The organism is Stenotrophomonas sp. C3(2023), assembly GCF_032911385.1.
Classification (GTDB): Bacteria; Pseudomonadota; Gammaproteobacteria; order Xanthomonadales; family Xanthomonadaceae; genus Stenotrophomonas.
The window spans coordinates 3,047,267-3,162,609 of the sequence record NZ_JAWJLO010000001.1; the positions used below are offsets into that span (position 1 = coordinate 3,047,267).

94 protein-coding genes and 1 pseudogene (2 of these 95 running past the window's edge) are annotated in these 115,343 nt (G+C 66.2%); 36 read left to right on the top strand and 59 right to left on the bottom strand.

Annotated elements, in window-relative coordinates; all coding sequences use genetic code 11:
• A protein-coding gene (locus RZA67_RS13575; RefSeq protein ID WP_317213255.1) for a M13 family metallopeptidase crosses the window boundary here: on the top strand, window positions 1–1,630 show its 3' portion. It extends 488 nt beyond the left edge of the window; only the last 1,630 of its 2,118 coding nucleotides appear in the window; its start codon lies beyond the left edge, outside the window; it ends in the stop codon at window positions 1,628–1,630.
• A gap of 403 nt (window positions 1,631–2,033) precedes the next feature.
• The gene (locus RZA67_RS13580; protein ID WP_317213256.1) at window positions 2,034–2,648 is read left to right on the top strand and encodes a hypothetical protein; all 615 of its coding nucleotides are present in this window, start codon (window positions 2,034–2,036) and stop codon (window positions 2,646–2,648) included.
• 52 nt (window positions 2,649–2,700) lie between these two features.
• On the opposite strand, the gene RZA67_RS13585 is transcribed toward RZA67_RS13580, so the two are convergent.
• From RZA67_RS13585 to RZA67_RS13595, 3 genes are all read right to left on the bottom strand, one after another.
• Window positions 2,701–4,350 carry a M28 family metallopeptidase gene (locus RZA67_RS13585; protein ID WP_317213257.1) on the bottom strand — a complete coding sequence of 550 codons (1,650 nt, stop codon included), beginning with the start codon at window positions 4,348–4,350 and terminating at the stop codon, window positions 2,701–2,703.
• A gap of 86 nt (window positions 4,351–4,436) precedes the next feature.
• Window positions 4,437–6,512, bottom strand: coding sequence for a gluconolaconase (locus tag RZA67_RS13590; RefSeq protein ID WP_317213258.1), 2,076 nt, complete (start codon window positions 6,510–6,512; stop codon window positions 4,437–4,439).
• Between the two features lie 86 nt (window positions 6,513–6,598).
• Entirely contained in the window at window positions 6,599–7,369 is a 771-nt protein-coding gene (locus tag RZA67_RS13595) for a lytic transglycosylase domain-containing protein (RefSeq protein WP_317213259.1), read from the bottom strand.
• Between the two features lie 228 nt (window positions 7,370–7,597).
• Here RZA67_RS13595 and RZA67_RS13600 point away from each other — a divergent pair, with 228 nt between their 5' ends.
• The 4 genes from RZA67_RS13600 to RZA67_RS13615 all read left to right on the top strand — a co-directional run bounded on the left by RZA67_RS13600 (window position 7,598) and on the right by RZA67_RS13615 (window position 12,548).
• Entirely contained in the window at window positions 7,598–9,214 is a 1,617-nt protein-coding gene (locus tag RZA67_RS13600; protein ID WP_317213260.1) for an EAL domain-containing protein, read from the top strand.
• 147 nt (window positions 9,215–9,361) lie between these two features.
• Window positions 9,362–10,966, top strand: a complete 1,605-nt coding sequence (locus RZA67_RS13605; protein WP_317213261.1) for an ATP-binding cassette domain-containing protein — start codon at window positions 9,362–9,364, stop codon at window positions 10,964–10,966.
• Between the two features lie 259 nt (window positions 10,967–11,225).
• Complete coding sequence (locus RZA67_RS13610; RefSeq protein ID WP_317213262.1) at window positions 11,226–11,636, top strand: hypothetical protein; 411 nt, start codon at window positions 11,226–11,228, stop codon at window positions 11,634–11,636.
• Between the two features lie 66 nt (window positions 11,637–11,702).
• Complete coding sequence (locus RZA67_RS13615) at window positions 11,703–12,548, top strand: MnmC family methyltransferase (RefSeq protein WP_317213263.1); 846 nt, start codon at window positions 11,703–11,705, stop codon at window positions 12,546–12,548.
• Window positions 12,549–12,661: 113 nt separating this feature from the next.
• Here RZA67_RS13615 and RZA67_RS13620 read toward each other — a convergent pair whose 3' ends face one another.
• Window positions 12,662–13,474, bottom strand: coding sequence for an alpha/beta hydrolase (locus RZA67_RS13620; protein WP_317213264.1), 813 nt, complete (start codon window positions 13,472–13,474; stop codon window positions 12,662–12,664).
• Between the two features lie 180 nt (window positions 13,475–13,654).
• A complete protein-coding gene (locus RZA67_RS13625; RefSeq protein WP_317213265.1) occupies window positions 13,655–14,800 on the bottom strand; it encodes a YncE family protein in 1,146 nt (381 codons plus the stop codon).
• Window positions 14,801–14,993: 193 nt separating this feature from the next.
• Between RZA67_RS13625 and RZA67_RS13630 the strand changes: the two genes are divergently transcribed.
• The gene (locus RZA67_RS13630; RefSeq protein ID WP_317213266.1) at window positions 14,994–15,488 is read left to right on the top strand and encodes a nuclear transport factor 2 family protein; all 495 of its coding nucleotides are present in this window, start codon (window positions 14,994–14,996) and stop codon (window positions 15,486–15,488) included.
• An 84-nt stretch (window positions 15,489–15,572) separates the two neighbouring features.
• Here RZA67_RS13630 and RZA67_RS13635 read toward each other — a convergent pair whose 3' ends face one another.
• The 5 genes and pseudogenes from RZA67_RS13635 to RZA67_RS13655 all read right to left on the bottom strand — a co-directional run bounded on the left by RZA67_RS13635 (window position 15,573) and on the right by RZA67_RS13655 (window position 23,175).
• On the bottom strand, window positions 15,573–17,273 hold the full coding sequence (locus RZA67_RS13635; protein ID WP_317213267.1) for a ShlB/FhaC/HecB family hemolysin secretion/activation protein: 1,701 nt from the start codon (window positions 17,271–17,273) through the stop codon (window positions 15,573–15,575).
• 1,070 nt (window positions 17,274–18,343) lie between these two features.
• Window positions 18,344–19,198 carry a hypothetical protein gene (locus RZA67_RS13640; protein WP_317213268.1) on the bottom strand — a complete coding sequence of 285 codons (855 nt, stop codon included), beginning with the start codon at window positions 19,196–19,198 and terminating at the stop codon, window positions 18,344–18,346.
• Window positions 19,199–19,663: 465 nt separating this feature from the next.
• A complete protein-coding gene (locus tag RZA67_RS13645; protein WP_317213269.1) occupies window positions 19,664–20,545 on the bottom strand; it encodes a hypothetical protein in 882 nt (293 codons plus the stop codon).
• 90 nt (window positions 20,546–20,635) lie between these two features.
• Window positions 20,636–20,995: pseudogene (locus RZA67_RS13650) on the bottom strand (DDE-type integrase/transposase/recombinase); the annotation flags it as partial.
• Window positions 20,941–23,175 carry a hypothetical protein gene (locus RZA67_RS13655; protein WP_317214023.1) on the bottom strand — a complete coding sequence of 745 codons (2,235 nt, stop codon included), beginning with the start codon at window positions 23,173–23,175 and terminating at the stop codon, window positions 20,941–20,943. The gene RZA67_RS13655 and the pseudogene RZA67_RS13650, both read right to left, overlap by 55 nt.
• On the opposite strand from RZA67_RS13655, the gene RZA67_RS13660 reads away from it, so the two are divergent.
• Window positions 23,162–23,350 (top strand): hypothetical protein, encoded by a 189-nt coding sequence (locus tag RZA67_RS13660; RefSeq protein ID WP_317214064.1) that lies wholly within the window; start codon window positions 23,162–23,164, stop codon window positions 23,348–23,350. The genes RZA67_RS13655 and RZA67_RS13660 overlap by 14 nt on opposite strands.
• Window positions 23,351–23,612: 262 nt before the next feature.
• On the opposite strand, the gene RZA67_RS13665 is transcribed toward RZA67_RS13660, so the two are convergent.
• The 9 genes from RZA67_RS13665 to RZA67_RS13705 all read right to left on the bottom strand — a co-directional run bounded on the left by RZA67_RS13665 (window position 23,613) and on the right by RZA67_RS13705 (window position 33,848).
• Window positions 23,613–23,780, bottom strand: coding sequence for a hypothetical protein (locus RZA67_RS13665; protein WP_317213270.1), 168 nt, complete (start codon window positions 23,778–23,780; stop codon window positions 23,613–23,615).
• A 112-nt stretch (window positions 23,781–23,892) separates the two neighbouring features.
• Window positions 23,893–25,107 (bottom strand): D-alanyl-D-alanine carboxypeptidase family protein, encoded by a 1,215-nt coding sequence (locus RZA67_RS13670; protein WP_317213271.1) that lies wholly within the window; start codon window positions 25,105–25,107, stop codon window positions 23,893–23,895.
• 110 nt (window positions 25,108–25,217) lie between these two features.
• Entirely contained in the window at window positions 25,218–26,453 is a 1,236-nt protein-coding gene (locus tag RZA67_RS13675) for a septal ring lytic transglycosylase RlpA family protein (protein ID WP_317213272.1), read from the bottom strand.
• Window positions 26,450–27,595: a lytic murein transglycosylase B gene (gene mltB / locus RZA67_RS13680; protein WP_317213273.1), complete on the bottom strand. Its 1,146-nt coding sequence runs from the start codon at window positions 27,593–27,595 to the stop codon at window positions 26,450–26,452. The genes RZA67_RS13675 and mltB overlap by 4 nt, the downstream gene beginning before the upstream one ends.
• A 422-nt stretch (window positions 27,596–28,017) precedes the next feature.
• Complete coding sequence (gene rodA / locus RZA67_RS13685) at window positions 28,018–29,130, bottom strand: rod shape-determining protein RodA (RefSeq protein ID WP_317213274.1); 1,113 nt, start codon at window positions 29,128–29,130, stop codon at window positions 28,018–28,020.
• Window positions 29,127–31,223, bottom strand: a complete 2,097-nt coding sequence (gene mrdA / locus RZA67_RS13690; RefSeq protein WP_317213275.1) for a penicillin-binding protein 2 — start codon at window positions 31,221–31,223, stop codon at window positions 29,127–29,129. The genes rodA and mrdA overlap by 4 nt, the downstream gene beginning before the upstream one ends.
• Before the next feature lies 1 nt (window position 31,224).
• Window positions 31,225–31,710: a rod shape-determining protein MreD gene (mreD, locus tag RZA67_RS13695; RefSeq protein WP_317213276.1), complete on the bottom strand. Its 486-nt coding sequence runs from the start codon at window positions 31,708–31,710 to the stop codon at window positions 31,225–31,227.
• On the bottom strand, window positions 31,707–32,681 hold the full coding sequence (gene mreC, locus RZA67_RS13700; protein ID WP_317213277.1) for a rod shape-determining protein MreC: 975 nt from the start codon (window positions 32,679–32,681) through the stop codon (window positions 31,707–31,709). Before mreC ends, mreD begins: the two co-directional genes overlap by 4 nt.
• A gap of 120 nt (window positions 32,682–32,801) precedes the next feature.
• Complete coding sequence (locus RZA67_RS13705; protein WP_317213278.1) at window positions 32,802–33,848, bottom strand: rod shape-determining protein; 1,047 nt, start codon at window positions 33,846–33,848, stop codon at window positions 32,802–32,804.
• A 319-nt stretch (window positions 33,849–34,167) separates the two neighbouring features.
• On the opposite strand from RZA67_RS13705, the gene RZA67_RS13710 reads away from it, so the two are divergent.
• Complete coding sequence (locus RZA67_RS13710; protein ID WP_317213279.1) at window positions 34,168–35,106, top strand: carbohydrate kinase family protein; 939 nt, start codon at window positions 34,168–34,170, stop codon at window positions 35,104–35,106.
• A 92-nt stretch (window positions 35,107–35,198) separates the two neighbouring features.
• Here RZA67_RS13710 and RZA67_RS13715 read toward each other — a convergent pair whose 3' ends face one another.
• From RZA67_RS13715 to ubiE, 3 genes are all read right to left on the bottom strand, one after another.
• Window positions 35,199–35,927: a hypothetical protein gene (locus RZA67_RS13715; protein WP_317213280.1), complete on the bottom strand. Its 729-nt coding sequence runs from the start codon at window positions 35,925–35,927 to the stop codon at window positions 35,199–35,201.
• Window positions 35,928–36,124: 197 nt separating this feature from the next.
• On the bottom strand, window positions 36,125–38,053 hold the full coding sequence (locus RZA67_RS13720) for a M1 family metallopeptidase (protein WP_317213281.1): 1,929 nt from the start codon (window positions 38,051–38,053) through the stop codon (window positions 36,125–36,127).
• Window positions 38,054–38,355: 302 nt separating this feature from the next.
• Window positions 38,356–39,117 (bottom strand): bifunctional demethylmenaquinone methyltransferase/2-methoxy-6-polyprenyl-1,4-benzoquinol methylase UbiE, encoded by a 762-nt coding sequence (gene ubiE / locus RZA67_RS13725; RefSeq protein ID WP_317213282.1) that lies wholly within the window; start codon window positions 39,115–39,117, stop codon window positions 38,356–38,358.
• A gap of 78 nt (window positions 39,118–39,195) precedes the next feature.
• Between ubiE and RZA67_RS13730 the strand changes: the two genes are divergently transcribed.
• The 3 genes from RZA67_RS13730 (at window position 39,196) to RZA67_RS13740 (ending at window position 42,461) form a co-directional block, all read left to right on the top strand.
• Window positions 39,196–39,648: a nucleoside deaminase gene (locus RZA67_RS13730; protein ID WP_317213283.1), complete on the top strand. Its 453-nt coding sequence runs from the start codon at window positions 39,196–39,198 to the stop codon at window positions 39,646–39,648.
• A gap of 387 nt (window positions 39,649–40,035) precedes the next feature.
• Window positions 40,036–41,874, top strand: a complete 1,839-nt coding sequence (locus RZA67_RS13735; protein WP_317213284.1) for an RICIN domain-containing protein — start codon at window positions 40,036–40,038, stop codon at window positions 41,872–41,874.
• A gap of 251 nt (window positions 41,875–42,125) precedes the next feature.
• Window positions 42,126–42,461: a hypothetical protein gene (locus RZA67_RS13740; protein WP_317213285.1), complete on the top strand. Its 336-nt coding sequence runs from the start codon at window positions 42,126–42,128 to the stop codon at window positions 42,459–42,461.
• Between the two features lie 98 nt (window positions 42,462–42,559).
• On the opposite strand, the gene RZA67_RS13745 is transcribed toward RZA67_RS13740, so the two are convergent.
• The 3 genes from RZA67_RS13745 to smeD all read right to left on the bottom strand — a co-directional run bounded on the left by RZA67_RS13745 (window position 42,560) and on the right by smeD (window position 48,390).
• Window positions 42,560–43,945 carry an efflux transporter outer membrane subunit gene (locus tag RZA67_RS13745; protein WP_317213286.1) on the bottom strand — a complete coding sequence of 462 codons (1,386 nt, stop codon included), beginning with the start codon at window positions 43,943–43,945 and terminating at the stop codon, window positions 42,560–42,562.
• Window positions 43,946–44,046: 101 nt separating this feature from the next.
• Entirely contained in the window at window positions 44,047–47,178 is a 3,132-nt protein-coding gene (gene smeE, locus RZA67_RS13750; RefSeq protein WP_317213287.1) for a multidrug efflux RND transporter permease subunit SmeE, read from the bottom strand.
• A gap of 12 nt (window positions 47,179–47,190) precedes the next feature.
• Window positions 47,191–48,390, bottom strand: a complete 1,200-nt coding sequence (gene smeD / locus RZA67_RS13755) for a multidrug efflux RND transporter periplasmic adaptor subunit SmeD (protein WP_317213288.1) — start codon at window positions 48,388–48,390, stop codon at window positions 47,191–47,193.
• Between the two features lie 153 nt (window positions 48,391–48,543).
• Here smeD and RZA67_RS13760 point away from each other — a divergent pair, with 153 nt between their 5' ends.
• Entirely contained in the window at window positions 48,544–49,203 is a 660-nt protein-coding gene (locus RZA67_RS13760; protein ID WP_317213289.1) for a TetR family transcriptional regulator, read from the top strand.
• A gap of 139 nt (window positions 49,204–49,342) precedes the next feature.
• Here RZA67_RS13760 and hslU read toward each other — a convergent pair whose 3' ends face one another.
• From hslU to RZA67_RS13810, 10 genes are all read right to left on the bottom strand, one after another.
• Window positions 49,343–50,722 (bottom strand): ATP-dependent protease ATPase subunit HslU, encoded by a 1,380-nt coding sequence (gene hslU, locus RZA67_RS13765; RefSeq protein ID WP_317213290.1) that lies wholly within the window; start codon window positions 50,720–50,722, stop codon window positions 49,343–49,345.
• A gap of 60 nt (window positions 50,723–50,782) precedes the next feature.
• Window positions 50,783–51,334 (bottom strand): ATP-dependent protease subunit HslV, encoded by a 552-nt coding sequence (gene hslV, locus RZA67_RS13770; RefSeq protein ID WP_317213291.1) that lies wholly within the window; start codon window positions 51,332–51,334, stop codon window positions 50,783–50,785.
• A 106-nt stretch (window positions 51,335–51,440) separates the two neighbouring features.
• Window positions 51,441–51,647 carry a DUF3079 domain-containing protein gene (locus tag RZA67_RS13775; RefSeq protein WP_317213292.1) on the bottom strand — a complete coding sequence of 69 codons (207 nt, stop codon included), beginning with the start codon at window positions 51,645–51,647 and terminating at the stop codon, window positions 51,441–51,443.
• A gap of 109 nt (window positions 51,648–51,756) precedes the next feature.
• Window positions 51,757–52,284, bottom strand: coding sequence for a fimbrial protein (locus RZA67_RS13780; protein WP_317213293.1), 528 nt, complete (start codon window positions 52,282–52,284; stop codon window positions 51,757–51,759).
• Between the two features lie 408 nt (window positions 52,285–52,692).
• Window positions 52,693–53,562, bottom strand: a complete 870-nt coding sequence (gene xerC / locus RZA67_RS13785; RefSeq protein ID WP_317213294.1) for a tyrosine recombinase XerC — start codon at window positions 53,560–53,562, stop codon at window positions 52,693–52,695.
• 72 nt (window positions 53,563–53,634) lie between these two features.
• Window positions 53,635–54,309 (bottom strand): DUF484 family protein, encoded by a 675-nt coding sequence (locus RZA67_RS13790; RefSeq protein ID WP_317213295.1) that lies wholly within the window; start codon window positions 54,307–54,309, stop codon window positions 53,635–53,637.
• Window positions 54,306–55,157 carry a diaminopimelate epimerase gene (dapF, locus tag RZA67_RS13795; RefSeq protein WP_317213296.1) on the bottom strand — a complete coding sequence of 284 codons (852 nt, stop codon included), beginning with the start codon at window positions 55,155–55,157 and terminating at the stop codon, window positions 54,306–54,308. The genes RZA67_RS13790 and dapF overlap by 4 nt, the downstream gene beginning before the upstream one ends.
• Complete coding sequence (locus RZA67_RS13800; protein WP_317213297.1) at window positions 55,150–55,413, bottom strand: lipoprotein; 264 nt, start codon at window positions 55,411–55,413, stop codon at window positions 55,150–55,152. Before RZA67_RS13800 ends, dapF begins: the two co-directional genes overlap by 8 nt.
• 85 nt (window positions 55,414–55,498) lie before the next feature.
• Window positions 55,499–59,305, bottom strand: coding sequence for an autotransporter domain-containing protein (locus RZA67_RS13805; protein WP_317213298.1), 3,807 nt, complete (start codon window positions 59,303–59,305; stop codon window positions 55,499–55,501).
• Window positions 59,306–60,055: 750 nt separating this feature from the next.
• Window positions 60,056–62,167, bottom strand: coding sequence for a S9 family peptidase (locus RZA67_RS13810; RefSeq protein ID WP_317213299.1), 2,112 nt, complete (start codon window positions 62,165–62,167; stop codon window positions 60,056–60,058).
• Between the two features lie 105 nt (window positions 62,168–62,272).
• On the opposite strand from RZA67_RS13810, the gene RZA67_RS13815 reads away from it, so the two are divergent.
• Window positions 62,273–63,472 carry a pyridoxal phosphate-dependent aminotransferase gene (locus RZA67_RS13815; protein ID WP_317213300.1) on the top strand — a complete coding sequence of 400 codons (1,200 nt, stop codon included), beginning with the start codon at window positions 62,273–62,275 and terminating at the stop codon, window positions 63,470–63,472.
• Window positions 63,473–63,576: 104 nt separating this feature from the next.
• On the opposite strand, the gene RZA67_RS13820 is transcribed toward RZA67_RS13815, so the two are convergent.
• A complete protein-coding gene (locus RZA67_RS13820; RefSeq protein WP_317213301.1) occupies window positions 63,577–65,679 on the bottom strand; it encodes a prolyl oligopeptidase family serine peptidase in 2,103 nt (700 codons plus the stop codon).
• A gap of 238 nt (window positions 65,680–65,917) precedes the next feature.
• Here RZA67_RS13820 and RZA67_RS13825 point away from each other — a divergent pair, with 238 nt between their 5' ends.
• Both RZA67_RS13825 and RZA67_RS13830 read left to right on the top strand, forming a co-directional pair.
• Window positions 65,918–66,520, top strand: coding sequence for a lipocalin family protein (locus tag RZA67_RS13825; protein WP_317213302.1), 603 nt, complete (start codon window positions 65,918–65,920; stop codon window positions 66,518–66,520).
• A gap of 163 nt (window positions 66,521–66,683) precedes the next feature.
• Window positions 66,684–68,573 (top strand): RICIN domain-containing protein, encoded by a 1,890-nt coding sequence (locus tag RZA67_RS13830; protein WP_317213303.1) that lies wholly within the window; start codon window positions 66,684–66,686, stop codon window positions 68,571–68,573.
• A gap of 30 nt (window positions 68,574–68,603) precedes the next feature.
• Here the strand turns inward: RZA67_RS13830 and RZA67_RS13835 are convergent, their stop codons facing one another.
• The 3 genes from RZA67_RS13835 to RZA67_RS13845 form a co-directional block, all read right to left on the bottom strand.
• Window positions 68,604–69,293, bottom strand: coding sequence for a methionine ABC transporter permease (locus RZA67_RS13835; RefSeq protein WP_317213304.1), 690 nt, complete (start codon window positions 69,291–69,293; stop codon window positions 68,604–68,606).
• Window positions 69,290–70,297: a methionine ABC transporter ATP-binding protein gene (locus tag RZA67_RS13840; RefSeq protein ID WP_317213305.1), complete on the bottom strand. Its 1,008-nt coding sequence runs from the start codon at window positions 70,295–70,297 to the stop codon at window positions 69,290–69,292. Before RZA67_RS13840 ends, RZA67_RS13835 begins: the two co-directional genes overlap by 4 nt.
• A 212-nt stretch (window positions 70,298–70,509) precedes the next feature.
• Window positions 70,510–71,406, bottom strand: coding sequence for a DMT family transporter (locus RZA67_RS13845; RefSeq protein WP_317213306.1), 897 nt, complete (start codon window positions 71,404–71,406; stop codon window positions 70,510–70,512).
• Between the two features lie 332 nt (window positions 71,407–71,738).
• Here RZA67_RS13845 and RZA67_RS13850 point away from each other — a divergent pair, with 332 nt between their 5' ends.
• From RZA67_RS13850 to RZA67_RS13865, 4 genes are all read left to right on the top strand, one after another.
• Complete coding sequence (locus RZA67_RS13850) at window positions 71,739–72,056, top strand: hypothetical protein (protein ID WP_317213307.1); 318 nt, start codon at window positions 71,739–71,741, stop codon at window positions 72,054–72,056.
• Between the two features lie 53 nt (window positions 72,057–72,109).
• A complete protein-coding gene (locus tag RZA67_RS13855; RefSeq protein ID WP_317213308.1) occupies window positions 72,110–72,592 on the top strand; it encodes a YajQ family cyclic di-GMP-binding protein in 483 nt (160 codons plus the stop codon).
• A gap of 232 nt (window positions 72,593–72,824) precedes the next feature.
• On the top strand, window positions 72,825–73,406 hold the full coding sequence (locus RZA67_RS13860; protein WP_317213309.1) for a DUF1415 domain-containing protein: 582 nt from the start codon (window positions 72,825–72,827) through the stop codon (window positions 73,404–73,406).
• Entirely contained in the window at window positions 73,403–74,206 is an 804-nt protein-coding gene (locus tag RZA67_RS13865; RefSeq protein ID WP_317213310.1) for an SDR family oxidoreductase, read from the top strand. The genes RZA67_RS13860 and RZA67_RS13865 overlap by 4 nt, the downstream gene beginning before the upstream one ends.
• 97 nt (window positions 74,207–74,303) lie before the next feature.
• Here RZA67_RS13865 and RZA67_RS13870 read toward each other — a convergent pair whose 3' ends face one another.
• The 3 genes from RZA67_RS13870 to RZA67_RS13880 form a co-directional block, all read right to left on the bottom strand.
• Window positions 74,304–76,337: a M3 family metallopeptidase gene (locus tag RZA67_RS13870; protein ID WP_317213311.1), complete on the bottom strand. Its 2,034-nt coding sequence runs from the start codon at window positions 76,335–76,337 to the stop codon at window positions 74,304–74,306.
• Window positions 76,338–76,607: 270 nt separating this feature from the next.
• Window positions 76,608–77,429 (bottom strand): serine protease, encoded by an 822-nt coding sequence (locus RZA67_RS13875; protein ID WP_317213312.1) that lies wholly within the window; start codon window positions 77,427–77,429, stop codon window positions 76,608–76,610.
• A 162-nt stretch (window positions 77,430–77,591) separates the two neighbouring features.
• Entirely contained in the window at window positions 77,592–78,707 is a 1,116-nt protein-coding gene (locus tag RZA67_RS13880) for a PLP-dependent cysteine synthase family protein (protein ID WP_317213313.1), read from the bottom strand.
• 118 nt (window positions 78,708–78,825) lie between these two features.
• On the opposite strand from RZA67_RS13880, the gene gloA reads away from it, so the two are divergent.
• On the top strand, window positions 78,826–79,341 hold the full coding sequence (gene gloA, locus RZA67_RS13885; protein WP_317213314.1) for a lactoylglutathione lyase: 516 nt from the start codon (window positions 78,826–78,828) through the stop codon (window positions 79,339–79,341).
• 38 nt (window positions 79,342–79,379) lie between these two features.
• Here gloA and RZA67_RS13890 read toward each other — a convergent pair whose 3' ends face one another.
• Window positions 79,380–82,169, bottom strand: a complete 2,790-nt coding sequence (locus tag RZA67_RS13890) for an EAL domain-containing protein (RefSeq protein ID WP_317213315.1) — start codon at window positions 82,167–82,169, stop codon at window positions 79,380–79,382.
• 272 nt (window positions 82,170–82,441) lie between these two features.
• Window positions 82,442–82,873 (bottom strand): CBS domain-containing protein, encoded by a 432-nt coding sequence (locus tag RZA67_RS13895; protein WP_317213316.1) that lies wholly within the window; start codon window positions 82,871–82,873, stop codon window positions 82,442–82,444.
• Between the two features lie 512 nt (window positions 82,874–83,385).
• Between RZA67_RS13895 and RZA67_RS13900 the strand changes: the two genes are divergently transcribed.
• From RZA67_RS13900 to RZA67_RS13940, 9 genes are all read left to right on the top strand, one after another.
• Entirely contained in the window at window positions 83,386–84,663 is a 1,278-nt protein-coding gene (locus RZA67_RS13900; protein WP_317213317.1) for an efflux RND transporter periplasmic adaptor subunit, read from the top strand.
• A gap of 28 nt (window positions 84,664–84,691) precedes the next feature.
• On the top strand, window positions 84,692–85,402 hold the full coding sequence (locus RZA67_RS13905) for an ABC transporter ATP-binding protein (RefSeq protein WP_317213318.1): 711 nt from the start codon (window positions 84,692–84,694) through the stop codon (window positions 85,400–85,402).
• Window positions 85,403–85,447: 45 nt separating this feature from the next.
• On the top strand, window positions 85,448–86,752 hold the full coding sequence (locus tag RZA67_RS13910; RefSeq protein ID WP_317213319.1) for an ABC transporter permease: 1,305 nt from the start codon (window positions 85,448–85,450) through the stop codon (window positions 86,750–86,752).
• Window positions 86,753–86,766: 14 nt separating this feature from the next.
• A complete protein-coding gene (locus RZA67_RS13915) occupies window positions 86,767–87,987 on the top strand; it encodes an FtsX-like permease family protein (RefSeq protein ID WP_317213320.1) in 1,221 nt (406 codons plus the stop codon).
• Between the two features lie 13 nt (window positions 87,988–88,000).
• Entirely contained in the window at window positions 88,001–89,314 is a 1,314-nt protein-coding gene (locus RZA67_RS13920) for an ABC transporter permease (RefSeq protein WP_317213321.1), read from the top strand.
• A gap of 52 nt (window positions 89,315–89,366) precedes the next feature.
• Window positions 89,367–90,581: an ABC transporter permease gene (locus tag RZA67_RS13925; RefSeq protein ID WP_317213322.1), complete on the top strand. Its 1,215-nt coding sequence runs from the start codon at window positions 89,367–89,369 to the stop codon at window positions 90,579–90,581.
• Window positions 90,582–90,743: 162 nt separating this feature from the next.
• On the top strand, window positions 90,744–92,084 hold the full coding sequence (locus tag RZA67_RS13930; RefSeq protein ID WP_317213323.1) for a sigma-54 dependent transcriptional regulator: 1,341 nt from the start codon (window positions 90,744–90,746) through the stop codon (window positions 92,082–92,084).
• Window positions 92,081–93,427: an ATP-binding protein gene (locus RZA67_RS13935; protein WP_317213324.1), complete on the top strand. Its 1,347-nt coding sequence runs from the start codon at window positions 92,081–92,083 to the stop codon at window positions 93,425–93,427. The genes RZA67_RS13930 and RZA67_RS13935 overlap by 4 nt, the downstream gene beginning before the upstream one ends.
• Before the next feature lie 376 nt (window positions 93,428–93,803).
• Window positions 93,804–94,343, top strand: a complete 540-nt coding sequence (locus tag RZA67_RS13940; RefSeq protein ID WP_317213325.1) for a hypothetical protein — start codon at window positions 93,804–93,806, stop codon at window positions 94,341–94,343.
• Window positions 94,344–94,485: 142 nt separating this feature from the next.
• Here the strand turns inward: RZA67_RS13940 and glmU are convergent, their stop codons facing one another.
• On the bottom strand, window positions 94,486–95,853 hold the full coding sequence (glmU, locus tag RZA67_RS13945) for a bifunctional UDP-N-acetylglucosamine diphosphorylase/glucosamine-1-phosphate N-acetyltransferase GlmU (protein ID WP_317213326.1): 1,368 nt from the start codon (window positions 95,851–95,853) through the stop codon (window positions 94,486–94,488).
• A gap of 88 nt (window positions 95,854–95,941) precedes the next feature.
• Here glmU and RZA67_RS13950 point away from each other — a divergent pair, with 88 nt between their 5' ends.
• From RZA67_RS13950 to RZA67_RS13960, 3 genes are read left to right on the top strand one after another with little or no spacing between them, the layout of a single operon-like run.
• Window positions 95,942–97,957 carry a hypothetical protein gene (locus RZA67_RS13950; protein ID WP_317213327.1) on the top strand — a complete coding sequence of 672 codons (2,016 nt, stop codon included), beginning with the start codon at window positions 95,942–95,944 and terminating at the stop codon, window positions 97,955–97,957.
• Window positions 97,954–98,955 carry a glycosyltransferase family 2 protein gene (locus tag RZA67_RS13955; protein ID WP_317213328.1) on the top strand — a complete coding sequence of 334 codons (1,002 nt, stop codon included), beginning with the start codon at window positions 97,954–97,956 and terminating at the stop codon, window positions 98,953–98,955. Before RZA67_RS13950 ends, RZA67_RS13955 begins: the two co-directional genes overlap by 4 nt.
• Complete coding sequence (locus tag RZA67_RS13960; RefSeq protein ID WP_317213329.1) at window positions 98,952–99,335, top strand: GtrA family protein; 384 nt, start codon at window positions 98,952–98,954, stop codon at window positions 99,333–99,335. The genes RZA67_RS13955 and RZA67_RS13960 overlap by 4 nt, the downstream gene beginning before the upstream one ends.
• On the opposite strand, the gene RZA67_RS13965 is transcribed toward RZA67_RS13960, so the two are convergent.
• The 10 genes from RZA67_RS13965 to RZA67_RS14010 form a co-directional block, all read right to left on the bottom strand.
• Window positions 99,312–99,923, bottom strand: a complete 612-nt coding sequence (locus RZA67_RS13965; RefSeq protein ID WP_317213330.1) for a chorismate mutase — start codon at window positions 99,921–99,923, stop codon at window positions 99,312–99,314. The two genes, RZA67_RS13960 and RZA67_RS13965, sit on opposite strands and share 24 nt — an antisense overlap.
• 226 nt (window positions 99,924–100,149) lie before the next feature.
• On the bottom strand, window positions 100,150–100,572 hold the full coding sequence (locus RZA67_RS13970; RefSeq protein WP_317213331.1) for a F0F1 ATP synthase subunit epsilon: 423 nt from the start codon (window positions 100,570–100,572) through the stop codon (window positions 100,150–100,152).
• Window positions 100,573–100,685: 113 nt separating this feature from the next.
• A complete protein-coding gene (gene atpD / locus RZA67_RS13975; RefSeq protein ID WP_317213332.1) occupies window positions 100,686–102,092 on the bottom strand; it encodes a F0F1 ATP synthase subunit beta in 1,407 nt (468 codons plus the stop codon).
• 38 nt (window positions 102,093–102,130) lie between these two features.
• Window positions 102,131–102,994: a F0F1 ATP synthase subunit gamma gene (atpG, locus tag RZA67_RS13980; protein ID WP_317213333.1), complete on the bottom strand. Its 864-nt coding sequence runs from the start codon at window positions 102,992–102,994 to the stop codon at window positions 102,131–102,133.
• A gap of 78 nt (window positions 102,995–103,072) precedes the next feature.
• Window positions 103,073–104,620: a F0F1 ATP synthase subunit alpha gene (atpA, locus tag RZA67_RS13985; protein WP_317213334.1), complete on the bottom strand. Its 1,548-nt coding sequence runs from the start codon at window positions 104,618–104,620 to the stop codon at window positions 103,073–103,075.
• A 45-nt stretch (window positions 104,621–104,665) separates the two neighbouring features.
• Complete coding sequence (locus RZA67_RS13990) at window positions 104,666–105,193, bottom strand: F0F1 ATP synthase subunit delta (RefSeq protein WP_317213335.1); 528 nt, start codon at window positions 105,191–105,193, stop codon at window positions 104,666–104,668.
• A 1-nt stretch (window position 105,194) separates the two neighbouring features.
• Window positions 105,195–105,665 (bottom strand): F0F1 ATP synthase subunit B, encoded by a 471-nt coding sequence (locus RZA67_RS13995; RefSeq protein ID WP_317213336.1) that lies wholly within the window; start codon window positions 105,663–105,665, stop codon window positions 105,195–105,197.
• A 113-nt stretch (window positions 105,666–105,778) separates the two neighbouring features.
• A complete protein-coding gene (gene atpE, locus RZA67_RS14000; protein ID WP_025877367.1) occupies window positions 105,779–106,081 on the bottom strand; it encodes a F0F1 ATP synthase subunit C in 303 nt (100 codons plus the stop codon).
• A gap of 62 nt (window positions 106,082–106,143) precedes the next feature.
• Window positions 106,144–106,932: a F0F1 ATP synthase subunit A gene (gene atpB, locus RZA67_RS14005; protein ID WP_317213337.1), complete on the bottom strand. Its 789-nt coding sequence runs from the start codon at window positions 106,930–106,932 to the stop codon at window positions 106,144–106,146.
• Between the two features lie 30 nt (window positions 106,933–106,962).
• Complete coding sequence (locus RZA67_RS14010) at window positions 106,963–107,328, bottom strand: hypothetical protein (RefSeq protein ID WP_317214024.1); 366 nt, start codon at window positions 107,326–107,328, stop codon at window positions 106,963–106,965.
• A 428-nt stretch (window positions 107,329–107,756) separates the two neighbouring features.
• Here RZA67_RS14010 and RZA67_RS14015 point away from each other — a divergent pair, with 428 nt between their 5' ends.
• Window positions 107,757–108,569, top strand: coding sequence for a hypothetical protein (locus RZA67_RS14015; RefSeq protein ID WP_317213338.1), 813 nt, complete (start codon window positions 107,757–107,759; stop codon window positions 108,567–108,569).
• A gap of 57 nt (window positions 108,570–108,626) precedes the next feature.
• Here RZA67_RS14015 and RZA67_RS14020 read toward each other — a convergent pair whose 3' ends face one another.
• The 4 genes from RZA67_RS14020 to RZA67_RS14035 form a co-directional block, all read right to left on the bottom strand.
• Window positions 108,627–108,887 (bottom strand): hypothetical protein, encoded by a 261-nt coding sequence (locus RZA67_RS14020; RefSeq protein WP_317213339.1) that lies wholly within the window; start codon window positions 108,885–108,887, stop codon window positions 108,627–108,629.
• A 421-nt stretch (window positions 108,888–109,308) separates the two neighbouring features.
• Window positions 109,309–111,129 carry a dihydrolipoyl dehydrogenase gene (gene lpdA / locus RZA67_RS14025; protein WP_317213340.1) on the bottom strand — a complete coding sequence of 607 codons (1,821 nt, stop codon included), beginning with the start codon at window positions 111,127–111,129 and terminating at the stop codon, window positions 109,309–109,311.
• Window positions 111,130–111,234: 105 nt separating this feature from the next.
• Window positions 111,235–112,953, bottom strand: coding sequence for a dihydrolipoyllysine-residue acetyltransferase (gene aceF, locus RZA67_RS14030; RefSeq protein ID WP_317213341.1), 1,719 nt, complete (start codon window positions 112,951–112,953; stop codon window positions 111,235–111,237).
• Window positions 112,954–113,137: 184 nt separating this feature from the next.
• Window positions 113,138–113,659, bottom strand: a complete 522-nt coding sequence (locus RZA67_RS14035; protein ID WP_317213342.1) for a DNA-deoxyinosine glycosylase — start codon at window positions 113,657–113,659, stop codon at window positions 113,138–113,140.
• A gap of 184 nt (window positions 113,660–113,843) precedes the next feature.
• Here RZA67_RS14035 and RZA67_RS14040 point away from each other — a divergent pair, with 184 nt between their 5' ends.
• Both RZA67_RS14040 and glpD read left to right on the top strand, forming a co-directional pair.
• A complete protein-coding gene (locus RZA67_RS14040) occupies window positions 113,844–114,524 on the top strand; it encodes an OmpW family outer membrane protein (protein ID WP_317213343.1) in 681 nt (226 codons plus the stop codon).
• Between the two features lie 175 nt (window positions 114,525–114,699).
• A protein-coding gene (gene glpD / locus RZA67_RS14045; RefSeq protein ID WP_317213344.1) for a glycerol-3-phosphate dehydrogenase crosses the window boundary here: on the top strand, window positions 114,700–115,343 show its beginning. The gene runs 898 nt beyond the window's last position; only the first 644 of its 1,542 coding nucleotides appear in the window; it begins with the start codon at window positions 114,700–114,702; the stop codon falls past the right edge of the window.

The following is a 115,343-nucleotide window of genomic DNA, read 5'->3' on the forward strand; positions in this document are numbered from 1 at the left end:
CGCGCTGGGCGGCGGCGTCGGCGCCGATGTCGACCTGCTCAATGCCACCGATTTCTACACCGACCACCTGTTCGGCCTGTGGGTGTCGCAGGATCTGCTGCAGCCGGACCGCAACGCGCCCTACCTGGTGCAGGGCGGGCTGGGCCTGCCGGACCGTGACTTCTACCTCGGCGATGGCCGCATGGCAGAACTGCGTGGCAAGTACCAGGCTTACATCGCCAACCTGCTGCAGCTGGCCGGCGTCGCCGACCCGGCCGGCAAGGCACAGCGCATCCTCGCCCTGGAGACGAAGATCGCCCAGCAGCACGCCAGCCAGGAAGAGACCAACGACGTGGTCAAGGGCGCCAATGCCTGGACCCGCGCCGATTTCGTTGCCAAGGCGCCGGGCATGGATTGGGCGCGCTTCCTCGACGCGGCCGGCCTCGGCCAGCAGGAGGACTTCATCGTCTGGCAGCCGGCGGCCACCGCTGGCCTGTCACGCCTGGTCGCCACCGAGCCGCTGCAGGTGTGGAAGGACTACCTCGCCTTCCATGCGCTGGACCGCGCGGCCACCTACCTGCCCAAGCGCTTTGCCGACGCCCACTTCGCCTTCCATGGCACCACCCTGAGCGGCACCCCGCAGCAGAGCGAACGCTGGAAGCGCGCGGTGGACGACGCCAACCAGGCCGTTGGCGAGGCCATCGGCAAGCGTTACGTTGAGCGTCACTTCGATGCGAAGACCAAGCAGCGCGCCGACGAAATGGCCAAGAACATCATCGCGGCCTTTGCCAAGCGCATCGACGCGTTGGAGTGGATGTCGCCGGAAACCAAGGCGCAGGCCAAGGCCAAGGTCGAGGGCCTGACCGTGGGCATGGGCTATCCGGACACCTGGCGCGACTACAGCGGTCTGGAGATCAAGCGCGACGACGCACTGGGCAACGCACAGCGCGCCGAGCGTTTTGAATACCAGCGCAACATCGCCAAGCTGGGCAAGGCGCCGGACCACAGCGAGTGGGCCATGCTGCCGCAGACCATCAACGCGATGAACGTGCCGCTGGAAAACCGGCTGGTGTTCCCCGCCGCCATCCTGCAGCCGCCGTTCTTCGACGCCGCCGCCGACGATGCAGTGAACTACGGCGCCATCGGTGCGGTCATCGGCCACGAAATCAGCCACGGCTTCGACAACGCCGGCGCCCTGTTCGATGCCAGCGGCAAGCTGCACAACTGGTGGACCCCGCGCGACCTGGAGCGCTTCAACGCGGCCGGCGATGCACTGGCCGCGCAGTTCAGCAGCTACGAACCGTTCCCCGGCGTGCACGTCAACGGCCGCCTGACCCTGGGCGAGAACATTGCCGACGTGGCCGGCCTGGCCACCGCCTACGACGCCTACCAGTTGTCACTGCAGGGCAAGCCGGCGCCGGTGCTGGAAGGCTTCAGTGGTGATCAGCGCTTCTTCCTCGGTTTCGCCCAGGCCTGGCGCAGCAAGAGCCGCGAGCAGGCCCTGCGCAACTCGCTGCTGACCGACGTGCACGCGCCCGGCCAGTTCCGCACCCTTACCGTGCGCAACCTCGACGCCTGGTACCCCGCCTTCGACGTAAGCGACGGCCAGAAGCTGTACCTGGCCCCGGACAAGCGCGTAAAGGTCTGGTAAGTAGATCGGGGCTCTGCCCCGCTGCTTGGGCTCTCGCTCTGCCCCGCTGCTCTGGCGTTGCCCCCGCCTCCCCCAGCCGGCGCCCCACCCGGGCGCCGGCTGGCATTTTCTGCGCAGTTTGCCTACGCGCACCGCCGTCTTCCCCGTCTTGCCGGCCAGGCGCAGACATGATCGGCCCAGCCAGATCCTATGTGCGCCCGCAGCACACGCACCCCTGCGACAACCTGTCGCAGGGGCCAAACCCCATGCTGCACCGCACCACCCCTGCCATCCACAGTCGCCCCCGCGCCGGACCCATCTGCCTGCTTCGCAAGGCGCCCATTGCAGCGCCCGCTGAAAGTGCTAGAACTGGACCTGCCTCACCGGTCCATTGCATCGCCGCACGTTCCACAAGGAGCCAGCCATGATCGCTTTGTTCAAGGGTTTGGGTTTACTGCTGCGGGACAACGAGCTCTACCGCAGCCCGTTCGAAAACCAGGTCGCGCACTGGCGCAACCTCAGTGAGCAGCAGATCCGCGACGAAGTGGCGACACTGGCCAAAGCCAAGTCGCAGTGGCTGATCGCCTCGATCATCGGCTGGCAGGCGGCCTCGCTGCTCATTCTCGGCCTCATCGCCGAGTACCTCTGGCGCGACGATTTCCATATCACCTTCACCCGCGTGGTCGTTGTCATCGGCTCGTGGGTGTCGATCCTGTTCGTGATCTGGTTCATGGCCAACATGTTTGACCACCAGGCCGGCTTCGAGCGCTGGATGAAGGCATTCAACAGCCGCGCCCGCATCAGCTCCAACGCCGACACCGTGCAGTGCGTCGCCGATGCACTGGGCATGGCCGAGCATTACCCGGAAGTGCTCGACTACAAACAGGCGGTCACCGCCCGGCGTGAGCTGCGTCATGAAGACATCCGCATCATGACCGAGATCGGCCGCATGAAGCAGCACTCCGAACTGGTCGGTCGCCTGAACCACGTCGGCGAAACGGCGAGCCATCGCGACCTCGCCCTGCAACCGGCGTTCTAGTCCTGCCTGCAGTCGGGGCCGGTCGCAACGACCGACCCCGACACTGCACTACTCAGCGCCGCTGTTGCGCACTGCTGTCACGAACCGCGCGGAACGCTTCTTCCGGGCTCCAGTTCGGCCACTGGCGCGAGTTGGCCAGCTGGCTGCCCAGCGTGTACAGCACTTCCAGGTCACGCGCCGCGCCGGCGAACTTCCAGTCCGGCTGCCACTCGTCGCCCTGCTGGTGGTAACGCTTGGCGGTGTAGTCCTCCGACGCACGGCGGCCGGCCTCCACGCCACCGTCCACCCAGTCCTGCCCCGCCGACCACGACAGCGCCGGCACACCGCGCTTGGCGAAGGGGAAGTGATCGGAGCGGAAGAACAGGCCCGCTTCCGGCTTCGGGTCCGGCGTGTAGCGGATATCCCACTGTTTGGCCACGTCCTTCAGCTGGTCCAGCAGCTCCAGCCTGGCGTTGCCGTAGATGCCGAAATCACGCGAGGGGCCGAACGGCGCCATGCCGTCCATGTTGATCACCGCCACGGTCTTTTCCAGCGGGTACAGCGGGTGGCTGGCGTAGAACTCCGAACCCAGCAGGCCCTTCTCTTCAGCGGTGACCGCCAGGAACACCACCGAGCGCTGCGGCCGCGGCTGCTGCGCAAACCCGCGCCCCAGCTCGATCAGCGCGGCAGTGCCGCTGGCGTTGTCCAGCGCGCCATTGAAGATGCGGTCGCCACGCGCGTCAGGCTCACCCACGCCGATATGGTCCCAATGCGCGCTGTAGATGATGGTCTCGTCCGGATGGCTGCTGCCTTCCAGGCGCGCCACCACGTTCTGCGAGGTGATCACCTCGGTCTTCACCGCGTACGTGGCGTCGAGGCTGGCACCGGTCAGTTCCACCGGCTGGAAGTCGCGCTGCTGCGCCTGCTTCTTCAGCGCCTCGAAATCCTGCCCGGCGTTGCGGAACAGTTCCACCGCCAGATCACGCTGGATCCAGCCTTCCAGCAGCGGGTGGCTGGCCGCCGGGTCATCGCGTACCACGTCGAACATGGTGTTGGTGTTGGAACCGGCCACCGTGGCCCAGCCGTACGACGCCGGTGCGGTTTCATGCACGATCAGCACGCCCAGCGCACCCTGGCGTGCACCTTCCTCGTACTTGTACGGCCAGCGCCCGTACCAGGTCATGCCCTTGCCGTCGAAGTCGCCCACGCCGGTCTCGAAATCCGGGTCGTTGATCAGCACCACGGCGATCTTGCCCTTCAGGTCCACACCCTTGAAGTCGTCCCAGTTGCGCTCCGGTGCCTTCACGCCATAGCCGAGAAACACCAGTGGTGCCTGGCTGATGTCCACGCTGCTCGCGCCGTTCATCGCCGCGCGCACGGCAATCTGCTTGCCCTGTTCCAGCGTGGTGCGGTTGTTGCCCTGGTGCAGGGTCAGCTGCGGCGTGCCCACGATGTCGCCCTTCAGCAGCGGCACCGCCTGGGTCCACACACGCTTGCCGTCGACCAGGTCACCGCCGGGCTGCAGCCCGGCCTCGGCGAACTGCTTGCTGAGGTAGGCCACCGTCTTCTGCTCACCTGCGGTGGCCGGCGAACGGCCCTCGTAGGCATCGGAGGCCAGCTCCTTGACGTCGGCGGAGATCCGCGCGCCATCGAACTTCGGCGTTGCCGCCATCAATGCGCCCGAGACCGACAGGGCCAGCACACTCAATACCACTCGTTTCATCGCGCTCTCTCCAGCAAGGAAAACCGAGTGTACAAAATGCGCGGGCGGCAGCGACCCGCGGGCCGCCCCGCGCGCGGCCGACGGTGTTACGGCAGCACCCGCACCGGCAGGTCGCGCGCGCCCACGCCCTCGTTGCCGCTGTAATCGCGTGCACTGCCGCGGATGATGTAATCGCCGGGCGGCAGCGCCGCCGGCAGCCAGCGGCCGTGCTCCATCAGTCCATCGCGTACCGTGTTGGTGGCCAGGAAGCGGAAGCGCGTGACCGCGCTGCCATGTACGGTGATGCCGCTGTCCGGCGCATAGGCGGCCAGTACCGCATCGCGCTGCGGCGGCATGCGGTTGAACTCGATGTTCCAGCAGGGCTGCTCGTAGCCGGCCAGCGGACGGCCGTCGGCCTGCAGCACCTGGTAGCCGACCTGGTAGGGCCCCAGCCGGCGCCGCGGCAGGTTGCCATCAACCTGGTCCCACGCCTCCACCACGATCTGCACACCCGGGCCGCTTCGCGGCACTTCCACCCGTCCATCCGCAGCAGGCCGCAGCGGCTGGTCGGCATCATCGAGCAGCGCGACCTCGGTGATGCGCGGCGGCACCGTATCGACAAAACCGGTAAAGCCCAGCGCCACCGCATTGCGCTCGAAGCCACTGCTGCCCAGCACCAGATGCACGTGCGCCTGGCTGTTGATGCTGCCCAGCCGATCGCCGACCTTGATCTTCGTCCCACGCCGCAGGCGGATGCGCTCCAGGCGGCCATCGGCATCGCGCAGCTGCTGCCAGCGCGCGTCGAACGGCACACCGCGTGGGTCGCGGCCCACCTGCATGTGGATGTAGCCCAGCGGGCCCACCCGCAGACCCTCGGCCTGTCCACCCAGGCTCCAGCTGGCGGCCGGCGTATCGATGCGCCCATCAGCAATGGCCAGCACGCTCTGGCCAACGTCGCCGCGGATATCGTAGCCGCCGTGCAGATGATGCCGGCTCTGTCCACGGAAGGTGCCGCGCACCTCGCCCAGCGTGCCGACCACCTCGTGCCAGCCGTCCTGTGGCGCCAGCGGCCAACGACCCTCGGTAAGCGGCAGCGGCGCATCCACCGCCGGGCCCACCAGCGCCGGTGCAGGCGACTGGTCCACTGCCAGAGGCACGATGCGGTGCAGGCGGTACGCCGCCGCGTCGGCCACCAGCAGGGCGTCGTCGCGGTCCAGCACCAGACCAGCAGCTCGTGCCAGCCGCGGAATGCGCCCGTTGCCCACCAGCACCACCTGGTGTCCGCCCGGGGAGACCTGCACGATGCGCCCGCCGTGGTCACCCACATACAACACGTCATCATGGGTCACCGCCAGCGACAGCGGCCCGTTGAGCACCTCCCCGGCCGGCACCACGGTGTCCACACTGCCCTGCAGAGTGACGCGACGCACCGCGTTGTTCTGGAAGTCGGCCACCAGCAGGCGCCCCTGGTTGTCCCAGGCCAACGCCACAGGCGTGTCGAAGCGCGCCGCCGCCCCCACGCTGTCGGCGTGACCAGGCTCGGGACCACCGGCCAAGGTACGCACGCGCCCGTCGCGTTCGATCACACGGATGCGGTCATTCCACGTGTCGGCGACATACACGCGACCATGGGCATCCACCGCCACCCCCATCGGCGCATCGAAACGCGCCTGGCGCCCCACGCCATCGGCAAAGCCCTGCTGGCCACCGGCCAGCGTGGTCACCTGGCCGTCGCGGTCGATCCTGCGGATGGCATGGTTGCCGGTGTCGGCTACGTAGATGGCGCCGTCCACACCGCGCGCCAGCGCCGAAGGCGTGCTGAAGCGCGCCTGCAGCGCGGGGCCGTCTGCAAAACCTTCGGCACCGCCGGCAAATGCCTCCACCCGGCCATCCGGACGCAGCGCGCGCAGCCGGCTGTTGTCACCGGCATCGGCCACCAGCACGGTGCCGTCCTCCAGCCGCAGCAGCCCCCACGGGTCGGCAAAGCGCGCCTGCGCGGCCGCGCCCTCGCGGCTGCCACTGATGCCATCACCGGCCAGCGGCTCGATCTGCGCGGTCCAAGCCAACGGGCTCGGCTCCGGCACGGCGGGCGCCAGCGCGCGCTCCTGCCGCGGCAGGAAGGTCAGGCCCACGCCTGCAGCGGTAGCCAGCACTACCAGACCGATCCATCGTCCGCGCTTCATCGTCGTCCTTTCTGTTCCCGGACCGGCGACCATAGTGGCGCCAGCAACCATCCGGCAAGGCCCAAAGGCTGAGGCGGGGCCGCGCTTCAGCGCGCGGGCACCTCGGCGCGCAGCCCCATCGCCTCGCGGTAGCCGGCGTACAGCGCCATGACCTTCTCCACGTAGGCCAGCGTTTCGGCATACGGCGGCACGCCGCCGTGCCGGCTCACCGCACCGATGCCGGCGTTGTAGGCTGCCGCCGCCAAGGTGCGGTCGCCGTTGTAGCGGCGCAGCAGCGTGCGCATGTGACGTGCCCCGCCGCTGATGGACTGCTGGGCGGAGAACGGATCGCGCACGCCCAGCAGCGCGGCCGTGTCCGGCATCAGCTGCATCACGCCCTGTGCGCCCTTCGGTGACACCGCGCCGGCATCGAAGCCGCTCTCGGCGTGGGCGATCGCCCGCAGCCAGGCATCGTCCACGCCGGTCGCCCTGGCGGCCGCCTTGAACTCGGCGGCGAAGGCATCCAGACGCGGCCGGCCGACCTTGCCAAGTCCCTCATGGGCCGGCTCACCCGGCGGCGTGGCCACGGTGAAGCGCAGATACACCCGCGAGCCGGGCAGGTTGCGGGTGGAATACACGGTGCGGCCGTCCTGCTCGCGCTCATACAGGGTGCCGCTGAACACCCCCATGTTGCCCCACAGGTTGGGCGTCTGCAGGGGGCTGTCCTCGATCTCGCGCGGTGTACAGCGTGAGCCCGGCTCCGGCGCGGTGGCCAGGCTTACCGTGTTGCCCTGCACGCAGCGGTAGACCGTGCGCGCGCACACCGGCGCGGCCACACTCAGGCCCAGCAGCAGGACGACAGCAGCACGGCGCGACATCAGGCGACTCCACGGCAGGGGACGGCGATGGTCGAACGCCCCCTGCGAACCGGAGGTGAAAGCGGTGCACGTCGCTTCCGGCCCCGGCCCTGATGGTCCAGCCCCTGCACGGTGCCCGCCGCGCATCGCCCCACCCACGCCACAGCCAGCCCGCCGCAGGCTTGCGGTAGTCTTGCTGCATGCAGCCGCCCGCAGCGGCCCGATGCCCCCGCCTCAGACGGCCCCTTGATGAAGCGCACCCGGACCCTGCTGATCACCCTTGCCGTGGCCCTGCTGGCAGCCGGCCTGCCGCTGTTGCTGCTCGGCTGGCTCAGCTGGCAGCAGGCCATGCGGCTGGAGCATCGCGACCTGCAGCGCACTGCCGAACGCGCCCTGCGCCGCGCCGACCTGGCCTATGTGCAGGCCCTGCAGGCGCTGAAGTCACTGCCCCTGCCACCGGACGCCGGGCCGGCCGCCTGCAGCCCTGCGCACATCGGCCTCATGCAGTCCAAGGTCGTCACCACCTCCTCGGTGGATCAGATCGGCTACTTCCAGAACGGCCTGATGCGCTGCAACTCCTGGGGCCCGGTGACCACCGAGGTACGCTTCGGCGAGCCCGATCACATCACCGCCGACGGCGTGGACCTACGCCTGGATCTGGCGCCGCGCGCGTCCTACGGGCGACGGATGCTGTCGATGCGCTACGGCGACTACGACGCCCTCATGGACCCGGGCCATTTCGTCGACCTCATCGACGATCCGGACGTACGCGTGGCCATCGCCACTCCCGATGGTCGGCTGATTGCAACGCAGGGCGCCCACGATCCGCAGCTGCTGCAGTCGTTGCTGCGCGACCCCCACGACGGCAGCGATGCCAGATCGATGTTCGCCACCGCGCGCAACGAGGAATGGCTGGCCATCGCCACCGCGCCGCGCAGCATGCTGCGCACGATCTTCATGCAGCAGCTGTGGGTGCTGCTGCCGGTGAGCATACTGGTCGCGCTGGCCAGCGCCGCCGCCGCGGTCTGGCTGTCGCGCCGTCGTACCTCGATGGCAGCCGAACTCGGCAAGGCGCTGCGGCGCGGCGAACTGTACGTGGTGTACCAGCCGTTGATCGAACTGGAGACCGGTGCGTGCATCGGCGCCGAGGCACTGGTGCGCTGGCAGCACCGCGATGGCAGCCACGTGCGCCCCGATGTGTTCATCCCGGTGGCCGAAGAGAGCGAGCTCATCCTGAAGATCACCGACCATGTCATCGACAGCGTCATCGCTGATCTGCGCGAGCTCATGCTCGAGGACCGCGACGTGCACATCGCCATCAATCTCGCCCCCGACGACATGATGAGCGGCCGTGCGCTGAAAGTGCTGGCCGGCAAGCTCGCCGGCACCGGTATCGCCAACAACCAGATCTGGCTGGAAGCCACCGAGCGCGGCTTCATGGACATCGAGCGTTCGCGCGCGGTCATCACCGCTGCGCGCCATGCCGGGCACCGCGTTGCCATCGACGACTTCGGCATCGGCTATTCAAATCTGCAGTACCTGCAGCAACTGCCGCTGGACGCGCTGAAGATCGACAAGGCCTTCATTGATGCGATCGGCACCGGCAGCGCCACCAGTCCGGTGACCGCGCACATCATTGAAATGGCCCGCACACTGGGCCTGCAGGTGGTGGCAGAAGGCGTGGAAACCGAAGCACAGCTGGCCTTCCTGCACGCGCATGGCGTGGATTACGGCCAAGGCTGGCTGTTCTCCAAAGCGTTGCCGCGCGAGGCCTTCATCGCTTTCCACCGCGAGCGCCGCACGCACTACCGCCCGGCCCGGCAGCGCAGCACCGTGGAGCCGGCGACCCCGGAGGATCGCCACTGAAACGCGCGATTCAGGCGCGCCGACTATACTGACCGCCTCACCTTGGAGGTCTGGTCCAATGCGCCACTGATGCCGCCGTCGCTGTGACGGCCTGATTCTTCCCGCCCCTGCGCGCAGGGGAGTTGACGGCATCTGCTGGAGGTCCGCATGACCGCACCCGTTCTCACGCTCGAGCGTGTTTCCCACCGGCTGGCCGATGGCCGCCCGTTGTTCTCCGAGCTCACCTTTGCCTTTGAACCCATTGCGACCGGCCTGGTCGGGCGCAATGGCGTGGGCAAAAGCGTGCTCGCCCGCCTGCTGGCCGGGCAGCAAGCGCTGCAGTCTGGCCGCTGCACCGGCAATGGCCGGGTCATGTACGTGCCCGCGCCCAGCGGCGAGCTGCACGGCACCGTCGGCGCGCTGGCCGGCGTGGGCCACGTGCTGGCCGCGCTGGACCGCATCGCGGCCGGCAGCCTGGACCCGGCAGACTTCACCCTGGCCGAGGGCCAGTGGGATCTGCGTGAGCGCCTGCAGACGCAATGGCAGGCCACCGGTCTGCCGGCCGACCTGCACAGCGACCAGCCCGCTGCGCGCCTCAGCGGCGGCCAGGCCATGCAGGTCGCGCTGTCTGGCGCGTGGGCCAGTGATGCGCAGTGGCTGATCCTGGACGAACCCAGCAACCACCTCGACACGACCCAGCGCGAGCGGCTGGCCGACCGGATCGCCCAGTGGCGCGGCGGCCTGCTGCTGATCAGTCATGACCGTCGGCTGCTTGAACCGATGCAGTGCATCGTTGAACTGGACGAACAGGGCCTGCGGCGCTATGGCGGTGGGTACACCAGCTACGCGGCACAGCGCGGACGCGAACAGGCCGCTGCCGAAGCCGCCCTCGCCCACGCGCGCAACGACCACCGCCAGCAGCAGCGGCATGCGCGCGAGCTGCACGAGCGTGCGCAGCAGCGTCACGCACGAGGACAGCGCAGCGCGCGCGATGCCAACCAGGCGCCGATCCTGCTGGGCCTGCAGGCGCAGCGCGCGCAGGCCAGCGCCGGCCGTCAGCAGCAGCTGCAGGCGCAGCGACTGCAGCAGAGTGCTGCACGGCTGCACGCCGCCGCCGGTACGGTGCAGGCCACCCCAAGCCTGGCCGCACTGGCGCCGGCGGTGCAGGCAGCCAGCCAGCGCATCGCCTGCCTGCAGCACGCGGTGCTGCCCCACGGGTGCCAGCACCCCGTGCAGCTGATCCTGCAGCGCGGGCAGCGCGTCCTGGTGTGCGGCGATAACGGCAGCGGCAAATCCACCCTGCTGCGGGTGCTGGCTGGCCACGTGCCGCCGCGCTCTGGCCGAGTGGAGCGCAGTGCACGCACCGCCCTGCTTGACCAGAACCTGCGCAGTCTGCCCGGCACGCAGTCGATCCTGCATACGCTGCAGCAGGCCAATCCCACCGAGGCAATGGCCGTGCTGCGCACGCGACTGGCCCTGCTCGGCCTGGATGCTTCGCGCATCGACCGACCGGCCTACTCGCTCAGCGCAGGCGAGCGCCTCAAGGGAGCGCTGGCCTGCACGCTATACGCCGACCCCGCCCCGGAGCTGCTGCTGCTCGACGAACCGGGCAACGCGCTGGATCTCGATGCCCTGTACGCGCTGGAGGCCCTGCTGCAGCAGTACCAGGGCACCCTGGTGATGGTCAGCCACGATCCGTGGCTGCAGCGGGCGATGGTGCCTACCCATCGGCTTGAGGTCAGCGCACAAGGCTGGCACCTGCACCCGGCCTGACCTGCAACAGACGACGTTGCCCCCGGCGCGGGGACATCGCCTTTGGTAGGTGACGACCGTTGGTCGTCACGCTGTTGCTTCGGTAGGTGACGCAAGCAACGGCAGGAGCCGTTGCTAACGGCGCGTGCGCCGGCCCGTAGGGTGTCGGCCAGGAGGCCGGCATAGCGTTGGTCGTCACGCCGTTGCTTCTCGCCCCCACCTACACAACCTCTTCCCTCCCCCTGCCTACACTGCCCCCAGGCCACCTCGCAGAAACACCATGCGCCTGCTCACCTGCCTGCTGCCGCTCTGCCTCCTGCTTGCCGCCTGCACAGGCCAGCGCGACCTGCCGTTCCGCGCCGACCCGATGACCGGCTGCTTCGCCACCGGCCCGCGCAAGGCTGCCGATTTCCGCATCGAGCAGCAGGCCGGGCAGTACCAGCTCAGCCTGCGCAGCGACGCGCAGTGGAAGCCGCCGACGCCGCTGCTCAGCGCCAGCCCCGCGCAGATACGCCAGTTCTTCCCCAACGACGCCGAGCAGATCGACAACGCCCTGCTCGGCCTGGGCAACACCTTCGGGCTGTTCCTGCTGCGTGACGGCGCCACCGTGAAGGGGCGCGCCCGCAACAGCGACTACATGGGCCTGCTGGTCATCGGCGCCGGCCCGGTCTACCGCACCCACTGCGACTAGGCCCGCCCGGCCCCGCGCTGGGCCATCGGGTACCATGCTCTGCCCTGCCTGCCGCCGTGGTTTTCCGTGCCCCACTACATCGGACCCCTGCTCACCCGTGAAAGTGGCGATGCCCTGCGCCGCACCCAGGCCGCTGGCAACAGCACATGGACCGGCTCGCTCGACCTTGGCCGCAGCGAAGCAACCGTAGCGGTGGACGAGACCGGCTTCAGCGTCGGCGGCGCCCACTACCCCTGGCCGGACAAGCTCAAGGACCGCACCCTTTATTACTTCGATGGCGAAGGGTTTGCCGCTGTCTCGCGCTTTTCCGGCTCGCTGATCAAACTGGTGCCGACTGACTGGGGTGCACCCACCTTCGAGATCGACGGCATCAAGATGCTGCCGACGGCCAAGGTTTCCCCGTTCGAGGATGCCCGCCGCAAGGTCGCGCTGGTCGCACCGGCCGGCAAGCGCGTGCTTGATACCTGTGGCGGGCTCGGTTACTTCGCAGCGTGCTGCCTTGAGGCAGGCGTGGGCCATATCCGCTCGTTCGAGAAGAACCCCGACGTGCTGTGGCTGCGCACGCTCAACCCGTGGTCACCCGACCCGGACGCCGCCAGCAGTGGCGGCCGCCTGCAGTTGGCGCAAGGCGACGTCTCGCAGCAGATTGAAAGCATCGAGAGCAGCAGCGTCGACGCCATTCTGCACGATCCCCCGCGCTTTGGCATTGCCGGTGAGCTGTACTCCCAGGTGTTCTACGACCACCTGGCACGGGTGATCCGCAACGGCGGCAAACTGTTCCATTACACCGGCGCACCGAACAAGCTCACCAGCGGCCGAGACGTGCCCCGCGAAGTCGCCAAGCGTCTGGAGAAAGCCGGCTTCAAGGCCGAGCTTGCCCTCGACGGCGTCCTCGCCAGCAAGCGCGCGTAACGCCGGGCTCTGGTAGAGCCGACCCTACGGTCGGCTGCTCTCGGGCCAGACCACAGTGCTACCACCGCGCTTCGCGCGTGAGCCGACCGTGGGGTCGGCTCTACCCTGGGGCCTCAGCGCTTGAGGAAGTTCAGCAGCGCCAGGTTGAAGCCGTCGGCGTGGCTGGTATTGCAACCATGCGGTGCGCCCGGCAACAGCACGAGCTCACTGCCACTGATGGCGGCATGGGTACGCTTGCCCGAACCTTCGAACGGAACAATGGCATCGCTGTCACCGTGCACCACCAGCGTCGGCACCGTCACCTTCTTCAGGTCAGTACGGAAATCGGTGGTGGCAAAGGCTTCCATGCATCCCAATGCGGCCTTCTGGTCAGATTGGTGGCACAGCGCTACTGCTTCCTTGCGCTTGTCCTCGGTGACCTGGAGCTGGCCGTTGGCACTGAAGAAATCACGGGTAAACCCGTCGAAAAACTTCTCCCGGTCCTGCTCCAGACCCTGCCGCATCTCATCGGCCTTGGACTGCTCCAGCGGGCCATCCGGGTTCTCCGCATTTTTCAGCAGGAACGGCGGTACGGCCGCAGCGAACACGACACTGTGCAGCCGGTCCTCACCGTGGTTGGCCACGTAGCGGGCCACTTCGCCACCGCCCATCGAGAATCCGACCAGCGTCGCATCCTTCAGGTCCAGATCGTCGAGGATGCCGCCCAGGTCGGCCGCCAGGGTGTCGTAGTCATAGCCGTCAGCCGGCTTGTCCGAACGGCCAAATCCGCGGCGATCGTAACTAATGACCCGGTAGCCGGCATCGCGCAGCACCTGCTGCTGTGGCTGCCATGCGTCGGCCGACAACGGCCAGCCGTGAATCAGCACCACCGGGCGGCCAGTGCCACCGGAATCTTCAACATGCAGGCGAACGCGGGAAGCAGACATGGGGGCTCCAGAGAATCGGGAGTCATCAGGCTAGAACGACCGCGGTAGGCGCTGGTGAAAATAGCGGCTCCAGCGATGACGGCGCCTACACATGCATGACGGCCGTGACTTCCCACGTTCAGGCACCCGGCGGGCCGGCATCACGGGCATCGCCCGTCATGCGGCCCCTGCCTGACGCGCTTACAGTGCGATGCGTGCCACGCTCTCGTTGGCGCCCTTCGGGTCGCTCTCGCCGTTCTTGATGCTCACATACAGCACATTGTTCGCCTTATCCAGCGCCAGACTGTTGGGGTGCGTGCCCACCGCCCAGCGCCCGACCGCCCGGTAGGTGTCACTGTCGTAGGCGGTCACCGTGCCTCCTTGGCGGTTGGTCACGTACAGGCGCTTGCGCGGTGCGTCGAGCAGAATGCCCAGCGGGCCGGCATCGGTGGCGATGCTTGCAAGCTCACGGCCCGTGGTGCGGTCGAGCACCAGCACGCGCTGGCCCGGGTGCCGGGACGTGAAGCCTTCGATGCTGTTGCCCTGGTAGGTGCGGATCATCTCCAGCCCCTGATCGGTCACGAACAGACGCTTGCCATCCTCGGCCAGCGCAATGTTCATCGGCTGCTCGGCGCTGATGGCAAAACGCTGCTCCACCTTGCCGGTATCGGTGCCCACGGTCACCAGTTCGCCCAGCAGGTTGCTGGCATAAACGCGCTTGGCCGCAGCATCCAGCGCCAGACCGGGCGCCTTGGCATTGCCCAGCCCGGCGATCGTATCCACCACCTGCAGCGTGGTGGTATCGACCACGAACAACACGCTGCCGGTCTCCGAATGACCGGTCACGTACAGGCGGTTGGCGGCACCATCCACCACCAGCTCGCGCAGGTCATGGCTGTAGCGCGACGTGCCGTCCGGCGCAGTCACCTTTTCCATCAGCTGCACGATGCCCACCTGCTTGTTCTGGGCGGTGTCCACCACCGTCACCGACGTATCGACCGTGTTGCCCACATAGAGCCGATTGTTCGCATCGTCGAGCACCACGCCAAAGGCCTTGCGCTGCAGCGGAATGGACTGCTGCACGGCCAGCGTGGTCGGGTCCAGACGCAGCACCTGCGCCGGGCCCGCGTCGTCACCGAACCCACCAGAGGACGCGACGAAAACCGCGTTCTGCGACGGGCTGTAAGCCAGCTCGTAAAGGCCCTGGGCCACGGCAGCGCGCTGCACGGCAGCGTCGGTGGCGGCGGCAGAGGGTGTGGGCTCGGCCGCAAACGCAGCCGGCGCGGCCAGCGACAACGTGATGGCCACGGCGAGGGAAGCAGAACGGAACAGGGTACGGGAATGCATGCGAGCGTCCTTGATGGGCACGGTAGGGTGTCCTGGCTCGCGGGGCCGTACGAAGACGGCCGATCCGGCATGTCGCACGGAAAGGCTGGCTGGGTTAGCGGGGGAGGATGGTAGCAGACTTGGCGATGCCGCTGGGCGGCTGGCGACGTTCCACCTGTGCCATCCTGTGCCAACTTCCAGGGGAACGTCTTCCATGCGTCACATCATGATCCTTGCGCTGGCCTGCAGTCCCGCGCTTGCGTCGGCATCGCAGTCAGCCGAACTGCAACAGCAGATCCGTACCGCCGATACCCAGCTGTTCCAGTACGCTTTCCAGAACTGCAACCCGGACAAGGCCGCTGCCATGACCACCGAAGACATGGAGTTCTTCCATGACAAGGACGGCAAGTCTGCAAGCAATCGGGAAGACTTCCGCCAAAGCCTCATCCGCTTCTGCGAAGGGGCCCGGCAGAACGGCGTGGCGCTGCGCCGCGAGCTGGTGGACGCGTCGCTGCAGGTCTATCCGATCCAGGATGATCGTGCACTGGAGTTGGGTGAGCACCGCTTCCATGAGACCGGCAGTGACGGGGTCGAGCGCTGGGTCGGACAAGGACGCTTCGTCCAGGTCTGGCGGCGCATGGACGGCGCATGGAAGCTGGAACGGGTGGTGAGCTATGACCACGGCGCCGCAGATCCTCAGAGCCGCTGAGTCCCTGCTCAACACGGCCGCGGCCGCACAGCGCGCATCCATCCACCTCGGCCCCCCGCAACAGCGCGCCGGACGCTGGTGCTTCTACAACGCCAGCGCGGCCTGCAGGCCCACCACCGGGCTGCGGCGCACACCGCGCGGAGCATGCAGGCCACGGCCGGTAAACACGTCCCACGACGCGCGCCCCACCACGCCCCGCGCCCCGATGACCGCGCCACTGAGCGAGCGCCGTGACATGGCCGCCGCGGACGGTCCACTCACCCGCCCGCCATCCACACCCAGATACAGGCCGACATCCGAGCCCAGGGCAAGCGCCAGCGTGTTGCGCAGATAACCGCCACGCTCGGCCGCCAGCGCCTGCTCGCCATCGAAACCGCGCACGCTGTAGCGGCTGCCGAGCGCGATCTGCTCGTTGGCGTACAGCACATCACCGCTATGTTGCAGGCGCAGCTCACTGGTCCACGCCAGTCGCCGCGTCAACGGCAGATCGACCGACAGGTCCAGGCTGGTCACCCGGTACTGCCACGTCGGGTAGTCGCCCGGCGTGCCGCCGCGGTCGCGCTGCCCGCCCAGCCACGGCACACCCCGACGCTGCGACAGGCGCCCATCCAGCCGCACACGACCCCACTGCTGCCGGTGACGCAGTGCCAGCTCGACAGCGGTCGTGTGACGACGCTGGTTGAGCAGCTCCTCATCCTCGACAAAGCTGCGCGCGGCCTGCGTGCTTGCACGCACCTCCACGCTGCTACGATGCGACTGCCCACGGTGCAGGTTGCGCTGCAGCCCCAGCGAGCGACCGTCGGTCCGTCCACTGGTGGTAAACGCCACCTCCTGCCCCTCCACGGTCTGCCGGTAGTTGAAGCGGCTGCGCCCCGCATCGAGCTGCCACTGGCCCCAGCCCAGGCTGTAGCCGAGCGAATGCGACCGCGTACCGCGTGCCGCACTCTCACCCACCAGATCGTGACCCAGGCCGACGCTGATGATGTCGTTGAGGCCGACAAGGTTGTCGAAGGCCAGCGACGTGTTGCCCTGGATCCGGCCGGTGGACTGCGAGCCGCTGTCGTCCAACGCCAGCATTCCGCGCAGGCGGCGCCCGCGCGACACACTCACCCGCAGATCGGACAGTCCCGGCGCCTCGGCGGCCTCGATATCGATGCGCGCGTCCTGGCTGGGCACGCGCTTGAGTTGTTCCAGCCCCTGTTCGATGGCGCGCAGGTTGATCACATCACCTGGGCGCAGCGGCAAGGCATTGGCCACGATTTCCAGCGCCACACCGTCCACGCGCAGATGCCGCAGACGTCCCGGCACCACCTGCACACGCAGCACCCCGTCAGCGAGGTTCTGCTGCGCCACGCCGACCCGCGTGGTCACATAGCCCCGGTCGAGAATGAGATCGCCCAGACGACGCACGATCAGACCAACCCCTTCAGCGCCCACGCACCTGCCCTCATAGCGCGCCAGGTAGCGCCGGGCGAAGCCGAATCCAGTGCGCGGGGCGCCGTCGAGCACGATGCGCTGCAGCCGCCGGCACTGGACCTCCTGCGGCAGCGTGACATCGCGGTGGCTTACCGCCTCGGCCGCATCGTCCTGCAACTGCACCTGCGGCTGCGCACGTTCCAGCTCACGTTCCCGCGCCAGGCGCGCCTCGCGCTCGCGCCGCTCGATTTCGAGGGCGGACTGAGCGTAAGCGGGGGTGAGGACGGCGCTGGTGCTGTTTACCAGCAGCAACGCGAACAGCGCAGCCGGCAGACGCGCGCGCGGGTGAAACGTGGAGCGATGAGGCATGAACCCGGTTCCAGAAGCTGCGCGCCATGGCAGGAGGTGCGATGGCATTCGACGAAGCAGCGCGCATCCTAGGTGAGCGGCGTCGCATCGTGGACGTGTACTGCAGCGCTCAAGCCGTGAACTGTGATGTCGCGCAGAAGCTTGTAGGTGAAATCTGATCTTCGCGCGGGGAAAGCGTCGGTTCTGGCGTGGTTGGTGGATACCTCACGATGGCAAAAAAAACGCTTTCGGGTTGGTCGCGACACCCGTAGCGAATAGCTCGTCCGCGCTCGCCGCCTCACGGGCATCCCTCATGCCAGCCCAAGCATTTCACACTGGAAGAATCCCGAGATGTGGGCTAGCAGGTAATTGACTTCTTCCGACGCTGCTCACCACCGCTCGTCAATCTCAGAGCGATAGCCAGTTTCGACGCGGTCGATCAGCACGGGGGCGCTTACAATTGATCGCACAGGATACTTTTGCTCGTCCGCGGTAAGCGCACGACCCAGTCTTGATTCTACGGCGCCATCCCAAAGCCAGACGGATCCTCCCGGCCCGCCAGCTCTTGCTCTGAACATGGGGAATACGGCGAGTCGTTCTGGTACAGAAGCGGTACAGACAAACTCGACCAACTCCAAGTTCACCGCAGCCTGCAAGGGAAAGAATGCGGAAAACTGCACTGTCTTCTGATGCTCAGTGCTCCACCAAGGCTCCAGGTCATCGAATCCATCGAAGATCCTTAGAAGATGTCCGAACTGATCATTCTTATGGCTGACTTGAGCGAACGCGACGCCCTCACACGTGCGCAACCTGATTACAGCGCCAATTTTTACTTTCCTACCCAATTCAACCCCCATTATTCAGGCTCTCGACATCCGAGAGCGAGGCATGGCTGATACCTCTTTTTCGTCTGTCCCGACAGAAATACTCGACCCGAGTTTGCTGAGCAACGAAACACCGCTTCAGCCGAAACACGAAGATTGACCAGAGCATTCGCAACCATTCGCTCATCGTTCCCGACAGCGCCCATCAGCCTGATGCTTACCGAAAGACGTCGCCTTTGTTGAACGGAAAGGCCGTCTCGCTGTGTGTTACGTCAGCAGCTCACTCCATGGCGAAAAATCGAATTTCCCTTCTTTGTTGCGAAGCACATGGGCGCTATAGCGATCTATTGCATCTGCCGGATCGTGAAGGACTCTGAGATTCGCTACATCACCATGATGTATGTGATAGACGACCTGGTCTGTCCGTGTCGAGACCACGAAGAACTGATCGCCAATCGGACCGATCTGGTTAGCCTTGCGCGTATCGAGAAAGCAACGGAACTTGTAGCGTTTGATGCCATTAGACTTGGTGAGGCAGTCGGGAAAACGGCTGGCCAAGTCCGCTAGGAACTTCTTCTTGTATCCTCGACCCAACGAGTCGAGATACTGGTCTGCATCGCGCCACTGCGATGACGGATGGCCAATCAACCCTCGATTAATCAGAGGCCCCTGAAAGGGCTCGCTTGGAACTCTCCAGCCTCCGGCACGCCACAGCCATGACTTGGCCAACGCATCGGGTAGAGAGAGTAGAGAGCCGAAGCAATCATTGCCCTCCTCGTAGGTCCTTCCTTTAAAGCAGGGCTCGACTTGGATCATTTTCCCTGCGCAATCTATGAACATCACCAAAAGGGGACGTTTCACCTCATGTAAAGTGTCGTAGACAAGAACAACCCCCACCTTCAAAGATGCCGCGCACTCGACAAATGCGGCGTAGGAGTGTGGCTGAAGCGCAAAGAAAGGCTCGATGATCCATGCGAGCCCTTTATCCAAAAGGTAGCTGTAGCTACGTCCATTGTCTATTCTTGCCCATTCCTGAAAGGAACGGTCGTAGCTTTCAAGCTCGCTCGAGTATGTCGCATAGATGCCACCATCCATTTCGCGGACATACTCATCCTTGGACACCCACCCTTTCGGGTTAGAGCAGGGCACGATTGTCCTCTCATCGGGCTCACACCCACACTTGCTCATAAGTAGCTCGCAATAGTTTTCTCGACATGACCACGAAAGGCTTCCTGCCTCGTTTCCAGTTCTTTCTTGTACTTTGGATCGACCGGCTTTCCGTTCCAGTACACACATCCTCCTTCTACAGCCTAGACCCTGCACCCTTTCGAACAGTTCGCCGAAGCCAGCATCGCCTGCAGGTTCTTTGGGTTATCCAGCAACTGTTTCTGCACGCGCGCGGCAGCCTTCGAAGCCTTCCATTCTGAGGACCTCGTTCTTGTTTAGAAGATGATCAACGTGCACCTTCGCCGTTGCCGGCAACACCTCGCGCATGTCGATCAACGAGTCGATCCAGATCAGCTCGCCGCCCGCGCCGACCCAGGCTGCGTTGTTGACCTCACCGCCGAGTCAATACGTTCGCCGACGTTACGTCAGCAGTTCGCTCCATGGCGAGAAGTCGAATTCGCCCTCTTTGTTGCGAAGTACATGGGCACAGTAGCGATCTATTGCATCTGCAGGGTCATGCAGGACCCTTAGATTGGCTACATCGCCATGATGTATGTGATAGACGACCTGGTCTGTCCGTGTCGATACCACGAAGAACTGGTCGCCGACCGGGCCGGTCTGGTTCGCCTTGCGCGTATCAAGGAAGCAGCGGAACTTGTAGCGTTTGATGCCGTTTGACTTGGTAAGGCAGTCCGGAAAGCGACTGACCAAGCCCGCCAGAAACTTCTTCTTGTATCCTCGCCCCAACGAGTCGAGGTACTGGTCCGCATCGCGCCAATGTGATGACGGATGGCCAATAAGCCCGCGATTGATCAGAGGCCCTTGAAAGGGTTCGCTCGGAACTCTCCAGCCTCCCGTGCGCCACAGCCAAGACTTGGCCAACGCATCGGGCAAAGAGAGCAATGAGCCGAAGCAATCATTTCCTTCTTCGAAGGTTTCACCTTCAAAGCAGCCATATACATCAATCATCCTTCCGGCGGCGAAGAAAAACACTTCTCTACCAAGTTTTTGTGTAAGCAGCGGATGCATCGAGGAGGAGAAATCAACACACCCAATCATCAACTCACCCGCCACTTCTTTAAACGCTTCAAAAGAGTACGGCTGCCGTGTTTCCAATGGTTCAATCAACCACTTTAATCCACGGCGAAGAAGCAGACCCTCATCGTAACCGTAACCTTCGCGCACGCGCGCAGAAAGAAGAGCGCGCCAGTCTTCGGGCATCCCCTCAAAGCTGTAATAAATGCCATCGAAGAACCGCTTACACGCATCTCTACCGACGTTCTGATCAGCTTCTTCTTTCATGCCCATGAGGATTCTTCTCAGCGTCTCAACTTTAGTTATTGTTGATCGCGCGCCTGACCTTTTCTGGACCGGCCAGACTTCCGTAGACACTCATGAGCCGCTTTGCGCATAGCGCCGTTCAAACTCTACAGGGGCCAGGTCGCCAGCGGAACCATGCCGACGAACCGGGTTGTAAAACATCTCGATGTAATTGAACACGTCAGAGTGCGCCTCATCCCGGGTCGGGTAGATCCGCCGCTTGATTCGCTCCTTCTTCAGTGCACTGAAGAAGCTCTCAGCCACTGCATTGTCGTGGCAGTTGCCTCGCCGGCTCATGCTCGGAACTATGCCGTGTTGCTTCAGTAGCGATAGCCAGTCGCTACTGGTGAACTGGCTGCCTTGGTCGGAGTGAATGATCAAGCCCGCAGCAGGCTTCCGCTTCCATATCGCTGATACGAGTGCCTGCAACACACGTTGGCGTACGAGGTGCCGTCGATGTCGAAGCTCGGTGCGCTGATCGTGCCGTCAGCGGCCACGGCCGAACCACCGCCGATGGCGTCAGCTACCGACTGCGCGGTGCCATGCAGCTGCGCGCCGTTGATGGCCTCATCGCTGGTGGCGCTGACTTCACCGGCCTTGACGCCGCTGATCACGGTACCGTCGGTGCCGGCCAGAGCGATCTCGCCCTTGGTCGCATCGGTGTAGGCCACGGCCAGCGGATCAGCCGTGCCAGCATTGGCTGCCACGTAGGCTTCGAGCTGGCCCACGTTGACTGCGTCGGTCTTGGCGGTACCTGCGGCCAGGTTGGCGATCTGGCGCTGCTGGGCGGTCGAACCGACCGATACCACGTTGGCGCGGTCAGCCGTGGAGCCGGCGCCCAGTGCCACCGAGTTCAGACCCGTAGCGGTCACATTGGCACCCCGGCCCAGTGCCACGCCATTGGTGGCGGCCGTGTTGACGATGCTGGTTGAGCCGAGCGCGACGGCATTGTCGCCTGCGGCACTGGAGGTGTTGCCCATCGCCAGTGCATTGGTACCGGCCGCACGCGCGTTGAAGCCGTTGGCAACGGAGTTGTTGCCGGTGGCATGGGTGCCGTTGCCCAGCGCGACGGCATTGGTACCCGAGGCCTCGGCAGTACCAAGGGCCAGGGTGCCATTGGCCGTCGCCTTGGCCTCGCCACCGATGGCCACTGCCAGCGAACCGGTCGCTTCCGAGCTGGCGCCGATGGCGGTGGAGAAGCTGCCGGTGCTGGTCGCGCCGCTGCCGATGGCCACTGCATTGGTGCCGGCGGCCACCAGGGCTTCCGGATCACCCGCATTGGCGTCGATCTTCAGATAGCTGTCCTCGACAGCCGCCATCGTGCCCATCGAACCCATGGCCGAAATTTTGGCGTTGACGTCGGCAATTGCCTTCTTCGTGGAGAAGGTGGTGCCGGCGATCAGATCGTTCATCTGCCCGACGGTGGCGGCATCCGTTGCTTCGGTACCGTCGCCAACATTGGTGATCCGGCGCACCAGTCCGGTGCTCGCATTACCCACCGAGACGGTGTTCAGCCCATTGGCCACCGAATTGATGCCCAGCGCGACGGCACCGGTGGAGGTCGCCACGGCGGCATTGCCCGTGCCGCGACCACCAATGTACGGGTTGGCCGTGGCAGCCGCCTTGCTGGCCGCGGTCAGCTGGTCCAGGTTGACCGCATCGGTACCGGCAGTGCCGGCGGCCACGTTCTTCAGCTGCACCGGTGCACTGCCCGCGTTGCCAAAGGTGACCGAGCCGTAGTTCGGCGTGCCGTCGGTGTTGCGGTCATAGACCACGGCCGCCTGCATGTTGCCCGAGGCATCCACCAGGCCGCTGTCGGCCAGCTTGTCGCCCAGGTCCTTCAGGCCATCGCTGTTGTCGGTGGCACGCTGGTCGAGATTGGTCAGCGCATCGCCGAGATTGTCACGGTCCACCCCGCCCACGTTGTAGGTCGGCGCGGTGATCGTGCCGTCGGCGCCCACGGCAGAACCGCCGCCGATGGCGTCAGCCACCGACTGCGCGGTGCCCTTGAGCTGGGCCAGGTTCACTGCATCGTTGTCGGCGGTACCGGCGGCCATGTTGGTGATCTGGCGGGTGAAACCGCTGGTCGCTTCGTTGCTGCCCACAGATACGCTGTTGCCCCGGTTCGCGACGCTCCGACTGCCCAGCGCAACACTGTCTTCGGTCGTTGCACGTGCGCCGGTGCCCAACGCCGTCGCGCGGTCCTCACTACCGCGTGCATCGGTACCGATGACAACGCCGCGCGTAGAGAAAGAACGAGCACCAATTGCTATCGAATACGAGCCCGAATTTCTTGTATAAGGGCCAACAAGAATGGTGCCGATGCCCCCTGCCAGCACATCGTTACCAATGGCAATCGAATTTTCAGTAGCGAGAATGCTACTAGGCCAAAGTTTTGCATTTTGGCCAATGGCAATAGCGCCGATAGCCGCAGCCCTATCCGCGGCTGAATCCAAGCCGGCACCTTGACCGATCGCCACCATACCGTCATAGCCAGCTCGGGCGCCGGCGCCGATAGCGACCGCATTCGCACCCCGTGCGATGCCGTTGCCTGCCTCGTAGGAACCAACGCCCGCCAGGATGCCGATCCCATTGGACATGGAAGAAATCATCGGCGCGGCTTCGCAGCGCAGACCATCAGCCGAAATCGTTTCATTGACGCCGCACTGCAGCGGCTGCGGCGAGCCAGCCGCCATCGCTGCGCCGGCGGGCAGGGCCATGGCCACGGCCATCGTGGTGGCCAGGCGGGTGCGGCTTTTCTTGCCGCGCGCAGCGGCAAACTCGTGAGTAATGGCCCACGTACCCGTCGAGGTATTGAAGACCAGCTTGTAAACAGTGTTCATGCACGGCATCCGAAGTTCAGTGCGCTGCACGCAGCGCACCGGCATTGATCGAGAGGTTAAAGACCCGTTTTCCGGGCTCGCGCCATACTCAATGCGACACCAAATACGAACTATCGGACACGGCCGAAACCATCACTTCTGGCTATTAACAGGTGCAGAGCAGAATCGTGAAAAAAACTGGCGAATCAAAAGGTTGCTGGATCACGTCATTCACCATCCAGCAGGTTTCCATGGAAATCCATAGACTCCGCTTGGCGGCGCTTCAGCATCGCATCCTGCACGGATTGGCGGTTGCGAAGCGTCGCGCTGACGCCGCGCATCGCAGGTACGCCGGCTGCCAGGGACGCCGACATCGCGATGGCGTATGGAGTCACGCCCCGTGTAGTCCGGGGCGAGGCAGCGTCCTTGCCCGATGCTCAAAAAGCCGATACCCGCCGGGCGGCGGGCATCGGGGTCACTGCGCTGCGCGGAGGCGTTCGGGATGCCTCAGGACTCCCACCACATCCAGAAGCTGTCCCACAGACGCTTGAAGAAACCGGCTTCTTCCACTGCGGCCACAGCGACCAGCGGGGCCTGCGCCACCACTTTGCCGTCGAGGGTCACCTTCAGGGTGCCGATCTGCTGGCCTGCCGTGATCGGCGCTTCCAGCGTCTTCGGCACGTCGATGGTCGGCTTCAGGTCGTCATAGCGGCCGCGCGGCAGGCTGACCAGCATCGGCTGCGCCACACCCAGCTGCACCTTGTCGGCTGCACCTTTCCATACCTTGTGCTCGGTGACCGCCTTGCCCGGTTCGTAAAGCCGGTGCGTCTCGAAGAAGCGGAAACCCCAGTTCAACAGGGCCAGGCTGTCGTCGGCGCGCTGCTTCTCGGAGGCACCGCCGAGCACCACCGCGATCAGACGCTGGTCACCGCGCTGGGCCGAGCTCATCAGGCAGTAGCCTGCCTCGGAGGTATGGCCGGTCTTGATCCCGTCCACACTGCCATCGCGCCACAGCAGCAGATTGCGGTTGGGCTGCTTGATGCTGCCTACGGTGAACTCTTTGATCTTGTTGTAAGCGTAGGTTTCCGGGTAGTCACGCACCATCGCGCGGCCGAGCAGGGCCAGGTCATACGCGGTGCTGTGGTGGCCCGGCGCGGTCAGGCCGTGCGCGTTGACGAAGTGCGAGTTCTTCATGCCGATCTGCGCGGCATAGCTGTTCATCAGTGAAGCAAAAGCTTCCTCACTGCCGGCCACGTGTTCGGCCAGGGCGATGGCTGCATCGTTGCCCGACTGCACGGCCATGCCTTTTTCCATGTCTTCCAGACGCGCCGTCTGGTTGACCGGGAAGCCGCTGTAGCTGCCGTCGGTACCGGCGCCCCCTTCGCGCCAGGCGCGCTCGCTCATCATCACCTGGTCGTCCGGACCGACCTTGCCGTTCTTCACTTCAGCGGCGATGACATAGCTGGTCATCACCTTGGTGATGCTGGCCGGCGCCAGCTGCTCGTGGACATTCTCGCCGGCCAGCACCTGGCCGGAGGCGGCGTCCATCAGGATCCAGGCCTTGGACACGCTCGGCACGGGCGCCGGCGGGGTTGCCACGGTGGCCGGGGCTGCCGCCGCTGCCGGGGTCGGCGTGGCCGGAGTCGGCAGTTCGGTCTGGGCGTGGGCCAGGCCCACCGCCAGGGTGGCGGCCAGCGCGGTGGCGGCAAAACGGATCTTCATGGGACAGCAGGCTCCTGGTACGGCCAAGCAGAGGAAAGGGACAGCACACCATTGTAAAGGTGCAGGCTCAGCGACGCAGACGGCCTGTTACCGCCGGCCCGCGCCGTCATTCATTCACGCACGATCTGGGGGGCGCCAAAGCCGAGCCCGGCGATGCGCCCGGCCAGTTCAGCAGCGCTGGCGTGGTCGCTGGCCGGCACGCGCAGGCGCCACAGCGTACGGCCACCGGCGGCGATATCGGTGATGCTGGCGCCGACGATGCCCGCGGCGCTGAGCTGGCCCATCGCGCGTGCCGCGTTCTCACGGCTGGCAAAGCTGGCCACCTGCAGCAGCACGCTGCCGAGCATCCGGGTTGCCGGTGCAGCGCTGGCAGCCGGTGCTGCCGCTATTGCCGCAGGACGCGCGGCGGCCACGGCCGGCGTGGTTGCCGACGCTGAGCCTGCAGGCGTGGGCGGTGCCAGCGCGGCGACACTGACCGGGTTCGCTTCGGTTGGCGCCGCGGCGGTGGTGGCCGGCAGTCGTCCAACCAGCCGATCCATACCGCTGTGGGCGCTTGCAGCGGAAGACGCCGCCGGGCCGCGCGCGGTGGTCGACGGCGGCGCAACGGCGGCCACGGTGGCGGCCCGGCGCTCGGTACGGCTGGGACGTGCAGCCATGACCGGCCCGTCTTCGCCAGGCTGCAGCGCGCGCACTTCAACATTGCCGGTGCCGCGCTGGGTGATGCCCAGCCGTACCGCTGCGGCGTAACTGAGGTCGATGACGCGACCATCGTGGAAAGGGCCGCGGTCGTTGACACGCACGATCACCGACTCCCCGTTGTCCAGGTTGGTCACCCGCGCAAAGCTCGGCAGCGGAAGGGTCTTGTGCGCGGCAGTGAACTGGTACATGTCATAGACCTCGCGGTTGGAGGTCAGCCGGCCATGGAACTTGGCACCGTAATAGGAGGCGGTACCGCGCTCGTTGTAGCCCTTGGTGTTTTCCAGCACGCTGTACTTCTTGCCCAGCACCTCATACGGGCTGCGGTTGCCGATCGGGGAGCGCTCCAGCGCTTCAACCAGCGGCTCGGGAATGCAGGCCACGTTCGGCACGTAGGTCGGCGTGGTGTCCTTCACGCCGGGCTTGTACAGGCCACCGGCGGTGTAGTTGCCCCGCGTGCTGGGGTCCTCGGTGGCGGCGGCATACGGTGAGCCTTCGGGGCAGTTCGCCGGGCGGCTGCTCTGCGCGGATCCCTGCACCACCTTGCCCGGAGGCTTGCCGGTGGCCGGTCCGGCCGATCGGGGCGGTGCGCTGCTGCAGGCAGCCAGGGCAAGCGCGGCGATTGCGGGGACCAGCCATCGGATGTTCATGCCGGTGGCAGCTCCTGGCCTGCGATGGCCTGCGACAACTGGAAGACACTCATCGCGTACATCTTGCTGATGTTGTAGCGGGTGATGGCGTAGTAGTTCTGGAAGCCCAGCCAGTACTGCTTGCCGGTGCTGCCTTCCAGTGTCACCGGGGTCGCCGTGGCGCCGGGCTGCACCGGCGCGCTCGGCTGGTAACCACGCCGGGCCAGCGCGTCCAGCGACCAGGTCGGCGCCCATTCGGTCGGATTGAACTCTTCCCGGCCGGGGGCCAGCGTCGCGGGCACCGCCACCTGCCCACCGCGCACCCAGCCGCCTTTCTTGACGAAGTAATTGGCGATGGAGGAGAACACATCGTCGTAGCTGGTGAACAGGTCGCGGCGACCGTCGCCGTTGCCATCCACCGCGTAATCAAGGTAGCTGGACGGCATGAACTGCCCCATGCCCATGGCGCCGGCATAGCTGCCCTTCAGGCCGGTGATGTCCAGTTTCTCGTCGCGGGCCAGTACGAACAGGTTGGCCAGCTCGTCGCGGAAGAACAGCTCGCGGCGTACTTCGCGTTCGAGCTTGGCCGGGTCGCCACTGCGGGGATAGTAGAAGGCCAGGGTGTACAGCGCATCCAGCACGCGGTGACTGCCCGTGTTGGCGCCGTAACTGGATTCAACACCGATGATGGCCACGATCACCTCGGCCGGCACGCCGGTGCGCTGCTGCACGCGCATCAGTTCATCGCGGTGCTGGGCGAGGAACTTCCGCCCCCCCTCGATGCGCGCCTGGGTGATGAACATCGGCCGGTATTCGTTCCACGGCTTTACCCGCTCGGCCGGGCGCGCCATCGCGGCGATGATCGGCTGGCGGACCTGGGCCTGGTCGAGCACCGAAGCGATGTAATCCGGTTCCAGCCCATGGCGCGCGGCCGTGTTGCGGATGAAGGCGGCGCGCGCCACCTCGAACGGCACGGGGGTCAGGTCCACTGGCGGCGCCGCCGCAGCAGCGGCCTCGGGAGCGGCTTCGGCCGGGCCCTTGTGACCGTCATCACGCGCGGGCGGCGCGGTCTTGGTCTCAGGCGACGGCGGTGGGGACGACGGCGGGGTCGCGCAGGCGACCAGGCCGAAGGTGAGCATGCAGGCCAGAGTGCGTCGGATCATCGCCGCAGGTTAGCAGGTCATGGATCAAATAAAACCCCTAAGGCCATGAATCGCAACGGTTTGGTTCGCCAATTCAGGAACCATGAAGCGTATCGGCGTGCGGCAGCGGGCGGTCGCGCCTGTTCAGCACACGACGCGAATGGCCGCGATCTGCCGCAACCTGAACAGTTTGAAGAGGTTGCCGGTTGCGCCCCCATCCCGCAGACGCAACCGGCCACCGGACCCGCGCTACGGGCGCCTGCATCTCCCCAGAGCAGGTTTCCATCTCCACGAAGGTCAGTTACTGCTTCCTGCCGATGCGGCGCGGCCTGTCGCGCATGCTGGCAGGGCGCCATTGTGCAGGGCAATTACGACAAGTCCATTGATCAAGATCAACATTGCGTTAATTTGTGACCTAACGCACATATTTGATGTGAAGCCCGCTATCGATATCCGCCATGCACCGGGTTGTGACTGCGCACCGCCATCACCAGACCGAAGCCGGCCAGCAGCGAGACCGCTGACGTACCGCCGTAGCTGATCAACGGCATCGGCACGCCGACGACAGGAAGCAGGCCCGAGATCATGCCGCCGTTGACCAGCACGTACACGAAGAACGCCAGGCCGGTGGCCCCGGCCAGCAGCCGTGAATACGAGTCGCGCGACTGGCTGGCGATCCACAGGCAGCGCCCGACGACCACCAGATACAGCGCCAGCACCAGCGCTACCCCCAGCCAGCCGAACTCCTCACTGAGCACGGAAAACGCGAAGTCGGTGGTCTGCTCGGGGATGAAGTTCAGGTGCGACTGTGAGCCCTGCCCCCACCCCTTGCCATCCCAGCCGCCAGAACCAATGGCGATCTTGGACTGGATGATGTTCCAGCCTGCGCCCAGCGCATCCATCTCCGGGTCCAGGAACATCATGATCCGGTCCTTCTGGTACGGCATCAGCAGCCAGAACCAGGCCACCGGCGCCACCGCCGCGATCCCGCCCAGCCCGACGCCGACCCACCACCACGGCAGCCCGGCCAGCAGCAGCACGAACACGCCGGAGGCGGCGATCAGCACCGCCGTGCCGAAGTCAGGCTGCAGCATCACCAGTGCGGTGGGCACCCCGATGATCACCAGGGTCATCACCACCGTCGTGAATCGCGGCGGCAACGGCATGCGGTGCAGATACCACGCTGCCATCATCGGCAGGCTGACCTTGAGCAGCTCGGCCGGCTGCAGGTAGAAAAACTTCAGATCGAGCCACTGCCGGCCGTACTTGCCGGTGCCCAGCACGAACACCGCCAGCAACGGCAGCATCGACACGGCGTAGATGAGCGGCGTGGCCGAGCGGATGCGCAGGATCGACACCCGCGAAATGCCCCACAGCGCCGCCAGGCCCACCGCGAAGCGGATGCCCTGGGCCGTCATCAGGCCATCGCCCCCTGCGCTTTTCAACGTCGCCAGGCCGATCACCATCAGCCCGCCCAGAGCCGCGCACAGCACCCAGTCCAGCGTGCTGAAAAAGCGCTGCAGCATGTCCCCGGCCCAGCGCAGAAAATCCTTCATCGGCGGGTCTCCGTGGCAGGGGCGGTGGGCGCGGACAACGCGGCCGGCACAGGTGCCGGTGCCGGTGCCGGTGCCGGTGCCGGTGCCGGTGCCGGCGGTGCAGGATCGGGTTCGGGAACACCGACCGCAAACGGCAACGACGGCAGCGCCGCAACCTGCACATCGGCCGCATGACGTGCGTTGGGATCTTCGTTGTCAAACACATTGACGCCGAGCACCGTGGTTCCGCGCTCAGCGTCCAGCGGCAGCAGACCGGCCGGCATTTTGCCCAGCAGCCAGGCGTCGAACACCTTGCGGGCGATCGGCGCTGCGGCCGAGCCACCGTAACCACCACCCTCCACCGCAATCGCCACGGCGATGACCGGGTTCTCCGCGGGTGCGAAGCCCACAAACAGCGAACGGTGGCGCAGATGCATCGGCAGACTGCGCGGATCCACCGCGGCCGTGCCACGGCGGCTGATGACCTGGGCGGTGCCGGTCTTGCCGGCCATCGTATAGGGCGCACCTGCGGCCATGCGCGCACCGCTGCCTCCCGGCCGCATGGTGGCCATCATGCCTTCGCGCACGGCCTGCACATTGTCCGGGTTGGGACTGATCGGCCGGGTCGGCCCCTGCGGGGGCGCCAGCCAGTCATGGTCGAATCCCTCACGCTGCTGCGCTACCAGGTGCGGCGTGCGCAGCTGCCCATTGGCCAGCCCACCCACCCCGCGCACAAGCTGGAGTGGGGTCACTTTCCAGTCGCCCTGACCGATGCTGATGTTGACGGTGTCACCCGGGTACCAGCGTTCCTTGCGTGTCTTCGCCTTGTGTTCGGGCGAAGGCAGAATGCCGCCCGACTCGCCGGTCAGGTCGATGCCGGTCGGGCTGCCGAACCCGTAATAGGCCATATAGCGGTCAAAGCGCTCGATGCCCATGTCCAGCGCCAACCGGTAGTAGTAAGTGTTCACCGACTGGGCAATGGACTTGCGCAGGTCGGTCCAGCCGTGGCCGCCACGGTTGGCATCGCCCCAGCCGCGGCTGGTACCCGGCAGGTAGAACATGCCGGTGGACAGCACCTTGTCCTCCGGCCTGCGCACACCGGAGTCCAGGCCGGCCAGGCCGATCAGTGGCTTGATGGTCGAGCCCGGTGCCACACCACCCAGAACCAGCCGGTTGAACTGCGGGCGCGACGGATTGTCATTGAGCGCTCGGAAGTCGGCATGGCTGATGCCGTTGACGAACAGGTTCGGGTCATAGGACGGCAGGCTGACCATGGCCAGGATCTCGCCGGTGCGCGGATCGATGGCCACCGCCGAACCTTCCTGCTCGCCGAACGCGGCTACCATCGCACGCTGCAGATCGGTGTCGATGGACAGCCGCAGATCGGTGCCCGACTGCGCCGCTACCCGCCCCACCGTGCGGATGGCCCTGCCCTGCACATTGGTTTCCACCTGCTCGTAGCCGACCTTGCCGCGCAGCTGCTGTTCGTAATAGCGCTCCAGCCCGCTCTTGCCGATATGGGTGAGCGCGGCATTGCCCTCGCCGAGTATCTCCAGATCCTTCTCATCCACGCGGCCGACGTAGCCGATCACGTGAGCGAACAGATCACCGTAGGGGTAGCGGCGGGTCAGGTAGGGTTCCAGCTCCACGCCGGGGAACCGCCAGCGGTCCACTGCAAAGCGCGCCATTTCCTCTTCGTTGACGCGCAGCTTCAGCGTCACCGGCAGGAAGCTGCGGCGGGCCTCGCGTGATTTTTTGAACGCAGCGATCTCTTCCGGGCTCAGCTGGATGATGTGCGACAGCCCTTCCAGCGTCGCCTCCATGTCCTTGACCTTGTCCGGCGTGATGTCCAGCCGGAACGCGGGAACGTTCTCGGCAAGCAGACGGCCGTTGCGGTCGTAGATCATGCCGCGCCCGGGCACCACGGGCCGCGGCTTGATGCGGTTGGCTTCCGAGCGCGTAGCGTAGATATCGTGGTCAAGCACCTGCAGCTTGAAGTACCACGCACCCAGCCCGCCCAGGCACAGCACCACCATCAGAAAGCCGAGGGCAGCGCGCCGGCGGAACTGTTCGGCTTCGGCGTGCGGGTTCTTGGCCTGGCGACGCGGCTGCATGTCAGCGCCCGCGTCGGCCGAAGCGGACCGCGTCGAGCAGCACGAAGATCACCGGCCACAGTGCCATGCCGAGCAGCGGCGACCACCAGTAAGCCCACGGCAGCGTCGGCTCGCCGACCACCACGTGCACCACCGCGCTGACGATGAGGTCGTTGAGCAGCAGGCCGCCGACAGCGAGCATCTGCTGCGACATCGGGAAGAAGCGGATACGTGCACGGAACCGCTGCAGGATGAAGGCCAGGATCACCAACCGCAGTGACTGTTCGCCGAGCAGGCCGCCGTACAGCAGGTCGGCGAGCAGGCCGCAGCCGAATGCCAAGCCCAGGCCGCTGCGCTCGGGCGCCTCGATCAGCCAGTAGGCCAGCACCAGTGCGAGCCAGTAAGGGCGCAGGGGCTGCAGCACCATCGGCAGCGGCAGCAGCCCCAGCATCAGAGCCAGCAGCAAGCTGACCGGCAGCACCCAGACTTTGTCGCGCAGCCGGCTCATGGACGGGCCTCCGGGGCGGTCCGGGGGGCTTGGGGCTGGGGGCTTACGCCCGACGTGGCGGGGGTCACGCCCGGCGCCACGGCGGGGCCGCCGGGTTCGGCGGGTGCGGTCGGCAGGGACGGTGGCACCGCGATCGCAGCGCCCGGGCGCAGCAGCAGCACATCGCGGCCGCGGTCAAGCTGGGCCGCCGGGGTGAGCTTGCCGACCAGGAACGCGTGCGTGTCATCCGGATTGAGGCTGGCGATGGTGCCCACCGGGAAGCCTGCCGGGAAACGCCCGCCCAGACCGGAGGTGATGATCTCATCGCCCACCTCCACTCCCGCGCTGAGCGGAATATCGCGCAGCTCAAGGGTGTCGCCGCGACCATAGACGATAAGTCGCACGCCGTTGCGCGCCACCGTCACCGGCACCGCATGGTCCGGGTCGGTCAGCAGCAGCACGGTGGCGGTGCTGCCGGTGGTGGTGATCACCTGCCCCATCAGTCCACCGGCGTCGATCACCGCCTGGCCCACGTGCACGCCATCGCGGCTGCCGGCGGCCAGCACCAGGCGCTGCCGCACCGGGTCGAGGTCGATGTCCAGAATCGGCGCCAGCTGCACGTCCAGCCCGCTCCGCTCGGCCACATTGAGCAGCTCGCGCAGCTGGGCGTTGTCCAGCGCGGCGGTCTGCAGCCGGGTCAGGCGCGCATTGGCGATCAGCAGCTGGTTGCGCAGATGACGGTTCTCCTCCACCAGCTGGCCGTGGCTGGCCGCGTTGTCGCGCACCTGCCCACTGAGCTTGCCGGGAAGGCCGGCCAGCTGCCACAGCGGCTGCACCACGCCATTGGCCTGTTCGCGCACACGCGCCAGCCAACCGGCCTGGTCATCCAGCACGATCAGCACGATGGCCAGCGCAAGCCACACCAGCAACCGCAGCGGGCTGGCGGCATCGCCGGAGCGGGAAGCAATGGGAGGACCGGCGTAGGGAGGCACGTGACGCTTCAGCAGAAAAAGGACAGGGGAAAAAAACGCGCGCGCCCTGCCGGTGCCAGCCCGCGCGATGCGCGGACCGCACGCCGGAAGGGCGCGGTCGCAGCGGAACGCCGCAGCGGCTTACTCCGGTGCAAAGAACTCGTTGCCGTGCATGTCCACCAGCTCCAGCGCACGACCACCACCGCGGGCCACACAGGTCAGCGGGTCGTCGGCCACCTGCACATGCAGCCCGGTTTCCTCCGAGATCAGCCTGTCCAGGTCGCGCAGCAGCGCGCCGCCACCGGTGAGCACGATGCCGCGCTCGGCGACGTCGGCGCACAGTTCCGGCGGGGTCTGCTCCAGCGCCAGCTTGACCGCGCTGACGATGCCCGACAGCGGCTCGTGCAGGGCTTCGAGCACTTCATTGGAGCTGATCTTGATCATCTTCGGCACACCCTCGGCGAGGTTGCGACCGGAGATCTCCAGCTCGATCACCTCGGCCTGCGGGTAGGCGCAGCCCAGCTCGACCTTGATCCGCTCGGCGGTGGCTTCACCGATCAGCATGCCGTGGTTGCGGCGCACGTAGTTGGTGATCGACTCGTCGAAGCGATCACCGCCGATGCGCACCGAGGCGGAGTAAACGATGCCGTTGAGCGAGATCACCGCCACTTCGGTGGTGCCGCCGCCGATATCGATGACCATCGAACCACGCGCCTCGGTGACCGGCATGCCGGCACCGATGGCGGCGGCCATCGGCTCCTCGATCAGGAACACATCGCGCGCGCCCGCCTCTTCTGCCGACTCCTTGATCGCGCGGCGCTCGACCTGGGTCGAGCCGGCCGGCACGCAGACCAGCACGCGGGGGCTCGGACGCAGCACACGGGACTTGTGCACCTTCTTGATGAAGTGCTTCAGCATCGCCTCGGTGTAGGTGAAGTCGGCGATGACGCCGTCCTTCATCGGGCGGATGGTGGTGATGTGGCCCGGGGTACGGCCCAGCATCTGCTTCGCTTCGGCACCCACAGCAGCCACCGAACGGGTGCCGCCGATGGCGCGATCCTGGCGCACGGCAACGACCGACGGCTCGTTCAGCACGATTCCTTGGCCACGCACGTAGATGAGGGTGTTGGCCGTGCCCAGGTCGATGGACAGGTCATTGGAGAACATGCCACGCAGTTTTTTCAACATCGAAGGAGTGGTCCTGAGGGGTGCCTTGCCCGCCGCGCGCAAGGGGCGGCCACGGGCAGAAATCGGGGATTGGCAAGCCTAGCAACCTCCCCCCCTGCGGGCAAGGACAATTCAAGCTGAACCCGCGTATTCATTGGGTTTGAGCGGGTTTGGCAACCCCGCTGAAAGGCCCTGCAGCCCGCCGGCCTCGGCCGTGGGTTCTGGCCCTGAGCGTCACCAGCGGTTAACCTTTGCGCGGTCGGGCGCCCATGGGCGCCATTTGCTTGCCTGCCTGCGCCCGCCCTCGGGTCGCGCCAACCCCTGCCGAGGCTTTACATCGATGTCCGCTTTGATCTGTGGTTCTCTTGCCTTCGACACCATCATGGTGTTCCCGGACCAGTTCAAGAATCACATCCTGCCGGACAAGGTGCATATCCTGAATGTTTCGTTCCTGGTGCCGCGCATGCGCCGCGAGTTCGGTGGCTGTGCGGGCAACATCGCCTACAACCTGCACCTGCTGGGCGGTGATCCGATCCCGATGGGCACGGTGGGTTCGGACTTTGGTCCGTACCGTGAGTATTTCGAGGGCCTGGGGATCGACCTGAGCCGGGTGCGCGTGATCGACGAACTGTTCACCCCGCAGGCGTTCATCACCACCGACCACGACAACAACCAGATTACCGCCTTCCACCCCGGCGCGATGATGCGCTCCTACGAGAACCACGTGCGTGGCGTACCCGGCGTGACGCTGGGCCTGGTCGGTCCGGACGGGCGCGAAGGTATGATCCAGAACGCGCTGGAGTTCCACGAGGACGGCGTGCCGTTCATCTTCGACCCGGGCCAGGCCATGCCGCTGTTCAACGGCCCGGAACTGCGCGCCTTCATTGAACAGGCCGACTATGTGGTGGTCAACGATTACGAGTCCAATCTGCTGCAGGAACGCACCGGATGGGACGAGAAAGAGATCGTGAGCCGGGTCAAGGCGTACATCACCACCCGCGGCCCGAAGGGCGCAGTGATCCACACCCCGGAAAAGAGCTACGACATTCCGCCGGCGCACGAGCGCCGCGTGGTCGACCCGACCGGCTGTGGCGATGCGTTCCGCGCCGGCCTGATCTATGGCATCCAGAAGGGCTTCGACTGGCTGACCATCGGCCGCATGGGCAACCTGATGGGCGCACTGAAGGTCGAGCACCCCGGCACGCAGAACCAGCGCTTCACCTTTGACGAGTTCAACGAGCAGTTCAAGCAGCAGTTCGGCTACGCCCTGAACGCCTGACCCCACCTGCGCCGTAGTGCCGGGCCATGTCCGGCAACGCGGACCGCGTTCTGGCCGAAGAGCAGCCGACCATGGGGTCGGCTACGGGCAGCTCAGCGCCAGGGCATCTGGCTGGCATCCAGTCCGCCGGTTTCGAACACCACGGTGCGGGTACCACCGGCCTTGACCGGGAATTCGATGCTCAGCGCCTTGGCCTGCCTGGCCTGCGCCCACAGCGCGCGGTGATCGGTGATGAACATCGCGATCGCTTCGTCGGTATCCGGCCGCCAGGCGGCCATCGCACGCGGCTTGCCGCCGTCAACGCTGACCTGCACGCGACAGCCGCCCGGGCAGCGGAAATCGCCGCCCTGCAGCACCAGATAGGCATGCTGCTTCCACTCGGGATGATCCCGGAACACCAGCTGCACCGGCGTTGGACCGCTGCCGTCGACGTCCACGCGCTCCTTGCCGTAGATCGACGCCGACCGCTGCGTGCCCTTGGTGCCCACCGGGATCTGGTTGTAGCTCCACAGCGCCTGCATGCGGCGCAGATCGCGCGCGGCCTCGGCCTTCTGCTTGACCTCGGCAAAGCCCGGTTCGATGCGCGCGGCGGCGGCGGTGTCCTTGTAGACATCCAGCAGCGCGCCGCCATGGATGCGGGCGCGCTCCCAGTTCTCTGCAGCGACTTCGCGGTCGTACTCGGCGGCGACCTCGTCGGCCTTGGCCTCCTTCTGCGCCTGCGCGGCCGCGGCGGCAGCAGCCTGCGCCTGGCGTTCGGCTTCCGGGTCCGAACACGCGGACAAGGCCAGCAGGCAGGCGGAAAGCAGGGTCAGTCGTTTCATGGCGGGTCCTATGCAGTACGGCGCACAGTGTAGCGCCGCAATCTGCCCGGGTAGAGCCGACCCCATGGTCGGCTCCGCGCGCAGCGCGGTGGACGCGCTGCAACCTGCCCGGGTAGAGCCGACCCCACGGTCGGCTCCGCGCAGCGCGGTGGATGCGCTGCGACCTGTACGAAGCGCAGCCGACCGCAGGGTCGGCCTTACCTGTTTTCGGCCCTGGACAGCATGTCCTGCACCGAACCGGTGGTGATCGGGTGATACCCCGGCTTGGCCTTTTCGAACGCTGCCTTGGCAAACGCCAGACCTTCAGGTGACTTCACCAGCTCAGCGTAGATCGGCATGATCAGCTTGCGGCGACCCACCCGCTCGATGAACTCGCCTGCGGCCGGGGTGGCCTGCGCATACCCACTGCGGATCGCCAGCGGATACCAGCGCATCGCGATCTCGCCGTTGGCCGTGCCGGTGAAGTGGAACGCCTTGTCCAGCGCTTCCAGCTTGTCCAGCGGCTGGGTAGCGCCAAGCCCGTCGATGAAGCGCACCCACTCCTGCGTGCTCCAGTCTGCGGTGACCTGCGACGTCGGCACGTTGCCGGTGCCTTCCCACGCGATGCGGGCGCTGTCGACGTTGCTGAAGTTGCGCGACTGCGCCCGGGTGGCGAACGCCGGGATGCCCGGCTCTTCCAACCAGGCATGCAGCTCGGCATCGCTCACCTTGCCCGGATGTTTGTCCAGCAGGTTCTGCTTGAGGTACTCAACGAACTGGTCGGTGTTGGCGCTCTGGAACGCATGGTCATCGAACCAGCCGCGCAGGAACGGATCGAACACCTCGCGACCAAAGCGCTGCTCCAGGAACTCGAGGAACCAGGAGCCCTTCACGTAGGCCACCTGGCTGAGGGCTTCGTCCGGGTCGCGCTCGTTCAGCGGCGGCAGTGCCAGTGCCTGGTCGGCCGGGCTCATGTCCTTCACTTCCGCCAGCAGGTCGGTCTGGTCGATCTGGCGCTCCATCTCGGCCATTTCGCTGCCATACAGCGCCTCGGTGATGCGACCCTGCACGTAAGTGGTGAAGCCTTCGTTGAGCCAGATGTCCTTCCAGCTGGCATTGGTCACCAGATTGCCCGACCAGCTGTGCGCCAGCTCGTGCGCCACCAGCGAAACCAGCGACTTGTCGCCGACGATCACCGTCGGCGTGGCGAAGGTCAGGCGCGGGTTTTCCATGCCACCGAAGGGGAACGACGGCGGCAGAACCAGCATGTCATAGCGGCCCCAACGGTATTCACCGTAGAGCTTCTCGGCGGCGCCGATCATCTTCTCGGTGTCTTCGAACTCCTTGGCGGCCTTGCCAACCATGGCCGGCTCGGCCCAGACACCGGAACGGCCGGAGATCGGCTCGAAGACCAGATCACCGGCGGCGATGGCCAGCAGGTAGGACGGAATCGGCTGCGGCATCCTGAAGACATAGTCGCCGTCACGCGCGGCCTTCGGATCGTTGTCGGCGCTCATCAGCACCATCACGTCCGGACGGCTGGTGACATGTGCGCTGTAAGTGAAGCGAACGCTTGGCGTGTCCTGCAGCGGCACCCAGGAGCGGGCGTGGATCGCCTGCGACTGGCTGAACATGAAAGGCAGCTTCTTGCCTTCGGTCATCGACGGCGCCAGCCACTGCAGACCCGACGCCGTTGGCGCGGTGTGGTAGGTCACCTCCACCTTCGCCGGCTGGTCCGGGGTTTCGATGGTCAGCTTGCTGCCGAACACCGCATCTGCCGGGGCCAGCGCGAACTGCAGCGGGCTGCGCGCGCCGTCGGCAGCCAGTGCTTCGACCTTGGCGATGCTGAGCTCGCGGGTATCGAGTACCAGCTGCCGGGCGTCCTTAACCTTCCACTGCAATGTGTAGGTCGCCGTGCCGCCGATCTGCTTCTGGTCAAAATCCAGCTTCAGGTCCAGCGCGATGTCCTGGATGGCCACCTTGTCCGGCTCGGCGTAGGAGCTTTCGTCATGGCTTCGGTTCACGGCATTCACCGGGGCAGCGGGCGACTGCTGGGCAGCCGGGGCGGCGGCCGGCGGGGCGGCCTCCTGGGAGCAGCCGGCAGCCAGAGCGACGGCCAGCGGAAGGAGCAGGAACGGAGAGCGCATGGATCGGAACCGTTTCGGGGATCAAACCGCAATGATAGCGCTCCCGGCGGAGCCTCGCTGACAGAGGTCGGACGCCTCTGTCGTGATCTGCCGAACGTCTCCCGGATGCGCGCAGGGCTGCATGGAAACGCTGCGCGATGACGGCCAGCCGGGCCAGCACCAGCCCGTGCCGCACGGCTCACGCGTCGGCGTCGGCGTCGGCGTCGGCGTCGGCGTCGGCGTCCAGCACAGGGCCCATCCGCTTCAGCTGGCCAGCCCGCAGACCCGGCGAGCGGCGCTGCCTTGCGCAGCGCCGCGACACGTCAGAGCTTGTAACCGGAGTGAATCGAGACGATGCCGCCAGTCAGGTTCTTGTAGTGGCAGCGCTCGAAACCGGCCTCGCCCATCATCGCCTTGAGCGCTTCCTGCGGCGGATGCTTGCGGATGCTCTCGGCCAGATAGGTATAGCTGCCCGAATCGCCAGCAAACAGACGGCCCAGCTTTGGCAGCACCTTGAACGAGTGGAAGTCGTAGATCGGCTTGAACCAGTCGGCCGTGACCTCGGAAAACTCCAGCACGCGGGCCTGACCGCCCACCTTCAGCACGCGATACATCTCCCGCAGGCCGGCATCTTTGTCGGTCACGTTGCGCAGGCCGAAGGCAATGGTGACCAGGTCAAAGCTGTTGTCGGGAAACGGCAGAGCCTCGGCATTGCACTGCACATAGTCCAGCCCCGCCACCAGTCCCCGGTTGGTGAGCCGGTCGCGCCCCACCGACAGCATGCCAGCGTTGATGTCACCCAGCACCACCGAGCCCTCGGCGCCAACCCGCTCGCTGAGCAGCGCAGCGATATCGCCGGTGCCCCCGGCCAGATCGAGCACGCGGTCACCCGGCTTCACCTGGGCGGTGGCCACGTAATAGCGCTTCCACGCACGGTGTACACCGAGACTCATCAGGTCGTTCATCAGGTCATAGTTGCGCGCGACCGATGTGAACACCTCGCCGACCAGTTTCTGCTTGTCCTTGGCGGCGACGTCGCGGAAGCCGAAGTGGGTGGTGCCGGACTTGTAGGGGGATTCGCTCATGACCCGATTATCGCACTGCCGGCCGCCAACGCCACCCCCTGCGCCGTATCATGCAGGGCCACTGTTGAAGGAATGACCATGATCGCCACCCCGGACTACCAGGCCCTGCTGCAGACCGCCATCGCCGAGGCCCGCCAGGGGCTGGCCGAGGGCGGTGTGCCGATCGGTGCCGCTCTGTACCACAACGATGGACGTCTGCTGGGCTGCGGGCATAACCGCCGCGTGCAGGAAGGTGACCCGTCGGTACACGGCGAAACCGATGCCTTCCGCAAGGCCGGCCGCCAGCGCGGCTACCGCAACACCATCATGGTCACCACGCTGGCCCCCTGCTGGTACTGCTCCGGTCTGGTGCGCCAGTTCAACATCGGCACTGTGGTGGTGGGCGAATCGCGCACCTTCCAGGGCGGTATCGACTGGCTGCGCGAATCCGGCGTGAATGTCATCGACCTGGACAACCAGGAATGCGTGGACCTGCTGGGCAACTTCATCGAACGCCATCCGGAGATCTGGGACGAGGACATCGGCGAGTAAGCCACCGTCATCCTTGTCAGGCGCTGTGCTGCACGTGGCAAGGGCGCATCGTGGCCACTTGTCGTGTTTACCACGTGGGGAACCGTGCAGCAGCGATCAGGGCCCGACACGTCGGGTCAGGTTGCGCCACACTCCTGCGCAATCACCAGCGTCGAGCGTGACTTAGGTTCAACCCGACAACCGGACGAGTCGACATCTGATTGAGTGCTTCCTCCTTGTTCGGCAAAGGGAATACTCATGTTCGGCAAAGTTGAAACCGCCGGCGGTACGGTATGTCGCCAGACTCCGCACGCGGTTCAGTGTCTGCTCCCGCTGTTGCTGCTTGCCCTGCCCATCGCGTTGCACGCTGGCCCGCCAACGGCCACCACCGGAACGCCAGCAGGGTCCATGCAGCTGCCAGAGTCCCGCACCGCGATTCGATGGGTGACCGAAAGCGAGCTGCAGCAACCCACGGTGGCGGCCGAAGTGGAACAGGTGCTGGCTGACGGCGGGCCGGTGGCGATCATCCGCACCGCCAGTGACCCGGATGGCTCCGGCCGCCTCGCTTTGCAGCGCCGCTTCGGCCTGGCAACCGATGCCGCCGTGCTCGCCTACGTCAAACCGCGCGGCAAGCCGCTGGTGGCGCTCGCGCTCGCTGAGCTGCCTGAAGAGCCCGACGGCATGCGTGAAGCGCTGGACCAGTTCGGCAGACTGGTCGCTTCCCATGCCACTCCGGACAGCGGAAGTCAGTCGGGAGTGAGCAGCAGCAAGGATCCCGACGACGTGGCCATGCTGCCTCGGCTGCAGTTCACCACGGTCACCTACGACTACCGCACGCGAGGTCACGTGACGCTGAATTCGGAGATCGTGCGTGACGTGCAGCAGCAGGGCTCGCGCCTGCTGCTGGTGCTGCACAGCAGCCACAGCATGCAGCCGCTGTACTACGGCGTGCAGCCCAACGGCGGCATCGTCATTCCGCACACCTACTACACCGGCCACCTGGTCGCACCGGTCGACAATGGCGGCAACCTGCTGCGGGCGACGCTGGTCGACCGCTACCCCCTCTCCGACGGGCGTACCGACATCGAGTTCAACAGGACGATCACCACCGAGACCACCTTTGGCGTCGGGGTCTCGCGTGAGACAGGAAGCGCCATCCATACCAGCACCGGCACCACGGCAAGTTCGAAACTGGCAGGGTCTTTCGACTTCGCCCGGACCAATTCGATCAGCCGCCACGTCGGCTACTCGATCAAGGACTACAGCGTCGCCTCATCAGCCAGGATCGAGGAGCTTTATCTCTATCTGCCCGCTCCTCGTCCTGGACGGAACAACTGGCTGACCTCCGCCGTGGAATGGAGTCACCAGCTGGCGCCAGCCATCGACCACAACAAGCACTACTTCCGCACCAACGGGCCCAACAGCCCGCACTCAGGAGAGCTGATGACACCCAACATGTCGCAGCTGAATGTAGAGGTTACGTCGACCTGGGAGTTGCCCGAGCTCTCGCCCGGGGGCTCGCTGGAGGTCGTCGCCGGTGGCCGCATCAAGTTCCTGTTCAACCCGCGCCATCGCAACGCCGCCCAACAGCGCACGTTCCTGCAACGCCATGAAGGTCCCCAGGCCTGGGCGTCCTGGTCCCTTTCCATGGACTCCCCTTTTCTCACCCGGTTTCCCACCGTTCGTCTGCGCTCCCGGTACGGCGACGGCCACTGCCTGTTCGACAACGATGGCAGCGTGACCCTTGAAGAGTGCCCCGTCCTTGACGAGAGGAACCTGATCGAACTGGAAGCAAGTGCGGATCAGTGGATACTGGACTCCGCCTCGCGTTACGTGAACCGTGCCACTGGGCGGTGTCTGACCTGGGACACCGCGCAGGCGGCGGGCCGGCCCGATATCGTCACCCGCGCATGTACCACCAGCAACGCACAGCGTTGGGTGTGGGCAGCCGATCGCATCCATAACCTCTACAACGACGGCAGCCGCTTCGGCGTGCTGCATGTCCGTCGCGACGGCCACCCGGGTGCCCAGCTGCAGCTGCCCGGGCCGGCGTCGATTCCCCTCAACCCGCACCATGTGCTGCTCAATCCCTGGTCCTCCTATCCGGCCGCACCAACCGCCGGCGACTTCATTCCGACCATCAGCGGCGTCGCGCCGAAAGTGCCGGACAGCTATCTGGCCTTGCCCGCAATTCCTGCCACCCAGCGCTGGGAGCCCGTGTTGATCCGGCAGGCAGCCGGCCAATAGCGATGGACTGCACAATCCCGCCTCGGCGCGAAACGCTTTTTGTGAACCGTTAACCGGCCGGAAACCGCTGCCCTGCAGCGGTTTCCGGCCTAACAGTAGTTCCAGCCGAACGCGCTCGCCACGTAACACTCACACCGCGCAGACACAATCTCCCGCTGCAACGGCGACACTGATCGAGAAGCAAGGGGCTTACGCGATAAGCGTGGTCTCCCCCACCTTCCCACTCCACCCGATGCCAGGATCGCCAAGTCATGCGTGCAGAGCTCTCTCCCATTCCGCCGGTCATCAACGTCGAGGCTGAAGTCGCCTACTGGCGTGAGCAACACGCCAACGGCGCGCTGGGTCCGGGTTCGTTCGGGCACTATGTGCCATGGATCAAGTTTGCCTGCGACCTGCTGCTTTCGCAGCCGCACGCCAGCGATGCGCAGCGGGAGGAAATGTTCCAGACCCACTACGCACTGCAGATCATGCCGCGGCTGAGCGAAGCGCAGGCACGCCAGTTCATCCAGCAGTGCTGGAACCAGCTGTACAGCAGCAGCACGGCCCGTTGCGCTCCGCCGCCGCAGCTGCGCGCCGTACCGGCCTGATCAACCAGACCAGCAGGCCGACGCCACGGTCGGCGCTGCGCAGTGGCGGTACCGCGAGCTGTCAGAACATGCCGCGCGGGGATCGGCTCCAGCGCGCCTCAGCGCTCGCTCCATCCGCCGCCCAGCACCTTGTAAAGCGCGATGCGATTGGCCTGCTGGCTGAGGCCGTTCTGCAGCACGCCCTGCTGCGCAGCATAGGTGGTCCGTCGTGCGTCAAGCAGGGTCACAAAGCTGTCCAGCCCGGCATCGTAGCGGGCCTGCGACAACCGCTCGGCCAGACGTGCCGCCTTCAGCAAGGCCTGCTGGGACTGCAGCTGAGCATCCAGACTGCTGCTCAGCGCCAGTGCGTCGGCCACTTCACGGAAACCGTTCTGGATCGCTTTCTCGTACTCGGCCAGGGCAATGTCACGGTCGGCCTCGGCCACAGCCAGGTTGGCGCGCAGCTTGCCACCCTGGAAAATGGGCAGGGTCACCGTGGGCAGGAAACTCCACACCCGGGTGCCTGCATCGAACAGGCTGGACAGTTCGGTCGAGCTGCTGCCCAAGCTGCCGGTCAGTGAAATGCTGGGGAAAAATGCCGCCCGCGCCGCGCCGATATTCGCATTGCCTGCCCGCAGCGTGTGCTCGGCAGCCATGATGTCCGGCCGTTGCAGCAGCACGTCGCTGGGCAGGTCGCTCGGCGGCGGTGCCAGCGCGAGAAGATCCACACTGTCATCGCCCTCGGGCAACAAGGCGTCGGCGAGCTGGCCGCCGGCCAGCAGCGCCAGTGCATTGCGGTCCTGTTCCACCTGACCACGCAGACGCGCCACATCGCCACGCGCGGTCTCCACCAGCGTGCGCGTCTGGGCAAGCTCCAGTGCGGAGCTGCCGCCGCGCTCGTAGCGTGCCTGCGCCAGCCGCAGTGAATCCTCGTGGGCGGCCAGCGTCGCTTCGGAAACCCGCAACAGCTGACGATCCGTGCCCAGGGTGAGCCACGTCGTCGCCGTTTCCGCCACCAGGCTCAACTGCGCGTTGCGCCGGTTGGCCGCCACGGCGAAATACTGCTGCAGCGCCGCCTCGCTGAGGTTGCGCACCCGCCCGAACAGGTCCAGCTCGAAGCCGGTCACCCCCAGACCGGCGGTGAACTGCTCGCTGACAGCGACGTCGCCGCCACGCCGTTCCATGCTGCCTTGAACCGCCAGTGCTGGCACCCGGTCGGCGCGCTGCACGCGGTACTGGGCGCGCGCGCGTTCTACATTGAGCACGGCCACGCGCAGGTCGCGGTTGTTGTCCAGCGCCTGGGCAATGACCTGCTGCAGGCGCGGGTCGGTGAAAAAGGTGCGCCAGCCCAGATCGGCAGCATCTGCTACGAGGGTCTGACCCTGTGCAGCTGGCCACTGCGCGGGGATGCCGGGTGCAACGTCGGTGGCATTCGGGGCCAGCGTGGTGCAGCCGGAAAGGGCCAGCGCCGCGCTGATGGCAACAACAACGGAGGAAAGTTTCATCGCAGGGGATCCATTGGGCCGGAGCGTGTCCGGCAGGTCGTCGCGGCCCGACACGCAGCGGCCGGCCAGGGCCGACCGCCGCGTCACAGGCCATCCAGAGGTCAGCGCGGGTCAGACCGCAGACGGCGGTTGAACAGGCGCTGCACCACCACGAAGAACAGCGGGATGAAGAACACGCCCAACAGCGTGCCCACCACCATGCCGCCCAGCACGCCGGTACCGATCGCCCGCTGGGCACCGGAGCCTGCGCCTGAGGCGATCGCCAGCGGCAGCACACCCAGACCGAAGGCCAGCGAAGTCATGATGATCGGGCGCAACCGGTCACGCACGGCGTGCAGGGTTGCTTCGATAAGATCCGCGCCCTTCTCCAGATTTTCCTTCGCGAACTCCACGATCAGGATCGCGTTCTTGCTGGTCAGACCTACCGTGGTCAACATCGCCACCTGGAAGTAGATGTCGCGCTCCATGCCACGCATGGTGTTGGCCAGCACCGCACCGAGAATGCCGAGCGGGGCCACCAGCAGGACCGAGGTCGGTACGCTCCAGCTCTCGTACAGGGCTGCAAGACACAGGAACACGATCAGCAACGACAGCGAGTACAGCAGCGGGGTCTGGGAACCGGCCTGGCGCTCCTGGTAGGACAAGGCCGTCCATTCGATCTCGAAACCGGCTGGCAGTTCCTTGGCGATGCGCTCGATCTCGTTCATCGCATCCCCGGAGGACACGCCGGTGGCAGGCTCCCCCTGGATCTCCATCGCCGACACGCCGTTGTAGCGTTCCAGCCGCGGCGAGCCGTAGTCCCAGCGGGTACTGGCAAAGGCACTGAAGGGCACCATCTCGCCGGCCGCATTCTTCACCGACCACTGCAGGAAGTTGTCCGGGTTCATCCGGAATGGCGCGTCCGACTGCACGTACACGCGCTTGACCCTGCCCCGGTCGATGAAATCATCGACATAGCTGCTGCCCCACGCGGTGGCCAGCGTGCTGTTGACCGAGGCGATGCTCAGCCCGAGAGCACTGGCTTTTTCAACGTCGACATCGATGCGCAGCTGTGGCGTATCTTCCTGCCCGTTCGGACGTACATTGGCCAGCAGGTTGCTCTGCCCTGCCCCGCCCAGCAACTGGTTGCGGGCAGCCAGCAACGCTTCATGGCCCTGGCCGCTGGTGTCCTTCAGGAAGAAGGTGTAGCCCGAGCCGATGCCCAGCTCCGGCATCGCCGGCGGCGGGAAGGCGAAGATGAAAGCATCCTTGATACCACCGAGCGCGCCCATCGCGCGGCCGGTAATCGCATCCACGCTCTGCTCGGCATCGCGGTCCTTCCAGTCCTTGAGTTTGACGAAGGCCATGCCCGCGTTCTGGCCCATGCCGGCAAAGCTGAAACCCTGGACCGCGAAGATCGACTCGATGGCCTCGCTCTCGTTCTGCAGGAAGTGATCCTCCAGCTTGCTCATCGCTTCGAGCGTGCGCTCCTGGGTGGCGCCGACCGGCGTCTGCACGAGGGCCATCAGGATGCCCTGGTCTTCGTTGGGCAGGAACGAGCTGGGCAGGCGCATGAACAGCAGCCCCATCACCAGGGCCAGCGCAGCGAACACCGCCATGAAGCGTCCCGGTCGGGCGAGGATGCCCTTGACGCCGCGCTGGTAGGTCGCGCTGGAGCGGTCGAAACCGCGGTTGAACCCACCGAAGAAGCGACCCGCCCAGCCCTTGTGCGTGACGTGATGCTCGCCCTTCTTCAGCGGCTTGAGCATGGTGGCGCACAGTGCCGGGGTCAGCACGATGGCCACCAGCACCGACAAGGCCATCGCCGAGACGATCGTCGCCGAGAACTGTCGGTAGATGATGCCGGTGGAGCCGGCCATGAAGGCCATCGGCACGAACACCGCCGACAGCACCAGGCCGATGCCCACCAATGCGCCGGTGATCTGGTTCATCGACTTGCGCGTGGCTTCCAGCGGCGAGAGCCCCTCTTCGGCCATGATGCGCTCGACGTTCTCCACCACCACGATGGCGTCGTCCACCAGCAGGCCGATGGCCAGCACCATGGCGAACATGGTCAGCATGTTGACCGAGAAGCCAAGCACCGCCAGCACGCCGAACGTGCCCAGCAGCACCACCGGCACCGCGATGGTCGGGATCAGGGTGGCGCGGAAGTTCTGCAGGAACAGGTACATCACCACGAACACCAGCACGATCGCCTCGATCAGGGTCTTGATGACGCCCTTGATCGAGACCTGCACGAACGGCGTGGTGTCATACGGCACCACCGTTTCCAGACCGGCCGGGAAGCTGGCCTTGAGGTCTTCAAGCGCGTCGCGGACGCCGTTGGCCGTGTCCAACGCGTTGGCACCCGTTGCCAGAGTGATCGCGATACCGGTGGACGGCTTGCCGTTGTAGCGGGTTACGAAGTCGTAGCTTTCCGCACCCAGCTCGACCCGGGCCACATCGCCCAGGCGCAGCTGACTGCCATCGCTGCCACCGCGGATGAGAATGTTGCGGAACTGGTCGGGCGTCTGCAGGCGCTCCTGCGCATTGATCGTGGCGTTGAGCTGCTGGCCTTTGACCGACGGCGCGCCGCCGAGCTGGCCAATGGCTACCTGGGCGTTCTGGGCGGTGATGGCCGCGGTGACTTCCTCGACCGACAGCTTGTAGGTATGCAGCTTGTTCGGGTCCAGCCAGATGCGCATGGCGTACTTGCCGCCGAACACCTGGATGTTGCCGACACCCGGCACGCGGCTGAGCGTGTCCACGACGTTGGAGCCGACGTAATCGGCAATGTCGTTCTCATCCATGCTGCCGTCGTTGGAGACAAAGCCCAGCACCTGCAGGAAGCCGCTGCTGCTCTTGGCGACATTGATGCCCTGCCGCTGCACTTCCTGCGGCAGCAGCGGCATGGCCAGCTGCAGCTTGTTCTGCACCTGCACCTGGGCGATGTCCGGGTTGGTGCCGGCCGCAAAGGTGAGGGTGATGGTGGCCATGCCGTTGGCCGAACTGTTGGACGAGAAGTAGATCAGGCCATCCAGGCCTTTCATGTTCTGCTCGATGATCTGGGTCACCGAGTCCTCGACCACCTTGGCCGACGCACCCGGGTAGGTGGCACTGATCTCGACCGCGGGCGGAGCCACTTCCGGATACATGGAGATGGGCAGCTTGGTCACGGCGAGTGCGCCGGCCAGCATGATGATGATCGCGATCACCCACGCAAAGATGGGGCGATCAATGAAGAAACGTGCCATGGAGATCTCCGCTTACTGCGCGCTGGCGTTGGCGTTGGTTTCAGCCGGCGCGTCGGCGGCCGGCGCCGGCGTGGCAGCAGTGTCGGCGCCCTTCTCGGTGGCCTCCACCGGCATGCCCGGGCCGATCTTCTGCAGACCTTCGACGATCACCCTGTCGCCGACCTGCAGGCCATCCTCGACCAGCCACGTGTCGCCCAGCGCACGGCTGACCTTGACCGGTCGGACCTCGACCTTGCCGTCCTTGCCGACCACCATGGCGGTGGTATCGCCCTTGGCGTCGCGGGCGATGCCCTGCATGGGCACCAGCAGCGCACTGCTGCGCACACCGCCGCCGACCACCGCGCGCACGTACATGCCCGGCATCAGCGTGCCGTCCGGGTTGGCCACCTTGACCCGCAGCGCATAGCTGCCGGTTGCCGGGTCCACGCTTACTTCCGAGAACTCCAGCGTGCCCTGCTCACCGAACGTGCTGCCGTCTTCGAGAAGGATGCTCACCGGCAGGCTCTGCTGGTTGTCCTGCAGGCGGCCGCTGGCCAGCTCGCGGCGCAGCTGCAGCAGCTCGGCCGAGGACTGGGTCAGGTCAACGTAGATCGGGTCCAGCTGCTGCACCGTGGCCAGCGCCTCGGTCTGCCCGGTCCCTACCAGCGCGCCCTGGGTAACCGAGGACTTGCCTATACGGCCGCTGATCGGCGCGGTGATGCGCGCGTAACCCAGGGTCACGTTGGCCGCATCGAGCGCCGCACGTGCGGCGCCGACGTCGGCCTCGGCCTGTTTCTGCGCGGCGACGGCGTTTTCCAGGTCCTGCTGGCTGACCGCGTCGACCTTGGCCAGCTCGCTGATGCGGCGCGCGCTCAGCCGCGCAGCGTTGGCGGTGGCTTCGGCCCGCGCCAGCTGGGCGCGGGCACTGTTGGCCTGGGCGCGGTAGCTGGCGTCTTCGATCTGGTACAGCGGCTGCCCTTGCTGGACCATGCTGCCCTCGGTGAACAGGCGCTTGGCGACGATGCCGTTGACCTGCGGCCGGACCTCGGCGATCAGATAGGCCGAGGTACGACCCGGAAGCTCGCGGGTAAGCGCAACGCTTTGCGCCTTCATCGTGACCACGGTCACCTGGCCAGGGCCCTGCTGCGGCGGCTCAGCGTCGCCGCCACAGGCGGCCACGGTTGCAGCAATCGCCAGCGTCAAGGCAAGGGGTCGAATACGGGACAGGAACATGGGGGCTCTCGGTGAGGGAGGACAGACGCGGCCTGGCGCGCTGCGCTGTACCGGAGCGCGCACCTGTGGCGATCATGGGGCGCAAATATACATACATGACTGTTTGTTTGTAAAGCAGTACACTGCAGCCACGTTTCACGCCCTTTCCGAGTGATGGCCCGCAAGACCAAAGAGGACACCCAGGCGACCCGCCAAGGCATCCTGGACGCCGCCGAGAGCTGCTTCCATGAACACGGTGTTGCCCGTACCACGCTGGAGATGATCGGGGCCCGCGCCGGCTACACCCGCGGCGCGGTCTACTGGCACTTCAAGAACAAGAACGAGGTGTTGGCGGCCGTGTTCGACCGGGTGCACCTGCCTTTCATGCAGGAGCTCGACCGCGCTGCCAATGAGACGCGTGACACTCCGGTGCAGGACCTCCGATCAGTGATCCTGAACTCGCTGCATGACCTCGCCCATGACGAACGCCTGCGCAAGACCATGGAGATCATGCTGCGCAGCGACAGTTCGGTGGAAAACAAGGTGCTGGCCGACATGCAGCAGGAAGGCTTCCGCGATGGCATGGATCGGATGACGCTGGCGCTGCGCCGTGCCGAGCAGCTGGGCCAGCTGCGGCCGGGTGTGCAGCCGGAAACGGTGACCCGCATGCTGCATGCCACCGTACTGGGCGTCATGCACAGCGCGATGGTCGAGCCTGATCTGATGGATCTGGTACGTGACGGCACCCTTGCATTGGACATGACCCTGACTGCCTTCGTGCGCGAAGGCGTGTTCGAGCCGGGCAGCGCGCCGATGCCTCCGGCTGGCGGTTGAGGCGCCACCCGCGGCGCAGGGCCTGGCGCCGGTAGACCCAGAGCGACGTTACATCAGTCGCCGTCAACGGCAGAAAGCGCCCAAGCGGGCGCTTTCTGTGTGCAACACCTCCAGCCCCCCTTTCGCGTCCGGGAGCGGCTCAGAGAATGTAACGGCTCAGGTCGGGATCCTTGACCAGCTCACCAAGGTGCTGATCGACGTACGCGGTGTCGATCACCAGTGTCTCGCCATCACGATCCGGTGCCTCATAGCTCAGCGAGTCCAGAAGCCGCTCCAGCACGGTGTGCAGACGACGGGCACCAATATTCTCCTGGCGCTCGTTGACCTGGAAGGCGATCTCGGCGAGCCGGTCGATGGCATCCGGTGCAAAGCTGACCTTGACCCCCTCGGTCGCCAGCAGCGCTTCGTACTGCTTGGTCAGCGCCGCCTTGGGTTCGGTGAGGATGCGCACGAAGTCCTGCTTGCTCAGCGCGCCCAGCTCCACGCGGATCGGGAAACGACCCTGCAGTTCGGGAATCAGATCGCTCGGCTTGGCCAGGTGGAACGCGCCGGATGCCACGAACAGGATATGGTCGGTCTTGATCGTGCCGTATTTGGTCGAGACGTTGGAGCCTTCCACCAGCGGCAGCAGGTCGCGCTGCACTCCCTCGCGCGAAACATCGCCGCCGTTGGAGCCCGCATCATTGCGCTTGGCCACCTTGTCGATCTCGTCGATGAACACGATGCCGTGCTGTTCGCAGGCTTCAATGGCTGCGGTGCGGATATCGTCCTCGTTGACCAGCTTGCCGGCCTCTTCCTCCACCAGCAGCGGACGCGCCGCCTTGATGGTCAAGGTACGCTTCTGCGCCTTGGCGGCACCGCCCAGATTGGCGAACATCGATTTGAGCTGTTGGCCCATCTCTTCCATGCCAGGCGGGGTCATGATGTCCATGCTGACGTTGGTCGCCAGATCGAGCTCGATCTCACGGTCATCCAGCTCGCCGTTGCGCAGCATGCGGCGGAACTTGATGCGGGTTTCGCCGTCCTGCGCCGACGGCTCGTTGCGGGCGGCCTCGGCGTCAAAGCCGATGCCGGCGCTGCGACGCGGCAGCAGCGCATCGAGAATGCGGTCCTCGGCGCGCTCTTCGGCCTGGGTGCGCACGCGCACCTTGGCCTGCTCGCGGTACAGCTTCACTGCGGTGTCGGCCAGGTCGCGGATGATCTGCTCGACATCCTTGCCTACGTAGCCGACCTCGGTGAAGCGGGTGGCCTCGACCTTGACGAACGGCGCGTTGGCCAGCGTCGCCAGGCGACGTGCGATTTCGGTCTTGCCGACGCCGGTCGGACCGATCATCAGAATGTTCTTGGGCATGACCTCATTACGCAGCTCAGTGGGCAGCTGCATGCGGCGCCAGCGGTTGCGCAGCGCGATGGCGACCGCGCGCTTGGCGTCGTGCTGGCCGACGATATGCCGGTCCAGCTCCTGCACGATCTCGCGCGGCGTCATGGTGGCGGAAGAGGTTTCGATCTTGTGCGGCATGGGGTTACTCACGGATTCGGGTGCATATGAAGCCGAGCCGTGCTCGGCTGACAGGCAGCGTCAGAGCTCTTCGACCACGACATTGCGGTTGGTGTAGATGCAGATATCACCCGCGATGGTGATGGCCTCGCTGGCGATCGTGCGCGCGTCCAGCCCGGTGTGCGCCACCAGTGCACGCGCGGCGGAAAGCGCGTAGGAGCCGCCGGAACCAATGGCGATGATGCCGTCTTCCGGTTCGATCACATCACCGGTGCCGCTGATGATCAGCGATGTCTCCTTGTCGGCCACCGCCAGCAGCGCCTCGAGCTTGCCGAGGCGACGCTCGGTGCGCCAGTCCTTGGCCAGCTCCACCGCGGCACGCTGCAGCTGGCCGTGTTTTTCGAGCTTGGCCTCGAACAGCTCGAACAGCGTGAACGCGTCGGCCGCCGCGCCAGCGAAGCCCGCCAGCACCTGGCCGTCACGCCCGAGACGCCGGACCTTGCGCGCATTGCCCTTCATCACCGTATGACCCAGGGTCACCTGGCCGTCACCGGCGATGGCCACGTGCTCACCGCGACGGACGCAGACGATGGTGGTGGCGTGGAAAACGTTGGGATTCTGACTTGGGTCCATGATGCCTCCGGGGGTACAGACCAGAGGTGGGGACGCCCACGCCCCCTTCAAGCAGTCTGCGACGTCGATTCAGGTTGGCGGCGGAACATCCGTCTGCCGCCGCGGTTCACTCCACGAGCTTGACGTGCGAGCGGCGCTGGGGATCAGGTTGCAGACCCCAGTCCAGATACCACTGCTCGCCCTGGCTCTCGACCGGGTGCAACACCCGGCCCGAGCCATTGCCGCAGGCCAGCTGCTCAGGCGCGCAGTAACGGTCACAGCCCCAGCACAGGCGTTCGGGGTGGCGCGGATTGATTGGAAAGGGACGCGCCATGAAATGCTCCGGCCAGGATGGGATGCACATCCTGCACGGACGCGGCCGCGTGCGCCCTGATCGAAGTCAAATACAGCTGGCGACCACAGGCATCACCGCCACGCGACGCTTACGGATAGTCGAGCAGATACTGCAGCCGGCTGTACACACTGCCCGTCGATGCAGGACCGGTCGCCTGGTAGGCAACTTTCCAGCCAAGCTGGGCGACCCCGCCGCGGTCCAGCTGCGCCACCTGCAGGTTCGGAGCGTTGAGGTCGATGTCCCGGCCCTGTGCATCGAGCAGGACCAGTTCAACGCCGGTCGCCGTGCCCCGGTTATGCAGACGTCCACCGGCGGTGGTATCACCCGCACTGACCAGACGTGCGCTTACCTGTTCCTGCCTGCACGGCGCATCGCGGCTTCCTACCTGCAGCACGAAGGCCTGTGCAGGTCCCCGCTGGCGCGGCGCGGCAAGGCGGCCACGCTCGATGGGGGGCAACGCCACGGTGAAGTCAGTGCCCGCACCTGACATGCCACTCACCGGCTCGACCACACACGTGGTTTCCACGACCCGTCCAACGAAGGTGAACGTCCCGGTCTGTGCGTGTGCAGTGCCGACGGCCAGCATGGCTGCGACCAGCAACGGAAGCTTTTTCACATCGGTCCCCTTCGTAATGACAGGGTGCGCGCGGCTCCACCGCTGCACGTCCGGTCTGGATCAGGCCATCCTCGCCCTGCTCCCGATACTAGGATGACGCGTCAGGCTTGTCCTATCGTTTTTGCACATCGTTGCAGTCACTTTTAGCGCACTGCGACGATGGATGTCGTTTTCCCATCTTGAAACGGGACGAAAAGAGACGAATGAGCATGGAAAGCCCTGACACGTCGAAGGGCATTAATGAGCTGGTCAAGAGCACTTGGATCAGGGCGAACCATACCCGCCGCGTACCCAGCGCAGCAGCGGACCGCCACCCGTGCTGGTAGCCGACCCATGGTCGGCTTGCGCGCGCAGCGCGGCAGGGCCACCGCGACCTGTACGTAGAGCAGCCGACCGTGGGGGTCGGCTCTACCTGCGCTTTGCGCGTGGATGTGCGGCGTCGTACACCTTGGCCAGATGCTGGAAATCCAGATGCGTATAGATCTGCGTCGTTGCGATGTCCGCATGTCCCAGCAGCTCCTGCACCCCGCGCAGGTCCCCCGACGACTCCAGGATGTGGCTGGCAAAACTGTGCCGCAGCATATGCGGGTGCACATGCTTGAACAGCCCCTGGCGCTGCGCCAGCTGCTTGATCCGCACCTGCACCGCCCGCTGGCTGATCGGCCCGTTACGTCCCGGAAACACCGGTGCAGCCGCTGTGCCCCCGCTCTCGGCCCGCCACTCCTGCAGCGCGCGCCGCGCCGGCCCGCCGATCGGTACCCGGCGCTGGCGATTGCCCTTGCCCAGGACGGTCACCAGTCCAGCAGCGAAATCGAGGTCCCGCCATACCAGCCCGCACAGCTCGCTCAGACGCAGGCCCGACGAATAGAACAGTTCCAGCAGCGCGCGGTCGCGACGCCCCAGCTCCCCCTCGGTCGGCAGCTCGACCAGCTGCACGGCCTCGTCCGCGTCGAGCACCTGCGGCAGTCGACGTGGCGCGCGCGGCGCTTTCAGTCCGAGTGTCGGGTCGACCTCGATCCGGTGATGCCGGAGCTGCCAGCGGTAATAGCCGCGACAGGCCGACAGCCGGCGTTGCAGGCTGCTGGCCGACAGGCCCCGGCGGTGTTCATCGGCAATGAAACGGCGCAGCGCCTCACCATCGAGCGCGTCCACCCCGCTCTGCTGCGCCTGGGCCCAGTGCTGCAGCGCTTCCAGGTCGCGGCGATAGGCGTCCAACGTATGCGCGGACATGCGCCGCTCAATCGCCAGATGCTGCAGAAAGGCGGCTACCGCGTCCATGCAACACGCGAAGGCAGCACCACACAATGCCCGGCCGCCGCCACGGCATCATCCCGCCGCAGGTGCAGCCACTCAGTCATTGAACCGCTGCAGTGCCACCGCCAGCGCTTCCCCCATCATGCGCAGGAACAAGGTGCCCATGCCCGGGTAGAAGCGATTGGCATCGTGGCTGCCCACCGCGATCAGCCCCACACCCGGCAGGGGCAGCAGAGCCGTGGTCGATACCTGGTCGGCCTGGTCGCCGTACAGCACGCTGTTCTTTTCCGCCTGCAGGCGTCCACAGATCGGCTCGCCATCGGCGAGACAATCGCGGAACGGCGCCAGCCGCGCATCGTCGGCGGCGATCACCTGCAGCCACGGCGCCTGTTCCAGCCCGGCCACCGGGCGGTGGACCACCAGCCGCACCAGATCACCGGCGAAGTCTTCTTCCAGCGAGGCGGCCATCGCCCGCAGGGTATCGGCCGCCGTGCTCTGCCTGAGCAGGGCCAAGGTCAGCTGATGGGTCCGCACAGCAAGCCGTTCGTTGACCTGGGCGGTATGGCCCAGGTCGGACAGCCGTCGGGAAAGCTCACGGTTCTTGTCGCGCAGCACCTCCAGCTGGTAGCTGGCCAACGATGCGGTCGGGCCGTCATCGCGCGGCACCACCAGGGTCAGCGCCAGGTCCGGGAACTGCTTGAGGAACCCCGGGTGGCGCCGCAGCCAGGCGGCAACCTCATGGCCAGCGAGCTTCTCGACGGTCTCGGTCATGCGCTCCACTCTCCTTCAAAGACATGGGCGGTCGGGCCGGACATCACGATGGGCTGCCCTGCCCCCTCCCACTGGATGCGCAGCTCGCCGCCGCGCAGGCTGATACGCGCGTCATGCGCCAGGCGGCCGCGCTGCATCAGCACCACCGCTGCCGCGCACGCGCCACTGCCGCAGGCCAGGGTTTCGCCCACGCCGCGCTCGTACACACGCAGGCGCGCGTGGCCCGAATCAACAACCTGCGCAAAGCCGACGTTGACCGAGTCCGGGAACGAAGCGTGCTGCTGCAGCAGCGGCCCCATGCGGTCCACCGGCGCCGCATCGACCAGACCCACCTCGATGACCGCATGCGGATTGCCCAGCGACACCGCGCCGAAGCGCACCGTCTCACCCTGCAGCGGCAGCTGGTATTCCTCGCGCTCGCGGGCAAAGCCCATCAGCGGCACCTGGGCCGGCTCGAAGTCCGGTACGCCCATCACCACGGAGAACTGTCCACCGCCAAGATCCTGCACGGCATGGGTGCCCGCCGGGCTGTCGATGTTGAAGGTCGCGCTGGTGGCGACGCCGGAACGCACCAGCCAGGCCGCCACGCAGCGCGCACCGTTGCCACACTGCTGGGCAGAGGAGCCATCGGCATTCCAGATCCGGTAGGACGCCAGCGACCCTTCGCTGTGAGGCGCTTCAATGGTCAGAATCTGGTCGCAGCCGACGCCGGTGTGGCGATCTGCCAGGCGAGCGGCCAAGGCAGGGCTTGGCGGCGCGCTGCCGTCACGCAGATCCACCACGACAAAATCGTTGCCGGCGCCGTGCATCTTGCTGAAGCGAAGCACCAGGTTGGCTGCCTCAGCCATTGCCGGAACCGACCGGGCTGGAGGTCACCGGCGGCGTCGGCGCGTTGGCCGGCGGGACGTCCTGGTCGCCGTTGTCCAGGTTCAGATCCGTATCGTCACTGTCCTGCACCGGCTCGGCGGCAGGCTCGACCACCTCTTCCACCGGGACCGGCTCCTGCGGCAGGACCAGCGGGCCCTTGTTGCCACAGCCAGTGAGGAACAGCAGCCCGAAGGCCGCCAACGGAACACACAGAAAATGGGGGCGGAGAGTCTTCATGCCCTGAGTATAGCCATGTGCGCCTGAGCAGCGCCCGGGTAACGTGCACCGCCTGCCAGGCAGGCGGTGCACGGCGGTTACCGCATCAGAACCGGACGTGCCAGTTCAGGTATGCGCCGAGGTCGGTCAGACCATCGCCCTTGCGGCCCTGGGCGCCGAACTGCAGGCGGCTGCGTTCGGTCGTGTTGACCGCCACGGCCACATCGGCGACGCCGACGTTGCGCGCCATCGGAACGCCCTGAACCTGGAACGCATCGGCCCCTGCGACGATCTGGTGACGGCCGTACAGCTCGTCATCGCCGCCACTATGCTGCCAGGCAAGGCCGAAGGACAGCTGCGCCGCGTCGCTGGCGCCGCCGCTGATATCCCAGCTGGCGTGGGCACCGAGCGTAGCCGACCACCACGTGTCGGTCTCCTTGGCAACGGCCAGTGCGGCCGAGCCACCGGTTTCGCTGAAGGCGTCGCTCTGCAGACGGGTGTACGCCGCATTGAGGTAGGGAGTCAGCGTCCAGCCACCCAGGTCGGCATTGAAGCCCACCTCGGCAAAGCCGGTCAGTGCGTCGGCCGAAGTCGAGGCGGTCAGCCGCTGCGGGGCGCCGGCAATCCGCACGGTGCGCTGCACGTCCAGGTCGTAGTCGGCGTAGGTGACGCCACCACGCAGGTAGGACTGGCCCATGTCGGTGCCGGCGTACAGCCCGACGTACCGGGCATCGACATCGGTTTCGGCGATGCGTGCCTGGGCGGTGATCTTCGCATCCTGGTAGCCACCGGCCGCGCCGATGCGCCAGCCTTCAGACACCTGCCAGTCCACGCCCACCGAAACGCCCGTGCCGTTGATGCGGTGTTTGCCGGCATTGCTGTTCCCATCCAGCGTGGTGCGGCTGCCACCGGCCGATACCCACCCGGCCACATCACCCGCCTGCAGCGCGCTGGCCAACGTCCACCGGCTGTCCATGGCATCACGCAGGAAGTGGTCCTGCAGCAGCAGCGCGCGGTTGCTGGGGAACACGTCGCCGGACAGGTCGTCGAAGGCCATGCGGGCTTCTTCGGCACTGTGCATCAGCAGCTGGTTGTAGAGGGCCAAGGCGGCGCCGCTCTGCTGCAGCGTATCCAGCGACGCAGCGACGCGGGCCTGGTTGTAGCTCTGCGCCACGCTGCCGAACACCAGCGGCGGCGGGGCGACCGGATCGACCGGCGGCGCAGGGTCGACCGGGGTCACCGGGTCGACGGGGTCAACCGGGGGCGTCGGATCAACCGGATCGACCGGGTCAACCGGATCCACCGGGTCCACCGGATCCACCGGGTCAACCGGGTCAACCGGGTCCACCGGGTCCACCGGGTCCACCGGGTCCACCGGATCAACCGGATCGACCGGGTCGACCGGATCCACCGGATCCACCGGATCCACCGGCGGCAGGCTGTTGAGCGCGATGTTCAGCGCCACGCTGTTGCCCGTGTAGGCCAGCGTCGGGGTGATGAAAGCCGACTTGCTGACCACGTCGGCGAAGGTGCCTTCCACACCACCGGCCGCTTCGAGGATCACGTAGCTCTGCCCGTTCTGGTAGCTGGTCTGCGCGTCGAGCGCATTGACGCGCACGCCGGCTTCGCCACGGCTGGAGCCGATGGTGGCCTTGCCGGTGGCCACCACGCGGTCGGCGCTGCCGTCACCCTTGATGTCCACGTCGAAGAAGGCCTTCTCGTAGGCAGTCAGGGTCGGTTCCCACACCGTCAGGCCGCTGTTGATGATGCTGTTGAAGCCGACATCACCCTGCACGTTGAACGTGCCCACGCCGTCGGCGCCAGGTGCCAGCACACCGCCATGGACGATCGACACGGTGCCGGTGTTGCCGGTACCGCTGAGCACGCCGCCATTGGAGGCGATCACGAACGACGAACGCTGCGTGCCATCCCACGACTTGCCGTTGGCCGCGTACAACGCACCCAGGTCGCCGTTGACCTGCAGTTCGCCCCCGCTCACGTACACCGCCTGCGGAGCCCACGTGGTACCGGCGCCCGCGCGGTCCTGGTTGGCCTGCAGGAAGGTGTCGCTGTTGATCACCAGCTTGCCGCCGACGTTGCGGATGACGCCGCCGAAGCCGGACAGATCGCCGCCGAGCGTGGTAGTCCCAGCCAGGTTGCGGATCACGCCGCTGGCATCGGTCACGCTCACCGCCGCGGTGGATACAACCGTGTGGTCGAAGCGGTAATCGGCATCGGTATGGTTGAAGTCGATCTCGGCACGTGCGCCGCCCAGCTCGATGCGGGTGGCGTCGGCCAGCACGCCTGCCGCTTCGGCGCCGCCAAAGACCATGGTCGGCACCGCCGTGTCGCCGGTGTGGCTGGTGATGGCACCGCCGATCACCAGGTGGCCGGCTGCACCGATGCTGATGCCGGTGGCACCCGCGTCGACCAGTCCGCCATCACTCACCACCAGCTGGCCGCGGTTGGCCACGGTGCTCTCGTTGTCGATGACAATACCGTTGCTGGCCACCAGCTGCGAGCCGGCGCCGTTGACCCGGGTGGCTTCCTGCTCACGCGCGTCGCGGCCGACATTGAACGCGAACTGGCCGCTGTGGATGCGCGCGGTATCGGTGCTGAGCACGGCGCCGTTGGTGATGGCCAGGTTGCCGCTGACATCCAGCGCACCGGCATTGGTCCAGCGGGTCTGCGCACCCTCCACGCTCAGGGTGTGGATCGTCGATTCGGCACTGTCGCGCACCGAGGCGCTGCCACTGGTGATCTGCGCACCGTTGCTGAAGGTCGCATTGGAGGTTGCCGCCAGCAGGCCGTTGACGGTCAGGGTGCTGCCGTCGACGCTCAGCTTGCCGGCCGCCGGGCGGGCCACATTGCCGCCCAGATCGTCCATGCGCAGGTTGCCCACCTCGACGGTGGAGCCTTCACTGACGCTCAGCGTGCCGCGACGGCCTTCGGAAATCGTCAGCCGGTTGGCCACCTTGACCGAACTGGCACCGTTGACCACCACATCGCCGCCGCCGGAGAGGCCGGAGCCGATCAGCATGCTGTTGGCATTGATGCTGCCGCCGGTGTTCACGTTCAGCGTGCCCACGCCATCACCACTGGAGCTGCCATCGGTGCCGATGGCCAGACGCCCGCCCACGGTGAGCGCGCCGCTGTCGGCCACGGTCGCAGTACCCGCCGCATAGCGGCCCAGCAGCAGGCCACGGTTGAGCACCTGCAGCTCGGAACCGGCGCCGCTGATGTCCAGCGTCGCCGCCCTGTTGATGCCGATCTCGGCGTCGGCGCCCGTGCCGTTGACCACCGCGCGTGCGCCGGAGCTCAGCGAGAGCGCGCCGTCACCCTGCATGCCTACATACAGCGAACCGGTGGTGAGCTGGGTACCGGTGTTGGCCAGCACCACCCGGCCCTGCGAGCCCGCATTCTGACCTACGCGCAGCGAACTGATGGTGGAGCGGCCACCATTGCGCAGGTCCACCGTACCGTTGCCGTTGAGCCCCACGGTAAAGCGCCCATTGACGTTGAACTGGGCGTTGGGGCCATCCACCTCGACGCTGGCCACGGTGCCGGCATCGCGCGCGACGGCCGAGTTGTTGTCCACGCTGGACGCATTGACCACGCCGTTGCCAGTGACGCGCAGCTTCGCATTGCCGGTGGCGCCGATGATCAGGTCATCACCGAACACCTGGGTGTCGGTGATTTCGCGGTCGGCATCGATCAGCGTGTCGACGGCAAACGCGCTGCCCACCGGGACGCTGCACATCAGGGTGATGGCAGCGGCGAGCAGGCTGCGGCGAAGCGGCGAGTCGGAGGCGCCGCCGGCGCTGCCGGCGCTGCCGGCGCGGGTGGTCAGTTCGGAGGTCACCTGCATGACCCCCAGCTGGCGGTTGAAGACAAGGCGGTAAATGCGATTCATTGATTCCTCTGTACGCCTCTGCGAGGCAAAGCGTCCCTGCTCCGAAGCGCGGAGGCGCTGCGGCGGGTGGCGTTCTGTGGACGGGGATGAGCTGACAACGCGGACCACGCGGTGGTCGGGCCAACTGACTGGGGCGGGTGACGGGTCCTGCTCACTCCTTGAGCGCTGTGATGGCACCGTCGATGCGGTGGTGGCCCTCATGGCCGGATGCGTGGCGACCATACGTGCCAGCACGGCGTCATTATCCTGACGCCTTCAGCATCACCCATCAGGATTACACCCTACGTCCCTGTAGGTGTTTTCCGATAAACCGTGAAAATGCGTTGAAAATGCGAACCAGTTCACTGATTGCCACGCAGTCATCACAGCCGCAGGATCAAACGCGTGATGGCCAGACAACATCGAGCGCCACGCAAGCACGGCTGCGCCGCAGAGGCGTGATGACCACCAGCTGCGTCCCACGCGTGAGGAAGCCGGTAGGTGACGACCGTTGGTCGTCACGCTGGTGTCGCCACACATCCAGCACAAACCCGCGCGCCGACCAGACAACATCGGGCGCTACGAAAGCACGGCTACGCCGCAGAGGCGTGACGACCAACGGTCGTCACCTACCAACAGCTGCAGCGCGTGGTGAAGCCGGTAGGTGACGACCGTTGGTCGTCACGCCGTTGCCGCGACCCCACATCCGGCGTGGCGCGCAGCGCGCTCGCCGGGCAGAGCCCGGCGCTACAAAGGCACGGCTGTGCGCGGTTACCTGGTGATGTCCACGCCGAGCTGCTGCAGAACGAAGGCATACGACTCGGCCAGCTCCTGATAGCGGCGGAACCGCCCGGACTTGCCACCGTGGCCGGCTTCCATGTTGGTCCGGAACACGATCGGCGCGCTGCCGGTGTTGTGATCCCGCAGCCTGGCCACCCACTTGGCCGGCTCCCAGTACTGCACCTGCGAATCCCACAGCCCGGTGCCGACGAACAGCGCGGGATACGTCTGCGCGACGACGTTGTCGTACGGGGAGTACTTCAGCATGTAGTCGTAGTACGTCTTCTGCTCCGGGTTGCCCCACTCGTCATACTCGTTGGTCGTCAGCGGGATGGTCGGGTCGAGCATCGTGGTCACCACGTCGACGAACGGAACCTGCGCCACCATCACGCGGTAATCCTGTGGGGCCTGGTTGGCTACCGCGCCCATCAGCAGGCCACCGGCACTGCCGCCGGAGGCTGCCACGCGGTCAGGCGCTGCCCAGCCCTGCTTGACCAGCTCACGGGTGACATCGACGAAGTCGTTGAACGTGTTCTGCTTGTGCAGCAGCTTGCCGTTCTCGTACCAGTCGCGGCCCATCTCCTGGCCGCCCCGGATGTGCGCGATGGCGTAGACCACGCCCCGGTCAAGCAGACTCACCACGGTCTGGTTGAAGTAGGGGTCCATCGACGAGCCATAACTGCCATAGGCGTACTGGTACAGCGCACCGCTGCCATCCTTGGAGTAACCCTTGCGATAGACCAGCGACACCGGCACCTTGACCCCATCGCGCGCGGTGACCCAGACCCGCTCGGTCTCGTACCTGTCAGCGTCATAGCCTATCACCGGCTGCTGTTTGAGCTGACGGCGCTCGCCGGTTGCGGTGTTGAGCTCATACACCGTGGTCGGCGTGGTCATCGAGGTGTATACGTACCGCAGCCAAGGCGTGTCACCTTCGGTGTTGTCACCGATGCCCATCGAATAGGCCGGCTCATCGGCCTTGACGTAGTCGCTGCGGCCGTCAGCGAACAGCAGGCGGATGCGCTCCAGACCCTGCGAACGCTCGCTGATCGCCGTGTACGTGTCAAACAGCTCGAAGCCTTCGATATAGACCGCATCGTCATGCGCGATCCAATCCTGCCACTGTGCACGCGAGGTCGCGTTGCTCGGCGCGGTGACAATCCTGAAGTTCTTCGCACCATCATTGGTGCGGATGACCCAGCGCCCGTTGTAATGGTCGGCGCCGTATTCCACATCGCGCTGGCGCGGCGCCAGCACCGTGAACGTGCTGGGGTCGCTGGCCGGCGCGTAGCGCTCCTCCGAGCTGACCGTGCTGTGCACGCCGATGGTGATGAAGCGGTCGTCGCGGGTCCGGCCAAGGCCCATGTAGAAGCTGTCATCTTTTTCTTCGTAGACCACCACGTCCTGGCTGACCGGCGTGCCCAGTACGTGCTTCTTGACCCGCACGGTGAGCAGGGTCTCCGGATCGTTCTCCACATACAGCACCGTGCGATTGTCATCGGCCCACACCACATCGCCGGAGGTACCGGGAATCACATCGTCCAGCACCTTGCCGCTGGCCAGGTCCTTGAAGCGCAGGGTGTACTGGCGGCGGCCCACATCGTCGTCGGCCCACGCCATCAGGCGGTTGTTCTGGCTGATCTCCATGCCACCGACACTGAAGTAACCCTTGCCCTCAGCCATCGTGTTGACGTTGAGCAGCACCTCTTCGGCGCCGTCCATGCTGCCTTCGCGCCGCGCATGGATCGGGTAGTCCTGGCCGGTCTCATAGCGGGTGTAGTACCAGTAGCCCCGCTCGCGCACCGGCACACTCGCGTCGTCCTGCTTGATGCGCCCGACGATTTCCTGGTACAGCGTTTCCTGCAGGGGCTTGAGCGGGGCCAGCACCTGGTCCGCGTACGCGTTCTCGGCGTTGAGGTAGGCCAGCATCGCCTTGTCCTCGCGCTTGTCGTCACGCAGCCAGTAGTAGTCGTCGTTGCGGGTCGCGCCAAAAGGCGCTTTCACCGTATGCGGGCGCTTTTCAACGTCGGGCGGGGCTACGGGGGCGGCGGTGGTGGTGGTAGTCATCAAGGTCGCAAGCAGCAGGCTGAGAGGGGTTTTCATTGATAGGATCCGGGGGCTTCCATGTCAGCCGACCCGCGCGCGGGAGGGTCGGGAAGCCTTGACTGTAGCATTACCCCCGATGCGGGGCCGGCGTACCATGACCGCATGAACACCCCCTTCCCCGCAGACCGATACAGCCAGCGCAGCCAGCAGATCGCCCCGTTCCACGTGATGACCCTGCTGGCGCGTGCGCAGGCGCTTGAGCAGGCCGGCCACGATGTGATCCATCTGGAAATCGGCGAACCGGACTTCACCACCGCTGAGCCCGTCGTGCGCGCCGGACAGCAGGCACTGGCTGCCGGCCACACCCGCTACACCGCCGCCCGGGGCCTGCCGGCGCTGCGGGAGGCCATCGCGGGTTTCTACGGCTCGCGTTATCGGCTCGACATCGATCCGCAGCGCATCCTGATCACGCCCGGTGGTTCCGGTGCACTGCTGCTCGCCAGCAGTCTGCTGGTCGACCCGGGCCGCCATTGGCTGCTGGCCGATCCCGGCTATCCGTGCAACCGGCATTTTCTGCGGCTGGTCGAGGGCGCTGCGCAGCTGATCCCGGTGGGACCGCAGAGCGCCTACCAGCTCACGCCGGAGCTGGTGCAGCAGCATTGGAACGGCGACAGCGTCGGTGCACTGGTGGCGTCACCGGCCAACCCGACCGGCACCGTGCTGGCGGCCGACCAGCTGGCCGCCTTGTCGGCTTCACTGCACACGCGCGGCGGGCATCTGGTTGTTGACGAGATCTACCACGGCCTGACCTACGGGCTGGATGCACCCAGCGTGCTGGAGGTGGACGACGATGCATTCGTGCTCAACAGCTTCTCCAAGTATTTCGGCATGACCGGCTGGCGCCTGGGCTGGCTTGTGGCACCGCCGCAGGCGGTGCCCGAGCTGGAGAAACTGGCGCAGAATCTGTACATCAGCGCTTCCAGCATCGCCCAGCATGCGGCACTGGCGTGTTTCAGCGACGAGGCCATGGCGGTGTTCGAGCAGCGTCGGCATGCCTTCGCACAGCGCCGTGACTTCCTGTTGCCGGCCTTGCGCGAGCTGGGCTTCCGCATCGAAATCGAGCCGCAGGGCGCGTTCTATCTGTACGCAGATGTCAGCGCCTTCACCGATGATGCGCAGGCGTTCTGCAGGCATTTCCTCGAAACCGAGCATGTGGCCTTTACGCCCGGGCTGGATTTCGGCTTCCATCGTGCCAACCAGCACGTACGACTGGCCTACACCCAGCCGGTGGAGCGCCTGCAGCAGGCGGTGGAGCGCATCGCGCGCGGCCTGCGCAGCTGGAGCGGTGCCGGCGGTGGCTGAGCCCGGTGGGTGACGGCCATCGGCCGTCACCACGCTGATACGCGCGCATGCAGAAAAAACGCCGCCCGAAGGCGGCGTTGTTCATTGCAGGCGTTCCCGTTGACTCACTTGCCGCCCAGACGCTCCCACAGGAAGCTGTAGGCCAGCGCGGACATGTGCGCGGCCTGCGCATTGTTGGCCGCACCGCCGTGACCGCCTTCGATGTTCTCGTAGTAGGTCACGTCCTTGCCGGCGTCCATCATCAGCGCCGCCATCTTGCGCGCGTGGCCCGGGTGCACGCGGTCATCGCGGGTCGAGGTGGTGAACAGCACCGGCGGGTAGGTCTTGTTGGCATCGAACAGGTGATACGGCGAGAAGGTCTTGATGAACTCCCAGTCGCTGGTATCCGGGTTGCCGTACTCGGCCATCCACGAGGCGCCGGCCAGCAGGTGGCTGTAGCGCTTCATGTCCAGCAGCGGTACCTGTACCACCACCGCACCGAACAGCTCCGGGTACTGGGTAAGCATGTTGCCGGTGAGCAGGCCGCCGTTGCTGCCGCCCTGCACGCCCAGGTGCTGCGGCGAGGTGATGCGGCGCGTGGTCAGGTCGCGGGCGACGGCGGCCATGTCCTCGTACGCCTTGTGACGGTTCTGCTTCAGCGCCGCCTGGTGCCAGCGCGGGCCGTACTCACCGCCGCCACGGATGTTGGCGACCACATACACCCCGCCCTTTTCCAGCCAGGCGCGGCCCATGCCGCCGGAGTAGCCCGGGGTCAGCGAGATCTCGAAGCCGCCGTAGCCGTACAGGAGGGTCGGGTTGGAGCCATCGAGCTTCATGTCCTTGTCGTGCACCACGAAGTACGGCACGCGGGTGCCGTCCTTGCTGGTGGCAAAGTGCTGCTCGATGACCTTGCCTTCGGCATTGAAGAACGCCGGCATGGTCTTCAGCGTTTCCGGCGCCTTGCCGATCTCGGCCAGCGCCAGCGTGGTCGGGGTCAGGTAGTCGGTGGCGGTCAGCCACACCGCGTCGCTCTCATTGCTGTCCACCGCGCCCACACCGAGCGTGCCGAAGGCCGGGGCGCCGACGAACTCACTGGTGGTCCAGCCGCTGGCCCCGTGGGTCAGTACCGAAAGACGGTTCTTGACGTCGTCCAGCACATTGAGCACCACGTGGTTCTTCGTCCATACCGCACCGGCCAGCGAGGTGGTGTCGGTCGGCGCGAACAGCACGTCGAACTCGCGCTTGCCCGCCAGGAAAGCATCCAGGCGGGTGGCCAGCAGCGAGCCGGCCGCATAGGTCTTGCCACCGACCGTCCAGGGTTCGCGCAGCTCCAGGGTCAACCAGTCCTTGTGCAGGCTCTTTTCGGCCGAGTTCGGCGCATCGATCCGGGTCAGCTTGGCGTCGTCGCCAAGCAGGTAGACCTCGTTGTTGTAGAAGGCCAGCGTGCGGCTGACCAGGTTGCGCTCGTAACCGGGCGTGTCGTCGTGGAAGGCGGCGATGTACATGTCATCGGCCTTGCCTTCGTAGACCACGCGGGCCTCGGCCATCGGCGTGCCGCGGGTCCAGCGCTTGGCCACGCGCGGATAGCCCGAGCTGGTCATCGTGCCATCGCCGAAGTCGGTGTAGACGAACACATTATCGCTGTCGATCCACCCCAGCCCGCCCTTGGATTCGGGACGGAAGAAGCCGTCGGTGACCCAGCGCTTGTTGGCCAGGTCGAACTCGCGGGTCACATCGGCATCAGCACCACCACGCGACAGCGCGATCAGGCAGCGGCTGTAGTCCGGACGCAGGCAGTCAGCGCCGTGCCACACCCAGTTCTCGCCCTCGGCCTTGTTCAATGCGTCCAGGTCCAGCACGGTCTCCCACTTCGGCGCGGCCTTGCGGTACTCCTCCAGCGTGGTGCGGCGCCACAGGCCACGCTCGTGCTGCTGGTCCTTCCAGAAGTTGTAGTAGTAATCGCCAATCTTGGTGACGCCCGGGATCTTCGCGTCCGAGTCGAGCACTTCACGGATGCTCGCCTCCATCGCCTTGAACTGCGGGGTCTGGGCCAGACGGCCTTCGGACCTGGCGTTCTGCTCCCTGACCCACGCCAGCGGTTTGTCACCGGTGACCTCCTCCAGCCAGGCGTAGCGGTCGGCAGGCGAGTTTTCAGCGGCCATCGCGGTCCCCGCGGAGGCGGCCGTCAGCATGCCGGCCAGAAGGCAGGCAGAAGTGAGTTTTGACATTGCGGTTCCTGGCAGTCATAAGCGCCCAGAAACTAGCACTGGCCCGCCGCTCCAGCCTGTGTCGAAGGTCAGGTGAGCCGCCAGTGGGCCGCGCGGATCAATGGGTAGGTCAGCCGCCGGATCAGCGGGGCAGAGCTCCGCTCTACACGCAGCGGAATACCTTCACCCGCAGCCCATTGACGGACCTGCGCACACCGCCGACCATGCTCGGGCAAGCCCTGAACGGAGCCCGCTGCAGATGTTCCTGATCCGCCCGATGTGCGCTGTGCTGCTGTCCGCCCTGCTGGCCGGACCTGCTGTCGCAGCCGTTGATCCGCCCGCAGCGGTGTCCGCTGCGGCCAACCGTGGCGATCCCTCCGCGCCGGTCGACCTGCAACGCTTCATGGGCACCTGGTATGTCATCGGCCGTGTGCCGAACATGATCGAGCGCGGCCATGTGGCCAGCGTCAATGAGTACACTCTGCGCGATTCGCAGAAGGTCAGCATCGTCTACCGCTACCGGGAAGGCTTCGGCGAGCCGGTCGAGGAGCTGAAAGCGCGTGCCAGCGTCGATGAGGACAGCGGCAACCATAGGTGGCGCACGTGGTTCTACCGGGTTATCCCGACCAACTCCCGGGTGCTGGAAGTGGCGCCCGACTACTCCTGGGCACTGATCGGTTATCCCGGCCGCGAAATGGCCTGGATCTTCGCACGCAAGCCGGACATGGACCGCGAGCTGTACCGCGAACTGGCCGCGCGTCTGCGTGACGAATACGGGGTGAACACCGACAAGCTGAAGCGGGTACCACAACATCCCGAACAGGTCGATCGCCTAGGCTTCGAGGTTCCGAACGTTCGCTGAAGAACGCGCCTGATGCGACATTCAAAGGCAGTACGGGCACAAAACGCCAGTTTCAGTTGATCTGACAGCAACTGCCAACCCGGCCCCGGAACGACATCCACACGCTGCAGCAGGATGACAGCGTCGGCACTGCCGACGACGTCTTCCCGTCTGGAGCGCTCGAATGAAACTTCCTGCCTGCCTGTTCGTTCCGTTCGCCCTGCTGACTGCCAACGCTGCCCTGGCCGCCGCAGGAGAAGCCGACCATGGCCGCCTGCCCCTGGACCAGTTGTCCCTGCTGCTCGGTGATGCCCCACCGGCGTCGATGCAGTCGCGCAACCCGCGGGTACGCGGCGTGCCGGAACTGCGCTGGTACACCGACACGGCACTCGGCCGGCCCGCGCAGCGTGCCGCAGCCGCAGCTGCCTTCAGCGCCGGCCATCCGGTGGCGGTGCTGCGCGGCACGGTCAACGCATTGGGCGACACGCGTCTGCGTACGCTGTTCAGTGTGGCCTCGAGCGCCTCGATGGCGATCTACCAGCGGCGTGCCGCCGACGGCGCCACCCATGTGCTCAGCGTGGATCTGGCCGACAACGACCCGCGCGTGCAGCGACGGCTGGCACGCCAGCTGCGTCGTCTCATGCTGCCCCGCATGCCCGCAGGCCGCATGGCGCAGGCCAACCCCGATGCCGCCAGCATCAGCGTGCCAACCATTGCCTTCGTCGAGACCCGGCTGGCGAACTCGGGCAACGGTAGTCTGGTCGCGCTGACCGGCACGCTGACCCGCAGTACCGGGCCCTCGTTCAACGTGCTCGCGATGACGCTGAAAACACGCCATGTGATGCGCCCGCACGACAACGGCATGCGCCAGCCGTTCCTGGTGGTGCCGGGCAACTACACGCTCTCGCACGAGGTGGGGCTGCCGACCGGCAATGCCCCCCCGCGGTTGCGTGCCTGGGAACCGCGCGCCGACCCGCGTACCGAGATCGAGGTCGCCCAGACCACGACCAGCCGCACGTCCTATGGCAGTGGCTTCAGTCTCGATGCCACCAAGGGGCTGCAGAACCAGGTACGCAATTTCGCCGCGAAGAAAGCGCTGAGCTTCGACTTCACCCGCGAACACAGCATCAACAACTCGCTGGCCTTCAAGCTCAAGGACTACTCGCTGCGTGACGGCGCCAGCGCGCAACCCGGCAACGCGGTCCGCAGCCAATGGGAGATGCCACTGGCGGACTTCATCGTCAACGACCGCAACTACTTCGGTAATCCGGCCACCCCGCAGCGGATGACGCCGACGATGCGCCAGAACTCGCCAGAAGTGATGTCGGAATGGCTGATTCCCGGGCAGTACGATGGCGCCGTGGCAGTCACGGTCCAGGGCGGGGTCCGCAACCGCGAAATCCTCGGCGGGATCGGATCGGTCGAGATCGCCGATACCCAGCCGCAGGCCGCGATCACGCTCAGCGTGGATGCGAGTTCATTGTTTCTGACGCCCGAGCCCACCGTGTTCATCCAGTCCAAGGCCGGCAACGGCGGCTGCCTGCGCGATGTCGACGGCCAGGTGCGTCTGGCCGGCTGCCCCGATGTCAGCCGTGAGGGCTGGCAGCGCGAGACGGGGTCACAATGGCAGCTGGACATGCAGGGGCGCTACATCAACCGTGGCTCACGCCGCTGCCTGCAGCTGCTGACCAGCGGCGCGCACGCGTACGGGCAGCTGATCACCCGGCCCTGCACCACCGACCGCGACCAGCGCTGGGAGTGGTTTGCCGACCGCATCCACAGCCTGCACGGCGATGGCAAGCGGCAGTGGCGCCTGTTCGTGGGCGCTGCCGGTGTACTCAACGGCCGCACCAACGAAGATCCAGCCAGGCAGGTGCTGCCGGTCAACGGCTTCCATCCGCTGCTCAACCCGTGGTCGAGCTATCCGGCCAGGCCGGCCAGCAATGATTTCATTCCCAAGCTCGAGAACCTGGGACAGAACCAGCCCATTCCACCGGAGTACCGGCAACTGGCCGAAGTGGACTTCGCCGAGCGCTGGGAGCTCATCGTGCTGCGCCAATCGTTGATGCGCTGAGCCGGCCAACTAGGTCGGCGGCCGGCGCGCTCAGCGACGGGTGTAGCGGACGACCAGACGGTCGCCGACCATCTGCAGCACCTGCACCAGCACCAGCAGCAGCACCACCGTGACCAGGGCCACATCGGTGTGCGAGCGCTGGTAACCATCGCGGAAGGCAAGGTCACCCAGACCGCCGGAACCGATGGCACCACCCATGGCGGTGAAGCCGATGAGGGCCACGGTGGTCACCGTGGCCCCGGCGATCAGGCCAGGACGCGCTTCGGGCAGCAGCACCCGGGTCACCAGCTGCCAGGTGGTGGCGCCCATCGCCTGGGTTGCCTCGATGACGCCGCGGTCGACCTCGCGCAGCGCGGTTTCCACCAGGCGCGCATAGAACGGGGCCGCGCCGATCACCAGCGGCACGATCGCGCCGCGCACCCCGAGCGACGTGCCCATCAACGCCAGGGTGACCGGAATCAGCACGATCATCAGGATGATGAAGGGCACCGAGCGCAGCAGGTTGACCACCAGCGCCAGCCCGCCGTAGGCGAAGGGGCGACGCTTCATCTGCGGCGCGCCGAACAGGTACAGCAGCACGCCCAGCGGCAGGCCGATGGCCAGCGTCAGCGGCAGCGACCCGGCCAGCATCAGCAGGGTATCGACGGTGGCCTGGCCGATATCGGCCCACTTGGCCGCATCGAGATGGCGGAAGAAACCGCCGGCGGTGGCAAAGATCATCGACGCAGCTCCTGCACATGAACACCGGCGGCGGCGAAGGCAGCCTGCGCGGCGGATTGGTCGCCGCCGACCAGCGAGACGATCAGCTGGCCATACGGCGTGTCTTTGATGCGGTCGATCCGTCCGGACAGGATGTTGTAGTCCACGCCGGTCTGGCGCGCGACGCTGCCCAGCAGCGGCTGGTAGGTGTCGCCGCCGAGGAAGGTCAGCCGCACGATGGTGCCGGTCACTGCATCGAAATCACGGTGCAGGGTGCCCTCGTCCACGTGTTCGGACTCGCTGACAAACCGCCGCGTGGTGACGTGCTGCGGGTGCAGGAACACCTCGGTGACCGGGCCGGTCTCCACCAGCTGGCCGGCGTCGAGTACCGCAACGCGGTCACAGACGCGGCGGATCACGTCCATCTCATGGGTGATCAGCACGATGGTCAGCCCCAGCTCGCGGTTGATCTTCGCCAGCAGGGCCAGCACCGAGGCGGTGGTCTGCGGATCCAGCGCACTGGTGGCCTCGTCGCACAGCAGGATCTGCGGACGCGTGGCCAGTGCGCGGGCAATGCCCACGCGCTGCTTCTGCCCGCCGGAAAGCTGTGCCGGATACTTGTCGGCGTGCGCCTGCAGGCCCACGGTCTGCAGCAGTTCGGCGACCCGCGCGTCGATCTCCGCGCGCGGCGTACCGGCCAGTTCCAGCGGGAAGGCGACATTGGCCGCCACCGTACGCGAGGACAGCAGGTTGAAGTGCTGGAAGATCATGCCGATACGCCGGCGCAGCGCGCGCAGACCCTCGGCGTCCAATGCGGTGGCGTCCTGGCCGTCGATCAGCAGGCGACCGCCGCTGGGTTCTTCCAGACGGTTGATCATGCGGATCAGGGTGGACTTGCCGGCCCCGGAATGGCCGATGATGCCGAAGACCTCACCGGCCTCGATCGACAGATCCAGTGGCTGCAGGGCACTCACGGTGCGGCCGGCCACGGCATAGGACTTGTGCAGGCGCTGGAACTCGATCACGGGCTCGGCTCACCGAAAGGGGCGACAGGGGGGCGTGCAGCCTACCAGCGCGGGCGGTAGCGCGCGCGTGTTGTGTCAGCGGATGATATTCCTTTTGCTTCTAAGTGGCCGTCATCAGGCTGCGCGGTGATTACCGCGCCGCTGGCGCGAGCCGGCCATGGGGTCGGCTCAACCCTCGCCCGCGGTTCTGCGCTCTGCCGCCAACGCAGCAGTCAGGGATGGTCCAGCGGCTTGGGGGGCTGCTGGCGGTTGACCCGTTCGCGGTGCAGCAGGTACAGCCCGGAGGCCACAATGATCGCGGCGCCCGCCCAGGTGTAGCCGTCGGGTAACTGCCCCCAGAACGCCAGATCCCAGCCGATGACCCAGACCAGCCCGGTGTACTCCAACGGTGCGATCAGCGAGGCCTCGCCGAGCTGGAACGCCCGGGTCAGCGCGATCTGGCCCAGCGCGCCGGCCAACCCCATGCCGGCGATCAACGGTGCGTGTGCCCAGGCCAGGGGCACCCATTCCGGCCACGCCAGCGCACCGGCACCGATTGCCATGATGACCAGGAACCAGACCACCATCGACTGCGACGTATCGGTACGGGTCAGCAGGCTGACGGTGATCGCCGCGATGGCATAGGCGGTGGCTGCGGCGAGCACCATCAACCCGGGGATCGAGATGAACCCGTCCACGCCCGGTCGAAGCACCACGATGACCCCAATCAGCCCGATGCCGATGGCCACCCAGCGCCGGGGACCGACCCGCTCGCCCAACAAGGGCACCGACAGCGCAGCGATCAGCAGAGGCGCAACGAAGTAAATGCTGTAGGCGGTTGAAAGCGGCAGATCGCGCAGCGCAAACACGAAACATCCGATCATGGCCATGCCCAGCACGCCACGCAGCAGGTGCAGGCTCCACCGACGCGGAATCAACGAGCGCGGCCCGGCGCTGGCCAGCACCCAGACCAGCACGAACGGCAGCGAGGCCGCGCCGCGCAGGAAGGTGACCTGCAGGGAGGGATAGCTGCCGGACAGCTGCTTCATGCCAGCGTCCATCAGCGAGAAGCACGCCACGGCGGCGAGCATCCAGGCCGCGGCGCGCGAAGGAGAGCGTTGAGCGTTCATGGCCCATTGTAAGGCGGCGCCCGGCGCTTGCTGCCGGGATTACGCTTGAGTAGCGGAGACGCGTCGTCGCACTCCGACGAAAGGGTTTGACAGCCCTGTCCAGAGCGTACCTTCTCCCATGCCAGCTGCGGCATGGGACGGCCAGCCATGTCCCATGGCGGGCGGTGCGCGGAGGCCGCAAGGCCTGCCGTTCTCTGGATCGGTCTGTCAACCGCGTACCGTCCGCCGCCTTTGTTTGACAGCGAAGCGGCGGTGTCTGCAATCCAGAGGACGCCCACATGACTAGCCCGACCGCCCTACGCAATTGCCTTCTCCCACGGACACCATCTTCCGTGAGCAGCGCCTTCGATCAGCTTGATCTTTTCGGCGCTGCGCTGCACGCACTCGCCGACCTGCTCGGTCCTGGCGCTGATCTTGCGCACGTGGATCGCGATGCACTGGCAATGCTGTTGAGCATCTTGAACGAGAACAGGGATCAGGCCACGGCGGCCAACGGCGGCGCCCTGTCCGCTGTCATCGACCTGATCGGCAGCAGGCACAGCCTCGAGGGCGTGACGCGCGCGCACCTCCAGGAAGCTGTGGCCGTGCTTGCCCGCCTGCAGGCCTCGAGCATCGCAAGGGTGACGTCGAGCAGGTCGACCCACCTGTAGCAGTACCACCACGGCGTTAGAATGGGCGCTACTGACTTATGCGGAGTAGCCCCATGCCCTCGTTTGACGTCGTCTCTGAAGTGGACACCCACGAGCTGACCAATGCCATCGACCAGGCCAACCGGGAACTGAGCACGCGTTTCGACTTCAAGGGCGTGGATGCGAAGTTCGAGCGCGATGGCGAGGTCATCAGCCAGACCGCACCGACCGAGTTCCAGCTCAAGCAGATGAACGACATCCTGCGCGCGCGCCTGGCCGCACGCGGGATCGATGTGCTGAGTCTGGAGTTTGGCGACGTGGAAACCAACCTGGCGCAGGCCCGGCAGAAGATCACGGTCAAGCAGGGCATCGAACAGAAGATCGCCAAGAAGATTGCCGCCACGCTGAAGGACGCCAAGCTCAAGGTGGACAGCCAGATCAACGGTGACAAGCTGCGTGTGCAGGGCAAGAAGCGTGACGATCTGCAGGACGCCATCGCAGTGCTGAAGGCCGCCAAATTCGATCTGCCGCTGCAGTTCAACAACTTCCGCGACTAAGCCCACAGCGCTGCCTTCCGCAGTAGCCGACCCAACGGTCGGCTGCTCTCCAGGCAGATCGCGCCCAACCCCGCCGCGCTGCGCGCGGTGAACAGCGCCGCGGCGGCAGCACGGCTGCAATATGTTGGAAACATCTACGTCAAACAGCCTGCCCGGCATCCCGTAGCTGGACAGTGAACGCAGCCGGCGGCCTCCGACCTACACTATGCAGCCGCCAGCCGATGTGCCCGCCATGACCGATTCCCCTCTGACCGCCGACGGTACCCCCCCCGAAGACCCGATCGCCGCAACCCGCCTGTGGCTGGAGCGGATCGTCATCGGCCTCAACCTGTGCCCGTTCGCCAAGGCGGTATACGTGAAGGACCAGGTGCGCATCGTGCTCAGTGACGCCACCACCCCCGAGGCGCTGGTGGAAGAACTGGCCGAGGAACTGGTGCGGCTGCGCGACACGCCAGCCGAGCAGATCGACACCACGCTGATCGTGCACCCGCAGGTGCTGACCGACTTCCTCGACTACAACGATTTCCTCGACAACGCCGATGCAGCCATCGAGGCGCTGGACCTGCAGGGCATCCTGCAGGTGGCCAGCTTCCATCCGCAGTACCAGTTCGATGGCGTGGCGCCTGACGACGCCAGCAACTACACCAACCGCGCGCCCTATCCGATCCTGCACCTGCTGCGCGAAGACAGTGTGGCGATGGCGGTGGCCGCCTATCCGGACCCGGACGTGATCGTCGAGCGCAACATCGCCACGCTGGACCGCATCGGCGTGGACGGCTGGTGGCGGCGGCTGCGCGGCGAGGATCTGTCATGACTGCGGCTCCACCGATCACGGCCTGGCCTGTGGCCCCGCTGGCGGGCCGTGTGGTGCTGGTCACCGGCGGCGCCAACGGCATCGGCCGTGGCATTGCCCAGGCCGTGCTCGGCGCGGGCGGCAAGGTACTGATCGGTGATCTCGACCAGGAGGCCGGCCAAGCTTGCCTGCAGGAATGGCAGCGCGGCGACGATGCCGCATTCGCGCGCCTGGACATCAGCGACGAGCAAAGCGTGCAGGCCTTCATCGACGCTGCCATGCAGCGGTTTGGCCGGATCGATGGGCTGGTCAACAATGCTGGCATTGCCAGCGCGCACGGAACCGCGCTGGAGGCGATGGCACTGGAGGAGTGGCAGGGGCGGTTGTCCTCGCTGCACGGCGCGTTCCTGTGCAGCAAGCATGCGCTGCCGGCACTAGCCGCTGGTGGGCACGGATCGATCATCAACATTGCCTCGACACGGGCGCACCAGTCCGAACCACATAGCGAAGCCTACGCCGCAGCGAAGGGCGGGCTGGTGGCCTTCACCCATGCACTGGCCGTGAGCGCCGGCCCTGCCGTGCGGGTCAACTGCATCAGCCCCGGCTGGATCAGCACCGACGCCTGGCAGGCGCCGTCGCGCCGCCGAACACCCTCGTTTTCGCAGGAAGACCACAGCCAGCATCCTGCCGGCCGCGTCGGCGAACCGCAGGACATCGGTGCCCTGGCGGTATACCTGCTGTCCGCACTGTCCAGCTTCACCACCGGACAGGAGTTCATCGTCGACGGCGGCATGACCCGGAAAATGATCTACGCCGGGTAACCCCGTGCCGCAACGGGGTGACGACCCACGGTCGTCACCCGCCCCCGATCTCACCGGATCGCAGTTGCTGCCGGGCGCCACCGGACGTCGGGCTGCCTCAGCCAGCCATGCCCGAGTGCCGCAGCAAGGCGTCGATGCTCGGTGCACGACCACGGAACGCCTGGAAGTTGTCGGCCGCACTGCGGCTGCCGCCGCGGCCCAGAATCTCGTCGCGGAAGCGCGCGCCGGTCTGCGCCAGCGCGCCCGGTGCTTCCTCGAAGGCCGCATAGGCATCGGCGCTCAGTACTTCGGCCCATTTGTAGCTGTAGTAGCCGGCCGCATAGCCGCCGGCGAAGATGTGGCTGAACTGGTGCGGGAAGCGGTTCCAGTGCGGCGGATGGTTCACAGCCACCTCGTCGCGCACACGCTGCAGCAGCGCCAACACGCTGTCCTGACCGGCCTGGTGCTGGCTGTGCAGCAGCATGTCGAACAGGCCGAATTCCAGCTGCCGCACGGTGGCCATCCCACTATGGAAGTTGCGCGCCGCCAGCATGCGCTCGTACAGCGCGCGTGGCAGTGGCTCACCGGTGTCCACGTGCGCGGTCATCGCCTGCAGGTGTTCCCACTCCCAGCAGAAGTTTTCCATGAACTGGCTGGGCAGCTCCACCGCGTCCCACTCCACACCATTGATGCCGGCCACCGCCAGCTCGCCGATGCGGGTCAGCAGCTGGTGCAGCCCATGTCCCATTTCATGGAACAGGGTGGTCACCTCGTTGTGGCTGAACGTAGCCGGCCTGCCATCGCTACCCGCGCCGAAATTGCACACCAGGTAAACCAGCGGGGTCTGCACGCGGCCGTCAGCGAGGACGCGGCGGTTGCGGCAATCGTCCATCCAGGCGCCACCGCGCTTGCCTTCGCGCGCGTACAGATCAAGGTAGAACTGGCCGACCAGGGCGCCCTGGGCATCGACCAGCCGGTAGAAGCGCACATCCGGATGCCACACCGGCGCGACGTCAGGCTGCACCTGCAGTCCGTACAGCTGCTCGATCACCGAGAACAACCCGGCCAGGACCTTCGGCTCGGTAAAGTACGCCTTTACCTCCTGCTCACCGTAGCTGTAGCGGGCCTGCTTGAGTTTGTCGGCCGCGTAGGCCAGGTCCCAGGCCTGCAGATCATCGATGCCCAGGTGCTCGCGCGCGAACTGCTCCAGCTCGCTGCGATCGCGCACCGCGAACGGTCTGGCGCGTGCAGCGAGGTCGCGCAGGAAACCCAGCACCTCGGCCGGATCCCGGGCCATCTTGGTGGCCACCGAATAGTCGGCATAGCTGGCAAAACCGAGCAGCGCAGCCAGCTCCGCGCGCAGGGCGAGAATGCGGTCGATGCTGGGCCCGTTGTCCAGGGCCGGGTCGCCGAACTCCGAGGCGCGCTGCGCGCTGGCCTGATAGAGCGTCTCGCGCAGCGCGCGGTCTTCGGCCCAGGTCTGCACGGGCAGGTAGCAGGGCATCTGCAGGGTCAGCTTCCATCCCGGCCTGCCCTCCTTTTCCGCAGCCATGCGCGCGGCATGCACAACGTCCTCCGGCAGCCCGGCCAGCCGCGCCGGATCGTCGATCAGCAGCGACCAGGCGTCGGTGGCATCGAGCACATTCTGCGAGAACTTCGCCGACAGGGCCGACAGCTCCTCCTTGATCGCACCGAAGCGCGCCTGCTGCTCCGGAGCAAGTTCGGCACCGCCAAGGCGGAAATCACGCAGCGCGTTATCCAGTACCTTGCGCTGCGCTGCATCCAGGGCATCGCCCTGCTCAGCCGAGGCCAGCCGGCGGTACTGCTCGAACAGCGCCAGGTTCTGCCCCAGCGCAGTACCGAAGCGGGTGATGCGCGGCAGATTCTCGTTGTAGGCCTCGCGCAGCGCCGGGCTGTTGACCACGGACTGCAGGTGACTCACCTGGCCCCACGCGCGCCACAGCCGCTCGGTTGCATCATCCAGCGGCACCACGAAGCTGGACCAGGTGACCGGGCTGACCTGCTCGGCAGCGGCCACGGCGGCCTCGGCATCGGCCAGCAGCACATCCAACGCCGGACCGACGTGCTCGGGGCGGATTTCGTCGAAGCGTGGCAGGCCGGAGAAGTCCAGCAGGGGGTTGGCAACGGTCATGGGGGCTCCACAGATCAACGGTATCGGCAAGGATATGGCGTTGCCGCGCTCCACATGCAAGAGCAGGCCAGCCCACGCTCAGACCGCACCGAACCCGGTAGGTGACGACCGTTGGTCGTCACGCCCTCGCTGCCGCTCCTCAGCTGGCGGCAAAGCACGGCTGTGCCGCAAAGCGTGACGACCAACGGTCGTCACCTACCCGCAGCGCGACCACCCGTTGCTGCTCTCATCATTCGTTGGCAGAGCAGGGCTGCACCGCCCGGCTGCACCTCAATCGCCTCGTGGCAGCCACTGTCGCAGGAACGCCGTTACGCTGGGTGCCGCGAGCCGGGTGAACACCGTCGGTTCGATCGAACTGCACGGTAACGGGCCGCGGCTGGTGACCCCCACCTGCAACCAACGCCCATCCTGTCGGCGTCGCAGCAACGGCCCCCCCGAGTCACCGGAACAGGTGGTCGGGGTACCGGCGCCAGCGCAGAGGTCGCGCTGCGCGTCCACCGTGCCATCGTAGGCCTCGTTGCACCTGCCGAAGGGTACGTATCCCAGTACGGCATGCTGCAACCGCGACGGGCGCGGTACGGGTTCGCCTTCGTACCGGTCCTTGTACAGGCCCCATCCGGCGGACAACAACGGCACGTTGGCATCAGCGGGCAGGTCCGGTTCGCCCTCGGCGGCCACGCCGACCGGCGGGATGCCCTGCACGGGCCGAGCGAGCTCCAGCAGAGCGACATCGCTCGGCACTGCGGGAAATTCGGGATGTACGTGGATGGCGACCACCTCATGATCCACCGCGGCAGGGTCGTCCAGCTCCACTACGCCCGTGCGCACCACCACCTGTGCAGGCGTGAGTCCCATGCAGTGGGCGGCGGTAAGCACCCACGTCGGGGCGACCAGGGTTCCGCCGCACCAGTGGTTTTCGCGGCCGCTGCCGCCCAGGTCCCGTACCTGCAGGCTCACCATGAACGGATAGGTGCCTGCAGGCGCATCGGTACCGCCTATGATCCGTGGCAGTGCGGCGGCAGCCGGACCACTACCTGCCAGCACGAGGGCTCCAAAAAGCAACACCATCGGGCTGTTTCGCAGCAAGGGCATGTTCCTTCTCCGCAGTGCCGCGGCGCGGCAGGCGCTCAAGTACACCCTCAGCCCCGCCGTGCTGCGCGCGGACACGTCACGATTTGAGCGTGCTGCGGCTGCCCCTACCCAACGACGCGTCGAACTCCCAATGTCCTTCACCCGCAGGCACGGCTTTCCCGCTCAGCCGTTGACCGGCTCGAGGCTGCAGACCGGCAACACTGGCGGGCACTGGCCCTGCACCATCTGCGCCAGCTGCTCATCGGCGGCCTGAATATCGATGCCCTGGCGCTGGTACCACTGCGGGTCGTAATAGCTGTGCGCGTAGCGCTCGCCGCTGTCGCACAGAATGGTGACGATGCTGCCGCCACGGCCGGCCTCCCGCATCCACTGCGCCGCCTGCAGCACGCCGATGAAATTGGTGCCGGTGGAACCGCCCACACGCCGGCCCAGCTGGCGGGTGACGTGGCGCATCGCCGCCAGGCTCAGGGCATCGGGCACTTTTACCATGGCATCGACACTGGTCGGGATGAAGCTCGGCTCCACCCGCGGTCGGCCAATCCCCTCCACCCGCGAGCCGCCCTCACAGGTCAGCGCGCGCCACGGCTTGCCGGCTGCGGCAGCCACGTAGCCGTCGTAGAACACCGAAACCTGCGGGTCTGCACAGAGAATGCGGGTGTCATGCCGCCGGTAGCTGACGTAGCGCCCCAGCGTCGCGGCGGTGCCGCCGGTGCCGGGGCTGCAGACGATCCACTCCGGCACCGGGTGCGGTTCGTCGGCCATCTGCTTGAAGATCGATTCGGCGATGTTGTTGTTGGCGCGCCAGTCGGTCGCCCGCTCGGCATAGGTGAACTGGTCCATGAAATGCCCACCGGTCTGCTGCGCCAGCTGTTCCGACTCGGCGTTGAGCTGGCAGGCACTCTGCACCAGATGGCAGCGGCCGCCGTGGAACTCGATGGCGGCGATCTTCTCCGGCGAGGTGGTGGCGGGCATGACGGCGATGAACGGCAGCCCCAGCAGGCGGGCGAAGTAGGCCTCGGACACGGCGGTGGAGCCACTGGAGGCTTCGATGACCGGACGCCCCTCGCGCAACCAGCCATTGGCCAGTGCGTAGAGGAACAACGAGCGCGCCAGCCGATGCTTCAGGCTGCCGGTGGGGTGGCTGGACTCGTCCTTGAGATACAGGTCGATACCCGGAAAACCGGGCAGATCCATGGGAATCAGATGCGTATCGGCGGAGCGGTTGAAATCCGCGTCGATCTTGCGGATGGCGGCTGCCACCCATTCACGCTGCGACATGGCGGGCCATCGGGGTCAGGACGGAACGGTTCATTGGCAGCATTCTACGACGGCATGGCCCTCACCACCGGCGCGGTAGAATGTAGCGCTTCTCCTACTTCCCGCAGAGAGACGCCCCATGAGCCTTGACGACCTGCGCGCCGTTCCCGGCGTTGCCACCCCGCCCGCCGCAACCCGCGGCTTTGTGTTCAACCACACCATGCTGCGGGTCAAGGATGTGACCGCCTCGCTGGACTTCTATACCCGCGTGCTCGGCTATCAGCTGCTCGACAAGCGCGACTTCCCGGACGCCGGGTTCAGCCTGTACTTTCTGGCCCACGTGCCGTCCGGCACCCGCATTCCGGAAGAGGACGGCGAGCGCCGTCTGTGGCTGGCCGGGCTGGCCGGTGTGCTTGAGCTGACCCATAACCACGGCACCGAGCAGCAGGAGGGCGCGGTGTACCACGACGGCAACAGCGAGCCGCGCGGCTTCGGCCACATCTGTGTCTCGGTGCCGGACATCCAGGCCGCCTGCAAGCGCTTTGACGAGCTGCAGGTGCCTTACCAGAAGCGTCTGGAGGAAGGCCGCATGAAGCACCTGGCCTTCATCAAGGACCCGGACGGCTACTGGGTGGAAATCATCGCCAACGCCTGATCGGTTGTGCTGTCGGCGCTGGCGGCCGTGCTTGGCGGTCAGCCGGCGCCGGCCGGGTCCGGCGCGGCCAGCATCGTGTCGACCTCGAAGCTGCCCTGCCGCAGCAGCCGCTCCATCGCCGCAGCGTCCACCGGTGGGCTGAACAGATAGCCCTGCACCTGGTCACAGCCGTGCTGGGCCAGGAAGCGGCACTGCGAGGCGCGCTCCACGCCCTCGGCCACCACGGTGAAGCCGAGCGCGCCGGCCAGCGCGATGGCCGCGGTGACGATACCTGCCTCGCGCGGCTCCTCAAGTCGGGTGTCGATGAAGGAGCGGTCCAGCTTCAGGGTATCCACGCACAGATGCTTGAGGTACCCGAGACTGGAATAGCCGGTCCCGAAGTCGTCGATGGCCACCGCCACGCCCAGCGCACGCAGCCCGGTGATCACCTGCACCACATGCTGCATGTCCTGGGCGAGCACGCTCTCGGTCAATTCCAGCTCCAGCAGATGCGCAGGCAGGCCGGTACTGTCCAGCACCTGCTGCACCCAGGCCACCGCGTCCTGGTGCTGCAGCTGCCGCACCGACAGGTTCACCGCTACCTTGGCGCCGGCCAGCCCGGCCTGTGACCATGCCAGGGCCTGGGTACAGGCGCGGCGCAGCACCCAGTCGCCGATCGCCACGATGAGCCCAGAGGCTTCGGCGACCGGAATGAAACGGGCTGGCGAGACCTGCCCCAGTTCGGGGTGCTGCCAGCGCAGCAGCGCCTCGCTGCCGACGATGCGTCCATCGCGCAGGTCCACCTTGGGTTGGTAATGCAGGTGCAGCTGCCCCCGCGCGATGGCGGTGCGCAGCCCCGCTTCCAGCTGCACGCGCTCACGCGCCTGCGCCCGCATGTCCTGGTCGAACACCTGCACCTGGTTGCCGCCCAGTGCCTTGGCGCGATACATCGCGATGTCCGCCGTGCCGATCAGTTCTTCGATGCCCTGCCCGTCCTGGGGATAGACGCTGACGCCGATGCTGGCTTCCACGTGCACCCGACGACCCTCGCAATGCAGTGGTGCCGCCAGTGCTGCCAGTACCGCCCTGGCCTTGCTGGCGGCCTGGGCTGCAGTATCCAGCCGGGGCAGCAGCAGCATGAACTCATCACCGCCTTGCCGCGCGACCACGCCGTCCTCGCCGAGACTGTCACCGAGCCGCTGGGCCACAGCTTTGAGCAGCGCATCGCCGTAGGGGTAACCGCCCCCATCGTTGACCAGCTTGAAACGGTCCAGGTCCAGCAGCAGCAGTGCAGCAACGCCCCCCTCGGCCTGCACCTGCGCGATCACTCCCTGCATCCGCTCCACCAGCAGGTTGCGGTTGGGCAGGCCAGTCAGCGCATCATGCGTGGCCAGATACAGCACGCGCTGCTGTGCCTGCTTCAGTTCGGAGACATCGGTGCCGAGGCCTACAAATCCCGGGCGCCCGCCAAGTCGCAGCTGCACGCCGGTGAACAGATAGGGCACGCGGCGCCCATTCTTCATCAGGTAGTCGGTTTCCAGCGAGAAGCTGCCGGCGTCGAACACCTGCTCGATGCCCTCGCGCAGCTTCGGGTACTGGTCCGGCGGCACGAAAGTGAACGCATCCATGCCCTCCAGCTCCTGCGCCGTATAGCCGGTAACCCGCTCCAGGCTGTGGTTCCAGCGCCGCAGGCGCAGCGCCTGGTCGTAATGCTGGAACACGCCGGGCAGCGCTTCGAGCATGGCGTCGGCGTAGTCGCGCTCCTGGCGCAGGCGGCGCTCGGCGCGTCGGCGCGCCATCACCAGCACCGTTCCCGCCCCCAGCAGCACGGCGATCAGCAGCCATTGCAGGGCCTGCTGACGCAGCGAGGCCAGCCACGCGGTCGCCGGCCGCAGTGCCATCAGCTGCCAGTGCAGACCCGGGCCGGGGTTCAGCGCCTGGCTGGCGAGCAGGCTGCTGCCCTCGGCCAATGCAACCCGGCCCTGCGCAGCGCCATCGAGCACGGCAGCCAACGCCGGATCCAGTGTTACCGGCTCCCGGCTGACCTGTGGCCCGGCCAGCACCCGCTGTTGCGGCAGGGTCTCCACCACCCGCAGGTTGGCACCGTAGTCATTGGCCAGCGCATCGACAAAGCGGTTGAGCGACGGCAGATGCATATCGGTGTCGACCACGCCGAGCAGACGCCCATCGATGTCACGCACCGCGGTGACGTAGCTCAGACCCCACAACGGCGCGGCGCTGCCGTCGCGCGGAATCCAGCGGTACGCCGGCATCCAGGTGCCGGCCAGCCCCGGCATCAGCGCGGCCTGGTAGAACGGCCGCGTACGCGGGTCGTAGCCCTCGCCGGGTAGATCAGCCAGCTTCTGCCAGCCATCGGCCAGATACGCCCAGCCCTGCACACGCGCCTGCGCTGCGGTGGGGGCGGGATAAAGCCACAGCGAAATCTCATCGCTCTCGCTGCGCTCCAGGTAGCCATACTCACCGGTGTCCGCCACGGCGACACCGAGATAGCTGAGTTCGGGACGCTGCTGGAAGGCAGGCACCAGGCTCTGCAGCAGCGGCTGCAGGCTCTGCGCCGAGAGGTGGTGCACCAGTGCGGCCTGGCGGGCGGAATGGGCGGTCATTTCAGCGGCCTGCACCAGCGCGCTCACCCGCTCCCGGGTGCGGGCCAGGCTCTCCTGCAGTTGCTGCTGCTCGCCTTGCCGGGCATCGTCGAGGTTGGACCAGGCGAGCGCGGCCAGTGCCAGTACGGCCAGCGCCACGATGGCAAAGGAGGCGGCCTGCAGCCAGCTCGACCGGCGGCGGTGTTCACCCGCGCTGCCGGCAGCGTGCGATGTGGCGTCAACCATCCCCTGCCCCCACCCGCCTGGTGGCATGCAGGGTCACGCTGCCCCCGCAGCCTGCGCAAAGCTCGCCTTCCATGTTGGTCCCCTGTTCCCGACACAGGGTGGCCCCTGATGGGGACATGGCCTGCGCTGGAGAGCCCGATTGTGCACCGGGCGGGGCAGCGAGCGGAAGCAGGGGTGGACACAGCGTGACGACCAAGGGCCGTCACCCGCCAAGGGCCCGCACGTAGAGCGGGGCTCTGCCCCGCTACCAGCGGCGGAGCCCCGCCTTGCCGTCAATGCGCGGCGCGGTAGATGTCCTGCAGCACGGCCTTTTCCATCTCCAGTTCGCTCAGCAGGTTCTTGACGATGTCACCCAGGCTCAGAATACCGACCAGGCGCGTGCCTTCCGTCACCATCAGGTGGCGGCGACGCGAATAGGTCATCAGCGACATCGCCTGCTTGAGCGTGGCTTCCGGACCGATGCCTTCCAGCCCGGTGGCCGGCACGGTGGAGATCACGCGGCGGCCCGCCTGCGGACCGTCCTCAGCCAGAGCGTTGACGATGTCCTTCTCGGAGATGATGCCGATCGGGGCGCCATCACGCGTCACCACCAGAGCGGCGATGCGGTTGGCGCTCATCTTGTGCGCGGCCGAGCTGATGGTGTCTTCCGCATCGATGGTGATGACGGCTTCTTTCTTCGACTGCAGGAGCTGGCTGACGTTCATGCTTGTTTCCCATTGCAGGTAACGGATCGAATGCGCTTGCCGTGCGGTCCCTCCCGGGATCAACGCTGCAGGCACGTGGGGCGCGCAGGGCAGTCCTTGCTCGGGTGGGGCGGCTCGCACAGGTAGTCGCTGGTTACCGGACAACGGATTACTGGATCTGCTGCACTGTCGAGAATCCCACTTTGCATGAAACACGCGCTGAACAAGGCGCACGTACGCCTCTCAAGTTCCGCAGCCGGCGGTCGAACGACCACCCCGATGGCGGCGCACGCGACGTTATCGCGTCGACCCTGCCGCGCTGCGCGCGGGCGCCGCCCGTGGGGTCGGCACTACCTCGGCATCGACAACCTGCGCTGGGGGCGCGGCCAGGCGTCCGCGACCTGTCCGCCATGGTGTCCGCGGACAACCGGACACTCCGCCGATCAACTGTAAGACGTTGAATATTAATAGTTAAATAGTTGGCACGGGATGTGCAACAGGGAGCAGGTACTCCACTCCAGGCGCTGCGCCCGATGATCCGCGACACCTCTGCCCAAGACCAGGTCATGTCCTCCCCTGCCACCGGTCGTGCTGCGCTGCTGCGCCGCTATCGCTGGCCGGCGGTGATCGCGCTGCTGCTGGTGCTGGGCACCGGCTTCGCCGCCAGGACGTGGCTCAATGCCAGCCGCTCCATCGATGGCAGCCGCGTGCGCATCGCTGCGGTAACGCGCGGCGACCTGGTGCGCGACATCGCCGCCGATGGCAAGGTCATTGCGGCCAACAGCCCGGTGCTCTACGCCATTTCGGCCGGCACGGTGACCCTGAAGGTGGTCGCCGGTGATGTGGTCAAGCAGGGTCAGGAGCTGGCAGTCATCGACAGCCCCGAACTGCGGAGCAAGCTGGCCCAGGAGCAGGCCACCCTGGCCGGCCTGGAAGCTGAAGCCAGCCGCGCCTCGCTGGATGCCACCCTGGCGCGTGCCAAATCGCGCAAGGACACCGACCAGGCCGGCATCGAGCGCACCGCGGCCGAGCGTGATCTGCAGCGCTATCAGCGCGGCTTCGAAGGTGGGGCGGTGCCGGCCATCGACCTGGCGCGTGCGCAGGACGCGATGAAAAAAGCGGACATGGAACTGGCCAACGCCCGCACCGATGCCCGGCTGCAGGGCCAGGGCGCCGACCTCGATGCGCGCAACAAGCGGCTGCTGGCCGAGCGCCAGCGCGCCGTGGTGGCCGAGGTGCAGCGCCAGGTCGATGCGCTGACCCTGCGCGCGCCCTTCGATGGCCAGGTTGGCCAGGTGCAGGCCACCCAGCACACCAATGTCATCGCCAACGCCCCGATCCTCGGCGTGGTCGACCTGTCGCGCTTCGAGATCGAAATCAAGGTGCCGGAGAGTTTCGCCCGCGATCTGGCCATCGGCATGCCGGCCCAGCTCACCAGCGGCAGCGGCCAGCCGTTCGCCGGGGAAATCAGCGCGGTCTCGCCGGAAGTGGTCGGCGGCGAGGTCAACGCCCGCGTCCGCTTCGTCGACCAGCAGCCCGGCGGCCTGCGCCAGAGCCAGCGCATGTCCACGCGCATCCTGCTCGACACCCGCAAGGACGTGCTCAAGGTCGAGCGCGGCCCGTTCATCGAGCAATCCGGCGGTCGCTATGCCTACGTGCTCGACGGCAGTACCGCCGTGCGCCGTCCGGTGCAGCTTGGCGTCAGCAGCCTCGGCGAAGTCGAAGTGGTATCCGGCGTGCAGCCGGGCGACAGGATCGTCGTATCCGGCGCCGACCTGTTCGGCGAGAACGAACGCGTTTCCATCAACTGATCCCCCTCATTCCGCAAAGGAACCTGCCATGCTCCAGATGCAGTCCGTCTCCAAGGTCTTCCGTACCGAACAGGTTGAAACCCACGCGCTGCGTTCGCTGGACCTGCACGTGCGCGAAGGCGAGTTCGTCGCCGTCACCGGCCCGTCCGGCTCAGGCAAGACCACCTTCCTCAACATCGCCGGCCTGCTGGAAACCTTCACCAGCGGTACCTACCTGCTGGACGGCCAGGACGTCAGCCAGCTCGGCGACGATGCGCGCAGCCGTCTGCGCAACCAGAAGATCGGTTTCATCTTCCAGGGCTTCAACCTGATTCCCGATCTCAACCTGTTCGACAACGTCGACGTGCCTCTGCGCTACCGCGGCATGACCGCGGCAGACCGCCGCCAGCGCATCGAACAGGCCCTGACCAACGTGGGTCTCGGCTCGCGCATGAAGCACTACCCGGCCGAGCTCTCCGGCGGGCAGCAGCAGCGCGCCGCCATTGCCCGCGCGCTGGCCGGAAGCCCCCGCCTGCTGCTGGCCGACGAACCCACCGGAAACCTGGACACGCAGATGGCCCGTGGCGTGATGGAGCTGCTGGAAGAAATCAATGCGGCCGGCACCACCATCGTCATGGTCACCCACGACCCGGAACTGGCCGCACGCGCGCAGCGCAACGTGCACATCGTCGATGGCCAGGCCACCGACCTGCTGCGCGAGCCGGTGCTGGCCACCCGCGCCGCCAGCGTGACCGCCTGATTCCTCCGCCACTTCCAATGGCCGTGCAGGCCGCAGGACACGCCCATGTTCTTCTATTACTTCAGGCTGGCCCTACGCAGTTTCGCCCGCAACAAGGTGCTTACCAGCCTGATGGTGCTGGCCATCGCGCTGGGTATCGGTGCCTCGATGACCACCCTGACCGTGTTCAAGGTGCTGGCCGGCGATCCGATCCCGCACAAAAGTGACAAGCTCTACTACGTGCAGCTGGACCCCGCTACCCGCGAGGGCTACCAGCCTGACCAGGAACCGGAAAGCCAACTCACCCGCTTCGATGCGGAGGAGCTGCTGCGCCAGGGCAAGGCCAAGCGTCAGGCGGTGATGACCGGCGGCGGTGGCATCGTCGAGCCCCGCATCGACGCGCTCAAGCCCTTCAGCGTGGACGCCCGCTACACCTCTGCCGATTTCTTCCCGATGTTCGACACCCCCTTCCTGTTCGGCCAGGGCTGGAGTGCCGCCGAGGACGAAGGCCATGCCCGCGTGGCGGTTATCGGTCGCGAGCTGAATGAGAAACTGTTCAAGGGCGAGAACAGTGTCGGCCGCGAAGTGATCTTCGATGGGCATCCACTGCGCATCGTCGGCGTGCTCGACACCTGGGGCCCCAAGCCGAAGTTCTACGACCTGATGACCGGCAGGTACGGCCGTCCCGAAGCCATCGTGCTGCCCTACAGCGTTGCCATCGAGCTGCGGCTGGACCGCAACGGCAGCATGAACTGCTTTGGCCGCGAGCTGGTCAACGACAACCAGGCGCTGAACGTGCCGTGCGCCTGGCTGCAGTACTGGGTCGAGCTGGACACCCCGCAGGACGCCGCTGCGTACAAGGCCTACCTGGATAATTACTCCGACCAGCAGCGCGCGGCCGGCCGCTTCGAGCGCCCGGCCAACACCCGCCTGCGCGCGGTGATGGACCACCTTGCCTTCAACAATGCGGTGCCGGGCGACGTGCGCCTGCAGATGTGGCTGGCCTTCGGCTTCCTGCTGGTCTGCCTGGTCAATACCGTGGGACTGCTGCTGGCCAAGTTCCTGCGCCGCAGCGGAGAAATCGGCGTACGGCGTGCGCTGGGTGCCAGCCGCATGGACATCTTCCGCCAGTGCCTGATGGAAGCGGGCACGATTGGTCTGGCCGGCGGCATTCTCGGCCTTGGCCTGGCCCTGCTCGGCCTGTGGGCGGTGCGCCATCGCCCCGCCAGCTACGCCGAGCTGGCCCATCTGGACGGCAGCATGCTGCTGCTCACCTTCGCCCTGGCCGTCGGTGCCAGCCTGCTGGCCGGCATCATTCCTGCATGGCGCGCCATGCTGGTGCCGCCCGCGCTGCAGCTCAAGAGCCAATGACACAGGAACCTGCCATGGAAATCCGTCCGATCCTGTCCACCCTGTCGCGTCACAAGACCGCTGCCGCGCTGATCGTGCTGGAAATCGCGCTGAGCTGCGCGATCATCTGCAATATTCTTTTCATCATTTCCCAGCGACTGTCGACGCTGTCCACACCCAGCGGTGTCGACGAAGCCCATCTGGTGGAAATCGCGTTGAGCGGCATCGGCAAGCAGGCCGACGCCGATGCACGTACGGCCGAGGACCTGGCTGCACTGCGCAGTGTTCCTGGCGTGGAAAGCGTGGCCATCCTCAACCAGCTGCCGTTCCAGAACGGCTCCTGGAACACCACGCTTGCCGCCTCCACCGAGCCGGATGCACAAAGCACCAGCGCGACCCAGTACATGGTGGGCGAACATACGCTGCAGACCCTCGGGCTCAAGCTGATTGCCGGGCGCGACTTCAACGCCGATGAGTACCAGAGCAGTTCGGTGCTCGAGGATGCGGATGTCAGCGCGATGAAATCGCCGCTGATCATCACCCGCAGCGTGGCCGAGCAGATGTTCCCGGACACCCCTGCCGTCGGCAGGACCGTTTACATGGCCAACATCCCGCTGACCATCGTCGGCGTGGTTGACGCGCTGGCCCGACCGAACCGGATGGGCAGCGATCGCGTGCGCTCGATGATCCTGCCGGTGCGCCTGCACTACAACAACGGCGGTCGCTATGTGATCCGCGTGGCTGACCCGGCGCGACGCGATGAGGTGCTCAAGGCCGCGCTCGCTGCGCTGGACAGGAACGATCCCAACCGTCTGGTCTGGCGCAAGATGAGCTTCGAGCAGGGACGCGCTGAGTTCTTCGCCACCGACCGCGACATGATCGGCCTGCTGATCATCGTCAGCGTGCTTCTGCTGCTGGTCACCGCGCTGGGCATCGTGGGCCTGGCCAGCTTCTGGGTGCAGCAGCGCACCAAGCAGATCGGCATCCGTCGTGCACTGGGCGCCACCCGCCGCCAGGTGCTGCGTTACTTCCAGACCGAGAACTTCCTGCTGGTGACGCTGGGCATCGTGCTGGGCATGCTGGCGGCCTATGCGATCAACCTGTGGCTGATGAGCGCGTATGAGCTGCCACGCATGCCGCTGCTTTACCTGCCGGTGGGCGCGGTGCTGCTGTGGCTGCTCGGCCAGCTGGCGGTGTTCGGTCCGGCACGGCGTGCGGCGGCCGTGCCGCCGGCCACGGCGACCCGCAGCACCTGAGCGGGGACAAACCATGCAAGGTTATTACCTGCAACTGGCAGTGCGCAGCTTCAGCCGCAACCGCCTGCTGACACTGCTGATGGTGCTCACTCTCGCCGTCGGCATCGGGGCGACAATGACCACGCTGGGGGTGTATCGGGTGCTCTCCGGCGACCCCATCCCGGGCAAGAGCGAGCGGCTGTTCCTGCCGCGGCTGGAACCGCGCACGCTTGGCAAGGGCGGCGAACTGGACCCGGAGCCGCTGGACCAGATGACCCGCTACGACGCCGAGGAACTGCTGCGCCAAGGTCGTGGCACGCGGCAGGCGATGATGAGCGGTGGCTCGGTGACGGTGCAGCCCGGTGGCGCCGCCGCCCAGCCGTTCCGCGCCCTGGCGCGCTATACCTCGGCCGGCTTCTTCCCGATGTTCGAGGCACCGCTGGCACGCGGCCACGCCTGGGACGCGGCCGATGACGCGGCGGCGGCGCGGGTGGCGGTGATCTCGGCGAAGCTGGCCGGTCGCCTGTTCGGCAGTGCGGACCCGATCGGCAAGGAGCTCACGCTGCCGCAGGGGACGCTGCGGGTGGTCGGCGTGCTGGACAGCTGGAATCCCATGCCACGCTTTTACGATCTCACCGCGCAGCGTTTCGGTGGCGACGAGCAGGTCTTCCTGCCGTTCTCCACCTCGCGCGCGCTGCGTCTGGACACCCAGGGCAACACCAACTGCTGGGCCGACCCGGGCGATGAGGAAGGCGGCCAGCGTGGCATCAACGCGCCCTGCGCCTGGGTCCAGTACTGGGTTGAGCTGGCGTCCGCCGCCGATGCACAGGCGTATCGCCGCTACCTGCAGGACTACTCCGAGGCCCAGCGGGCGGCCGGGCGGTTCGAGCGACCCGCCAACGTGCGGCTGGACAACGTGATGCAATGGCTGGACTACAAGCGTGTGGTGCCCAACGATGTACGGCTGCAGGTCTGGCTGGCACTCGGGTTCCTGCTGGTCTGCCTGATCAACACGGTAAGCCTGCTGCTGGCCAAGTTCCTGCGCCGCACCGGTGAGATCGCCATCCGGCGCTCGCTGGGTGCATCGCGCCGGCACATTTTCCAGCAGTGCCTGGCCGAGGCTGGCAGCATCGGGCTGGCCGGCGGTGTGCTCGGGCTTGGCGTGGCGGCAGCCGGCCTGTGGCTGGTACGCCAGCAACCCGACGAGTACGCCCACCTTGCCCGTCTGGACATCACCCTGCTGTGGCAGACCCTTGCGCTTGCCCTGCTGGCCAGCCTGCTGGCCGGGTTGTTGCCGGCCTGGCGCGCGATGCGTATTCCGCCAGCGCTGCAGTTGAAATCACAGTGATCCACGCGGCATGCGCAGTCGCTGCGCATGCGCGCTCACACGGGAGCTCTACTTGGACATCCGCCCCATCCTGGCCGCACTGACCCGGCACAAAACCGCCGCGCTGCTGATCGTGCTGGAGATCGCACTTAGCTGCGCGATCATCTGCAATGCGGTTTTCATCATCGGTGAGCGCATCAGCAACACCCAGCGCAGCAGCGGTATCGTCGAGGACGACATGGTGAGCATCACCACCAGCAGTCTGTTGCCCGGCGGCAGCGACGAGGCGCGACGCCAGCAGGATCTGCGCACGCTGTTGGCGGTGCCCGGTGTTGTTGCGGCCAGCAGCGTGAACCAGGTCCCGTACGGCGACAACGTCTGGGCGTCGGGCATCAGCCTGGCGCCTGACCAGCAGCGGCCTACCGTGCATGCCAGCAACTACATGGATGACGGCAGCCTGCTGGCCACCTTTGGCCTGCGCCTGCGCGAAGGCCGCCCCTTCACTGCCGATGAGTACATCGAGAACAGCGCCATGCAGGCCGAGGCCGGTCGCGGGGTACCGGTGGTCCTGCTCTCGGCCAGCCTGGCGCGCAGGCTGTTCCCGCAGCAGAGCGCCCTGGGCAAGGACATCTACATCTGGGGCGGCAAGCCCACGCGCGTGGTGGGGGTGACCGATGACCTGATGGTACCGGGCCGCGACTCCAGTTTCCTGAGCCCGCACGACAGCATGATCCTGCCGGTACGGGTGGCCAATGGCGGCTACGCGCTGCGGACGGCGCCAGGGCAGGCCGATGCGGTGCTGCAGGCGGCGGTGAAGGCGCTGCTGCGTGACGAGCCGAACCGCCTGGTGGAAAGCCAGGCCACGCTGGCGAAGATGCGCGACACCTTCTACAAGCGCGACCGCGCGGTGATCTGGCTGCTCGCCAGCGTCTGCATCGCGTTGTTGGCGGTGACGGCATTCGGCGTGGTCGGGCTGGCCAGTTTCTGGGTGCAGCAGCGTACCCGGCAGATCGGCATCCGCCGCGCACTGGGCGCAACCCGGCGCGACATCCTGCGTTACTTCCAGCTGGAGAATTTCCTGCTCACCAGTCTAGGCGTGGTGCTGGGTCTGCTGCTGGCCTATGCACTGAACCTGCTGCTGATGGAGCGCTATGAACTGGCGCGGCTGCCGTTGATGTACCTGCCCGCCAGCGCGGCACTGCTGTGGCTGCTGGGGCAGGTGGCGGTACTGGGGCCGGCACGACGGGCCGCGGCGATCGCACCGGCGGTGGCCACACGCAGTGCGTGAGGCAACGGCGAACCGAACGGCGCTGACGGCTGGCCGGTGCAGTTCGGCGGGACAGGTCGGCGGTGTTCTGCTCACCGACCGGCACTGCACGACCGTGATCGCAACGTGTAATGTCGCTTCCATCTACTTCTGCGCCATTGGCGCCCTCGCCTGCCTGCTGCCATGCCCCAGATCCTGATCATCGATGACAATGCCAGCGTGGGCACCGCGCTGGATGTGCTGTTCTCGCTGCACGACATCGAGACGCTGCACGCCGGGTCACCGGAACAGGGGCTGGCCTTGCTGGAGGAACATCCGGTCGATCTGGTGATCCAGGACATGAACTTCACCCAGGACACCACCTCGGGCGAAGAAGGCGAAGCATTGTTTGCGCAGATCCGCCAGCATCACCCTGACCTGCCGGTGATTCTGCTCACGGCCTGGACCCACCTAGGCAGCGCGGTCGATCTGGTCAAGGCCGGTGCTGCGGACTATCTGGGCAAGCCGTGGGATGACCGCAAGCTGTTGACCACGGTCAACAATCTGCTCGAGCTTTCCGAGGCGCGCCGTGAGCTGGACCGCCGCCGCCAGCGTGAGCAGCAGCAGCGCGACACCCTGCAGCAGCGCTACGCGCTCTGTGGGGCGGTCTTCGCCGATCCGGCCAGCGAGCGGGTCATCGCCCTGGCCTGCCAGGTTGCACGCTCGACGCTGCCGGTGCTGATCACCGGTCCCAATGGCGCAGGCAAGGAGAAAATCGCGCAGATCATCCAGGCCAACTCGGCTGCGGCCAAGGGGCCATTTGTCACCGTCAACTGCGGCGCCCTGCCCTCGGAGCTGATCGAAGCCGAGTTGTTCGGCGCCGAGGCCGGTGCCTACACCGGTGCCAACAAGGCGCGCGAGGGCAAGTTCGAGGCCGCCGATGGCGGCACCCTGTTCCTGGATGAGATCGGCAACCTGTCGCTGGGCGGGCAGATGAAGCTGCTGCGCGTGCTTGAGACCGGCCGCTTCGAGCGCCTGGGCTCCAACCGCGAGCGCCAGGTCAAGGTGCGCGTGGTCAGCGCGACCAATGCCGATCTTCCGGCGATGATCCGCGACGGCAGCTTCCGCGAGGATCTCTACTATCGCCTCAACACGGTGGAGCTGAGCCTGCCGCCGCTGGCCGAACGCCCCGGCGACATCGTGCCGCTGGCCGAGCATTTCCTTGAGGGCTCACGGCGCTTGTCGGCGTCGGCGGCCGCCTCACTGCAACGCTATCCGTGGCCGGGCAATGTGCGCGAACTGCGCAATGTGATCCAGCGCGCCGAACTGCTGGCGCTGGGCGACTGCATCGAGGTTGCTGACCTCAACCTGCCCCGCGCAAGCACACCGCGCAGCCCCGCACCTGGCGTGGAACCGGACCGCCAGCGGATCGAGGCGGCATTGAGCGCACATAACGGCGTGATCGCCCAGACCGCCACCGCGCTCGGCCTCAGCCGGCAGGCGCTGTACCGGCGCATGGACCGTTACGGCATTCCGCGCGAATGACCGGGTCCTCCTTCACCCTGCGGCTGTTCCTGCGGCTGTTGCCGGTACTGGTGCTGGCCGCTGCGGTTCCGTGGCTGCTGGCCTATTGGATGGACCGGGGCTGGCTGGTGGTGCTGGTCTCGGCGCTGCTGCTGCTTGCGCTGATGTGGTGGAGCCTGATGCGTGCGGTGGCACCGGTACGTTCGCTGCTGCGTGCACTCACCGGCATCACCAGCAGCTACCGCGACGGCGAGTACAACTTCAGCGTGCATTGGCGCGGCAGGGACGAGCTCGGCAACCTGGTGCAGGCCCACCGCGAGCTTGGCGATGTGCTGCGCGAACAGCGCCAGTCGCTGGTGCAGCGCGAGCTGCTGCTGGACACCATGCTGCAGAACACGCCGGTGGCCATGCTGCTGATCTCCGACGGCGGGGATGGCGAGTCGCGTGTGGTGTTTTCCAACCTCGCCGCGCGCAAGCTGCTGCATGGGGGCTGGAAACTGGAAGGCCAACGCATGGCCGAACTGCTCAGGCAGATGCCGGCCGCGCTGTGTGATGCCATCGCGCGCGGTGGCGACAGCCTGTTCGCGGTGCGCGAAGACGATGCGCAGGATGAGGAAGACGAGCAGATCTACCACCTCTCACGCCGGAGCTTCCACCTCAACGGGAGGCCGCACGAGCTGATGCTGATCCGGTTGCTGACCGCCGAGCTGCGTCGCCAGGAAGTACAGACCTGGAAGAAGGTGATCCGCGTGATCAGCCACGAGTTGAACAACTCGCTGGCCCCCATTGCGTCGCTGGCGCATTCCGGTGGCGAGCTGGTCAGGCGGGGACGGCACGAGCGGTTGCCCGAGATCTTCACCACGGTGGAGGAGCGGGCGCGGCATCTGGAGGAGTTCATCCGTGGCTATGCGCGCTTTGCCAAGTTGCCGCAGCCCCAGCTGCAGACGGTGCACTGGGCCAGCTACCTGGCGGGCCTGCAGCAGCAGATTCCGTTCCAGCTGGATGCCGTGGATGCCTCGTTGACCAGCCGGGTGGATGTTTCGCAGTTCAGCCAGGCGCTGCTGAACCTGCTCAAGAACGCGCATGAAGCCTGTGCGGAGGCCGAGCCGCCCAACAGTGATGTGCGGGTGGTGCTGGTGCGGCAGCCGCAGCGGTTGCGGCTGGATGTGCTTGACCGTGGCAGGGGCATGAACGAGGCGGTGCTGCACAATGCGCTGATGCCGTTCTACTCGACCAAGCGCAATGGCACCGGGTTGGGTTTGGCGCTGACGCGGGAGATCGTGGAAGCGCATGGGGGGACGGTGTCGTTGCAGAACCGCACGGAGGGGGGATTGTGCGTGACGGTGTGGTTGCCGATGGGGTAGTGCCGGGCGCTGCCCGGCGCCCGCGCCTGCGGCGGGCCGAAGCAAAGGCAAAGGCAAAGGCAAAGGCGTAAAGCGTCGGCTGGACGTTCGTCCCCGGCCACGGACCGCAGACGGATGTCGGTAGGTGACGACCGTTGGTCGTCACGCTGTTGGTGCGGATGGAGCTGCAGGCGGGCAGCTCGTGCTTTTTCGTCGAGGGTGTCGCGTCATGCCGCCTCGCTGGATGCCCATGCGGTGCTTTCTGCGTCATGGGTCACGGGCCTGGCGGGGGGCTGTGCACAGATTGCGGCGATGCGGGCGTCGAATGCCCATGTGCTGCGACGGCTGTGCCCTGATGACGTCGGTCAATTCTGACCGTCACCGGAGGTCATTCCTTATGTCACGACTCCTGCTGTTGCTGTTGATGCTGTTCAGCGCGCCGGTATTCGCACAGACCGACAACCGCTTCTCCGATACCACGTTCTACGATGCGCGGGTCATCTCGACGTCGCCGCTGCGGGTTCAATACGCGCTGCATGGTGAGGGCCGCTTCCGGCCGAAGGATTTTGCGTCGCTGGAAATGGATGGCACGGCGACCCTGGTGTTCGCTTACGGGCACGATGAGGCCATGCTCTACGCCCCGCAGGTCGAGGTCGATGCGGATCAGAACTATGGGTGGCGCTTCCCGGGCTGGCGCAACGAAGGCAGGGTGACTTCGCTGGCGTCGGTGCTGCCGGTGCGCGAGGCCGCGATACCGCTGCAGTTCATCGGCCCGCTCGACCAGCGCCCGTTGCTGGACGGCAGCTTCATCGTCGAGTTCGGCCCAGGCGTGGACTACGATCCTTCCCGTGTGCACATCCAGGTCGTCTACCTGAAGTTCGGGCCTACCGCGCCGCATATCGATGTGTTCCGCAACGCAGCCAATCCAGGTGGCTGAACATCAGCACCGGACGTGGAGCCGGGCCCTGCCCGGCCGCTCGCCGGCGAGATGACCCACCGTGGCCTCGGCCGCGCTTCGTGCGCGAGCCGACCATGGGTCGGCTCGCGCGGGAATCGGTCATCGCGCCCGGCAGCGGCGTTCAGGAGCGCTTGGTCGGGCGCTGCCAGCCTTCAATCGTCTGCTGGCGGGCACGGGCCACCGTGAGCTTCTCTTCCGGTGCCTGACGTGTGATCACCGAGCCGGCGGCAATGGTCGCGCCTTCGCCGATCACCACCGGGGCCACCAGCGCGCTGTTGGAGCCGATGAACGCGCGGTCGCCGATGGTGGTCTGCGACTTGTTCACCCCGTCGTAGTTGCAGGTGATGGTGCCTGCACCGATGTTGACCTTGCTGCCGATCTGGGCATCGCCAAGATAGGTGAGATGGTTGGCCTTGCTGCCCGGGCCAAGCCGCGTGTTCTTGGTCTCGACGAAATTGCCGACATGGCTGCCGTCGGCCAGCACGGTGCCCGGACGCAGCCGCGCGAACGGCCCGATCTGGGCGGCGCCCTCGCTGCTGACGCCTTCGAGGTCACAGTGGGCACGCACGACGGTGCCAGCGCCCAGCTGCACGTCCTTCAGGCGGGTAAAAGGACCGATGCTGACACCGTCAGCCAGGTGGACGCGACCTTCCAGCACGACGTTGACGTCGATCTGCACGTCGCGGCCGACGGTGACCTCACCGCGGATATCCAGACGCGCCGGGTCCAGCACGCGTGCGCCCTGCACGCACAGATCTCGTGCAGCGCGCTGCTGCCACGCGCGTTCTAGCTGTGCCAGCTGCCAAGGGTCGTTGGCACCTTCGGCTTCCTGCGGGTCCGATACCGCTGCCATCTCAGCCGCGGTGAATTCACTTGCGGCGAAGGCGAACACATCGGTCAGGTAATACTCGCCCTGCGCATTGGCATTGGAGAGCTGCGAAAGCCAACGGCGCAGCGCGGTGGATTCAGCGCTGATGATGCCGGTGTTGATGATGCGGATGCGGCGCTGTTCGTCATCGGCATCCTTCTGCTCGACAATGGCGCCGACACGGCCTTCGGCATCACGCACGATACGCCCGTAACCGGTGGGGTCATCGACTTCGGCCACCAGCACCGCCAGACGTCCGGGCTGTTGCAGCAGGGCCTGCAGCGTGGCGGTCCGGATCAGCGGCACATCTCCGTACAGCACCAGCACCTGCGCGGTATCCGGCACCTCGGGCATGGCCTGCGCGACAGCATGACCGGTGCCCAGCTGCTGCGACTGCTCGGCCCACAGCAGGTCGGTCTGCTCGGCGAACTGCGCGCGCACCTGCTCACCACCGTGGCCGTAGACAATGTGGATGGCATCAGGCTGCAGGCTGCGCGCGGTGGCAATGACGTGGGCCAGCATCGGTTGCCCGGCAATGGGCTGCAGTACCTTGGGCAGCGCGGATTTCATGCGCTTGCCGGCGCCGGCGGCGAGGATGATGACGTGCAGAGGTTGGCTCATGGGGGTATCCCGGGTCCGGCAGATTGTCCTGGTGAGACTGTTAGCATAGCCGACGCCCTTGGTCAGCCCGTACAGGATGTCAGTGATCTTGCCTCGTTCGTCTTTCCTGCTGCCCTGGCTGGGCGCAGTGCTGCTTGCCGCCGGACTGGTGCGCAGCGATCTGCTCGCCCAGCTGCCCGCCAATCGCGCCAGTGAACTGCTGGTGCTGGCGTTGTTGGCGTGGGCACTGGCGTGGGTGCTGCGTCGGGTGCTGCATGGGCGCACCGCGCGCCCCGCCTGGGCCAGCGCGCTGGCGCTGGCGTGGTGTTCAGCGCTGCTGCTGTTCTGCGGTGTGCTGCCGGTGCTGGCCACGCTGCTGCTGGCGCTGGCTGCCTGCGCGCTGGGCACGCGGCTCGCGCCCCGACAGCCGATGACGCTTCAGCTGGTGCTGGGTCTGGCGCTGCTGGCCGGCGCTCTGGGCTGGATGCTGCTGCTGCCGGTGCATTACCGCTGGAGCTACCTGCTGCTGTGCGCCGGGCTGCTCTTCTGGCAGCACAACGCGCTGCTGCCTTCGCTGCACGCTGCACGTGCAAGGTGGCAGGTATCGGTGCAGCAGGCGCCGCGCAGCGCGGCGCTGGCGGTGATGATCACCGGCCTCGCCAGCACAGCGTGTTGGCTGCCCACGCTGCAGTACGACGATCTCACCTATCACCTGCGACTGCCGTGGCAGCTGATGCTCTCCGGTGTCTACACGCCAGCGCCGGAGCAGCAGATCTGGGCGTTGGCCCCCTGGGCCAGTGATGTCATCCACGCCTTCGCGCAGGTGCTGGCCGGGGCCGAGGCCCGTGGGCCGGTCAATGCGCTGTGGCTGCTGGTGCTGGGTGCCGGTGCGTGGGAGCTTGCCCGGCGGCTCTCGGCCAGGCCGCTGCTGCGCTGGTTGGCGGTGGCGCTGGTGGCCAGCCTGCCGCTGACGCCGGGCCTGGCGACCAGCATGCAGACCGAGCTCTCCAGCGCGGCCGTGCTGGTGTGGATGTGTGCGCTGACCGCCGCAGCACCCAAGGGTGGCCTGCGCTTCTGGCTGCAGTTGGCGGTACTGGCGGGCCTGCTCGCCGCAAGCAAGACCATGGCGGCAGCCACGGCCATTCCGGTGCTGCTGTGGGCGCTGCTCCGCCACCCGTGGCCCTCTGTGTCGCGCATCGTGCTCGTCATCGCGACCGGACTGGTCGTGGGAGGCGCAAGCTACGCGCAGTCCACATGGCTCACCGGCAATCCGGTGCTGCCGCTGTTCAACGGCGTGTTCCAGTCGCCGTACTACGCGCCGGTCAATTTTGCCGACGCGCGCTACCAGCTGGGTTTCAATGCGGCACTGCCATGGTCGTTGACCTTTGACAGTGCGCGTTACTTCGAATCGCGCAACGGCGCTGCGGGTGTGGTTCTGGTTGCGCTGGCTGGCTGTTGGCTGCTGGCTCTGCTGCGTCCGGCCACGCGCGCGGCGGCGCTGGTCACCGCCGCGGTGCTGGTGGTGCCGCTGCTGCCGGTGCAGTACCTGCGTTATGCCTATCCGGGTCTGGTGCTGCTGTGCGTCGTGGCCGCTGCGGCGGTCAACGACCTGCCGCTGCGCGCCGCGGTCGGCCTGCTGGCCGCGGTGTGCGTCATCAATGTGGGCCTGCACGCCAACGGCAACTGGATGCTGCGCGGTGGCGCGGTGAAGCAGCTTGTCCTCGCCGGTGGCGATGTGCAGCCCTTGCAGGAGCACTATGCGCCCGAACGTGCGCTGGCCTCCGCCCTGCGCGACGGCGGCCGGACCGATGGCACGATACTGCTGCTGGATGCCGGCGAGCCGTTCGCCGCCGAGTTCGGCCAGCGCGGGCGCAGCGTCAGCTGGTATGCACCGCGCAACCAGCAGGCCGCCGCCGCTGCGGAACAGGACCCGCTGGGCAACCGGTGGAGCATGTTGCTGCATACGCTGCAGGTCAGCGAGGTGATCCTGCGCACAGAGACCCTTACTGCCCCCCAGCAACGCGCCCTGCAGCTGCGCAGCGCGGTACTGCGCGAGGAACGGGGTGGACGGCAATGGTGGTCATTGCCCGCAGCCGGCCCATCGCCAGGCAAGGAGGCACAATGATTGCGCCCCGTGGCATCGCCGTGGTCATCCCCAGCTACCGCGTGTCCAGCCAGCTGCTGCCACTGATCGAACAGATCGGCCCGGAAGTGGAGTGGATCTTCGTTATCGACGATGCCTGCCCCGAGCAAAGTGGTGAGCAGGTGAAGCAGCGCTGCACCGACCCCCGCGTGCAGGTGGTGACCCACGAATGCAACGGCGGCGTCGGTGCTGCGGTGCTGACCGGTTATCGCCACGCCTTGACTACCGAGGCGGCGGTCATCGTCAAGCTCGACGGCGACGGGCAGATGGACCCGGCCCTGCTGCGCCGCTTCGCCAGCCCGCTGCTGGCAGGCCAGGCCGACTATGCCAAGGGCAACCGCTTCCATCGCATCGGCTTCGTGCGTGGCATGCCGTGGCTGCGGCTGGCCGGCAATGCAGCACTCTCGTTCATGACCAAGCTCTCCAGCGGCTATTGGCAGATCGCCGACCCCACCAACGGGTACACCGCCATCCGCCGCGAGCTGGTACAGGAACTGGACATGGAACGCATCGCCACGCGTTACTTTTTCGAATCCGACCTGCTGTTCCATCTCAACCAGGCGCGCGCCGTCGTCGTCGACGTGCCGATGCGCGCCCGCTACGCGGACGAGAACAGCAGCCTGCGGCCACTGCAGATGATCGGCCCGTTCATGTTGGGCCATCTGCGCAATACGCTGCGCCGCGTGGGCTACGGGTATCTGCTGCGTGGTTTCTCGGTGGCCAGCGTGGAGCTGCTGCTGGGCGCGCTGCTGCTGCCCGCCGGCGCTGTGTTTGGTGCCTGCCAATGGTGGCTGTCGGTTGAGACGGGTGTGCCCGCTACCGCCGGCACGGTGATGGCCGCTGCCTTGCCGGTGATCATCGGCACCCAGATGCTGCTTTCCTGGCTCAACTTCGATGTCGCCAGCGAGCCGCGCCAGCCGGTGCACATGCTGCTGGCCGGCGTGCAACAGCACCGCAGCAACACAGGCGCGGACGCATGAGGCTGCTGCGCCAGGGCAGCGCTTTCCTCATGGTCGGCCTGGCCCAGCTGGGGCTGGACTGGCTGCTGTTCGTCGCCCTCACCGCGGTGGGTGTGCCGTTGCCGCCGGCCAACGTCCTGGCACGCGCGGGCGGCATGCTGCTGGGCTTCTGGTTGAACGGCCGCTATACCTTTGCCGACGGCCGTGAGCATCGTCTCGGATGGCGGCGGTTCGTTCGTTTTCTTGGCGTCTGGCTGATGCTTACTGCGTTGAGCACCGTGCTGGTCAGTACCGCAGGCCGACAGCTCGGAATGCGCCAGGCCTGGCTGGCCAAGCCGCTGGTCGAAGCGCTGCTGGCTGCGGTGTCGTTTCTGATGCTACGGAAGTTCGTCTACCGCTGAGCGCTGCGCCTTGCCGTCGTGCACGCAGAAGCCCACCAGGCTCCGCACCAGCGCGAGCCGCTCGGCCTGCGTAGTGCCAGGGTGGCGCCGCAGCCAGTGCCGTGTCGTATCAGCGGTCCGCGCGGTGCAGTGCAGGTCCGCGCGCGCCCCCTGCAGGTGCGGCCACAGATCAAGCAGCTGTGCGTCGACATGGTCGATGCGCTGACGGATCTGATCGAGCGTCGGTGCGGGCGGCGGTACGCGTCCCAGTCGATAGCGGTAGAAGTCCTCGTGCTGGACGAGCTTGTTGGCCTCGATCAGCTGTACGTAGAAGCCCACGACCGCTTCGGGGTCCAGGCCGCGCTCGATGGCCTGCTCGCGCTTGCGCTGCAGTACGATCTGCTCCCGTTTCACGTCGACCACTGCCACATCGCGCGGGTATTTGTTGGCTGCGACATCGTGTGCGATGGCATTGCGCTGGGCCACCAGCGCCACCAGCTGTGACAGGGGCGCGACCGGGGATGGTGCAGCCTGCAGTGCGCCGACCATGCCCAGCGTCAGCACGCCAAACCCGAGACGACGCTGCAGAAGACGGTTGAGAGGATGCATAGGAGGATCGGCGCAGGAAACTACGGAGAGTCTGCGCAACCGCGTGCCTCAACGCTGTGGCCCTATGCCCACTTCCCGCATTGATCGAGCAATTCGATTTGCGCGCGGAAACACGAAGCATTGATCAATCGGGGAGTCGCGACCGACGCGCCCGAAAAACAAAAAACGCCGGCACAGGGCCGGCGTCTTTGCTGTCACCGCTGGTCGCGCCCGTGGGCGCGCGCCCTCAGTGCTTGAGGTTGCGGCGCAGGCGCTCCAGCGCCTGCAGCTGGGCGGTCACTTCGGCCAGCTTCTGCTGCGCCTCGGCGATCTCCATGGCTTCGCCGCGGTTGGCCAGCACGCGCTCGGCTTCTTCCTTGGCCTTGCGGACCGACGCTTCGTCGAGGTCCTGCGCGCGGACCGCCGTGTCGGCCAGCACCGTCACCACCTGCGGCTGCACTTCCAGGATGCCGCCGGAAATGAAGAAATCCAGGTGCTCGCCATTGGCAGTGGTCACCACCACCTTGCCCGGCTTCAGGCGGGTGATCAGCGGGGCGTGCTTGGGCGCGATGCCCAGCTCACCGAGCTCACCGGTGGCCACGACGAGGGTCGCTTCGCCACGGAAGATTTCCTGTTCGGCGCTGACGATGTCGCAACGGATCGTGCTCATGCAAGTCTCTTCGCTGTTCGCGGTGGCACGACGCCACCGTGGGGGACCACCGGCGCGGGTCCAGGCCCGCTGCCGGCGTCAGGTGGAGCGGGCCGCTGCCCGCCCCGCCCGGATCAGGCCTTCTCGGCCATCTTCTTGGCCTTCTCGACCGCTTCTTCGATGCTGCCGACCATGTAGAACGCCTGCTCCGGCAGGTGGTCGTACTCGCCATCGACGATGGCCTTGAAGCCACGGATGGTGTCCTTCAGGGACACGTACTTGCCCGGCGAGCCGGTGAACACTTCGGCCACGTGGAACGGCTGGCTGAAGAAGCGCTCGATCTTGCGGGCGCGGGTCACGGCCTGCTTGTCTTCTTCGGACAGTTCGTCCATGCCCAGGATGGCGATGATGTCCTTCAGTTCCTTGTACTTCTGCAGGGTCTGCTGGACGCGCTGGGCGGTGTCGTAGTGTTCCTGGCCGATGACCAGCGGGTCCATCTGGCGGCTGGTGGAATCCAGCGGATCGACGGCCGGGTAGATACCCAGCGAAGCGATCGAACGCGACAGGGTCACGGTCGAGTCCAGGTGGGCGAACGTGGTCGCCGGCGACGGGTCGGTCAAGTCATCGGCCGGCACGTAAACGGCCTGGATCGAGGTGATCGAGCCATTCCTGGTCGAAGTGATGCGCTCCTGCAGGACACCCATTTCCTCGGCCAGGGTCGGCTGGTAACCCACCGCCGACGGCATGCGGCCCAGCAGTGCCGACACTTCGGTGCCGGCCAGGGTGTAGCGGTAGATGTTGTCGACGAACAGCAGCACGTCCTTGCCCTTGCCGCTGGCATCCTTCTCGTCGCGGAAGTACTCGGCCATGGTCAGGCCGGTCAGGGCGACGCGCAGACGGTTGCCCGGCGGCTCGTTCATCTGGCCGTACACCATCGCCACCTTGTCCAGGACGTTGGAGTCCTTCATTTCGTGGTAGAAGTCGTTGCCCTCGCGGGTACGCTCACCCACGCCGGCGAACACGGACAGACCGCTGTGCGCCTTGGCGATGTTGTTGATCAGCTCCATCATGTTGACGGTCTTGCCGACGCCGGCGCCACCGAACAGGCCGACCTTGCCGCCCTTGGCGAACGGGCACATCAGGTCGATGACCTTGATGCCGGTTTCCAGCAGTTCGGTAGCCGGGGACTGATCTTCGTACGACGGGGCTGCGCGGTGGATTTCCCAGGTGTCCGACGCAGCAACTTCGCCGGCTTCGTCGATCGGGCGACCCAGCACGTCCATGATGCGGCCCAGGGTGCCGGCACCGACCGGCACCGAGATGGCACGGTTGGTGTTGGTGGCCACCAGGTTGCGCTTCAGGCCATCGGTCGAGCCGAGGGCGATGGTGCGCACCACGCCGTCGCCCAGCTGCTGCTGGACTTCGAGGGTGATTTCGGTGTTGTCGACCTTCAGTGCGTCATACACCTTCGGCACCGACTCACGCGGGAACTCGACGTCGACGACCGCGCCGATGATCTGAACGATCTTGCCCTGACTCATTGCTGCATCCTCTAAATGTGTGCTTTTAACGAACGCGGTCAGACTGCTGCCGCGCCGCCGACGATTTCGGAGATTTCCTGGGTGATCGCTGCCTGACGCGCCTTGTTGTAGACGAGCTGCAGGGTGCCGATCAGCTTGTTCGCGTTGTCACTGGCCGCCTTCATCGCGACCATGCGGGCTGCATGCTCGGACGCGACGTTTTCCAGCACCGCCTGGTACACCAGCGACTCGATGTAACGCGTCATCACGTGCTCGAGCACGGTCGCGGCATCGGGTTCGTAGATGTAGTCCCAGTCGTGGTGCGCAACCTGCTTCTCGGCCGCCGGCAACGGCAGCAGCTGGTCGAAGCTGGCGCTCTGCGTCATCGTGTTGATGAAGCGGTTGTACACCAGGTACACGCGGTCGACCTTGCCTTCGGTAAAGGCATCAAGCATGACCTTGATCACGCCGATCAGCTGTTCCAGCTGCGGCAGGTCGCCCATATGGGTGACGCTGCCGACCATGTTGACCTTGACCCGGCGGAAGAAGGTCGATGCCTTCTGGCCGATGGTCACCAGGTCAACCTCGGCGCCCTTGTCCTGCCAGCCCTTGGCTTCGCCCAGCATCTTGCGGAACAGGTTGTTGTTCAGGCCGCCGGCCAGGCCGCGATCGGAAGAGATCACGATGTAGCCGACGCGCTTGACCTGCTCGCGCTCGATCAGGAACGGGTGCTGGTAATCGGTGCTGGCCTGCGCCAGGTGGCCGATCATCTGCTTCATCGCCTGCGCGTACGGACGCGAGGTCTTCATCCGCTCCTGCGCCTTGCGGATTTTGGAGGCCGAGACCATCTCGAGCGCGCGCGTCACCTTGCGGGTGTTCTGCACGCTCTTGATCTTGGTTTTGATTTCGCGTCCGCTTGCCATCTCTTGATCCCGTAGAGCGGGGCGCTGCCCCGCTGCATTCAACGGTGCTGCGGGGCCAGGCCCCGCCGCACGTCCGTCTTACCAGCTGCCGGTGGTCTTGAACTCGGCGATGCCCTTCTTGAAGGCCGCTTCGATGTCATTGTCCCAACCGCCGGTCGCGTTGACCTTGTTGACCAGCTCGCCCTGGGTGTTGGCGAAGTGGGCATGCAGGCCTTCTTCGAAGCCCAGCAGCTTGTTGACCGGCACGTCATCGAGGTAACCCTCGTTGACGGCGTAGATCGACAGCGCCTGGTTGGCGATCGACATCGGCGCGTACTGCTTCTGCTTCATCAGCTCGGTCACGCGCTGGCCGCGCTCCAGCTGCTTGCGGGTCGCTTCGTCCAGGTCCGAGGCGAACTGCGCGAACGCCGCCAACTCACGGTACTGGGCCAGCGAGATACGGATGCCGCCGGACAGCTTCTTGATGATCTTGGTCTGCGCCGAGCCACCCACGCGCGACACCGAGATACCGGCGTTGACGGCCGGACGGATACCCGCGTTGAACAGGTCGGTTTCCAGGAAGATCTGGCCGTCGGTGATCGAGATCACGTTGGTCGGCACGAACGCCGAGACGTCGCCGGCCTGGGTTTCGATGATCGGCAGCGCGGTCAGCGAACCGGTCTTGCCGGTCACCTTGCCCTCGGTGAACTTCTCCACGTATTCCTCGGAAACGCGGGCAGCGCGTTCCAGCAGACGGGAGTGCAGATAGAACACGTCGCCCGGGTAGGCTTCACGGCCCGGCGGGCGCTTCAGCAGCAGCGAGATCTGGCGGTAGGCCACGGCCTGCTTGGACAGATCGTCGTAGACGATCAGCGCGTCTTCGCCGCGGTCCATGAAGTACTCACCCATGGTGCAGCCCGCGTAGGCGCTGATGTACTGCATCGCAGCCGATTCGGACGCCGTGGCGGCGACCACCACGGTGTGTGCGAGGGCGCCGTTTTCTTCCAGCTTGCGCACGATGTTGGCAACGGTCGAGGCCTTCTGGCCGATCGCCACGTACACGCACTTGATGCCGGTGCCCTTCTGGTTGATCACCGCATCGATGGCCATCGCGGTCTTGCCGGTCTGACGGTCACCAATGATCAGCTCGCGCTGGCCACGGCCGATCGGGATCATGGCATCGACCGACTTGTAGCCGGTCTGCACCGGCTGGTCGACCGACTTGCGCCAGATCACGCCCGGTGCAACGCGCTCGACCGGAGCGGTCAGGTCGGTGCCCAGGGGGCCCTTGCCGTCAATCGGTTCGCCCAGGGCGTTGACCACGCGGCCCAGCAGTTCCGGACCCACCGGCACTTCCAGGATGCGGCCGGTGGTCTTGGCCACGTCGCCTTCGCGCAGGCTCTGGTAATCACCCAGCACCACGGCGCCGACCGAGTCGCGCTCCAGGTTCAGGGCGAGGGCAAAGACGTTGTTCGGCAGTTCGATCATTTCGCCCTGCATCACATCGGCCAGGCCGAAGATGCGCACGATGCCGTCGGACACGCTGGTCACGGTGCCTTCGTTGCGCGATTCCGCGGACAGCTTGACCTTCTCGATGCGGGACTTGATCAGTTCGCTGATTTCGGAGGGGTTGAGCGTGGTTGCCATCTTCGAGTCCTAGTGCCGACGTTCAGGTCGGGCAATTAAATGAATTCAGTTAGCGAGCGCGGTCTGCAGGCGGGCCAGCTTGCCCTTCAGCGAACCATCGATGACCACATCCCCGGCGTCGATCACGGCACCGCCGATCAGCGAGGCATCCACCGCGGTGGTGACCTCCACAGCGCGGCCGAAGCGCTTTGCCAGCGCGGCCTTGATCGCATCCAGTTCGGTGCCGGACAGTTCACCGGCCGAGGTCACCGTGGCCTTGACCACGTGTTCGGCTTCGGCGCGCAGTGCGTCGTACATCCCGGCGATTTCCGGCAGCAGCGGCAGGCGTTGTGCATCGGCCAGCAGCGCCAGGAAACGCGAGAAGGTTTCACTGGTCTGGTCCGGGGCGAGCAGCGCGACGGCTTCGTCGCGGCCCAGCTCCGGATTGGCGAGCAGGCCCGCAACGCGCGGATCGGCGGCGACGTGGGCAGAGAACGCCAGGGCGTCCGACCACGGCGCGAACGTGCCTTCGTCACGCGCGGTCGCAAAGGCGGCGCGGGCGTACGGGCGGGCAAGCGTGAGGGCCTGGCTCATATCAGATCTCCGCCGCCAGCTCGTCGAGCAGCGCCTTGTGGGCGTTGGCGTCGATTTCGCGCTTGAGCAGCTTTTCAGCACCGCTGACAGCCAGTGCGGACACCTGGCGGCGCAGTTCTTCGCGGGCACGGGTTGCCGACGCGTCGATCTCGGCCTGGGCCAGTTCCTTCTGACGGTTGGCTTCGGTGATCGCTTCGTTCTTGGCGGCTTCAACGATCTGGTTGGCGCGCGCGTGGGCCTGGTCGATGATCTCGTTGGCCTTGCCGCGTGCTTCCTTCAGGGCTTCGTTGACCTTTTCCTGAGCCTGGGCGAGGTCCTTCTGGCTGCGATCGGCAGCGGCCAGACCTTCAGCGATCTTCTGCTGACGCTCTTCGATCGCGTTCATCAGCGGCGGCCAGATCTTGGTGGCGATGAGCCAGATCAGGGCTGCGAAGGCCAGGGCCTGGGCGATGAGGGTAAAACCGATATCCATTGTAGTCGCTCAGTCGGTTGTGACGGGATGGCGGTGCCGCCGAAACGGCGGCACCCCCGGTCCTTCATCCGCGACCGGGCACCGAAGCGCCCGATCGTTTCGCTTTCGCTGGATCAGCCAGCGATGGCCGGCAGACGCGAGACGAACTCGCCGACCAGCGGGTTGGCGAAGGCGAACAGCAGGCCCACGGCGACCGAGATGATGAAGGCGGCGTCGATCAGGCCGGCGGTGATGAACATGCGGACCTGCAGGACCGGGATCAGTTCCGGCTGGCGCGCGGCCGACTCCAGGAACTTACCAGCCATGATGGCCAGACCCAGGCCAGCGCCCAGTGCGGCCAGGCCGATCATGATGCCGACGGCGAGGACGGTGGAGCTCTGGACCTGGGCGAGATTGGTCAGGACGGCGAAGTACATGGTTTTCTCCGGGAACGTTTAGCTAAGGGTTGGAAACAAACGGATGAAGGGTGCAGCGAAACTCAGTGAGCGTCTTCCGACAGGCTCAGGTACACGATGGACAGCATCATGAAGATGAAGGCCTGCAGCGGAATCACCAGCAGGTGGAACAGCATCCAGCCGAAGCCGGCGAAGGCACCAGCAAACATGCCGGCGATACCTGCACCGCCCAGCACCCAGATCAGCAGGAAGACGATTTCGCCGCCGAACATGTTGCCGAACAGTCGCATCGCCAGCGAAATCGGCTTGCTCAGCCACTCGACGATGTTCAGGATCAGGTTGAACGGCATCATCAACTTGCCGAAGGGCGCGGTCAGGAACTCCTTGGTGAAGCCACCAATGCCCTTGGAACGCAGTGCGAAGAACAGCATCAGGAAGAACACGCTGATCGACATGCCCAAGGTGGCATTGACGTCGGCGGTCGGCACCGGCTTCCAGTACGGCACGCCCATCAGCTCGAGCGGCAGGGCGATGAAGTCGGCCGGGATCATCTTGATGAGGTTCATCAGGAGGATCCAGAAGAAGATCGTGATCGCGATCGGGGTCACCAGCTTGCTGGTACCGTGGTAGGTGTCCTTGGCCTGCCGGTCAACGAACTCCAGGCAGATCTCGACGAAGGCCTGCCACTTGCCGGGTACACCGGCAGTGGCCTTGCGCGTGGCCAGCCAGAACGCCACGACCATCACCAGGCCCATGAACACCGAGGTGGCCAGGGTATCAAGATGGATCGCCCAGGGGCTCCCCTGCCCAACGGTGAGGTTGTGCAGGTGATGCTGGATATAGGAGGTGGGTGTAAGCGCCTCGCCTGCCATGTGTCCGGAACCTTCTTTAATTGAATTCGATCATTGCCTGGCCAGAGCCAGGACCTGGAACATCAGCCCGACGGCAACACCGGCCAGCAGCGCCAGGGCAGGCAGCTTGAAGACCAGTACACCTACCGCCAGTGCACCAAAAACGAGAACCCACTTGGCAACCACGGCCACGATCAGCCGGGTCATGGCCGAACCTGCCGCCTGCACGCCACCGCCCAACGCCATCCGGGCCGCCACCCAACCGCCCGCAGACACGGCCACACCGGAAACCAGCGCCGCCACTGCGTACTTCGGCCCCATCAGCAGGAAGGCCAGAGCCAGGACAGCCACTGCCGCCAGCGGGTAGACCGCGGCGCGCAGCATCAGTCGCCGACCCGTGTCACCGGAGTTCAGCACAAGATGTCCCGCACGATTGAAAAGGGTGGTGTGCATGAGGTCACGGCATGCGTGCCTCGTCGAGCCGCCAAATTATAGCAATGGGACAATTTGCGAGACAACCGCCGCGTGTTCATATCGCCAGTGCGCAAGTTCCCGCACGTGAAGGAAATTTGCTGCGACGCGGGCCCCGATGCGGGCCGCAGCAGGGCTTTACACGTGCTGCGCCGCAGCATATTGAACTTTGGTCGCGGTTGCCGGTCCCAGTCTTCGACCTGCGCGCTTTTCCTCGTCGATGCGCTCCGCAGGTCCCTGTGGATGGCCCCGCTGGGTGGCGGGGCCATCCGCATCCTTCGGGGTCACACGCTCTGCACCATACGTTCACGAATGGTGGACGCCGCGCTGGGGAGTATGTGTTCACCTCTGTTTAACCCCGCAAGGATCGAACAATGCGCTCCACCCCTGCCCTGCTCGCCATTGCCCTGGCCGCTTCCAGCGTCGCCGGTGCTGCCCATGCCGCCGAGAACGATGACCGTTTCACCCTGCGCCTGGGTGCGATGAACATCGATACCGACAACACCATCCGCGGCAGCACCAACATTGCCGGCCAGGACGTCAACCTCAACGAGGACTTCAGCCTGGGTGGCAAGGAGTGGGAACCGCGCGTTGACGGCGTGTTCCGCTTCAGCGACCGCCAGCGCCTGATCTTCGACTACTTCAAGTGGGACAAGGATCGCCGCGAGACCCTCAACGAGGGCATCGCATTCGGTGACGTCTCCGTGCCGGAAGGCAGCTTCGTCAAGGCAGAGCTCAAGTACCAGGTGGCAAGCCTGGTCTACGACTATGCCGTGGTGGATACCGACCGCTTCGAAATGGGTCTGCAGCTGGGTGCTGAATGGGCCAAGGTCAGCGCCAAGGGTTATGCCGACCTGGGCACCGTGTACCAGGGCCGCTTCCTTGACGAGAGCGAAAGCGGCGTCGCCCCGGTTGTCGGCGCCCGCCTGACCTTCACCCCGGCCGACCGCTGGCTGATCAATCTGCAGGGCCAGTACCTCAACACCAGCTGGGGCAGCTTCGACGACTACGACGGCGACCTGAGCCGTGCCAACGCGATCGTCGAGTACCGCTTCACCCGGAAGTTCGGCATCTTCGCCGGCTACGACTGGTTCAAGCTCGACGTCGACAAGAAGGGCAGCGATGGCCTGGTTGGCCTGAAGCAGGAGTTCAAGGGCCCGGTGGCCGGCATCAGCATGTCGTTCTGACCTGCATCGGCATCGCGGAAAGGAGCGGCCTGCGCTCCTTTCCGCTGCTGCCGCCCGTCAGTGCTTGGGTGCGCAGCTGCGTACGTTGTATTTGCCGAACTTTGCGCCAGCGGTCAGCAGCGCCCCCGCGTGGCTGTCCGACAACACGATTTCCACACGTTCCCATCCGTATGCCTGGACAATGACGCAGGCCCACTGCTGCTGCGGGTTGAACATCGCACCCGCCTGCGGCGCCGCTGCGGCAGCGCTGCCTGCCATCGACGCAGCAGCGGCCAGAGTGAGGAAGCACGTGGTGGCAATGCGTGACAGAGTGTTCATGAGAACCTCGTATGTGATGGAGTACAGCGCCTGGATGCCTGCCGAGCGGAGGCTCCCCTCCAGGCACGGCCATGATCTTTCTGGATCGATGCCGAGGCTATCGGGCGACGCCACTGCAGTAGCCAGATTGCGCCTACCCGCCGCAGTGGGCGGTTCTACTGCAGCCGTCCAGCTACTGCAGCCGTCCAGCTACTGCAGCCGTCCAGCTACTGCAGCCGTCCAGCGGGGCAGAGCCCCGCTCTACGCGCGCCGGATAGGCGGGCGGCTGCGTTGCGCGACACGCGCCGATCAATCCTCAGCACCTGCGTGCTTTCGGCCGGGCATAAAAAAATCCGATGCCAGATAACCGGCACCGGACTTCAATCCGCTCCACCGCTCGAACGAGCAGCGTTCCAGCCTCGGCAGGCTGGGCGGCCAAGGCTTACTTTTTCTTCGGCATGTACAGGTCGGTGATGGTGCCGTCGTAGATTTCCGAAGCCATCGCCACCGATTCGCTCAGCGTCGGATGGGCATGGATGGTGTGGCCGATGTCTTCGGCCTCCGCGCCCATCTCGATGGCCAGACCGATCTCGGCCAGCAGGTCACCGGCATGCACGCCGACGATGGCGCCGCCGATGATGCGGTGGGTCTCTTCATCGAAGATGAGCTTGGTGAAACCCTCGGTACGGCCGATACCAATGGCGCGACCACTGGCGGCCCACGGGAACTTCGCCACGCCGACCTTCAGGCCCTTGGCCTTGGCCTCGGTCTCGGTGACACCGACCCAGGCGATTTCAGGGTTGGTATAGGCCACCGACGGAATCACGCGCGCTACCCATTCCTTCTTGTGCCCGGCAGCGACTTCGGCAGCCAGCTTGCCTTCGTGCGTGGCCTTGTGGGCCAGCATCGGGTTGCCGACGATGTCGCCGATGGCAAAGATGTGCGGCACGTTGGTACGCATCTGCCGGTCAACCGGAATGAAGCCGCGCTCGGTAACCTGCACGCCGGCATTCTCGGCGCCTATCTTGCGGCCGTTTGGCGAGCGGCCCACGGCCACCAGCACGCGGTCGAAGGTGCCCTGCGCCAGCGCAGGCGACTGGCCTTCCTCGGCGGCCTCGAAGCTCACGGTGATGCCCTTGGCGTCGGCGCTGACACCGGCAGCCCTGGTCTTCAGATGGACTTCAATGCCCTGCTTCTTCAGGCGGTCGGCCAGCGGCTTGACCAGGTCCTTGTCAGCGCCGGGCATCAGCTGGTCCATGAACTCGACCACGGTCACCTTGCTGCCCAGCGCGGCATACACGGTCGCCATTTCCAGGCCGATGATGCCGCCGCCCACCACCAGCAGCGACGCCGGCACGTCGGCCAGCTCCAGCGCATCGGTGGAGTCCATCACGCGCTTGTCGTCCCACGGGAAGTTCGGCAGCTTCACCGCCTGCGACCCGGCCGCGATGATGCACTGCTTGAAGCGCAGCAGCTGGGTGCTGCCATCTTCGGCGGTGATCTGCAGTTCGTTGGCCGAGACGAAGGTGCCCACGCCCTGCACATTGCGCACCTTGCGCTGCTTGGCCATGCCGGCCAGGCCCTTGGTCAGCTGGCCAACCACCTTTTCCTTGTACGCGCGCAGCTTGTCCAGGGTGATCGTGGGCTTGCCGAACTCGACGCCGAAGTCACCGGCATGGGCGACTTCGTCGATGACCGCCGCCGCATGCAGCAGTGCCTTGGACGGAATGCAGCCGACGTTGAGGCAGACGCCACCGAGGCTGGCATAGCGCTCGACCAGCACCGTGTCCAGGCCGACATCGGCGGCGCGGAAGGCCGCGGTATAGCCACCGGGTCCGGACCCGAGCACGACCATCTCGCATTCGATGTCGGCCGGCTTGCCGCTGGCCAGCGCGGGCTTGGGCGCTGCCGGCTCGACCGGTGCGCGGTGCGACGGCGTGACCGGCGGCTTGTTCGCCGGTGCGGCCGGTGCCGCTGCCTTGGCCGGGGCATTGGCCTTGGCCGGGGCATCAGTCGCAGCGCCACCTTCAGCGTCCAGCACCACTACCACCGCCCCCTCGGAAAGGGTATCGCCCAGCTTCACCTTGATTTCCTTGACCACACCGGCAGCCGAGGACGGCACTTCCAACGTGGCCTTGTCCGATTCCAGGGTCACCAGACCCTGGTCTTTCTTCACCGTGTCGCCGACGGCGACCAATACTTCGATCACCGGCACATCGCTGTAATCGCCGATGTCGGGAACCTTGACGTCAATCGTGGCCATGGTCGATTTCCTCATGCCCGGCCGGGGCGGCCGGCGGGCTGTCATTGCTATTGTCCAGGCAGCCGCGCCGTGGGCGGCGGCCGCGCGAAAGGGGGAGCAGCTGGGTTACAGCAGCACGCGGCGCATGTCGGCCAGCACCTGCGAGAGGTAGCTGGTGAAGCGTGCGGCCAGCGCGCCGTCGATGACGCGGTGGTCATAGCTCAGCGACAACGGCAGCATCAGCTTCGGTGCGAACTCCTTGCCGTTCCAGACCGGCTGGATCGACGACTTGGATACGCCGAGGATGGCCACTTCCGGTGCGTTGACGATCGGAGTGAACGCCGTGCCGCCGATACCGCCAAGCGAGCTGATCGAGAAGCAGCCACCGCTCATGTCGGCCGGGCCGAGCTTGCCGTCGCGGGCCTTCTTCGCCAGCTCGCCGGTTTCCTGCGCGATCTGCACCACGCCCTTCTTGTCCACATCGCGGATGACCGGTACGACCAGCCCGTTGGGCGTGTCGGCGGCAAAACCGATGTGGAAATACTTCTTCAGGGTCAGGTTCTCGCCACTGGCATCCAGCGACGCATTGAACTCGGGGAACTTCTTCAGCGCCGCCGCACTGGCCTTGATCAGGAACGCGAGCATGGTCAGCTTGATGCCGGCCTTCTCGTTCTCCTTGTTCAATGCCACACGCAGGGCTTCCAGGTCGCTGATATCGGCCTGGTCGAACTGGGTTACGTGCGGAATCATCGCCCAGTTGCGGGCCAGGTTCGCACCGGAGATCTTCTTGATGCGCGACAGCGGCTGGGTCTCCACCTCACCGAACCTGGCGAAGTCGACCTTCGGCCACGGCAGCAGGTTCAGGCCGCCGCCTGTGGCCACAGGCGCGCCACTGGTCGCGTTACCAGCACCGGTGAGCGCCGCTTTCACGAACCTCTGCACGTCGGCCTTGGTGATGCGGCCACCCTTCTCGGTACCGCTGATCTGCAGCAGATCCACGCCAAGCTCGCGGGCGAACACGCGCACCGCCGGCGTTGCGTAAGGCACCTTGCCCGGCAGCACGCTGTCGGCATTGAACTGCACCGGCGGGGTCGCCGGGCTGCCGGCCGAGGCGATATCACGTGCAGCCAGCTTGTCCGGCTGCGCGGGCACGGCTACCGGCTCGACCTTGGTCTGGGTTTCCGCCGCCGGGGCGGCTGCCGCTGCCGCTGCCTGGCTCGGAGCCGGCGCAGAGGTGGATGCCGAAGCACCTTCGGCTTCGATGATGGCCACGACCTTGCCCTGCGAGAGCGTGTCGCCCACCTTGACCTTGATGGCCTTGACCACACCGGCTACCGACGACGGCACTTCCATCGTGGCCTTGTCGCTTTCCAGCGTGACCAGACCCTGGTCCTTCTTGACCGTGTCGCCGACGGCAACCAGCACTTCGATCACCGGGATATCGGTGTAATCGCCGATGTCCGGCACCAGCGCTTCGACATCGCCACCACCGCTGGACGGCGCAGCAGAAGGTGCGGCGGCCGGTGCCTGCGCGCTCTGGCTGGGTGCGGTGGGGGCAGCGGCCTTGGCCGGTGCCGCAGCAGGCGCAGCAGCAGCGTCGCCTTCGGCCACTTCGATCAAGGCCACCACCTTGCCTTCAGACAGGCTGTCGCCAACCTTGACCTTCAGTTCCTTGACCACGCCGGCCACCGACGAAGGGACCTCCATCGTGGCCTTGTCGCTTTCCAGCGTGACCAGGCCCTGGTCCTTCTTGACCGTATCGCCCACGGCGACCAGCACCTCGATTACCGGGATATCGCTGTAGTCACCGATATCGGGGACAAGGGCTTCCTTGATTTCGGCCATGGGTAGAACTCCGGCAATCTGGTGTAGGGAAACCTCTATTGTGCGGCCAGCGCGCGCCTGCGCCAACCGTTACAGACAATTTAGATCGTCACTGTCCCGGGACACACCGTGTCTGCAGGGCCACCAACGTCACTGCTGCCGGGCTGCTGCGCGCACCAGTCGGTGGCGTATTGTCTCCGCCCGGTCAGCGCGTTGCGGCCAAGGCATCGGCCACCGGCTGCCAGGCCTGGCGCAGCCGGTCCAGGCTGAAGGCTGCGTTGGCCGGGCTGGTGGACGGCAACGCCAGCACCGGCACGGCACAGGTGAGCACAGGCGCGACATGGCGCTGATACGCCTGATGGGCGGTGGCACCATTGCAGGCCACCAGCGCCAGCCGGGGCAGTCCGGCCAGTACGTCCGCCAATGGATTGGGCACTTCGCTGCCACGCACGATGGCCGCATCCAGGCTGCCGCGACGCTCACAACGCCCGATCACGTCCCACAACCCGATGCCGGCCTCCAGCAGCGCGCGCAGCCGCTGCGGGTAAGGCGCCAGTGCATCGACGCCACAGACGTGCGCCATCAACGGCCAGAACCGATTGCGCGGATGCGCGTAGTACTGCGCCTGCTGCAGCGATGCGCTGCCGGGCATGGAACCCAGCACGAGCACCCTGCATGCCGCGTCGATCTGCGCTGGCAGGCCGATACAGATGTCGTTGTCAGTCACATCTCAGCCACTTTCATGAATTTCTCAATGGTAAAGGAATGACGGCGGCACAAGGGCTGGCGGGGCTTTGCTGAACACGGACAACTTTTTTTTAACGTCCGTCGGATTCGATTCATGTTTCAGCGAATAGGGTGACCTCGCCCCGCCAACCGGGGATTCCCTCAAGAAACCCAAGGAGCTCCCCATGCGTTCCCTCACCGTTCTCTCGCTGTCCCTGCTGGCCGCCACCGCTGCCCCGGCCGCCTTCGCCCAGGATTACGCCACCACCGCCGAGCGCGACGCCACCACCGCCTCGGTGCCGGCCAATGAAACCGCCTCGGGCAAGCATTTCGCCGTGGTCGGCGGCGTTGCCCTGCTGGAGACCAAGAACAAGGCAGTCGACGGCATCGTCAACAAGACCGAGGGTGGCCCGGCGCCGACCCTGAGCCTGAGCTACTACATCAACGACAACTGGGCCGTTGAGCTGTGGGGCGCTGCCGACAAGATCACCCACCGCGCCATCGGCCCGGGCAATGCCCGTCTCGGCCAGGCCGAGCAGCAGCCGATCGCGCTGAGCGGCCAGTACCACTTCGGCCAGGCTGACAACGTGTTCCGTCCGTTCGTGGGCGCCGGTTACTACGAGTCCAACTTCAGCAATGAGTCGCTGACCGTTGCCGACACCGTCGGCCACATCGGCCTGAAGAATGCCAAGGGCGCCATCGGCACCGTCGGCATCGACATGAACATCAACCCGACCTGGTTCGCCCGCGCCGATGCCCGCTACATGCACGGCCGTCCGGAAGTGACCGTCGATGGCGCCGGTACCGGCGTCAAGGCGAAGCTGGATCCGTGGACCGTCGGCTTCGGCATCGGCGCACGCTTCTAAGCCGCACCGTCAGTTTCATGTGTGATGCAACGGGCCCTTCGGGGCCCGTTGTCGTTAGTGCAATGGCATCGGCGGAGGTTTGACGCCAGCGCCGACAAAGTCCGCCCGGTTCGCACCGAGATTACAGCGCTGCGACGCCCACCGGGCCTGCAGCAGGTCCGGGGTCTTACGCTGCATGCAGTGCAGGCCTGCGGAGTACTGGATCGTGCTTGATGTGCTGGTGGTCGGCGGCGGCATCAACGGCGCGGGCATCGCCCGCGATGCGGCCGGGCGCGGCCTGCGTGTTGCATTGTGCGAGCAGCACGATCTGGCCCAGCACACCTCCAGCGCCAGCTCGAAACTGATTCACGGCGGCCTGCGCTATCTGCAGCAGGGCCACCTGTCACTGGTACGGCAAGCCCTGGTCGAGCGCGCGATCCTGCTGCGTACCGCCCCGCATCTGGTCACCCCCCTGCCCTTTCTGATACCGCACGAGCCGACACTGCGCCCAGCCTGGATGCTGCGTGCGGGGTTGTGGCTGTACGACCAGCTTGGCAGTGGGCGAACGGCACTCCCCCGCCATCGCTGCCTGCGGCTGGACCAGCATGCTGTGGGCGAGGGGCTGCGTGACCGCAACCGGATCGGCTTCACCTACTGCGATGCGAAGGTGCATGACGCAAGGCTGGTTCTGGCCAACATCATCGACGCCCACGCACTGGGCGCGCAGGTGTGGACACGCACACGCTGTGTGTTCGCTGATCGCCGCCAGCGCCATTGGGACGTCACCCTGGAAGACAGCATCGGCCGCTGGCACCGCGTGCAGACACGGACCATGGTCAA

Excerpts from the sequence above, each read along its gene's own strand:
- RZA67_RS13960 (WP_317213329.1), top strand. The coding sequence starts at position 98,952 with ATGAGGCTGCTGCGCCAGGGCAGCGCTTTCCTCATGGTCGGCCTGGCC.
- RZA67_RS13965 (WP_317213330.1), bottom strand. The coding sequence starts at position 99,923 with ATGCATCCTCTCAACCGTCTTCTGCAGCGTCGTCTCGGGTTTGGCGTG.
- RZA67_RS13805 (WP_317213298.1), bottom strand. The coding sequence starts at position 59,305 with ATGAATCGCATTTACCGCCTTGTCTTCAACCGCCAGCTGGGGGTCATG.
- RZA67_RS13860 (WP_317213309.1), top strand. The coding sequence starts at position 72,825 with ATGACCGATTCCCCTCTGACCGCCGACGGTACCCCCCCCGAAGACCCG.
- RZA67_RS13740 (WP_317213285.1), top strand. The coding sequence starts at position 42,126 with ATGCGTGCAGAGCTCTCTCCCATTCCGCCGGTCATCAACGTCGAGGCT.
- RZA67_RS13735 (WP_317213284.1), top strand. The coding sequence starts at position 40,036 with ATGCAGCTGCCAGAGTCCCGCACCGCGATTCGATGGGTGACCGAAAGC.
- rodA (WP_317213274.1), bottom strand. The coding sequence starts at position 29,130 with ATGAAGGATTTTCTGCGCTGGGCCGGGGACATGCTGCAGCGCTTTTTC.
- RZA67_RS13920 (WP_317213321.1), top strand. The coding sequence starts at position 88,001 with ATGCAAGGTTATTACCTGCAACTGGCAGTGCGCAGCTTCAGCCGCAAC.
- RZA67_RS13625 (WP_317213265.1), bottom strand. The coding sequence starts at position 14,800 with ATGCATTCCCGTACCCTGTTCCGTTCTGCTTCCCTCGCCGTGGCCATC.
- mreD (WP_317213276.1), bottom strand. The coding sequence starts at position 31,710 with ATGAGCCGGCTGCGCGACAAAGTCTGGGTGCTGCCGGTCAGCTTGCTG.
- RZA67_RS13995 (WP_317213336.1), bottom strand. The coding sequence starts at position 105,665 with ATGGATATCGGTTTTACCCTCATCGCCCAGGCCCTGGCCTTCGCAGCC.
- smeD (WP_317213288.1), bottom strand. The coding sequence starts at position 48,390 with ATGTTCCTGTCCCGTATTCGACCCCTTGCCTTGACGCTGGCGATTGCT.
- RZA67_RS13660 (WP_317214064.1), top strand. The coding sequence starts at position 23,162 with ATGGAAGAAATCATCGGCGCGGCTTCGCAGCGCAGACCATCAGCCGAA.
- RZA67_RS14040 (WP_317213343.1), top strand. The coding sequence starts at position 113,844 with ATGCGTTCCCTCACCGTTCTCTCGCTGTCCCTGCTGGCCGCCACCGCT.
- mrdA (WP_317213275.1), bottom strand. The coding sequence starts at position 31,223 with ATGCAGCCGCGTCGCCAGGCCAAGAACCCGCACGCCGAAGCCGAACAG.
- RZA67_RS13715 (WP_317213280.1), bottom strand. The coding sequence starts at position 35,927 with ATGAAACGACTGACCCTGCTTTCCGCCTGCCTGCTGGCCTTGTCCGCG.
- RZA67_RS13605 (WP_317213261.1), top strand. The coding sequence starts at position 9,362 with ATGACCGCACCCGTTCTCACGCTCGAGCGTGTTTCCCACCGGCTGGCC.
- RZA67_RS13705 (WP_317213278.1), bottom strand. The coding sequence starts at position 33,848 with ATGTTGAAAAAACTGCGTGGCATGTTCTCCAATGACCTGTCCATCGAC.
- RZA67_RS13895 (WP_317213316.1), bottom strand. The coding sequence starts at position 82,873 with ATGAACGTCAGCCAGCTCCTGCAGTCGAAGAAAGAAGCCGTCATCACC.
- RZA67_RS13720 (WP_317213281.1), bottom strand. The coding sequence starts at position 38,053 with ATGCGCTCTCCGTTCCTGCTCCTTCCGCTGGCCGTCGCTCTGGCTGCC.
- mltB (WP_317213273.1), bottom strand. The coding sequence starts at position 27,595 with ATGATCCGACGCACTCTGGCCTGCATGCTCACCTTCGGCCTGGTCGCC.
- atpA (WP_317213334.1), bottom strand. The coding sequence starts at position 104,620 with ATGGCAACCACGCTCAACCCCTCCGAAATCAGCGAACTGATCAAGTCC.
- RZA67_RS13635 (WP_317213267.1), bottom strand. The coding sequence starts at position 17,273 with ATGCCTCATCGCTCCACGTTTCACCCGCGCGCGCGTCTGCCGGCTGCG.
- lpdA (WP_317213340.1), bottom strand. The coding sequence starts at position 111,129 with ATGGCCACGATTGACGTCAAGGTTCCCGACATCGGCGATTACAGCGAT.
- RZA67_RS13830 (WP_317213303.1), top strand. The coding sequence starts at position 66,684 with ATGAAACTTCCTGCCTGCCTGTTCGTTCCGTTCGCCCTGCTGACTGCC.
- RZA67_RS13815 (WP_317213300.1), top strand. The coding sequence starts at position 62,273 with ATGAACACCCCCTTCCCCGCAGACCGATACAGCCAGCGCAGCCAGCAG.
- RZA67_RS13875 (WP_317213312.1), bottom strand. The coding sequence starts at position 77,429 with ATGCCCTTGCTGCGAAACAGCCCGATGGTGTTGCTTTTTGGAGCCCTC.
- RZA67_RS13675 (WP_317213272.1), bottom strand. The coding sequence starts at position 26,453 with ATGAACATCCGATGGCTGGTCCCCGCAATCGCCGCGCTTGCCCTGGCT.
- aceF (WP_317213341.1), bottom strand. The coding sequence starts at position 112,953 with ATGGCCGAAATCAAGGAAGCCCTTGTCCCCGATATCGGTGACTACAGC.
- RZA67_RS13845 (WP_317213306.1), bottom strand. The coding sequence starts at position 71,406 with ATGAACGCTCAACGCTCTCCTTCGCGCGCCGCGGCCTGGATGCTCGCC.
- RZA67_RS13610 (WP_317213262.1), top strand. The coding sequence starts at position 11,226 with ATGCGCCTGCTCACCTGCCTGCTGCCGCTCTGCCTCCTGCTTGCCGCC.
- RZA67_RS13905 (WP_317213318.1), top strand. The coding sequence starts at position 84,692 with ATGCTCCAGATGCAGTCCGTCTCCAAGGTCTTCCGTACCGAACAGGTT.
- smeE (WP_317213287.1), bottom strand. The coding sequence starts at position 47,178 with ATGGCACGTTTCTTCATTGATCGCCCCATCTTTGCGTGGGTGATCGCG.
- RZA67_RS13825 (WP_317213302.1), top strand. The coding sequence starts at position 65,918 with ATGTTCCTGATCCGCCCGATGTGCGCTGTGCTGCTGTCCGCCCTGCTG.
- RZA67_RS13630 (WP_317213266.1), top strand. The coding sequence starts at position 14,994 with ATGCGTCACATCATGATCCTTGCGCTGGCCTGCAGTCCCGCGCTTGCG.
- RZA67_RS13955 (WP_317213328.1), top strand. The coding sequence starts at position 97,954 with ATGATTGCGCCCCGTGGCATCGCCGTGGTCATCCCCAGCTACCGCGTG.
- RZA67_RS13585 (WP_317213257.1), bottom strand. The coding sequence starts at position 4,350 with ATGAAACGAGTGGTATTGAGTGTGCTGGCCCTGTCGGTCTCGGGCGCA.
- RZA67_RS13855 (WP_317213308.1), top strand. The coding sequence starts at position 72,110 with ATGCCCTCGTTTGACGTCGTCTCTGAAGTGGACACCCACGAGCTGACC.
- RZA67_RS13970 (WP_317213331.1), bottom strand. The coding sequence starts at position 100,572 with ATGAGCACGATCCGTTGCGACATCGTCAGCGCCGAACAGGAAATCTTC.
- atpG (WP_317213333.1), bottom strand. The coding sequence starts at position 102,994 with ATGGCAAGCGGACGCGAAATCAAAACCAAGATCAAGAGCGTGCAGAAC.
- RZA67_RS13810 (WP_317213299.1), bottom strand. The coding sequence starts at position 62,167 with ATGAAAACCCCTCTCAGCCTGCTGCTTGCGACCTTGATGACTACCACC.
- glmU (WP_317213326.1), bottom strand. The coding sequence starts at position 95,853 with ATGAGCCAACCTCTGCACGTCATCATCCTCGCCGCCGGCGCCGGCAAG.
- RZA67_RS13670 (WP_317213271.1), bottom strand. The coding sequence starts at position 25,107 with ATGAAGATCCGTTTTGCCGCCACCGCGCTGGCCGCCACCCTGGCGGTG.
- RZA67_RS13930 (WP_317213323.1), top strand. The coding sequence starts at position 90,744 with ATGCCCCAGATCCTGATCATCGATGACAATGCCAGCGTGGGCACCGCG.
- RZA67_RS13655 (WP_317214023.1), bottom strand. The coding sequence starts at position 23,175 with ATGATTTCTTCCATGTCCAATGGGATCGGCATCCTGGCGGGCGTTGGT.
- RZA67_RS13900 (WP_317213317.1), top strand. The coding sequence starts at position 83,386 with ATGATCCGCGACACCTCTGCCCAAGACCAGGTCATGTCCTCCCCTGCC.
- RZA67_RS13760 (WP_317213289.1), top strand. The coding sequence starts at position 48,544 with ATGGCCCGCAAGACCAAAGAGGACACCCAGGCGACCCGCCAAGGCATC.
- RZA67_RS13935 (WP_317213324.1), top strand. The coding sequence starts at position 92,081 with ATGACCGGGTCCTCCTTCACCCTGCGGCTGTTCCTGCGGCTGTTGCCG.
- atpB (WP_317213337.1), bottom strand. The coding sequence starts at position 106,932 with ATGGCAGGCGAGGCGCTTACACCCACCTCCTATATCCAGCATCACCTG.
- RZA67_RS13745 (WP_317213286.1), bottom strand. The coding sequence starts at position 43,945 with ATGAAACTTTCCTCCGTTGTTGTTGCCATCAGCGCGGCGCTGGCCCTT.
- RZA67_RS13835 (WP_317213304.1), bottom strand. The coding sequence starts at position 69,293 with ATGATCTTTGCCACCGCCGGCGGTTTCTTCCGCCATCTCGATGCGGCC.
- RZA67_RS13915 (WP_317213320.1), top strand. The coding sequence starts at position 86,767 with ATGGAAATCCGTCCGATCCTGTCCACCCTGTCGCGTCACAAGACCGCT.
- RZA67_RS13580 (WP_317213256.1), top strand. The coding sequence starts at position 2,034 with ATGATCGCTTTGTTCAAGGGTTTGGGTTTACTGCTGCGGGACAACGAG.
- dapF (WP_317213296.1), bottom strand. The coding sequence starts at position 55,157 with ATGGCTGAGGCAGCCAACCTGGTGCTTCGCTTCAGCAAGATGCACGGC.
- ubiE (WP_317213282.1), bottom strand. The coding sequence starts at position 39,117 with ATGAGCGAATCCCCCTACAAGTCCGGCACCACCCACTTCGGCTTCCGC.
- RZA67_RS13790 (WP_317213295.1), bottom strand. The coding sequence starts at position 54,309 with ATGACCGAGACCGTCGAGAAGCTCGCTGGCCATGAGGTTGCCGCCTGG.
- RZA67_RS13730 (WP_317213283.1), top strand. The coding sequence starts at position 39,196 with ATGATCGCCACCCCGGACTACCAGGCCCTGCTGCAGACCGCCATCGCC.
- RZA67_RS13600 (WP_317213260.1), top strand. The coding sequence starts at position 7,598 with ATGAAGCGCACCCGGACCCTGCTGATCACCCTTGCCGTGGCCCTGCTG.
- atpD (WP_317213332.1), bottom strand. The coding sequence starts at position 102,092 with ATGAGTCAGGGCAAGATCGTTCAGATCATCGGCGCGGTCGTCGACGTC.
- RZA67_RS14015 (WP_317213338.1), top strand. The coding sequence starts at position 107,757 with ATGCGCTCCACCCCTGCCCTGCTCGCCATTGCCCTGGCCGCTTCCAGC.
- RZA67_RS13890 (WP_317213315.1), bottom strand. The coding sequence starts at position 82,169 with ATGGTTGACGCCACATCGCACGCTGCCGGCAGCGCGGGTGAACACCGC.
- RZA67_RS13620 (WP_317213264.1), bottom strand. The coding sequence starts at position 13,474 with ATGTCTGCTTCCCGCGTTCGCCTGCATGTTGAAGATTCCGGTGGCACT.
- RZA67_RS13940 (WP_317213325.1), top strand. The coding sequence starts at position 93,804 with ATGTCACGACTCCTGCTGTTGCTGTTGATGCTGTTCAGCGCGCCGGTA.
- RZA67_RS13645 (WP_317213269.1), bottom strand. The coding sequence starts at position 20,545 with ATGAAAGAAGAAGCTGATCAGAACGTCGGTAGAGATGCGTGTAAGCGG.
- RZA67_RS13595 (WP_317213259.1), bottom strand. The coding sequence starts at position 7,369 with ATGTCGCGCCGTGCTGCTGTCGTCCTGCTGCTGGGCCTGAGTGTGGCC.
- RZA67_RS13710 (WP_317213279.1), top strand. The coding sequence starts at position 34,168 with ATGTCCGCTTTGATCTGTGGTTCTCTTGCCTTCGACACCATCATGGTG.
- RZA67_RS13910 (WP_317213319.1), top strand. The coding sequence starts at position 85,448 with ATGTTCTTCTATTACTTCAGGCTGGCCCTACGCAGTTTCGCCCGCAAC.
- xerC (WP_317213294.1), bottom strand. The coding sequence starts at position 53,562 with ATGGACGCGGTAGCCGCCTTTCTGCAGCATCTGGCGATTGAGCGGCGC.
- RZA67_RS13880 (WP_317213313.1), bottom strand. The coding sequence starts at position 78,707 with ATGTCGCAGCGTGAATGGGTGGCAGCCGCCATCCGCAAGATCGACGCG.
- RZA67_RS13800 (WP_317213297.1), bottom strand. The coding sequence starts at position 55,413 with ATGAAGACTCTCCGCCCCCATTTTCTGTGTGTTCCGTTGGCGGCCTTC.
- hslU (WP_317213290.1), bottom strand. The coding sequence starts at position 50,722 with ATGCCGCACAAGATCGAAACCTCTTCCGCCACCATGACGCCGCGCGAG.
- RZA67_RS13990 (WP_317213335.1), bottom strand. The coding sequence starts at position 105,193 with ATGAGCCAGGCCCTCACGCTTGCCCGCCCGTACGCCCGCGCCGCCTTT.
- RZA67_RS13590 (WP_317213258.1), bottom strand. The coding sequence starts at position 6,512 with ATGAAGCGCGGACGATGGATCGGTCTGGTAGTGCTGGCTACCGCTGCA.
- RZA67_RS13775 (WP_317213292.1), bottom strand. The coding sequence starts at position 51,647 with ATGGCGCGTCCCTTTCCAATCAATCCGCGCCACCCCGAACGCCTGTGC.
- gloA (WP_317213314.1), top strand. The coding sequence starts at position 78,826 with ATGAGCCTTGACGACCTGCGCGCCGTTCCCGGCGTTGCCACCCCGCCC.
- atpE (WP_025877367.1), bottom strand. The coding sequence starts at position 106,081 with ATGTACTTCGCCGTCCTGACCAATCTCGCCCAGGTCCAGAGCTCCACC.
- RZA67_RS13870 (WP_317213311.1), bottom strand. The coding sequence starts at position 76,337 with ATGACCGTTGCCAACCCCCTGCTGGACTTCTCCGGCCTGCCACGCTTC.
- hslV (WP_317213291.1), bottom strand. The coding sequence starts at position 51,334 with ATGGACCCAAGTCAGAATCCCAACGTTTTCCACGCCACCACCATCGTC.
- RZA67_RS14020 (WP_317213339.1), bottom strand. The coding sequence starts at position 108,887 with ATGAACACTCTGTCACGCATTGCCACCACGTGCTTCCTCACTCTGGCC.
- RZA67_RS13820 (WP_317213301.1), bottom strand. The coding sequence starts at position 65,679 with ATGTCAAAACTCACTTCTGCCTGCCTTCTGGCCGGCATGCTGACGGCC.
- RZA67_RS13865 (WP_317213310.1), top strand. The coding sequence starts at position 73,403 with ATGACTGCGGCTCCACCGATCACGGCCTGGCCTGTGGCCCCGCTGGCG.